Annotated in this window: 71 protein-coding genes; 63 read left to right on the top strand and 8 right to left on the bottom strand. The window is 66.9% G+C overall.

Annotation, left to right across the window (positions count from 1 at the left end; translation table 11 throughout):
- Positions 1-316: 316 nt before the first annotated feature.
- The 5 genes from BDW41_RS21765 to BDW41_RS21745 form a co-directional block, all read right to left on the bottom strand.
- Complete coding sequence (locus tag BDW41_RS21765; protein WP_074552232.1) at positions 317-1,573, bottom strand: HDOD domain-containing protein; 1,257 nt, start codon at positions 1,571-1,573, stop codon at positions 317-319.
- A 94-nt stretch (positions 1,574-1,667) separates the two neighbouring features.
- The gene (locus BDW41_RS21760; protein WP_074552231.1) at positions 1,668-2,114 is read right to left on the bottom strand and encodes a flagellar protein FlgN; all 447 of its coding nucleotides are present in this window, start codon (positions 2,112-2,114) and stop codon (positions 1,668-1,670) included.
- Positions 2,111-2,434: a flagellar biosynthesis anti-sigma factor FlgM gene (gene flgM, locus BDW41_RS21755; RefSeq protein WP_074552230.1), complete on the bottom strand. Its 324-nt coding sequence runs from the start codon at positions 2,432-2,434 to the stop codon at positions 2,111-2,113. Before flgM ends, BDW41_RS21760 begins: the two co-directional genes overlap by 4 nt.
- 85 nt (positions 2,435-2,519) lie before the next feature.
- On the bottom strand, positions 2,520-3,212 hold the full coding sequence (gene flgA / locus BDW41_RS21750) for a flagellar basal body P-ring formation chaperone FlgA (protein ID WP_083337844.1): 693 nt from the start codon (positions 3,210-3,212) through the stop codon (positions 2,520-2,522).
- A complete protein-coding gene (locus tag BDW41_RS21745) occupies positions 3,209-4,516 on the bottom strand; it encodes a methyl-accepting chemotaxis protein (RefSeq protein ID WP_074552229.1) in 1,308 nt (435 codons plus the stop codon). Before BDW41_RS21745 ends, flgA begins: the two co-directional genes overlap by 4 nt.
- Before the next feature lie 164 nt (positions 4,517-4,680).
- On the opposite strand from BDW41_RS21745, the gene BDW41_RS21740 reads away from it, so the two are divergent.
- From BDW41_RS21740 to BDW41_RS21515, 45 genes are all read left to right on the top strand, one after another.
- Positions 4,681-5,610 (top strand): chemotaxis protein, encoded by a 930-nt coding sequence (locus BDW41_RS21740; RefSeq protein ID WP_074552228.1) that lies wholly within the window; start codon positions 4,681-4,683, stop codon positions 5,608-5,610.
- Positions 5,611-7,134: 1,524 nt separating this feature from the next.
- A complete protein-coding gene (gene flgB / locus BDW41_RS21735; protein ID WP_074552253.1) occupies positions 7,135-7,536 on the top strand; it encodes a flagellar basal body rod protein FlgB in 402 nt (133 codons plus the stop codon).
- The gene (gene flgC, locus BDW41_RS21730) at positions 7,536-7,964 is read left to right on the top strand and encodes a flagellar basal body rod protein FlgC (protein ID WP_074552252.1); all 429 of its coding nucleotides are present in this window, start codon (positions 7,536-7,538) and stop codon (positions 7,962-7,964) included. Before flgB ends, flgC begins: the two co-directional genes overlap by 1 nt.
- 16 nt (positions 7,965-7,980) lie before the next feature.
- Positions 7,981-8,658, top strand: coding sequence for a flagellar hook capping FlgD N-terminal domain-containing protein (locus tag BDW41_RS21725; RefSeq protein ID WP_074552251.1), 678 nt, complete (start codon positions 7,981-7,983; stop codon positions 8,656-8,658).
- Positions 8,659-8,692: 34 nt separating this feature from the next.
- A complete protein-coding gene (gene flgE / locus BDW41_RS21720; protein WP_074552250.1) occupies positions 8,693-9,910 on the top strand; it encodes a flagellar hook protein FlgE in 1,218 nt (405 codons plus the stop codon).
- Between the two features lie 15 nt (positions 9,911-9,925).
- Positions 9,926-10,666: a flagellar basal-body rod protein FlgF gene (gene flgF, locus BDW41_RS21715; protein WP_074552249.1), complete on the top strand. Its 741-nt coding sequence runs from the start codon at positions 9,926-9,928 to the stop codon at positions 10,664-10,666.
- 29 nt (positions 10,667-10,695) lie between these two features.
- Positions 10,696-11,481 carry a flagellar basal-body rod protein FlgG gene (gene flgG, locus BDW41_RS21710; RefSeq protein ID WP_074552248.1) on the top strand — a complete coding sequence of 262 codons (786 nt, stop codon included), beginning with the start codon at positions 10,696-10,698 and terminating at the stop codon, positions 11,479-11,481.
- An 8-nt stretch (positions 11,482-11,489) separates the two neighbouring features.
- Complete coding sequence (gene flgH, locus BDW41_RS21705) at positions 11,490-12,173, top strand: flagellar basal body L-ring protein FlgH (RefSeq protein ID WP_074552247.1); 684 nt, start codon at positions 11,490-11,492, stop codon at positions 12,171-12,173.
- Entirely contained in the window at positions 12,173-13,342 is a 1,170-nt protein-coding gene (locus BDW41_RS21700) for a flagellar basal body P-ring protein FlgI (RefSeq protein ID WP_083337848.1), read from the top strand. The genes flgH and BDW41_RS21700 overlap by 1 nt, the downstream gene beginning before the upstream one ends.
- Before the next feature lie 154 nt (positions 13,343-13,496).
- Positions 13,497-14,465 (top strand): flagellar assembly peptidoglycan hydrolase FlgJ, encoded by a 969-nt coding sequence (flgJ, locus tag BDW41_RS21695; protein ID WP_074552246.1) that lies wholly within the window; start codon positions 13,497-13,499, stop codon positions 14,463-14,465.
- Between the two features lie 20 nt (positions 14,466-14,485).
- A complete protein-coding gene (gene flgK / locus BDW41_RS21690) occupies positions 14,486-16,363 on the top strand; it encodes a flagellar hook-associated protein FlgK (protein ID WP_074552245.1) in 1,878 nt (625 codons plus the stop codon).
- Between the two features lie 11 nt (positions 16,364-16,374).
- Positions 16,375-17,601, top strand: a complete 1,227-nt coding sequence (gene flgL, locus BDW41_RS21685) for a flagellar hook-associated protein FlgL (protein ID WP_074552244.1) — start codon at positions 16,375-16,377, stop codon at positions 17,599-17,601.
- A 275-nt stretch (positions 17,602-17,876) separates the two neighbouring features.
- On the top strand, positions 17,877-19,307 hold the full coding sequence (locus tag BDW41_RS23900; protein ID WP_074552243.1) for a flagellin: 1,431 nt from the start codon (positions 17,877-17,879) through the stop codon (positions 19,305-19,307).
- 195 nt (positions 19,308-19,502) lie between these two features.
- Positions 19,503-21,011 (top strand): flagellar filament capping protein FliD, encoded by a 1,509-nt coding sequence (gene fliD / locus BDW41_RS21675; protein ID WP_083337847.1) that lies wholly within the window; start codon positions 19,503-19,505, stop codon positions 21,009-21,011.
- Positions 21,012-21,027: 16 nt separating this feature from the next.
- Positions 21,028-21,459 (top strand): flagellar export chaperone FliS, encoded by a 432-nt coding sequence (fliS, locus tag BDW41_RS21670; RefSeq protein WP_074552242.1) that lies wholly within the window; start codon positions 21,028-21,030, stop codon positions 21,457-21,459.
- 14 nt (positions 21,460-21,473) lie between these two features.
- Positions 21,474-21,755, top strand: a complete 282-nt coding sequence (locus BDW41_RS21665) for a flagellar protein FliT (protein ID WP_146217403.1) — start codon at positions 21,474-21,476, stop codon at positions 21,753-21,755.
- Positions 21,756-21,829: 74 nt separating this feature from the next.
- On the top strand, positions 21,830-22,387 hold the full coding sequence (locus BDW41_RS21660; protein WP_083337846.1) for a PilZ domain-containing protein: 558 nt from the start codon (positions 21,830-21,832) through the stop codon (positions 22,385-22,387).
- Between the two features lie 360 nt (positions 22,388-22,747).
- Entirely contained in the window at positions 22,748-24,169 is a 1,422-nt protein-coding gene (locus tag BDW41_RS21655; RefSeq protein ID WP_074552240.1) for a sigma-54 dependent transcriptional regulator, read from the top strand.
- Between the two features lie 255 nt (positions 24,170-24,424).
- Entirely contained in the window at positions 24,425-24,748 is a 324-nt protein-coding gene (fliE, locus tag BDW41_RS21650) for a flagellar hook-basal body complex protein FliE (protein WP_074552239.1), read from the top strand.
- Positions 24,749-24,796: 48 nt separating this feature from the next.
- Entirely contained in the window at positions 24,797-26,506 is a 1,710-nt protein-coding gene (gene fliF / locus BDW41_RS21645) for a flagellar basal-body MS-ring/collar protein FliF (RefSeq protein WP_074552238.1), read from the top strand.
- Between the two features lie 114 nt (positions 26,507-26,620).
- A complete protein-coding gene (gene fliG, locus BDW41_RS21640) occupies positions 26,621-27,616 on the top strand; it encodes a flagellar motor switch protein FliG (protein WP_199535413.1) in 996 nt (331 codons plus the stop codon).
- Positions 27,613-28,263 carry a flagellar assembly protein FliH gene (locus BDW41_RS21635; RefSeq protein WP_074552236.1) on the top strand — a complete coding sequence of 217 codons (651 nt, stop codon included), beginning with the start codon at positions 27,613-27,615 and terminating at the stop codon, positions 28,261-28,263. Before fliG ends, BDW41_RS21635 begins: the two co-directional genes overlap by 4 nt.
- Positions 28,260-29,624, top strand: coding sequence for a flagellar protein export ATPase FliI (gene fliI / locus BDW41_RS21630; protein WP_074552235.1), 1,365 nt, complete (start codon positions 28,260-28,262; stop codon positions 29,622-29,624). The genes BDW41_RS21635 and fliI overlap by 4 nt, the downstream gene beginning before the upstream one ends.
- Positions 29,621-30,055, top strand: coding sequence for a flagellar export protein FliJ (gene fliJ, locus BDW41_RS21625; RefSeq protein ID WP_074552234.1), 435 nt, complete (start codon positions 29,621-29,623; stop codon positions 30,053-30,055). Before fliI ends, fliJ begins: the two co-directional genes overlap by 4 nt.
- 34 nt (positions 30,056-30,089) lie before the next feature.
- Entirely contained in the window at positions 30,090-31,274 is a 1,185-nt protein-coding gene (locus BDW41_RS21620; protein WP_083337845.1) for a flagellar hook-length control protein FliK, read from the top strand.
- Between the two features lie 1,549 nt (positions 31,275-32,823).
- On the top strand, positions 32,824-33,324 hold the full coding sequence (locus BDW41_RS21615; RefSeq protein WP_074552158.1) for a flagellar basal body-associated FliL family protein: 501 nt from the start codon (positions 32,824-32,826) through the stop codon (positions 33,322-33,324).
- Between the two features lie 13 nt (positions 33,325-33,337).
- Positions 33,338-34,354: a flagellar motor switch protein FliM gene (gene fliM, locus BDW41_RS21610; protein ID WP_074552157.1), complete on the top strand. Its 1,017-nt coding sequence runs from the start codon at positions 33,338-33,340 to the stop codon at positions 34,352-34,354.
- A complete protein-coding gene (gene fliN, locus BDW41_RS21605) occupies positions 34,351-34,692 on the top strand; it encodes a flagellar motor switch protein FliN (RefSeq protein WP_074552156.1) in 342 nt (113 codons plus the stop codon). The genes fliM and fliN overlap by 4 nt, the downstream gene beginning before the upstream one ends.
- A 5-nt stretch (positions 34,693-34,697) precedes the next feature.
- Positions 34,698-35,069 (top strand): flagellar biosynthetic protein FliO, encoded by a 372-nt coding sequence (fliO, locus tag BDW41_RS21600; RefSeq protein ID WP_074552155.1) that lies wholly within the window; start codon positions 34,698-34,700, stop codon positions 35,067-35,069.
- Positions 35,069-35,860 carry a flagellar type III secretion system pore protein FliP gene (gene fliP / locus BDW41_RS21595; RefSeq protein WP_074552154.1) on the top strand — a complete coding sequence of 264 codons (792 nt, stop codon included), beginning with the start codon at positions 35,069-35,071 and terminating at the stop codon, positions 35,858-35,860. The genes fliO and fliP overlap by 1 nt, the downstream gene beginning before the upstream one ends.
- Positions 35,861-36,146: 286 nt before the next feature.
- The gene (gene fliQ / locus BDW41_RS21585) at positions 36,147-36,416 is read left to right on the top strand and encodes a flagellar biosynthesis protein FliQ (RefSeq protein WP_074552152.1); all 270 of its coding nucleotides are present in this window, start codon (positions 36,147-36,149) and stop codon (positions 36,414-36,416) included.
- Positions 36,413-37,183 (top strand): flagellar biosynthetic protein FliR, encoded by a 771-nt coding sequence (fliR, locus tag BDW41_RS21580; RefSeq protein WP_074552151.1) that lies wholly within the window; start codon positions 36,413-36,415, stop codon positions 37,181-37,183. The genes fliQ and fliR overlap by 4 nt, the downstream gene beginning before the upstream one ends.
- Positions 37,184-37,193: 10 nt before the next feature.
- A complete protein-coding gene (flhB, locus tag BDW41_RS21575; protein ID WP_074552150.1) occupies positions 37,194-38,333 on the top strand; it encodes a flagellar biosynthesis protein FlhB in 1,140 nt (379 codons plus the stop codon).
- Between the two features lie 10 nt (positions 38,334-38,343).
- The gene (gene flhA, locus BDW41_RS21570) at positions 38,344-40,437 is read left to right on the top strand and encodes a flagellar biosynthesis protein FlhA (RefSeq protein ID WP_074552149.1); all 2,094 of its coding nucleotides are present in this window, start codon (positions 38,344-38,346) and stop codon (positions 40,435-40,437) included.
- A gap of 220 nt (positions 40,438-40,657) precedes the next feature.
- The gene (flhF, locus tag BDW41_RS21565) at positions 40,658-42,079 is read left to right on the top strand and encodes a flagellar biosynthesis protein FlhF (RefSeq protein WP_074552148.1); all 1,422 of its coding nucleotides are present in this window, start codon (positions 40,658-40,660) and stop codon (positions 42,077-42,079) included.
- A gap of 14 nt (positions 42,080-42,093) precedes the next feature.
- A complete protein-coding gene (locus tag BDW41_RS21560) occupies positions 42,094-43,017 on the top strand; it encodes a P-loop NTPase (RefSeq protein WP_083337838.1) in 924 nt (307 codons plus the stop codon).
- A gap of 1 nt (position 43,018) precedes the next feature.
- Positions 43,019-43,798, top strand: a complete 780-nt coding sequence (locus BDW41_RS21555) for an RNA polymerase sigma factor FliA (protein WP_074552147.1) — start codon at positions 43,019-43,021, stop codon at positions 43,796-43,798.
- Between the two features lie 51 nt (positions 43,799-43,849).
- Positions 43,850-44,257, top strand: a complete 408-nt coding sequence (cheY, locus tag BDW41_RS21550) for a chemotaxis response regulator CheY (protein ID WP_074552146.1) — start codon at positions 43,850-43,852, stop codon at positions 44,255-44,257.
- On the top strand, positions 44,254-44,895 hold the full coding sequence (locus BDW41_RS21545; RefSeq protein ID WP_074552145.1) for a protein phosphatase CheZ: 642 nt from the start codon (positions 44,254-44,256) through the stop codon (positions 44,893-44,895). The genes cheY and BDW41_RS21545 overlap by 4 nt, the downstream gene beginning before the upstream one ends.
- Positions 44,896-45,097: 202 nt before the next feature.
- Complete coding sequence (locus BDW41_RS21540; protein WP_074552144.1) at positions 45,098-47,056, top strand: chemotaxis protein CheA; 1,959 nt, start codon at positions 45,098-45,100, stop codon at positions 47,054-47,056.
- A gap of 1 nt (position 47,057) precedes the next feature.
- The gene (locus BDW41_RS21535; RefSeq protein ID WP_074552143.1) at positions 47,058-47,798 is read left to right on the top strand and encodes a flagellar motor protein; all 741 of its coding nucleotides are present in this window, start codon (positions 47,058-47,060) and stop codon (positions 47,796-47,798) included.
- A gap of 15 nt (positions 47,799-47,813) precedes the next feature.
- Complete coding sequence (gene motD, locus BDW41_RS21530) at positions 47,814-48,965, top strand: flagellar motor protein MotD (RefSeq protein WP_074552142.1); 1,152 nt, start codon at positions 47,814-47,816, stop codon at positions 48,963-48,965.
- Positions 48,966-49,017: 52 nt separating this feature from the next.
- Positions 49,018-49,479 (top strand): chemotaxis protein CheW, encoded by a 462-nt coding sequence (locus BDW41_RS21525; RefSeq protein ID WP_074552141.1) that lies wholly within the window; start codon positions 49,018-49,020, stop codon positions 49,477-49,479.
- Positions 49,480-49,585: 106 nt separating this feature from the next.
- Positions 49,586-51,520 (top strand): AI-2E family transporter, encoded by a 1,935-nt coding sequence (locus BDW41_RS21520; RefSeq protein WP_074552140.1) that lies wholly within the window; start codon positions 49,586-49,588, stop codon positions 51,518-51,520.
- Positions 51,521-51,792: 272 nt separating this feature from the next.
- Entirely contained in the window at positions 51,793-52,737 is a 945-nt protein-coding gene (locus BDW41_RS21515) for a transporter (protein ID WP_074552139.1), read from the top strand.
- 144 nt (positions 52,738-52,881) lie between these two features.
- On the opposite strand, the gene BDW41_RS21510 is transcribed toward BDW41_RS21515, so the two are convergent.
- From BDW41_RS21510 to BDW41_RS21500, 3 genes are all read right to left on the bottom strand, one after another.
- Positions 52,882-53,943 carry a hypothetical protein gene (locus BDW41_RS21510; protein WP_074552138.1) on the bottom strand — a complete coding sequence of 354 codons (1,062 nt, stop codon included), beginning with the start codon at positions 53,941-53,943 and terminating at the stop codon, positions 52,882-52,884.
- A gap of 384 nt (positions 53,944-54,327) precedes the next feature.
- Complete coding sequence (locus tag BDW41_RS21505) at positions 54,328-54,603, bottom strand: flagellar biosynthesis protein (protein ID WP_074552137.1); 276 nt, start codon at positions 54,601-54,603, stop codon at positions 54,328-54,330.
- Positions 54,600-55,745 carry a flagellar hook-length control protein FliK gene (locus tag BDW41_RS21500; RefSeq protein WP_074552136.1) on the bottom strand — a complete coding sequence of 382 codons (1,146 nt, stop codon included), beginning with the start codon at positions 55,743-55,745 and terminating at the stop codon, positions 54,600-54,602. The genes BDW41_RS21505 and BDW41_RS21500 overlap by 4 nt, the downstream gene beginning before the upstream one ends.
- Before the next feature lie 186 nt (positions 55,746-55,931).
- Here BDW41_RS21500 and BDW41_RS21495 point away from each other — a divergent pair, with 186 nt between their 5' ends.
- The 18 genes from BDW41_RS21495 (at position 55,932) to BDW41_RS21410 (ending at position 80,647) form a co-directional block, all read left to right on the top strand.
- A complete protein-coding gene (locus tag BDW41_RS21495; protein ID WP_074552135.1) occupies positions 55,932-56,249 on the top strand; it encodes an STAS domain-containing protein in 318 nt (105 codons plus the stop codon).
- Between the two features lie 14 nt (positions 56,250-56,263).
- Complete coding sequence (locus BDW41_RS21490; RefSeq protein WP_074552134.1) at positions 56,264-56,626, top strand: response regulator; 363 nt, start codon at positions 56,264-56,266, stop codon at positions 56,624-56,626.
- Positions 56,627-56,775: 149 nt separating this feature from the next.
- Complete coding sequence (locus tag BDW41_RS21485; RefSeq protein ID WP_074552133.1) at positions 56,776-58,758, top strand: chemotaxis protein CheA; 1,983 nt, start codon at positions 56,776-56,778, stop codon at positions 58,756-58,758.
- Positions 58,759-59,033: 275 nt separating this feature from the next.
- Positions 59,034-60,701 carry a methyl-accepting chemotaxis protein gene (locus tag BDW41_RS21480; protein WP_233496990.1) on the top strand — a complete coding sequence of 556 codons (1,668 nt, stop codon included), beginning with the start codon at positions 59,034-59,036 and terminating at the stop codon, positions 60,699-60,701.
- Positions 60,702-60,823: 122 nt separating this feature from the next.
- Complete coding sequence (locus tag BDW41_RS21475; RefSeq protein ID WP_074552132.1) at positions 60,824-61,330, top strand: chemotaxis protein CheW; 507 nt, start codon at positions 60,824-60,826, stop codon at positions 61,328-61,330.
- Between the two features lie 27 nt (positions 61,331-61,357).
- A complete protein-coding gene (locus tag BDW41_RS21470) occupies positions 61,358-63,070 on the top strand; it encodes a methyl-accepting chemotaxis protein (RefSeq protein ID WP_074552131.1) in 1,713 nt (570 codons plus the stop codon).
- Between the two features lie 2 nt (positions 63,071-63,072).
- On the top strand, positions 63,073-63,954 hold the full coding sequence (locus BDW41_RS21465) for a protein-glutamate O-methyltransferase (protein ID WP_083337837.1): 882 nt from the start codon (positions 63,073-63,075) through the stop codon (positions 63,952-63,954).
- A complete protein-coding gene (gene cheD / locus BDW41_RS21460; protein WP_199535411.1) occupies positions 63,951-64,610 on the top strand; it encodes a chemoreceptor glutamine deamidase CheD in 660 nt (219 codons plus the stop codon). The genes BDW41_RS21465 and cheD overlap by 4 nt, the downstream gene beginning before the upstream one ends.
- Before the next feature lie 105 nt (positions 64,611-64,715).
- On the top strand, positions 64,716-65,813 hold the full coding sequence (locus BDW41_RS21455) for a chemotaxis response regulator protein-glutamate methylesterase (protein WP_074552130.1): 1,098 nt from the start codon (positions 64,716-64,718) through the stop codon (positions 65,811-65,813).
- A 15-nt stretch (positions 65,814-65,828) separates the two neighbouring features.
- Positions 65,829-67,013, top strand: coding sequence for a methyl-accepting chemotaxis protein (locus BDW41_RS21450; protein WP_074552129.1), 1,185 nt, complete (start codon positions 65,829-65,831; stop codon positions 67,011-67,013).
- Positions 67,014-67,023: 10 nt separating this feature from the next.
- Positions 67,024-67,326 carry an STAS domain-containing protein gene (locus BDW41_RS21445; protein ID WP_199535410.1) on the top strand — a complete coding sequence of 101 codons (303 nt, stop codon included), beginning with the start codon at positions 67,024-67,026 and terminating at the stop codon, positions 67,324-67,326.
- Between the two features lie 299 nt (positions 67,327-67,625).
- Positions 67,626-68,714: a glucokinase gene (locus BDW41_RS21440; protein WP_233496988.1), complete on the top strand. Its 1,089-nt coding sequence runs from the start codon at positions 67,626-67,628 to the stop codon at positions 68,712-68,714.
- A gap of 53 nt (positions 68,715-68,767) precedes the next feature.
- On the top strand, positions 68,768-71,020 hold the full coding sequence (locus tag BDW41_RS21435; RefSeq protein WP_158537022.1) for a family 20 glycosylhydrolase: 2,253 nt from the start codon (positions 68,768-68,770) through the stop codon (positions 71,018-71,020).
- Positions 71,021-71,213: 193 nt separating this feature from the next.
- Positions 71,214-74,423: a TonB-dependent receptor gene (locus tag BDW41_RS21430; RefSeq protein WP_074552125.1), complete on the top strand. Its 3,210-nt coding sequence runs from the start codon at positions 71,214-71,216 to the stop codon at positions 74,421-74,423.
- 221 nt (positions 74,424-74,644) lie between these two features.
- On the top strand, positions 74,645-76,033 hold the full coding sequence (locus BDW41_RS21425; protein ID WP_074552123.1) for an APC family permease: 1,389 nt from the start codon (positions 74,645-74,647) through the stop codon (positions 76,031-76,033).
- Between the two features lies 1 nt (position 76,034).
- A complete protein-coding gene (locus tag BDW41_RS21420) occupies positions 76,035-78,746 on the top strand; it encodes a sugar-binding domain-containing protein (protein ID WP_074552121.1) in 2,712 nt (903 codons plus the stop codon).
- A gap of 16 nt (positions 78,747-78,762) precedes the next feature.
- Positions 78,763-79,770 (top strand): LacI family DNA-binding transcriptional regulator, encoded by a 1,008-nt coding sequence (locus BDW41_RS21415; protein ID WP_074552120.1) that lies wholly within the window; start codon positions 78,763-78,765, stop codon positions 79,768-79,770.
- 40 nt (positions 79,771-79,810) lie between these two features.
- Positions 79,811-80,647 (top strand): sulfotransferase, encoded by an 837-nt coding sequence (locus BDW41_RS21410; RefSeq protein WP_074552118.1) that lies wholly within the window; start codon positions 79,811-79,813, stop codon positions 80,645-80,647.
- Positions 80,648-81,690: the final 1,043 nt, after the last annotated feature.

The raw sequence follows: 81,690 nt of genomic DNA, 5'->3' as shown, positions 1-81,690 counted from the left end.
TCTTTGGGTTACTTTTCTTTTGGGCCAGCAAAAGAAAAGTGACTCGAGCGTCGGCAGACGATCGAAACGCCCGCCGCGTAGGCGGCCCGGTCGCGGGAACGCACGAAGGCGCCATCACCGCCACGCGACAGCTAAAAGCAAAGTCACTGGATTCCTGCCTTCGCAGGAATGACGGCTAAAGAATGCAGCGGCGAGTTCGCAGGCGGTTAAAGGATGAAACGCTGAGGCGAGCACCCGCCCCTCACCCCAGCCCTCTCCCCGGAGGGGAGAGGGAGCAAAAGCCGCAAGTCGGGACCGTTGCGTACCAGGCCAAGAATCAATTCGGCCGCTGATCCGCAAACGCATAAACGTGATCCGCCCACTGCGTCGCTTCCAGATAGATCGCCGCCATGCGGCGAATCACCTGCGGCTGTACTTCGCCGCCACGCAGGTTGCCCGCTTCCCATGCGCGGATCTGTTCCAGCAGCGGGGCGAACGGGCCCTTGTTTTCCAGCAGCGCGCTGCTGATCTCGCGGGCGAGCGGCAGGTGCCACAGCACGAAATCCATCGGGGCTTCCATCATCGCGTCGAGCAGCGAGAACAGGCCGGCGGTGAAGGCCATTTCGCGTTGTTCGCTGGGCATGCCCTGCGCGAGTTTTTCGGCCATGTGCGCGCGGATGAGCGCGGCGCGCAGCAGTTCCGGTGGGCGGTCGCCGGTGCCGCTCAGCGCCATGGTGTAGATCCAGTTGCGCAGGCGGGCGGCGCCGAAGAAGATGGCGGCCTGCTGCACCGACTTGAGCTGGCGCGGCAGGGCGAAGTACGCGGAGTTCACGCAGCCCAGCAGCTTGTAGCTGAGGATGGCGTCGTCGCGCACGATTTGGCCCAGTTCCACCGGGCCGGGATTGCCTTCCTGCAGGGCCTTCATCAGGCGCAGCAGGCTCAGGCGGCTGGCGGCGAGCACGGGCACGGCGACGGGTTCGGGCTTGAGCAGGAACTGGCCCTGGATGGCCTGCAGCGGCAGCGATTCGCAGCGGTGATAGGTGTCGTGGTCGTCCACGTGGCCGGCGACGACATGGGTGCCGCGCGCGTGCAGGTATTCGCTGCGCGAGCGCAGCGTGGCCGGGTCGAGCTTGCTGGCGTCCAGGCGCACGAACTGCACGATCTTCAGCAGCGGCTCCACGGCGGGGTTGAATTCCAGTGTGGTGTCGCCGGCATCGAGCATCAGCGGACAGCCGCGCTGCGCCATGCGCGAGAGGCGTTCCACCAGCGCCGGATCGGCCGCGGCCTCGGGGTTGAGCAGCACGCCGAACCGCGGCTGGTGCTGCAGTACGTCGGTGTCTTCCATCAGCAGCGCGTGGGTGAGCCGGAGGAAGGTGCGGTTGCCGCGCACGAGGCGGGCGAGGGCGCCGTCGGTGATGGTGGCGAGCGCGCGGCGCATCAGCGCGTCTTCGTTCTCGGCGTCGTCCTGGAACACGATCTCGTACGCGAACAGTTCGCGCCGGCTGTCCAGCATGGGCAGGCGGATCACCGGCAACGGCAGTTCGCTGGCGGTGGAAACGTCCTGGGCTGAGGGGATGGCCGCGGCTTCGCTCATGATCAATCGACGTGGTGACGATGGTTGAGTGGGACGGCAACGCCGCCGACAAACTGGCGCACGCATGGAACCGTGCGCGCGTGTTGCTGCATGCTCAGGCTTCGGCCAGCGGTTGCGAGCGCAGGCTCGTGCGCAGGTCTCCCGCGCGGCCGTACACGCTTGCTTCCGTTTCGTTGCCGGTCAGTACCGCCAGCGCCTTGCGCACCTGCTGCAGGCGGATGCCGACGAGGTAGCCGTTGCGCTGGTTCAGTTGCTGGCAGGCGCGCAGCGACTGCAATACTTCCTGCCATTTCGGCGCCAGCGTGCGGCTGGCCTCCGGTGCGCCCTGGCTCAGCTGCACGCGTTCGCTGTCGAGCTGTTCCAGCCGCAGCATGAGTTCGTGCTTGCTGGCGCCGGCCTGGTTGAGCGTGTCGACGTCGGCCGTTTCCAGGGCGGTGCGCTCGCTGGTGAGCGCGTCCATCAATTGATCCACTGCCAGCCGCATCTCCTCGACCGCGGCCGTCAGGGCATGGTCCAGTTCGGCTTGCAGGGATGCGTTCATGACTTGCCGTTGATCTGGTTTTCGAGCGACATCATGCGATCGGCGATGCGGCCGGCGTCGACCTTGTAGGTGCCGTTGGCCAGCGACTGGCGGATCTGCTCGACTTTCTTCGTGTCCATGGTGGCACCGCTGTTGGTGCGGGCTGCTTCCTGCAGTGCACGTGCCGAATCGGTCAGCTGCACGCGGTCGGTCGAGCCGGCGCCGCTGCTGGCGGCGTCGCTGGACGTCGTGCCGGAGGGGCCCTGCGTCGCGCTGTTGCCCTGGCCCGAGGGGGGCTGGGGAAGCTTCGGCAAGCCGTTGTTGGAAATCGTGGTGTTCATGGGTCCGTTTCTCTTGGATGACTGGCCCTGTTACTGACAGGATCGGCCGGCTGGCGGCAAACTTTAATGGTTTATGCGCGTCGGGTCAGGGCAGGGCGAGCACCTCGCCGGGCGCCATGACCATGGCGTCGATGACCTTGCCGGAACTGCCGTTGCGCACCTTCAGGCGCGAACCGCTGTCCCCGCTGCCCAGGGCGACGCCGCTGGCGCGCACCTCGATGCCGCTGAGCCGGGAGACCAGTTGCACCTGGTCACCTGCCTTCACCGCGCTGCGGCCGCCCAGGGCGGAAGGCGTGACGACGCTGCCGGCGCTCAGGGCGCGGGCCAGGGTGCGTCCTTGCAGGTCCGCCACGTCGCTGACGAAGCCATAGCCGAGCCGGGTGATGTCGCGCTCTTCCAGGCGCACGTCGTCCGGCCGCACGCCGTCGCCGCGCTGCAGGGGCCGCACCAGCACCACGACCTGGCGGAACACCTGCAACTGCACGGGCACGTGCAGGGTCCAGCCGTCCGCACCGGGACAGCGCACCAGCACCGTCATGCGCGGCATCAGCCGGGCGCCGGCCTGCAGGCTGGCGCCGAGCGCGGTGGGGCACGGTGCGAGCTGCAGCGTGCGCGTATCCAGTTCCGCGGCCTGGGCGACGACACGGCTGCCCGGTGTCTGGTACTGGCCACGCAACCATTGCTCCGCGGTCGCGCGCGCCGCCTGTGCCGGCTCCGCGGCATGGGCGGGCAGCACGAGGGCGCCAAGCAGCAGGGCGGCCAGCAGGCGCAGGTTCACAGGTCGGCCAGCAGCACGTTGAGCTGGGCGAGCAAGGTTTCGCGCTCGCTCTCCAATTGATGCATCAGCTGGCTGGCCTGGTCGAGCTGGCCGTCGCAGAGCAGGGTGGCGAACGTCTGGCCCTGTTCGCGCAGGCGCAGGCCGCTGGCGCTCAGCGCGCTGGCGGCGGCGTCGCCGCTGCGGCCGGCGGTGAGGCGATCGAGCGTGCGGGTGAGCGCCTGCGTGTCGAACCAGCGGCGATCGAGCGCGGCGGGTTCCTGCAGCGCCAGTTCCATCGCCTGGCGCAGGCCTTGCGCAGCTTCGCGCACGGTCAGGCTGAGGCTGGCCGGGTCCTGTCCGGTTTCGGTTTCCAGCCAGTCCAGCGCAAGGCGGTGGCCAAGCAGCGCGCCACGGTTGAGGGCTTCGGACTGGCGCATGGCCTCGGCGGAGCGGCGATGCCACACGCCCAGCGCCGCCTGTGCGGCGACGGCGCGCGCGTGCTGCGCATCCTGGTTCTTGTGCATGGTGGCGATGCGCTCGTCGATCTGGCGCAGCGCTTCGCTGCTATCGCGCAGCGAGGTTTCGGTCTGGGTGACGCCGCCCTGCGCGCGGTCGAGGCGCTGCAGGCCCTGCTGCACGTCGCCGTCGAGCTGCTGGGAGAACTCGCCGATGGAGCCGGTCACCGCTTCGATCTCGTCGGTGGCCTGGCTGGTCTTCTCGGCCAGCTGCTTGACCTCGTCGGCCACCACGGCGAAACCGCGGCCGGCCTCGCCCGCGCGGGCGGCTTCGATGGCGGCGTTGAGCGCCACCAGGTTGGTCTGGTGCGCGATCTCCTGCACCACACCGGTGAGCTTGCGGATCTGCGCGACCTGTTCGGCCAGCTTGCTCTGGTTGCGGTTCATCGCCGACAGCGCGGTGCGCAGCAGGCGCAACTGGCCATCCAGCTCGCTCACGCTGCGCTCGCTGCTTTCGCCAGTCTGACGCGCATAGCTCAGGCTGGTGGCGATCTGCTGCAGCGACGTCGAGATTCCGGCGCTGCCGTCCGTCAAACGGCCGACGTCGTCGCGGCTTTCCTGCGCCGACTGATGCATGGAGGCCTGCTCGCGAGACAACTGCTGCGCCGCGCCCAGCACCAGGCCCAGCTGTTCCATCGTCTGCATGGCGACGGCCGCCGGCGGCCGCGAGGTGGACACGGCCGCCAGCAACGGGGCCAGCGCCTGCGCTGCGCGCGGATGGCGGGCCGACAGCTGTGCGACCCGCGCCTGGTCTCCCGCCGCGGCGGCGCGGGCGAGGTCGGCGAGGTGCTGGCTCCAGATCAGACTCATGGGTGGATCGTTCCTTCCTATAAGGGTCGCCCCCGGCATCGGCGGCGAACGTCGGAACTTGAGAAGCAAGCGACGTGCCACGGCGGGCAGCGGCCCTCAAGCCGGCGCGTGCCCGGCCGATACGCGAACAGTTGAGGGCGGCTGGGCCGCCGCGAGGAAACCGCATGAGCGCGTGGATGGACAAGGTGGAACAGCAGACCCGGCTCGCGGGACACAACCGCGTGGCCATGCTGCTGTTCCGCATGGGCGACGAGCAGTTGTTCGGCATCAACGTCTTCAAGGTGCGCGAAGTCATGCGCCGCCCTCCGATGGAACGCATGCCCGACGCCCACGCGCTGATCGCCGGCAGCTGCGACTACCGCGGCACCACCATCCCGGTGATCGACCTGGCCGTGGCGCTGGGCTATCCGTCGTTGCGCGAGGCGGCGTCGGCGCACCTGATGGTCACCGAGTTCAGCCGCAGCGTGCAGGGCTTCCTCGTGGCCGAACCTCAGCGCCTGGTGCATTGCGACGGCGAATCCCTGGCCGTGCCACCGCCCGCGCTGGGCTTCGGCAGCCGCGTCAATGCGGTGACGCGCGTGGACGGCGCCCTGGTCGCGGTGGTCGACGTGGAACACGTGCTGGCCAGCCTCAACGCCACCAACACCGAACTCTCCGCGCCCATGCAACGCATCGCCCGCGTGCACGACCTGCAACCCCGCCGCGTGATGGTAGTGGACGACTCCCTCGTCGCCCGCAACCAGCTGGTGAACCTGTTCCGTCAGATGGACGTGGAGTGCGTGGTGGCGACGGATGGCCGCGAGGCGCTGGAAAAGCTGCAGGAGATCGCGGACACGCAAGGCGAAGAGCGCGTGACGCTGGTGGTGTCCGATATCGAGATGCCGCGCCTGGATGGCTACGCGTTGACGCGCGCGATCCGCGAGACGCCGGCGCTGCGCTCGCTGAAGGTGGTGCTGCACAGTTCGATCAGCGGCATCTTCAATGAGGCGATGGTGCGCGAGGTGAATGCGGATCGCTTTGTGGCGAAGTTTCAGCCGGATGTGTTGGCGCAGGTGGTGTTGGATTTGATGCCTGAGGGGATGGCGGAGTTCTGAGCGCTGCGCGCTTTTCTCCCTCTCCCCTTTGGGGAGAGGGTTGGGGTGAGGGGGCGCTCTTGCCTCACTACTTCAAAAGAACCGTCATCCCGGCGTAGGCCGGGATCCAGTTTCGGTCGTGGTCGGTTGTCGCGTGGAGGTTTGATCGGCTCTTTTTGGCGTTCCCGCGACCTAGCCGCCTACGCGGCGGGCGTTCCGACCTCCTGCCGGAGGCCGGGTTACTTTCTCTTGCTTGCCCAAGAGAAAGTAACCAAAGAGAAGGGCCCCCCGGAATCGGCGCCTATCGGGCTGAAGCCCGATAGGTACGCGGACGGGTTACGGGCTTTTCGACGGGGCTCCTGCCCCGACGAAAAGTGCCTGGCGTCCTGCCAGGCACCCCTGCGGGGCCTGATCTCCACCCGCCCGCCGCCTCATACGGGGCCCGGAAGATCAAGAGCCGCGAGCCGACGGCTCGTGCCGCTGCGCGGCACCTCGCGTCGTGGCAGGCGAGGAGCGCCTGCCTTGGAGGTTGTTCAAAATCTCCGGGATAACTCCGGTTCCCTCACCGTCATCCCCGCGAAAGCGGGGATCCAGCGACTTTATTCGCTGCGAGAAGGCTTAAAGACACTGGATGACCAGCCTTTGGCTGTTGATGAAGCACCTCCCGCTTTCGCGGGGATGACGGTGAGGCGAAATGTGCACACGCGCGAAATTTGAATCGGCTCCAAAAGCAGGAATGAGGTGCCGTGTTGGAATGTGGTGCTGTGGAAGTGGAGCATCGCGCTACGGAAATGGCTAGCCGAGAGCTGGCGAGTTCTCCTCGCGGGTCGGGAAGCGCAGCGTCCCCTTTACCTAGCCTCAGCAGTCGGGAAGCGTAGCGCAAGCTGCTTTAAGCCCTCTCCGCCAAGGCGCGTTGCGAAGCGCTCCGAATTACCCACTGTGTAGCGGCGAAGGTTGCCAAGCCACAACGCACCTCACCCGTTCGGGCTTATCCCTACGAAATGCTACGGGCGTTGGCTCTGAAGGCCATTTTCTTTGGGTTACTTTTCTTTTGGGCCAGCAAAAGAAAAGTGACTCGGCCTTCGGCAGAAGGTCGAAACGCCCGCCGCGTAGGCGGCCAAGTCGCGGGAACGCTCGAAGGTGCCAATCACCGCAACACGACATCCAAAAGCAAAGCCACTGGATGACCAGCCCTTCGGCTGTTGGAAGGCGCCTCCTGCCCTTGCCCCTTTTGTGTGGTTCGCAGGCGAGACGGCTAAGCATGAAGCGGTGCGGCGAGCACCCACCCCTCACCCCAGCCCTCTCCCCGGAGGGGAGAGGGAGCCGGCTCACGGCAATGTTGCGATGATCCTCAGCCCAAACAAGCCCCGTCAGGAAACCCGCCACACCCGGCGTCGACTTTCCGACATCACCGCCCGAAACCCCTTCGCGGCGTTTGCGTAAAACGCGACAAACCCAGTCGCAGCGCGGCTTCCCAGCCACCACCCAACCCATGGCACGCAACTTGCTCAAGCCCTTCCGCGGCCCCCGCCGCAGGAGTGAGCGATGAGTTCGATCAACGACAACCTGTTCGGTCTGCATACGCAAGCGCTGGATACGTGGCAGAAGCGCAGTGAGGTGCTGGCGAGCAATCTGGCCAATGCCGACACGCCGGGCTATCTCGCGCGCGATGTGGACTTCAAGAAGGCCATGGCCAATGCCAGCGGTACCAGTAGCACGCTGGCGATGACGATCACGCAGCCGGGGCAGATCGATCCGCAGGCGCAGGCGGCGCAGCAGCTGGCGTACCGCGTGCCCACGCAGCCGTCGATGGACGGCAATACGGTGGATACGCAGGTCGAGCAGGCCAACTTCGCCGCCAACGGCGTGCATTACCAGGCCAGTCTTTCCTTCATCACGGCGCAGATCCACATGCTGCGCACGGCCATCACCGGAGGCCAGGGCTGATGTCCATGTTCAAGATTTTCGATGTCGCGGGCTCGGGCATGGCGGCGCAGTCGCTGCGCCTGAACACCGTGGCCAGCAACCTCGCCAATGCCGACAGCGTGTCGAGCACGCCGGAAGGCGCGTACCGCGCGAAGGAACCGCTGTTCTCCGCCGTGCAGAAGGCGGTGGGCGGCGCGATGCATGCCGACAGCGACAGCGCGGTGGGCGTGCAGGTGCAGGGCGTGACGGAAAGCCAGGCCGACGTGCAGACGCGTTACGAGCCGGGCAACCCGATGGCCGACGCCAACGGCTACGTGTACGGCAGCAACGTCAATCCCATCGATGAGCTGGTGAACATGATCACCGCGTCGCGTTCGTACCAGAACAACGTCGAGGCGATGAATACCACCAAGCAGTTGATGCTCAAGACCCTCGACCTCGGCAAGTGAGCCGGGAGGAGCCCTCGTGTCCACGATTCCAAGCACCACGAATACCAGCAGCAGTTCGAGTTCGAGCAGCACCTCCAGCGTGAACTCGGCGCTGTCGAGCACGATGACGCAGGCGGATTTCCTCAAGCTGATGACCGCGCAGCTGCAGGCGCAGGATCCGACCAACCCGGTCGACAACTCGCAGTTCGTCTCGCAGATGGCGCAGTTCAGCCAGCTGTCGGCGACGCAGCAGCTGGATACCGACCTGCAGTCGCTCGCCACCAACGTCAACACGGCCATGCAGACCTCGCAGGTGCTCAGCTCCTCGAACCTGGTCAATCGCGAGGTGCTGGTGCCGGGCAGCTCGGCCACCTACGACGGCAGCGACGCGGTGAAGGGCGCGGTGAACGTGACCAGCGCCACCACCGTCAACGTGCAGATCCTGGACGGCAACGGCAACGTGGTGCGCAACCTTCCGCTGGGCGCGCAGAGCGCGGGCCTGGCGCAGTTCAGCTGGGACGGCAAGGACGACAACGGCAACGCGCTCGCGGCGGGCACGTACACCGTCAAGGCGGCCAGCGGCAGCACCTCGCTGGACACCTACGTCGCCGGCACGGTGACGGGCGTGGGCTACGGCGGCAGTTCGCTGGGCACGTACCTGCAGGTATCGGGCGTGGGCGGCGTGCCGCTCAGCCAGGTGGCACAGATTCTCTGACGCGCGACGCGTCCTCCTCACGAGGTAAACGAACATGGCACTCAATACGGCGCTCAGCGGCATCAACGCTGCCCAGTCCGATCTCAACGTCATCGCCAACAACATCGCCAACGCCAACACCACCGGCTTCAAGGGTTCGCGCGCGGAGTTCGCGGACATCTACGCGGTGACTGGCCTCAACCTCAATTCCACCGCGGTGGGCAGCGGCGTGCGCCTGCAGGACGTGGCCCAGCAGTTCAACCAGGGCGACATCCAGACCACCAGCAACAGCCTGGACCTGGCCATCAGCGGCAACGGCTTCTTCGTGGTGAACAACGGCAGCGGCGTGCAGTACACACGCGCCGGCGATTTCCAGAAGAACCCCAACGGCTACATCACTACGCCGGACGGCGCGCACCTGCAGATGTACAAGGCCAATGGCGCCGGCGGCTTCGACACCAGCACGCTCACCGACTTCAACTGGGTGACGGCGCAGAGCAACGCCACGGCCACCTCCACCATCACGCTGTCGTCGAACCTGCCGGCGAGCGCCACCGTGCCGACCAACGCCTTCAGTACCACCGACTCCACCAGCTACAACGCGGCCGCGCCGGTGACCGTGTACGACTCGCAGGGCGGTTCGCACCAGGCCACGGTCTACTACGTGAAGACCGGCACCAACACCTGGGATGCCAACCTGTACGTGGATGGCCAGAGCGCCGGCACGCAGCCGGTGACCTTCGACACCACCGGCAAGCTCGCCACGCCGACCAACGGCACGCTGGCGTTCAACACGGTGAACCTGGGCAATGGCTCCTCGCCGTTGACGCTGTCGCTCAACGTCACCAACACCACGCAGTACGGCACCGACTATTCGGCCGGCACCATCCAGCAGAACGGCTTCGAGGCGGGCACGCTGTCGAGCATCGACATCGACAGCAAGGGCGTGATCACCGCCTACTACTCGAACAACCAGAGCACGCAGATCGGCCAGGTGGCGATTGCCAACTTCGCCAACGTGCAGGGCCTGCGCCAGATGGGCAACACCACCTGGGCGGCCAGCACGGATTCCGGCCCGGCGGTGATGGGCACGGCGAGCGTGGGCCAGTTCGGCTCCATCCAGTCGGGTGCGCTGGAAAGCTCCAACACGGCCGATACCACGGCGCAGCTGGTGAACATGATCCAGGCGCAGCGCGACTACCAGGCCAATGCGCAGGTGCTGTCCACCGACAACACGCTGGCGTCGGCGCTGTTCAACGCCGTTTCGCGCTGATAGCGGCAGGCCGCCATGGACCGTTCCGTCTACGTAGCGATGACCGGGGCGACGCAGATCATGCGCGCCCAGGAAGCGGTGAGCCACAACCTGGCCAACGCCTCCACGGTGGGATTCAAGAGCCAGCTCTCCGCGTTCCAGAGCGTGCCGGTGCTGGGCGATGGCCAGCCGGCGCGCATCAACGCGGTGGCGCAGGGCATCGGGCAGAGCACCACGCAGGGCTCGCCGATCAACACCGGCCGCGCGTTGGATATCTCGGTGCGCGGCGACGGCTTCATCGCGGTGCAGGCGCCGGACGGTTCGGAAGCGTATACGCGCGCGGGTGACCTTCAGCTCACCGCCGACGGCGGGCTGACGGATTCGCGCGGCAATCCGGTGATGGGCGGTTCCGGGCCCATCACCATTCCGCCGGCCACGGACATCAGCATCGGCTCCGACGGCACCATCTCCACGGTGCCGCAGGGGCAGGGGCCCAACTCCGTGTCGCAGATCGACCGCATCAAGCTGGTCAACCCGGACGTGGCGCAGATGACGCAGGGTTCGGACGGCCTGATGCACATGAGCGACGGCAGCACGGCCGCCATCGACGACACCGTCACCATCAACGCCGGCGAACTCGAAGGCAGCAACGTCAACCCTTCGTCCGAGCTGGTGAAGATGATCGCGCTGTCGCGCCAGTACGACATGCAGGTGAAGTCCATCAAGACCTCCGAGGACAACGCCGATTCCAGCCTCAAGCTGCTGCAGGCGAACTAAAGCTGCCGCTCAATCGCAAGGACTGACCGATGTTTTCTTCCCTCTGGATCGCCAAGACCGGCCTCGATGCGCAGCAGACGCGCATGGACGTGATCTCCAACAACCTGGCCAACGCCAACACCACCGCGTTCAAGAGTTCGCGCGCGTCGTTCCAGGACCTGATGTACCAGAACAAGGGCCAGCCCGGCGGGCAGACCACGGAGCAGACCGTGTCGCCGTCCGGCCTCATGCTCGGCACCGGCGTCAAGGTGATCGCCAACGAAAAGCTGTTCACCGAGGGCAGCATCACGCAGACCGGCAACTCGCTGGACGTGGCCATCCAGGGCCGCGGCTTCCTGCAGGTGAGCATGCCCGACGGCACCGTGGCCTATACGCGCGACGGCTCGCTGCATACCGATCCCAACGGCCAGCTGGTCACGGCGGACGGCTATCCGCTGGAGCCGGCCATCACCGTGCCGGCCAACGTGCAGAGCCTCACCATCGGCACCGACGGCACCGTGTCGGCCACCACCAATGCGTCGGCCACGCCGCAGACGCTGGGCACGCTGCAGCTGGCTGATTTCATCAACCCCGCCGGCCTGCAGCCGATGGGCCAGAACCTGTACGTGGAAACCGTGTCCAGCGGCGCGCCGCAGACCGGACAGCCCGCGCTCAACGGCATGGGTTCGCTGGCGCAGGGTTCGCTCGAATCCTCCAACGTCAACGTGGTGGCCGAGATGGTCAACATGATCGAGACGCAGCGCACCTACGAAATGAATTCCAAGGCCATCAGCAGCACCGACCAGATGCTGCAAGACCTGACCGACAAGATGTGAGAACCGCCATGGCGTCCTTCCATTCCCTTCCTCGCATCGGCCTTGCGCTGGCCCTGGCCGCGCTGGCGGGCTGCGGCATGCAGCCGGCGCGCGACGATCACCAGTGGGCGGCCACCATGCCGGCGGAGCAGACGGCGCCGCCGCCGACCGACGGTTCGATCTATCACGCCGACCAGGGCATGGAACTGTTTAACGATGCGCGCGCGCACCGCGTGGGCGACATCCTCACCATCACACTGGTGGAAAGCACGCAGGCCTCGAAAAAGGCCACCACCAACACCAGCAAGAAGGACACCAGCACCATCTCCGCGCCGAGCATCCTGGGCCATACGCTCAAGGTCGCCGGGCAGACGGCGGACACCAGCCTCAACGGCAACCGCGCCTTCGACGGCAGCGGCGACAGCAGCCAGAGCAACCAGCTCACCGGCTCGATCACGGTGACCGTGGCGCAGCGCCTCTCCAACGGCAACCTGCTGGTGCGCGGCGAGAAGATGGTCACCATCAACCAGGGCCAGGAACAGATCCGCATCGCCGGTATCGTGCGCCCGCAGGACATCCTGCAGGACAACAGCGTGCCGTCCACGCGCGTGGCCGATGCGCAGATCGGCTACACCGGCAAGGGCGCGCTGGCCGATGCGAACACGCAGGGCTGGCTGTCGCGCTTCTTCAGCTCGAAGTGGATGCCGTACTGATGAACATCCGCCGCCTCTTCACGCACGCCACGCTCCTTCGCGCCCGCGAGCGCGCGGCAACAGCGCTGCGCACCGCGGCCATCGTGCTGTGCGCCTGCCTTTCGGTGAACCAGCCCGCGCACGCGGACAAGATCCGCGACCTGGTGCAGGTGGCGGGCGTGCGCAGCAACCAGCTGATCGGCTACGGCCTGGTGGTGGGCCTGGACGGCAGCGGCGACCAGACCACGCAGGCGCCATTCACCACGCAAAGTCTGGAAAACATGCTGGTGCAGTTCGGCATCACCGTGCCGGCCAACGTGCGTCCGCAGCTGAAGAACGCGGCGGCCGTGACGGTTACCGCGCAGCTGCCGCCGTTCGCCAAGCCGGGCCAGGTCATCGACGTCACCGTGGCCTCCATCGGCAACGCCAAGAGCATCCGCGGCGGCGAACTGCTGATGACGCCACTGCGCGGTGCGGACGGCAACGTCTATGCGATGGCGCAGGGCAGCGTGGTGGTGGGCGGCATCACCGCGTCGGGCAAGAGCGGTTCCAGCGTGCAGGTGAACATTTCCGCGAGCGGCCGCATTCCCAACGGCGCGTCGGTGGAGCGTGCGGTGGCTTCCTCGTTCTCCAGCGGCGGCGACCTTGTGCTCAACCTCAACACGGCCGACTTCACCACGGCCACGCGCATCGCCGAAGCGGTGAACCGCACCTACGGCGCCGGCACCGCCAGCGCGATGGACGGCGGCTCGGTGAGCGTGCGCGGTCCGCAGGATCCCAGCCAGCGCGTGGCGTGGCTGGGCGCGATCCAGGCCATCGAGGTCACGCCGGGCGATGCGCCTGCGCGCGTGGTGGTCAATTCGCGCACCGGCACGGTGGTGATCGGCGCCGACGTGCGCGTAACGCCGGCGGCGGTGGCGCATGGCTCCATCCAGGTGACCATCTCCGAGAATCCGCAGGTATCGCAGCCCGCGCCCTTCAGCCGCGGCGGCCAGACCGTGGTGGTGCCGCAGAGCGACGTGCAGGTCAGCGAGGACGGCGGCCACATGTTCAAGTTCGGCCCGGGCACCAACCTCGACACCATTGTGCGCGCGGTGAACCAGGTGGGCGCCTCGCCGACCGATCTCATCTCCATCCTGCAGGCGCTGAAGCAGGCCGGCGCGCTCCATGCGGAGCTGGTGGTGATCTGATGGCGCCAGAGTCTGTTCACGGCCCCTCCATGCCCTCCGCCGGGTCTGTTTGCGTGCAGTCCCGCGTCATCGCTCGGTTGTGTATTGACATACACGCCCTCGCTCTTCCTTGGCCTGCATGCAAACAGCTCCCGGCGGCGAGCACGGAGGGACCATGAACAGCCTCACAGGGGATGCCGCCAACAGCCTCAACACCTGGACCGATCTGTCCGGCTTCGCGGCGCTGCGCCAGACCGCGCAGAGCGACGCCAAGGCCGCGTTGCCGGCGGTGGCCAAGCAATTCGAGTCGATCTTCACGCAGATGATGCTGAAGTCGATGCGCGACGCCAGCAGCGGCGATGGCCTCCTCGACAGCGAGGCCGGCAACCAGTGGCGCGACATGTTCGACCAGCAGCTCTCGGTGCAGCTGTCGCAGGGCGGCAACGGCATCGGCATCGCGCAGATGCTGATGAAGCAGCTGGGCGGCGCGCTGGGTGGTTCGTCCGATGGCGCGACCAGCGCTACGTCCGGCGCGTCCGGTGACAGCTGGCAGCAGCGTCTGAACTCGGTGGCCAGCGCGGCGCGCAACACCGGCGAGAAGGTGCTCAAGCTGCTGCCCAAGGACGCCACGGATTTCGTCAAGCAACTGGCGCCATATGCGCAGCAGGCGGCGGACAAGCTCGGCGTGTCGGTGCGCGCCATCCTGGCGCAGGCCGCGCTGGAAACGCAGTGGGGCAAGCACTTGCCCACGCATTCCAACGGCGACACCAGCAACAACCTGTTCGGCATGAAGGCCGGCAGCAGCTGGGACGGCGACAAGGTGAGCGTCAAGACGCTGGAATTCGAAGGCGGCGTGCCGGTGCAGAAGCGCGCGCAATTCCGCTCCTACGACAACCCCGGCCAGTCGTTCGACGACTACGCCCAGCTGCTCGCCAACAACCCGCGCTACGCCAAGGCGCTCAACCACGGCGAAGACGTCGTGGGTTTCGCCAAGGGCCTGGTCAATGGCGGTTACGCCACCGACCCGTCCTACGCGCAAAAGATCATTGCGATCGCCAACAGCCCGCAGATGAAGCAAGCCCTGGCCGCCATCGAGCAGGCCGGCCTCAAGAACGCCGGCGCCGCGCCGATCTCATCCGAGTAACCCTGTCCCTGGAATGACGCATGTCTAACCTTCTCAGCATCGGCGCCTCAGGGCTCAATGCCGCTCAAGTGGCGCTGACCACCGTCGGCAACAACATCTCCAACGTCAACACGACGGGCTATAGCCGCCAGACCGTGCTGCAGACCGAGGCCATCACCACGGGCAGCGGCAACTACACACTGGGCAGCGGCGTGAACGTGCAGGCCGTGCAGCGCGCCTACAGCGATTTCCTGACCTCCGCGCTGTGGACCGCCAACTCCGGCATGCAGGGCGCGACCACCACCAACAACCTGGCGACGACGCTCAACAGCGCGCTCAGCGCCAGCGGCAACCTGCAGAGTGCGCTGGACAGTTTCTACGGCGCGTTCAGCACGGTGGCGAACACGCCCGGCGTGGCGTCGAGCCGCCAGTCGCTGCTGGGCAGCGCCAGCCAGATGGTCGCCGTGTTCAACACCCTGGGCCAGCAGCTCACCGCGCAGCAGAGCCAGGTGAATGCGCAGATCAAGACCACGATCGACAGCATCAACAACGTCGCCAGCAACCTGGCGGACATCAACGCCAAGATCCACGCGGCGGGCAACAACGTGCCCAACGACCTGCTCGACCAGCGCGACAACCTCGTGCAGACCATGTCGGGCTACCTGGGTGTTTCCGCCTACGTGCAGAGCGACAACACCATCAGCGTGTACTCCTCCAGCGGGCAGGCGCTGGTAAGCGGCGACAAGTCGTTCGCGCTGCAGACCGGCAACAACCAGTACGACGCCTCGCGCACCGAAGTGCTCGACAGCACCGGCACGGTGATCAGCAGCCAGCTGAGCGGCGGCATGCTCGGTTCGTTGCTGAGCTATCGCAGCAACGTGCTGGACAGCGTGCAGAACCAGCTGGGCCAGGCCGCCGTGGGGCTGGCCACCAGCGTCAACGCGCAGCAATCCAAGGGCCTGGACCTCAACGGCAAGCAGGGCGGGGCGATGTTCAGCGTGCCGTCGCCGGCCGTGCTGCCCAGCAACCTCAACAAGGGCACGGCCAGCGTGTCGGCCAGCATCAGCGATGCCTCGCAGCTCACCGGTTCGGACTACGTGCTGAGCTACGACGGCAGCAACTGGAACCTGGCGACCACGGCGGGCCAGAGCGTGGCGATGACGGCGAACCCGGACGGCACGTATTCGGCCGGCGGCATGACCTTCTCGCTGTCGGGCGCCGCGCAGGCCGGCGACACCTTCCAGATCCAGCCCACGCGGCAGGCTGCCACCGGCCTGGCGCTGACTATGACCGACCCCAACGGCATCGCCGCCGCCGCTGCGTTGAACGCCACGGCGGCGAGCAGCAATACCGGCACCGGCGCCATCGGTGCGGTCACGGTGACCGATCCCACTAATGCCGCGCTGCTCAGCGGCGCCACCGTCAGTTTTCCGTCGGCCGGCAGCTATCAGGTCACCGACAGCGCGGGCAACGTGCTTGCCAGCGGCAGCTATGCGCCGGGGCAGACCATCAGCGCGAACGGCTGGAGCGTGACGCCGTCCGGCACGCCGGCGGCGAACGACAAGTTCAGCATCGGCGTGAACAGCAACGGCCTCAACGACACCAGCAACGCGCTCGCGCTGGCGGGGCTGGCCAATGCCAAGGTGTTGAACGGCGGCACGCAGTCCATCATCGATGCCTACGGCACGCTCACCACCAGCATCGGCACGGTGGGCAGCCAGGCCGCGACCAACCTCACCACGCAGACCAGCCTGTACAACCAGGCCATGTCCGCACAGCAGAGCGTGTCCGGCGTGAACCTCGACGAGGAGGCCGCCAACATGGTCCGGTACCAGCAGGCCTACCAGGCGTCCGCGCAGGTGATCTCCACCGCGCAGACCATCTTCAGCAGCCTGATCTCCGCCATCCAGACCGCGTAAGGAAACCCACCATGCGCCTTTCCACGAGCTGGATGTACCAGCAATCGCTCAACAGCATGATCAGCCAGCAGAGCGCGCTGGCGGCGACGCAGAACCAGGTGTCCACCGGCAACCGCATCAACGTGGCCTCGGACGACCCGGCGGGCGCGGGGCAGGTGGTGAGCCTCAACCACGTCATCTCCACCAACGCGCAGTATTCGAGCACCATCGACTCGGCCACCACGCGGCTCAATACCGAAGCGAGCACGCTCAGCTCGATCAACAGCGTGCTCGACACCGCGCGCACGCTGGCCTTGCAGGCCGTCAACGGCACCCTTTCCGACAGCGACCGCAAGAGCATCGCCAGCCAGCTCAGCCAGATCCACGACCAGCTCGTGCAGCTGGCCAACACCACCGACAGCAACGGCAATGCGCTGTTCGCCGGCACCAGCACCACCAAGACGCCGTTCCAGGTGGATGCCAACGGCACAGTGAGCTACGGCGGCAACGACAGCCAGCAGCGTTCGGCGGTGGGTTCGGGCATGCAGGTGGCGACCAGCGATCCGGGCTCGGGCCTGTTCATGAACATCCCCAACGGCAACGGCTCGTTCCAGGCCAGCGCGGGCAGCGCGAACACCGGCACGCTGGTGGTCGGCAGCAACAGCGTCACCGACCTGTCGGCGTGGAACAGCACCAAGGCGGCCAGCGGCGGCGGCTACACCATCACCTTCGCCGCGGGCGGCGCCTGGACGGCCACCGACGCGAACGGCAACGCCGTGCTCGACAGCAGCGGCAACCCGGTGGGCGGCACCTACACCGACGGTGGCTCGATCAGCTTCAACGGCATGAACATCGCCATGAGCGGTACGCCCGCGGCGGGCGACACGGTGTCGGTGAGCACGGGCGGGCAGCAGGACATCTTCAGCACCTTGAACACCATGATCAGCGCGCTGCAAAGCGGCGCCAGCGACACGCAGCTCACCAACGTGATGAGCCGCCAGATCGAATCCATCGACCAGACGCAGTCGGCGATCAGCTCGGTGCAGGTGTCCATCGGCGGCCGCCTGGACACGCTGCAACAGCAGCAGGGTGCGTACCAGGATCTCAACGTGACGTACCAGTCCGCGCTGTCGGATGTGCAGGGCGCCGACGCCTATACGGCGATCAGCAACCTGTCGCTGCAGCAGACGGCCCTGCAGGCATCGCAGCAGATGTTTGCGCAGATGAAGTCGATGAGCCTGTTCAATTACCTGAAGTAAGCGCAGGTCATCGCGCGAAACATGGCAACGGCGGCGCGCCGTCGCCACAACGAGAGGAGGCTCCACGCAAGGTTGACGGTAGTGATCGGGTGGCGGAACGGGTGGCGAACCCTTGTCCAGTGCGCTCCATCACGGATTGGCGGCAAAAGTGGCTCAAGTAATCCCGGGCAGGGTCGAAAAAGTCACTGAGGCGGATGGCATCCCACGAACGGAGCCTGGTCGCCGGCACGAACAACGCCCATTCAACCGGTCACCGGTTACGCAGGAGAAATTCCATGTCTCTCGTTATCAACACCAACATCTCGTCGCTGAACGCGCAGAACAACCTGACCAAGTCGCAGAGCGCGCTGTCGCAGGCCACGCAGCGTCTGTCCTCGGGTATGAAGATCAACAGCGCCGCCGATAACGCCGCCGGCTTCGCGATCTCGCAGCGCTACACCACGCAGATCGGCGGCCTGAGCCAGGCCAGCTCCAACGCCTCGGACGCGATCAACCTGGCGCAGACCGCCGGTTCCGCGCTGGACCAGGTCACCGCCAACCTGCAGGCCATCCGTGACCTCGCGGTGCAGTCGGCCAACGGCACCTACACCGACGCCGACCGTTCCTCGATCGACCAGGAAGTGCAGCAGCGCCTGGCGGAAATCACCCGCATCGCCAACCAGACCACGTTCAACGGCTCGAACGTGCTGGACGGCTCCATGCAGACCAAGAGCTTCCAGATCGGCGCCAACGTCGGCCAGACCATCTCGGTCAGCCTGGGCACCAGCGTCAAGGCGAGCGCCATGGGCAAGGTGTCGGAAGTGTCCTCGGGCGACATCAGCAACGCGTTCAAGGGCATCACCATCGCCGCGGGCGGCCTGACCGTCTCCACCGACGGCGGCACCACCACCACCAACGTCGCCGCGGGCACGTACCACACGGTGAGCGACCTGGCCAACGCCATCAACACGGCGGCCGGCAGCTCCATCGCCACGGTGGACAGCACCACGGGCGAGCTGAAGATCACCAACGGTTCGGCCACCAACGCCATCGACTTCGGCGGCGCCGCGGCCACCACGCTCGGCCTGCCGGCCACGGTGGCGGCCAGCGGCAACGGCGCCTCGACCGCGGCGGTGTCCTCCACCGGCGACCTGTCGAAGGAAGGCCTGACCATCAATGGCACGGCCATCGACCTGAGCAGCGCCAAGAGCCTGCAGGACGTGTCCGACGCCATCAACGCCGCCGGCATCACGGGCGTGAGCGCCGCGGTGAACGGTGCGGGCAACGGCATCAACTTCTACTCCGCCGGCGCGCTGAACGTGGGCGACGCCAAGGGCCAGGTGATCGGCGCCGCGGCGAAGGACGTCAATGCCGGCACGGCCTACACCCAGGGCACGGCGGCCACGTCGGGCGGTTCGCTGGCGAACGGCAGCGTGTCGACGGTGGATTCGGCCAACGACCTGATCTCCCGCGTGGACGTGGCGCTGAAGACGGTCAGCGACTTCGCTGCCCAGCTGGGTGCGGTGCAGAACCGCTTCCAGTCGACGATCTCCACGGTGGCCGCGCAGACCACCAACCTGCAGGCCTCGCAGTCGACCATCCGCGACGCGGACTTCGCGGCCGAGACGGCCAACCTCAGCAAGGCGCAGGTGCTCCAGCAGGCGGGTATCTCGGTGCTGGCCCAGGCCAACTCCAACCCGCAGCAGGTGCTCAAGCTGTTGCAGTAACGGACTCGAGGCCAGGACGCGGCTCTCCCGGGCCGCGTCCACCTCGGCCGGATGTACCGCCGGGTGGGTTGCTTCGCGCAGCCCGCCCGGTGTTTCGGGAGCTTCCGGCAAAGCCCTCATGCGTGAGGTCTTTGCCGGGGGCTCGAAACCTCCCGCCTCGGCGGGATCACTTCGGGAAATGGACAAGGCCTCGCGATGACGACCACCAGCAGCACCAGCGGCAGCAGCCTCAGCAGCTTGCTCAACCAGCTCACGGCGAGCTCCACCGGTTCGAGCAGCTCGACCTCCGGCACGTCGTCCAGCAGTTCCAGCAGCTCCTCCACGAGCAGTTCGGCCAGCGGCAGCATCAGCGCCGCGGGCATCGGTTCGGGCCTGGACGTGAACTCCATCGTCACCGCGCTGGTGAACGCGCGCAAGGCGGCCTCGCAGCAGCAGATCACCACGCGCACCACGCAGACCAACAACCTGCTGACCGGGCTGTCGTCGCTGAACTCCGCGCTGGGCGGCATCCAGACCGCGCTGGCCACGCTGACCTCGGTCAACACCTTCAGCAGCTACACCGCCAGCCTGACGCCGCAGGGTTCCAGCAGCAGCATCGGCACGGCCACCACCATGTCGAGCGCGCAGCCGGGCTCGTACACCATTGCGGTGAGCCAGCTGGCCACGGCGCAGAAGCGCGCCAGCAGCGCGGTGGCCTCCGGCACGGCGGTGGGGCCGGGCACGCTGAATATCACGGTGGGTTCCAACACGATGAACGTGGCGGTGTCCGCCACGGACACGCTGGCGAACATCGCCACGGCGATCAACAGCTCCAGCTCCAACCCGGGCGTGACCGCCACCATCGTCAACGGCGTGAACGGCCAGCAGCTGATGCTGAGCTCCAGCAAGACCGGCGTGGCCAACGCCTTCACCATTTCGGCCGACGCCACCAGCAGCAGCGGCCTGACTGACCTCGCCAACACGCTGAACACCGCGGGCAGCAACGAGGCGCAGGACGCCAAGCTCACCGTGGACGGCATTGCCGTCACCAGCGCGACGAACACCGTCACCGGCATGATGGACGGCGTCACGCTCAACCTCACCGGCACGGGCACCAACACCTTGACGGTGGCGCAGGACAACACCGCCGCCACCAATGCCATCCAGGGCCTGGTCGACGCCTACAACAGCTACGCCACCACGGTGTCGTCGCTGTCCAGCTACGACACCAGCACCGGCGCGGCCGGCGTGCTGCTGGGCGACACCACGCTCACTTCGGTGCAGCGCTCCATCGCCAACGTGCTGAGCGGTTCGGTGAAGGGCAACAGCATCGGCACGCTCGCCAACCTGGGCATCACGCGCAACGCGGACGGCACGCTGGCGCTGGACACGCAGAAGCTGGCCAGCGCCTTCCAGAGCAACCCGTCGGCGGTGAAGAATCTCTTGGTCGGCAGCAACGGCTACGCCACCAACCTCAACACCGCGATCAGCGCGTACACGGTCTCGGGCGGCATCATCGGCTCGCGCATGGACAGCCTCAACAACACGTTGACGCAGCTGAGCCAGCAGCAGACCGCGCTGAACAACCGCATGGCGACCTACCAGACCCAGTTGCAGCAGCAGTACACGGCGCTGGATACGCTGATGTCCTCGCTCAACAACACCAGCTCCTACCTCACCACGGCGCTGGCGCAGCTCAACAACTCCAACAGCTCGAAGAACTGAACGCGGGGAAGCGATCATGACTTACGGCTATATGCGCAACGCCAGCGCGCTCTATCAGGAAACCAGCGCACGCGGCAGCGTGGAAGGCGCCGACCGTCACCAGCTGACCGGCATGCTGTTCGACGGCGTGATCGAGCGCATCAACCAGGCGCGCGGCGCGATCCGTCGCGGCGACGTGCCGGCCAAGGGCACGCATTTCAGCCGCGCGCACGCCATCATCGGCGAACTGCGCGGCAGCCTGGACCACGCGCAGGGCGGTCAGCTCGCGGGCCGGCTCGATGCGCTGTACGACTACGCCAGCCGCCGCCTGCTGCACGCTCAGCTCAACAACGACGAGCGCGCCATCGACGAAGTGGTGGACCTGCTCACGCCGGTGCGCGATGCCTGGCGCCAGATCCGTGACGAATTCCTGGCGTCGCAGCCGCGCACGCCCAGCGCGGCGGCCTGAGCGTGGAGCACGCCGTGCATGCCGCCCTGCTGGACATGAGCGAACGCATGGTCGCCGCCGCCCGCGCGGGCGACTGGGACGCCGTGGCCGCGCTGGAAGCCGAGCGCAGCCGCCAGCTCGCCGCGCTTTCCATCACGGAACCGGGCGCGCTGCCGCTGTTCAAGCAACTGCTGGCGCTCACCGAACAGGTGCGCGAACTGGCCCGCCGCCAGCGCGATCGCCTGGGTGCGGACATGGAAGACCACCAGCACCGCCATCGCGCGCTCAGCGCCTATCTCCACGCTGGCGCCGAATAAAACGGCGCCGGGTAAGGCACGCGCGCGCATAATCCCGTGCGGCCGCCATCGGGGCGGCCAGTGACGAGGACATCATGCAAGACGCTTCCTGGCAGGCATTCTCCGAACGGGTCACCTACGACGACGGCCTTCACGTCAGCTGCGCCGCGTTGACCGAACCCCTGGGCGACCTGCAGCGCGCCGCCATGCGCGACCGCAATCTCAGCGTGCTGGGGACGCTGGCCGTGTTCAGCGAACGCCGCGGCGAACCGGCCGACGAGGAGAACCCCGTCGCGCAGGACATGCAGCGCCTCGACAGCAAGCTCAACGTGCTCATGGCCATGCTGGACCAGCTGCTGCAGCGCGGGGCCGACCTGCCCGCGCGTTTCCCTGTCAGCTTCAACGCGGTTGGCGCGTTGTTGCCTTCGTCGGTCTGGCCGGCCGGGCAGGCGCAGGCGCTGGTGCGGTTGCACTTCGACGGATGCTTGGCCCTGCCGCTGGAACTGGTGGCCCGGCGCGTGCAAGAGCGTGATGCGGATCACGTTTTTGTATCGTTCGAAACCATGGACGAGGCCACATGTGACGCGATTGAGCGGCTCGTGTTCCGTCACCACCGACGTAAAGTGGCAGAGCGCCGATCGGCGGCCTCCTAGACGCCCGATGCGGTTCACAGACCAAATGTGATCGCTATCACGATACGGAAACCCGACGCGAACGTTCTTTGACGTACATCTCGTATGGGTGTCGCACAGGGTCACCTTCCCGGGCATTGCCCGGCGGCATTTTTCCCTTGTGGATTCAGTCATCTGTGGCCCATCGCTGAGAAGCGTGCCGGCACTGTTCAGCCAAGGTGACGCTCACCGGCAGGTATGTCCGACAAATAGCCGTCGGAAAAACGTGCAGGCTGGCCTTCTTTTTGCTCCTTCCTCCCCGCGGACGGCGACGGATTGTCGTCACGCAAGCAGGTGCAATCCAGGGGGTCACCAATGAAGCACAACGCACGAGAGCAACACATGGGCAAGTTCGACGTACTGGTGATCGAATCCGATCACCGCAGGGCGGAGTCGGTCGTTTCGGCGTTGGAATTTCTCGGATACAGGCCGCAGCGCGGTGAAGATTGCGAGACAGTCGACGCAGCGACGCACGCATGGCGTGCCGTGTATGTGGGCAATGTGCGGGATGAGATCGAAGCGGAACGCCAGTTCGCGCAACTGGGCGAAGCCGCCAATCACGCGATGGTATTGATGGCCGCCGATTCGGCGTGGCTGCCGCGCCTTGGCGCGGACAAGCAGGCCGAGACGAGCCGCATCGGCATCATCGAATTTCCGCTGCGCTACGAACAGCTCGCCGAAGCCCTGCGCGCGCCGCAGGGGCCGTCGCCGCGCCGCCCGGAACTGCGCCTGGTGGGCAGCTCCGGCCCGATGGCGCGCGTCAACGCGCTGGTGCGCCAGGTGGCGCCGTTCGATTCCAGCGTGCTGGTGCTGGGCGAATCGGGCACCGGCAAGGAAATGGTCGCGCGCAGCATCCATGAATGCTCCTCGCGTCGCGACAAGCCGTTCGTGGCCATCAACTGTGGCGCGATTCCGGCCGAGCTGCTGGAAAGCGAACTGTTCGGCCACGAGAAGGGCGCCTTCACCGGCGCCATCAGCACCCGCAAGGGCCGCTTCGAGCTGGCCGAGGGCGGCACGCTGTTCCTCGACGAAATCGGCGACATGAGCCTGCCGATGCAGGTGAAGCTGCTGCGCGTGCTGCAGGAGCGCGTGTTCGAGCGCGTGGGCAGCAACCGCACGCAGCGCTGCGATGTGCGCATCATCGCGGCGACGCATCGCAACCTCGAAGCAGCGATCGCCAACGGCCAGTTCCGTGAAGATCTTTACTATCGCCTGAGCGTGTTCCCGCTGGAAATGCCCGCGCTGCGCGATCACCTGGACGACCTGCCGGAGCTGGTCGCCGAATTCAACCAGCGCCTGTCGCGTCGCGGCCTGGCCAGCGTGCGCTTCAGCGCCGGCGCGATGAATGCGCTGCACAGCTATGCGTGGCCGGGCAATGTGCGTGAGCTGTACAACCTGGTGGAACGCCTTTCCATTCTCTATCCGCACAGCGAAGTGCGCGTGAGCGACCTGCCGGAAAAATACCGCGGCCAGCAGATCGTAGAGGAGGTGCGTGGCGCGGCCCTGCTGTCGCTGATGACGGGCCACTCCACCATGCTGCCCGAGCCCATGGCGGTGGTGTCCAGCGAATCGCTGGCGTTGCTGCCCGAGGGCGGCCTGGACCTTAAGGATCACCTGGCCGACATCGAGGTGGGGCTGATCCGTCAAGCGCTTGACGTTACCGGCGGCGTGGTCGCCCACGCGGCGAAACTGCTGCGCATGCAACGCACGACGCTGGTGGAAAAACTGCGCAAGTACGGCCTGCAGCCCAGTCTTCAGGCGTAAGAGCAGGAGTGAGAAATTAGAAGTGAGAAGTGAGAGATAGAGCGGCACGCCTTCTCTCACTTCTCACTCCTCTTCACTCGTTTCTCCCGCTGCCCAGCCTTCAGGCTTGAGGGCAGAAGTGGGGAGGGAATGAGAAGTGAGTGACAAAGCAGGCCGCTCTCTCTCGTTTCTCACTCCTCTTCACTCGTTCCTCGCCCTATGGCACGCCTTGTGCAGTGACACCTCCAGGCACTCTTTACGCGTTGGAATTCCGTCATGAGTCAGATCGACGTCAACAACCTGCTGTCGCAGATGCGCCAGCTCTCCTTGCAGGCCAGGCCGACCGAGCAGGCGTTTACCGCCGCGGCGCCGGGGCAGACGGATTTCGCCAGCCTGCTGAAGAAGTCGATCTCGTCGGTGGCCGATGCGCAGGTCGATGCGGGCAATCAGGCGGCGAGTTTCGAGCGTGGCGACGAGGGCGCCGATCTCGCCAAGACCATGGTGGCCATCAACAAGGCCGATCTGTCGTTGAACACGTTGACCCAGGTGAGGAACAAGCTGGTCGACGCGTACAACAACATCATGAACATGCCGGTCTGACCGGTTCGACGATGACGCCCCTGCGTCCCCAGAGCAAGAGCAGTCTTCATGGCCGATAACGCCCTCGCGACCACCGACGAATCGCCCGGTTCTCGCCTGGATCTCAAACAGCTTGCGCGCGCGCCGGCATCGCGGCAATTGCTGCTGCTGGTGGGCGTGGCCGCGGCGGTGGCGCTGGGCGTCGCCGTGGTGCTATGGTCGCGCGGCCCGAGCTACGGCCTGCTGTATGCGGGTCTTGAACAGAAGGACGCCGCCGCCGTCACGCAGGCGCTGCAGGCGGCCAATACGCCGTACACGCTGGGCGCGGATGGCACCTCCATCATGGTGCCCGCGTCGGACCTTGCGGCGATCCGCCTCAAGCTCGCCGCGCAAGGCCTGCCGCAGGGCAGCGCATCGTCCACCGCGGTGCCGGGCACCGATTCGCCGTTCGGCATGAGCGATCTGGCCGAACGCACGCGTTACCAGCAGATGCTGGAAACGGATCTGGGCAACACCATCGCGGGCCTGCAATCCGTGCGCGCCGCGCGCGTGCATCTGGCGCTGCCCAAGCCATCGGCATTCATCCGCGACAACAAGGAAGCGAGCGCATCGGTGCTGGTGACGTTGTATCCCGGCCGCCAGCTCGACCAGAGCCAGGTGGCGGCGATCGTGCATCTCGTCGCTTCCAGCGTGGCCAACCTCGATCCCAAGCAGGTTTCGGTGGTGGATCAGCAGGGCCAGTTGCTCACCACCACCGATCCGGCCGGCGCCAGCGCCGTGGGCGACACGCGCCTGCGCCTGGCCACGCGCATCGAAAACACCTATGCGCAGCGCATCGAAGAATTGCTCACGCCACTGGTTGGCCCCGGCAAGGTGCGCGCGCAGGTGTATGCGGATCTGGATTTCAGCCAGACCGAGAAGGCCACGGAAACCTTCGACCACGAACACCCCGCGCTGCGCAGCGAACAGACCAACAGCCAGCAGCATGTGGGCGAGGCAAACGATGGCGCCATTCCCGGCGCGCTGAGCAACCAGCCGCCGAACACCGTGGCCCAGCCCACCGCGGCCAAGCCGGCCGCGGGCAAGGGCGCGAACGGCAAGACCGCTGCAAGCACCGCGCAGGCCACCGGCCCCAGCGACACCAGCAGCAGCGCCACGCGCAACTACGAACTCGATCGCACCATCAGCCACGTCAGTGATCCGGCGGGCCGGCTCGCGCGCCTCACCGTGGCCGTGGTGGTGGACAACAAGACCGCGGCGGGCGACAAGGGCGCGCCCAAGAGCGTGCCGTTCACGCCGCAGGAACTGGAACACCTCACCACGCTCACGCGCAACGCCGTGGGCTACAGCGAGGCACGCGGCGACAGCGTCAGCGTGATCAACCAGCCGTTCCACCAGGATCCCGGCGCCGACGTCGCCACGCCCTCGCCGGCGTTCTGGGAACGCCCCGGCATGCTCGACCTGATCAAGCAGGCGGCCGGCATCCTGGTCGCGCTGCTGGTGGCCTTCGGCCTGTTGCGCCCGCTGCTGCGCGGACTGTCGCGCAGCCCGGCGCCCGGCCAGGAGCTGGCGCTGGCAGGCGCGGGCGGCCCCGGCACGCCCACCATTTCGGTGCGCGTGGACGACAAGGACGAAGGCGACGATCTCATCAAGCTCGGTGGCGTGCCGCCGCAGCTGGCTTACGAGCAACGCATCGGTCTGGCGCGCCGCATGGTGAGCGAGAACCCCAAGCAGGTGGCGCAGGTGGTCAAGAGCTGGGTGGGCGAGGATGGCGGCTGATCGCGCACTCGCGGCACATCGCCGCCAACGGTTTCACGCGCACGGCGCACATCTTCGGCCGGCCACGGCACGGCAGGTTAGCGGGCGGAACGCATCATGAAGACAGAAACGCAAATCGGCGGCGCGCAGCGCGCGGCCATCCTGCTGCTCACGCTGGGCGAGCAGGACGCGGCCGAAGTGCTCAAGCACCTGAGCGCACGCGACGTGCAGGCGGTGGGCACGGCCATGGCCAGCATGTCCAACGTCACGCGCGAGCAGGTGGAACAGGTGCTCGCCCGCCTCAACGAGGACATGGGGCGCCACACCGCGCTGGGCGTGGGCACCGAGGAATACATCCGCAAGATCCTGGTCAACGCGCTGGGCGAGAACAAGGCCGGCGGCCTGATCGACCGCATCCTGCTCGGCCGCACCAGCAAGGGCCTGGAATCGCTCAAGTGGATGGAGAGCCGCGCCATCGCCGAGATGATCGGCCAGGAGCATCCGCAGATCATCGCGCTGGTGCTGGCGCATCTCGAACCCGACCAGGCCGCCGAAGTCATCGGCTACCTGCCGCCGCGCACGCGCAGCGATGCGGTGATGCGCATCGCCACGCTCGACGGCGTGCAGCCGCATGCGTTGAACGAGCTGGACGAAATCATGGAGCGCCAGTTCTCCGGCGGTAACACCAAGAAGCTCAAGTCCGCCAGCGTGGGCGGGCTGAAGGCGGCGGCCAACATCCTCAACGCGATGGAAACCAGTCGCGAGAACGAGCTGATGGCGGCCATCCGCAGCCACGACGCAGGCCTGAGCGGCCGCATCGAGGAACTGATGTTCGTGTTCGAAGACTTGGCCGAACTGGACGACCGCAGCATGCAGACGCTGCTGCGCGAAGTGCCGACGGCGCGCCTCGTCACCGCGCTCAAGGGCGCGGAGCCGGGCGTGCGCGAAAAGATCTTCGCCAACATGTCCAAGCGCGCGGCCGACATGCTGCGCGACGACCTGGAAGTGTCCGGCCCCGTCCGCCTGAGCGAAGTCGATGCGGCGCAGAAGGAAGTGCTGGGCATCGCGCGCAAGCTGGCCGATTCGGGCGCGATCAATCTTTCCGGCACGGGTGACGAGCTGGTGGCATGAGCGCCGTGATGAACAGGGACGACTGGCAGGCCTTTGAACGCTGGCTTCCACCGGAAATCGGTGAGCCGTCCACGCCCGAACCGGCACCGGCCGAACCGGCGCAGCAGCCCACCGTGCGCGACCTGGAAGCGCTGGAACAGCAGGCGCGCGACGAAGGCTACGCCGCCGGCTTAGCCCAGGGCATGGCCGAAGCGCGCACCGTGCTGCACGAACGCATGGCGCGGCTGGATGCGCTGCTGGAATCCGCCGCGCGTCCCCTGCGCAGCATGGACGAACTGGTGGAACTGGAATTGACGCGCCTGGCCATGACGGTGGCGCGGCAGGTGATCTCGCACGAACTGCGCACCGCGCCGGACCTTGTGGTGGAAGCCGTGCGACAGGCCGCGCTGGCGCTGCCCTCCGCATCGGGCAACCTGCGCGTGCGACTGCATCCGGATGACCTTGCGCTGTTGCGTTCGCTGGACATGGCCGAATCGCACTGGCAGCTGCTGCCCGACAACAGCCTGCAGCGCGGCGACTGCCTGCTGGAAAGCGAGCGCTCGCGCCTGGACGCACGCGTGGAAACGCGGCTCGCCGCCGTGGTCGACGCCGTGCTCGGCGCCGAAGCGGACGAAACCGACGAAGATGCCGACGAGGTGCGCGGATGAACGCGCAGCCGGGCTCCCCGCGCAGCACGCTGTGGCAGGAGCGACTGGCCCGCCGTCGCCAGCGCGCCATCGGCGCGCGCACGCTCACCGTGGAAGGCCGCCTGCGCCGCGTGGTGGGGCTCACGCTGGAAGCGGAAGGCTGCGAAGCGCCGCTGGGCGCACGCTGCATGGTCACCACCGCCGATGGCAGCGAACTGGATACCGAAGTCGTCGGCTTCGCCGATGAACGCCTGCTGCTGATGCCCGTGACCGAAATGCACGGCGTGCTGCCGAACGCACGCGTGCGCCCCTGCGCGCATACCAGCGGCCTGCCCGTGGGGCACGCATTGCTGGGCCGCGTGGTCGGCGCCGATGGCATCCCGCTTGACGGCCTGGGGCCGCTCGACGTCGACGAACACGCGCTGCTGAAGAACGAACCGATCAACCCGATGGCGCGCAAACCCATCGACACGCCGCTCGATACCGGCGTGCGTGCCATCAACGCCATGCTCACGGTGGGGCGCGGCCAGCGACTGGGCCTGTTCGCCGGCTCGGGCGTGGGCAAGTCCACCTTGCTCGGCATGATGACGCGCTACACCGATGCCGACGTGGTGGTGGTGGGCCTGATCGGTGAGCGCGGCCGCGAAGTGAAGGAATTCGTCGAACACACGCTGGGCGCGGAAGGCCGTGCCCGCTCGGTGATCGTCGCCGCGCCGGCCGACGCGCCGCCGCTCAAGCGCCTGCGTGGCGCGCAGTACGCCACCGCCATCGCCGAATGGTTCCGCGATCGCGGCCAGCGCGTGCTGCTGCTGATGGATTCGATCACGCGCTACGCCCAGGCGCAGCGCGAAATCGCCCTGGCCATCGGCGAACCGCCGGCCACCAAGGGCTATCCGCCCTCCGTGTTCGCCATGCTGCCCGCGCTGGTGGAGCGCGCCGGCAACGACGCGGAGGGGCGCGGTTCCATCACCGCGTTCTACACCGTGCTCACCGAAGGCGACGACTATCGCCACGATCCCATCGCCGACGCATCGCGCGCGATCCTGGACGGCCATATCGTGCTTTCGCGCGACCTGGCCGAAGCGGGACATTACCCGGCCATCGACATCGAGGCGTCGATCAGCCGCGTGATGCCGGCCGTGGTGCAGCGCGAACATCTGCGCGCCGCGCAGCGTTTTCGCCAGATCTATTCCGCCTACCGCCAGCAGCGCGACCTGATCGCCGTGGGCGCGTACCAGAAAGGCTCCGATCCGCAGGTGGACCACGCCATCGCCATGTGGCCGAAGCTGCGCGACTTCCTGCAGCAGGAAGTGGACGCGCCGACCACGCTCGCCGACGCCATCGGCGCGCTCGAATCGCTGACCGCCGGAGGCACGCCGTGACATCCCGCGCCAACCGCCTGCAGCCCGCCGCCGACCTGGCGCACGAACGCCAGGAGGCCGCCATGCAGCGCCTGGCCGAGCAACAGCAGAAGCTCGCCAAGGCGGAACAGCAGCTGGAAGAATTGCGCAAGTACCGCGCCGAATACGCCGACACGCAGGGCGGCGTGAGCGTGAGCGCGCTGCTCAATCGCCGCCAGTTCGTCGAACGCATCGACCAGGTCATCGCCCAGCAGGTCAACGAAGTCGCGCGCCAGCGCCGCCATCTCGATGGCGCCCGCAACCAGTGGCGCGAAGCCCACGCGCGCGAGCAGGCGCTGGGCAGCGTGATCGACCGCTACCGCGAGCAGGAACGAAAGAGCGAGGAACGCCGCGAGCAGGCCGAGATCGACGAGCGCATGCAGCACCGTCGACCCACCCGGGGCTTGCCATGACGACGACCCAAAATATCTTCCAGGAGGCCACCGTATGACGCCCCCCGTAGCCTTGATGGCCAACACACCGCCCGTCAGCACGCCGAGCAACGCGAGCAGCCACGGTGCAGGTTCGTCCGGCGACAGCAGCCAGGATTTCAGCAAGCCGCTGCAACAGGCGCATCGCCAGTGGACGCGGCAGGACGAACCGGCGCAGCCCGCGCCGGCGAAACAGCCATCGGCCAAAACGGCGTCGGCTTCGTCGCAGCCGCAGGCACAGACCAAGGGCAAGACGGGCGCCAAGGACGACGACAAGTCGACGCCGCCCACGCCCGACGCCACCGCCGCGATGCTCGCCCTGCTGGGCCAGAGCGTGCCGGCATCCGCCGCTCCGTCCGCGGTATCCACGGATACCGACGACAGTGGCGACACGTCCGGCGCGACTGCCGGCACTTCAGCCATCGCTACCTTGCCGGCCACCCCGGCCGGCTTGTCGCTGCTCGGCGCGATGCAGGCGCACGCACCGACGGCAGCCACCAACGAGTTCACCAAGGCCATGGACGGCATCCAAGACAAGAGCCTGTCCACGCTCGCGCAAGGCGCGGATGACGACGGCGACACCGACGTTGCCACCGCCACGCAGAACGCCAAGGGCGATGCATTTGCCGCGGCCCTGCAGACGTTGACGGCGGCACCGTCGAAACAGGACGACGGCAGCGACCCGCTCGAAGCCCTGAAAAACCTCGCCGCCACCGCCGCGGCACCACAGCCCGCCGTGCAGCAGAACGCGGCAGCTACGCCCGCGGCGCACGTGTTGACCATGCAATCCAGCGTGGGCTCGCCCGCGTTCGGCCAGGAACTGAGCCAGCAGGTCACCTGGCTCGGCGGCCAGGACGTCAAGGAAGCCCGCATCCGCCTGCATCCGGAAGACCTTGGCGAACTCGACGTCAAGGTGAGCGTGAAGCAGGACCACGTCGACGTGGCTTTCATCGCGCAGCATCCGCAAGCCGTGCATGCGGTGCAGCAGACGCTCACGCAATTGGATTCGATGCTGGCCCACCACGGCCTGTCGCTGGGGCAGGCGCAGGTGGGGCAGGGGAATTCGGGTTCGCCGCAGGCGGGGAGTTCGGGGGGCTCTTCGTCGGGTGGGGAGAGTGGGTTGGGTGAGGTCGCGGGTGAGGTGGCTTCGGTGGTTGCGCCGGTGGTGAAGGCGGTTGGGTTGGTGGATATGTTTGCCTGACGTAGCACGCTTTTTCTCCCTCTCCCCGGCGGGGAGAGGGTTGGGGTGAGGGGTGGGTGCTTGCCTCAGCGTTTCATTCTTTAGCCGTCATTCCTGCGAAGGCAGGAATCCAGTGACTTTGCTTTTGGCTGTCGCGTGGCGGTGATTGGCGTCTTCGTGCGTTCCCGCGACCTGGCCGCCTACGCGGCGAGCGTTCCGACCTCCTGCCGGAGGCCGGGTTACTTTCTCTTGCTTGCCCAAGAGAAAGTAACCAAAGAGAAGGGCCCCCCGGAATCGGCGCCTATCGGGCAAAGCCCGATAGGTTCGCGGACGGGTTACGGGCTTTTCGACGGGGCATCCTGCCCCGACGAAAAGTGCCTGGCGTCCTGCCAGGCACCCCTGCGGGGCCTGATCTCCACCCGCCCGCCACCTTATACGGGGCCCGGAAGATCAAGAGCGAGAGCCGACGGCTCGTGCCGCTGCGCGGCACATCGCGTCGTGGCAGGCGCGCAGCGCCTGCGTTGGATCCCGTCCAAAATCTCCGAGGCAATGCCTGCTCCCTCACCGTCATCCCCGCGAAAGCGGGGATCCAGTGTCTTTAAAGCCTTCTCGCAGCGAGTAAAGTCGCTGGATCCCCGCTTTCGCGGGGATGACGGTGAGGAGAAATATGTGCTCACGCGAGATTTTGAACAGGCTCTAAGAGCTGAAATGAGGTGCCGTGTTGGAATATGGTGCTGAGGAAGTAGAGCATCGCGCTACGGGGATGACTTGCCGCGAGATGGCGAGTTCTCCTCGCGGGTCGGGAAGCGTAGCGTTCTCTTTACCCAACCTCAGCGGTCGGGAAGCGTAGCGCGAGCTGCTTTAAGCCCTCTGCTCCACGGCGCGTTGCGAAGCGCTCCGAACTACCCGCTGTGTAGCGGCGAAGGTTGCCAAGTCACACGATTCCTCAGCCGTTCGGGCTTATCCCTACGGGATGCTGCGAGCGTTGGCTCTATAGGCCATTTTCTTTGGGTTACTTTTCTTTTGGGCCAGCAAAAGAAAAGTGACTCGAGCGTCGGCAGACGATCGAAACGCCCGCCGCGTAGGCGGCCAGGTCGCGGAAGCGCACGAAGACGCTAATCACCGCCACGCGACAACCGAGCGCAAAGTCACTGGATGACCAGCCCTTCGGCTGTTGAAAAGCGCCTCCGGCCTGCGCCGGGATGACGGCTAAAGCGGGATGACGCTAAAGATTGAAACCGTGAGGCGCCCCCCTCACCCCAACCCTCTCCTCGCTCCTCAAAGCAGCAGCCATCCGTGGCTACCCCTGGCGTGCCCCGAAGGGGAGGGGACCCAGAGCTTGCTCGACGCCCCATCGCGCGCCCCCGCGACAACCTTCCGTCAACCGCCATCCCCCCGTCACGCCCGATCTTCGACAGGCGTCAATAAAGCGCCGCTTTTCCGTTCCCGGCCTAGCAAACCCAGCCACACCAACGCTTCCCATCGATGGCACGCCGTTTGCTATCAGAGGTCATGCGCCATTCCCGAGTGGATGGCCGACGTCTGCACATTGATAGGGATCGGGATACGCATGGCTCAGAACGAGCAAGCTGAAAGCACGGCGGTGGCGCCGAAGAAGGGGACGAACAAGGTCGTCGTGATCATGGGCGTGGCGATGCTCGCCATGGCTGGCGTGTCGGGCTACCTGGTGATGAACGCGCGCAACGGTGCGCACGCCGCCACGCAGGAAGGTCCGAAGGTGGTGTTGTCGCAGCAGGAGCAGTACCTCACGCTGGATCCGCCGTTCGTCGTCAATTTCAAGGACGACCAGTCCATGCGCTTCCTGCAGGTGGGCGTGAGCCTGATGTCGCACGACGCCGCCGCGCTGGCGGCCGCCAAGGATGCCGATCCGGTGATCCGCAATGCGCTGGTCATGCTGTTCAGCAGCCAGGACTACACCATCCTCAGCGACGCCGCCGGCAAGCAGAAATTGCAGGCGCAGGCGTTGGATGCGGTGCGCAAGATCCTCGAGAAGCGCCTGGGGCGTCCGGGCGTGGAAGCGCTGTATTTCACCAGTTTCGTGATGCAGTGACGGAACCGCGCCGATGAGCGACCTGCTTTCACAGGAAGAAATCGATGCCCTGATCAACGGCGTGGAAGGTGGCGCCGTCGAGACGGGCAACGACGAACCGTTGCCGCCCGATGCGGTGATCTCCTATGACTTCACGCAGCAGGATCGCATCGTGCGCGGTCGCCTGCCGACCCTGGAAATGGTCAACGACCGTTTCGCGCGCTTCTTCCGCACCGCGGTGTTCGGCGTGCTGCGCAAGACCTGCGAGGTGTCGGTGCTGGGCGTGAAGATGCTCAAGTTCGCGGAGTACGTGCACGGCCTGGCCGTGCCGAGCAACCTCAACCTGGTGCGCATCAAGCCGCTGCGCGGCACCGCGCTGGTGGTGATGGAGCCGCGCCTGGTGTTCACCGTCATCGACAATTTCTTCGGTGGCGACGGGCGCTTCCATGCGCGCATCGAAGGCCGCGATTTCACGCCGACCGAAAACCGCGTCATCCAGATCATGCTGACCGAGCTGTTCGCCGCGATGGTGGAGGCGTGGTCGCCGGTGCTGCCGCTGAACTTCGAGTACCTCAACTCGGAGATCAATCCGCAGTTCGCCAATATCGTGAGCCCCACCGAAACGGTGGTGGTGTCGAAGTTCCATATCGAGCTGGATGGTGGTGGCGGTGAAATCCACCTGACCCTGCCGTACGCCATGGTCGAACCGATCCGCACGCTGCTGGACGCCGGCGTGCAGAGCGATCGCGTGGATCGCGACCACCGCTGGGCCGAAATGCTGCAGGACGAAGTACTGGACGCGGAAGTGGAGCTCAGCTCGCTGCTGCTCGAAACGCGCATCAACATCGGCGACTTCCTGCGCCTTCGCCCGGGCGACGTCATCCCCATCCAGTTGCCTGAACTGAGCACCGTGTTCGCGGAAGACGTGCCGATCTTCCGCGGCGTCTACGGCCAGAACAACGGCCGCACGGCCATCCGCTTCCACACGCCGACCGGCCGCCGCGAAGTGCGCCTGTCGACGGAAACCACCCTGGAGATCGACCCCGCATGACCACGCCCAACGACGCCGCCACGGCCACCCAGCGCGTCGAGTTCGACCAGCTCAACGCCCCCCCGGGCGATGGCGCCGAAGTCAACCTCGACATGATCCTCGACGTACCGGTCACGCTCGCCATGGAAGTGGGCCGCACGCGCATCAGCATCCGCAACCTGCTGCAGCTCAACCAGGGCTCCGTGGTGGAACTCGACCGCTCCGCCGGCGAGCCGCTGGATGTGTTCGTCAACGGCACGCTGGTGGCGCACGGCGAAGTGGTGGTGATCAACGAGCGCTTCGGCATCCGCCTCACCGACGTGATCAGTCCGGCCGAACGCGTGCGCAAGCTGCGGTGAGTTCGATGTTCCTTGCCCTTGCCCTGCCGGTCGCCGCGGCGCCGGAGATCAACGTTGGCGGTGAACTGGTGCGCGTGCTGCTGAGCCTGGCCGGCATCGTCGCGCTGATCTTCGCCGCCGGCTGGCTCAGCCGCCGCCTGCAGGCGCGCGCCACGCCCGGCGGGCGCCGCATGCGCTGCGTGGAAACCATGGCGGTGGGCGCGCGCGATCGCCTGATGCTGATCGATGCGGACGGCAAGCGCCTGCTGATCGGCGTGGGGCAGGGCGGCATGCGCACGCTGCACGTCTACGAAGGCACGGCGCCCGCGCCGGAAGCCGGTCCGCAACCGCCGATCGCGCCGTTCGGCGACGTGCTGGCCCGCTGGAAGCACAAGTGATGAAATCGTTCCGCTGGATTCTCGTGGCCATCCTGCTGATGAGCCCGTGGCTGGCCTGGGCCGCGCCGGCCATGCCCGCCATGCCGTCCATGCCGCAGATGCCCGCCTCGGGCGCCGGTATTCCGGTGCTGACCGTGCAGAACGCGCCGGGCGGCGCGCAGAACTGGACGCTGTCGCTGCAGCTGCTGGCGCTGATGACGGTGCTCACGCTGCTGCCGGCCGTGCTGCTGATGATGACGTCGTTCACGCGCATCATGATCGTGCTGAGCTTCCTGCGGCAGGCGCTGGGCACGCAGTCCACGCCGTCCAACCAGATCCTGCTGGGCCTTTCGCTGTTCCTCACGCTGTTCGTGATGTCGCCGGTGCTCAGCCACGCCTATACCGACGGCGTGAAGCCCTATATGGACGGCCAGATGTCCGCCGAGCAGGCCGTGCCGGCCGCCGCTGCGCCGTTCAAGCATTTCATGCTGGACCAGACGCGCGATGCGGACCTGCAACTGTTCACGCGCCTGGCCAACGAGCAGCCCTATGCCAGCAAGGACGACGTGCCCTTCCGCGTGGCCATGCCGGCCTTCGTCACCAGCGAGCTGAAGACCGCGTTCCAGATGGGCTTCCTGCTGTTCATCCCGTTCCTGATCATCGACCTGGTGGTGGCCAGCGTGCTGATGTCGATGGGCATGATGATGGTGTCGCCGACGATCATCTCGCTGCCGTTCAAGATCATGCTGTTCGTGCTGGTGGATGGGTGGACGCTGCTGCTGGGGACGTTGGCGGGGAGTTTTTATACATGAGCGCGGTGTTGGTTTCGTTGCGCCCCAAGCTCCCTCATCGTCATCCCCGCGTAGGCGGGGATCCAGTGACTTTTGGCGGTGAACTCGTCGTGATGGAAAAGGCACTGGATTCCCGCCTTCGCGGGAATGACGGTGAGGGCAATGTGCGTTCCCGCGAGCACCCGACCTTTACCCCCTTTTCGGAACTCACCCCAACCCTCTCCTCGCTCCTCAAAGCCGCAGCCATCCATGGCTGCTCCCCGCGTGCCCCAAAGGGGAGAGAGAGTAAAGCCGCGCGAGGCACGCCATGACGCCTGAATCCGTCATCGAATTCGGCCAGCACGCGCTCTACGTCGCCATGATGGTGGCCGCGCCGCTACTGCTCACGGCGCTGGCCGTGGGCCTGATCATCGGTGTGGTGCAGGCGGCCACGCAGATCAACGAAATGACGCTGAGCTTCATCCCCAAGGTGATCGCCATGGCGGCGGTGGCGTTGATCGCGGGGCCGTGGATGCTGCGCACGCTGGTGCAGTTCACGCATCAGCTGATCGAAAGCCTGCCCGGTGCGGTGAAATGACCACGGTGCAGCTTGCCGAACTGCAGGGGCTGATCGGCTCGCTGCTGTGGGCAATGGCCCGCGTCGGCGGCATGTGCATGATCGCCCCCGTGTTCGGCGATGCGGTGATGCCGCGGCGCCTGCGCCTGGGCGTGGTGATGATGCTGACGTTTGTACTGGCTCCGCTGGCGTCCACGCGCATCGATCCGATGACGGCCGATGGCATCGCCACCATGGTCAGCCAGTTCCTCATGGGTGCGGCCATCGGCTTTGTGCTCAAGCTGGCCTTCGAGGCGGTGTCGCTGGGCGGGCAGCTGGTGGGCCAGAGCATGAGCTTGGGTTTCGCCGAGACGGTGGACCCGCGCGGTAGCGGCAGCTCGCCCGTGCTCAGCCAGTTCTATCTGCTGATGGTGACGCTGCTGTTTCTGGCGATGAATGGTCATCTTCAATTGATTTCCCTGCTGGCCGACAGCTTCCACGCCCTGCCGCCGGGGCAGCCGGTGATCAGCGGCAACGGCCTGTATGCCGTGGTGGCGTTCGCCACGCATCTGTTCGGCGGTGCGGTGCGGGTGGCCTTGCCGGCCATGACCTCGCTGCTGATGGTGAACATCGGCTTTGCCGCGATCAGCCGCGCGGCGCCGGCGATGAATCTGTTCGCGGTGGGTTTTCCCATCACGGTGACGCTGGGTTTCGTCGCGCTGTGGCTGTCCATGCGCAGCGTGCCGGGCGCGTTCGAGTCTCTGCAGAACAGTGCGTGGACGCTGATGCACGAGCTGGCGGGCGGTTGAGGGGCACGCCATGGCCGAGCATGACGACGATCAGGAACGCACCGAACAACCTTCCGAAAAACGCCTGCGCGAATCGCGCGAGAAGGGCGACGTACCGCGTTCGCGCGACCTATCCGGTGCGGTGGTGGTGCTGGCCGGCGTCGCCGCGCTGATGAGCGGCGGCGAAGGCGCGCTGGTGCACGTGCGGCGCATCTACAGCCTGGGACTGAGCTACGGGCGCGATGCCTTGTTCAGCGATCAGCTGCCTGGCCGCATCCTCTCGCTGGCCATGCACGAGGCGTTCGCGCTGTTCGCGCCGGTGGCGCTGGCGACGGTGCTCGCCGCGCTGGCCGCGCCGTTGTTGCTGGGTGGCCTGAATTTCAGCGGCGAAGCCTTGCAGCCGAAGTTCGAGCGGCTCGATCCCATCGCCGGCCTCGGTCGCATCTTCGCCATGCGCGGCCTGGTGGAACTGGGCAAGTCGCTGCTCAAGCTGCTCCTGATCGGCGGCGTGCTGGTGATGGTGCTCAAGGGTTGGCAGACCGACCTGATGGCTACCGGCCGCGGCGAAGTCGGCGCGGGCACGGTGAAGGCGATGAGCCTGCTCGGTCACGGTGCGCTGCTGTTCGGTTCCGTGCTGGCACTGATCGGCGGCGCGGATGCGCTGTACCAGAAGTTCGACCACACCAAGCGCCTGCGCATGACGCGCCAGGAGCTGAAGGACGAGTCGAAGGAAAGCGAGGGCAACCCCGAACTCAAGGCCCGCGTGCGCCAGACGCAGTTCCAGATGGCGCGCAAGCGCATGATGCAGGAGCTGCCCAAGGCGGACGTGCTGATCACCAACCCCACGCATTTCGCCGTGGCGCTGCGCTACGACGACAGCCGCATGGGCGCGCCGCGCGTCGTCGCCAAGGGCATGGACGAACTGGCGCTGCAGATACGCCTGGTCGCCGCCAGCCATCGCATTCCCACGGTGGAGGCGCCGCCGTTGGCACGCGCCTTGTATGCCACCACCCAGCTCGACCGCGAGATCCCTTCGTCGCTCTACGTCGCCGTGGCGCAGGTGCTCGCGTACGTGTTTCAGCTCAAGCAGGCGGTGTCGCGCGGCGAGGAGCCGCCGAAGGCGCCGCAACCCGATGTCGATCCGGACCTGATGGGTCCCTACAAGTTCTGATGGAACGCCGATGGCAAACGCAACCACGCTTGGCAATCTGAAGACGCTCGGCCGCCGCGGCCTGGGCGCGCCGGTGATCATGCTCGCCGCGCTGGCGATGATGATGCTGCCGCTGCCGCCCTTCATCCTCGACATGCTCTTCAGCTTCAACATCGCGTTGTCGCTGGTGATCCTGCTGGCGGTGATCTACGTGATGCGTCCGCTGGAATTCGCCGCGTTTCCCACCGTGGTGCTGATGGCGACCTTGCTGCGCCTGGCGCTGAACATCGCCTCCACGCGCGTTGTGCTGCTGCACGGCCACGATGGCCCCGGCGCGGCGGGCAAGGTGATCGAGGCGTTCGGCGAGTTCGTCATCGGCGGCAATTTCGCCGTGGGCCTGGTGGTGTTCGCCATCCTCACCATCATCAACTTCGTGGTGGTGACCAAGGGCGCCACGCGCGTGTCCGAAGTGACCGCGCGCTTCACCCTGGATGCCATGCCCGGCAAGCAGATGGCCATCGACGCGGACTTGAACGCCGGCCTGCTCAATCAGGAGCAGGCGCGCGAGCGTCGCCAGGAAGTGCGCGAGGAAGCGGACTTCTACGGCTCGATGGACGGTGCCTCCAAGTTCGTGCGCGGCGATGCCACCGCCGGCATCCTGATCCTGATCATCAACATCGTGGGCGGCTTCTTCGTCGGCATCCTGCAGCATGGACTGTCGGCGGGCGAGGCGGCCAAGACGTACACGCTGCTCACCATCGGCGACGGCCTGGTGGCGCAGGTGCCCTCGCTGATGCTGTCCATCGCCACCGCCGTGATCGTCACGCGCGTGTCCAAGTCCACCGACATGGGCAAGCAGCTGGTCGGCCAGTTGTTCGGCCAGCCGCGCGCGCTCGCGGTGGCCGGCGTGGTGCTGGGCGTGATGGGACTGATTCCCGGCATGCCGAACATCGCCTTCCTGCTGCTGGGCGCTACCTGTGGCGGTGCCGCGTGGCTGATGGTGAAGCGCGAGCGCGAGGCGCAGGAGCGCGTGGCCAAGGCCGCCGCCGACGTGCCGCCGCCCGCCGCCGCGCCGGCCGAGCGCCTGGAACTGGGCTGGGAAGACGTGGCCAGCGTCGATCCGCTGGGACTGGAGGTCGGCTATCGGCTCATTCCGCTGGTGGACACGCACCAGGGCGGCGAGCTGATGGGGCGCATCAAGTCGGTGCGCCGCAAGCTGTCGCAGGAGCTGGGCTTCCTGGTGCCGGCGGTGCATATCCGCGACAACCTGGACCTGGGCCCCAACACCTATCGCATCACCCTGATGGGCGTGCCGATGGGCGAATCCGAAGTGCACAACGACCGCCTGCTGGCGATCAACCCCGGCCGCGTGCAGGAAGGTCTGCAAGGCATTCCCACGCGCGATCCGGCGTTCGGCCTGGAAGCATTGTGGATCGAGCCGGGCCAGCGCGAGCTGGCGCAGAGCCTGGGCTACACCGTGGTCGACCCGGCCACGGTGATCGCCACGCACCTGTCGCACATCCTGCAGAGCCACGCGCACGAACTGCTCAGCCACCAGGACGTGCAGCAGCTGCTGGACCGCCTGGCGCAGACCGCGCCCAAGCTGGTGGAAGACCTGGTGCCCAAGCGCCTGTCGCTGGGCGTGGTGGTGAAGGTCATGCAGAACCTGCTGGCCGAGCGGGTGCCGATCCGCAACATGCGCTCCATCGTCGAATCCTTGGCGGAACACGCGGGCCAGAGTCAGGATCCCGGCGCGCTCACCGCCGCGGTGCGCGTGGCCCTGGGGCGGCAGATCGTGCAGGAGATCTCGGGCCTGGGCACGGAGATCCCGGTCATCACGCTGGCGCCGGAACTGGAGCAGATCCTGCTGGGATCGCTCGCGAACGGCGGCGTGGCGGGCGCCGCGGTGGAACCGGGCCTTGCCGACCGCCTGCAGCAGGGCGTGGCCGACGCCGCGCGCAAGCAGGAAATGAGCGGGGAACCGGCGGTTCTGCTGGTTGCGCCGCAGCTCCGTCCGTGGCTCGCGCGCTTCACCCGCCATGTGGCACAGAACCTGCACGTACTCGCCTACAACGAAGTGCCCGACAACCGCCGCGTGCGGCTGGTGCAGGCATTGGGGCGCTAAAGCGCCCCGGGAATAGGGAATCGGGAATGGGGCATAGGAAGAGCGGCGTGAGGAAAGTTTTGACGATGCGCGCTGCTGCCTATGCACCACCGAAGCTAACGAACAGGTCGAGAAGGTCGGATATGCGCCACAGGCAAACCATTCAACGCAACGCCGCAGCAGCGCGGGCCGTTCCTATTCCCCATTCCCGATTCCCTATTCCCGCGAGCAAGGCGAGCCCATGAAGATCAAGCGTTTCGTGGCCTCCGACATGCGGCAGGCCATGCGCGAAGTGCGCGAAGACCAGGGCCCGGATGCGGTGATCCTGTCCACGCGCCGGATGGACGACGGCATCGAGATCATCGCCGCCGTCGATTTCGACGAAGCCCTGGTGCGCGAAGCCGCGCGCCACGGCGCACCGCTGGAAGTGGAAAACCGTGGCCGCGCCGCCGCGCCCGCGCCGGCCGCCATGGAACGGCCCATCGTGGCGCGTCGCTCCGACGTCACGCCGCCGCCGCTGCCGCCGGTGAACCGTCGCGACGACGACGGCGTGACGCTGTCGCTCTCGCGCCGTGCCGTTGCGCCGCGCGTGGAGGCGGTGGACGCTCCCGCCGCGCGCGCCGCCGAGACGCCCGCCGCCCCGGCGGCGAAGGCCGCCGAGCAGGCGCCCGTGGAAACGGCCGCGCCCATCGACGCCGACCTGCCGGCCAACCTTCACCCGCTGCTCGAACGCGCCGTGCAGGACACCGCACGCGTGCGTGCCGAACTGGGCAGCCTGCGCGAATTGCTGGAGACGCAGCTGTCCAGCCTGATCTGGAACGACATGGAGCGCCGCCAGCCGATGCGCGCCCGCGTGCTGCGCGAAATGACCCGCCTGGGCATCGAGCCGGATGTGGCGCGCCAGCTGGTCGACGAACTGCCGGCCGAGATCAATGCCGAACAGGCGCGCTACCTGCCGCTGGGCGTGCTGAGCCGCAGCCTGTCGATCAGCCCGCGCGATCATGCGGAACGCCGCGGCGTCACCGCCCTGGTCGGTTCCACCGGCGTGGGCAAGACCACCACCATCGCCAAACTGGCGGCGCGTGCGGTGATGCGCCACGGCGCCTCGCAAGTGGCGCTGGTGAGCACCGACCACTATCGCATCGGCGCGGCGGCGCAGCTGGAACACTACGGCCGCCTGCTCGGCGTGCGCGTGTATCCCGCCTATGACGCCGACAGCCTGCGCCACGTGCTCGAACTCCTGCGCGGCCATCACACCGTGCTGGTGGACACGGCGGGTCTGGCCGGCGGCGATCCGCGCCTGGCCGAACAACTGGACGTGCTGCGCAACGGCGGCGACCTGCGCGCGTGCCTGGTGCTGGCGGCGAACGCGCATGCGTCGTCGCTGGACGAAGCCGTGCGCGCCTACCTGCCGGTGCGGCCGCACGCCTGCATCCTCACCAAGCTCGACGAGGCGCCCAGCCTTGGCGGCGCGCTGTCGGTGCTGATCCGGCACCGGCTGGCGCTCGACTACGTCACCGACGGCCAGCGCGTGCCCGAGGACATCGCCACCGCCGATGCGCGCGTGCTGGTGTGCCGCGCCGCGCAGGCGCTCAAGGGCAACGCGCCCGCGGATGACATGGTGATGGCGGATCGGTTCGGACTGGCGGTGGCAAGCGCATGAACGGTGTTTTCGCAATGAATCAGGCGATGGGGTTGGAGAGCATGCTGCGTGCGCTGACCGAACGACATGGGCGACAGGCGCCGGTACACGACCAGGCGTACGGGCTGAGCGGCAGCGCGCCGCGCAAACGCTGCCGCGCCATCGCGGTGGCGGGCGGCAAGGGCGGCGTGGGCAAGACCACGGTGTCGGTGAATCTGGGCATGGCGTTGGCCATGGACGGACACAAGGTGATCCTGCTCGACGCCGACATGAGCCTGGCCAATATCGATGTGCTGCTCGGCCTTACGCCCACGCGCCACATCGGCCACCTGCTCGACGGCAGCTGCAGCATCGACGACCTGCTGATGAGCGCGCCGCACGGGCTGAAGGTGGTGCCGGCCGGTTCCGGCACGCGCCGGCTCGCGCAGCTCGGCGCCGGCGAGCATGCCGCGGTGATCCGCGCGTTCGACGACCTGGTCACGCCGCCGGATTACCTGGTGGTGGATACCGCCGCGGGCCTTTCCGACAACGTGGCGATGTTCGCCGCCGCCGCGGACGACGTGGTGGTGGTGGTGTGCGACGAGCCGGCCTCGCTCACCGACGCCTACGCCTTGCTCAAGGTGCTCAGCCGCGACTTCGGCGTGCGCCGCTTCCGCATGGTGGCCAACATGGTGCGCAACGTGGGCGAGGCCAGGCAGCTGCATCAGAAGCTCGCAAGGGTTTGCGACCGCTTTCTCGACGTGGCGCTGGAATTCATGGGGCAGGTTCCGCAGGACGAACGGCTCAGGCAAGCCATCCGCCGCCAGAGCGCGGTGGTGGACCTGTGGCCGTCCAGCCGCTCGGGACTGGCATTCAAGCAATTGGCGGGTGCGGTCGATACATGGGGTGAACCCGAGCGACTGGGCCTGGACCGCATCGCCTTCTTCAGCAGGCAGGCCGCAGTAGCGACGGGGTGGTGAGATGAGTGTGGCTTCCGAATATCTGCAACTGCAAAAGCAGAGTGCCGACGAACTGGTTCGCCAGCACGCTCCCCTGGTGCGAAGGATCGCCTATCACCTGATGGGCCGCCTGCCGCCCAGCGTGGACGTCAGCGACCTGATCCAGGCCGGCATGATCGGTTTGCTGGAGGCCGCGCGCAATTTCACCACCGGACGGAATGCGAGCTTCGAGACGTTTGCGGGCATCCGCATCCGTGGCGCGATGCTCGACGAGTTGCGGCGCACCGACTGGACCCCACGGTCGGTGCATCGAAAAGTGCGCGAAATGGCGGAGGTCGTTCGTCAGATTGAAATCGAGACCGGTGCGGATGCCGAGGACGCCGAAGTGATGCGGCGGCTGGGCATCGGCGCCGAGGAATATCACCAGGTGCTGGCCGACGCCGCGAGCGCGCGCCTGCTCAGCCTCTCCGCGCCGGACGACGCGGACGGTGGCGCGGCGTTCGACGTGGCCGACGGCGACAGCCTGGGGCCCGCTGACAGCGTCGAGCACGAAGGCATGCGCGAGGCGCTGGTGGAGGCCATCGGCAGCCTGCCGGAGCGCGAGCAGCTGGTGATGTCCCTGTACTACGAGGAAGAGTTGAACCTCAAGGAGATCGGCGCGGTGCTCGGGGTCACCGAGTCGCGCGTCTGCCAGATCCACGGCCAGGCCATCGTGCGTCTGCGCGCGCGCATGACCGGATGGACGGAAGGGCAGGGCATCGGGAATCGGGAATCGAAAACCGGAAAGTCAAAACCACGCTAGCGACGACACGCACATCTACTCCCTATTCCCCCGAAGCAAGCGGAGAAAAACTTGGACAAGAATATGAAGATCCTCGTGGTGGACGATTTCTCCACCATGCGGCGCATCGTTCGCAACCTGCTGGTCGAGCTGGGTTTCAGCAACACGCTCATCCAGGAAGCCGACGACGGCGAGAACGCGCTGACCATGTTGCGCAACAACAGTTTCGACATGGTGGTGACCGACTGGAACATGCCCAACATGACGGGCATCGACCTGCTGCGCGCCATCCGCGCCGAGCCCTCGCTCAAGAGCATGCCGGTGCTCATGGTCACCGCGGAGAACAACCGCGACCAGATCATCGCCGCCGCGCAGGCGGGCGTGAACGGCTACATCGTCAAGCCGTTCACCGCCGTCACCCTGCAGGAAAAACTCAGCAAGATCTTCGAACGCCTGGCCGCCAGCGGAGCCAACGCATGAACGCACAAGTCTCCCTGCTCGCCGGCGAAGCCATGCCGCAGGAATTGCACGATCTCTTGAACAGCACCGACGGCGCCGCCTTCGAGCAGGCGCTGGACGTGCTGGTGCGCCAGCGCGAGCAGCGCCTGTTCCGCGCACTGGGCCTGCTGGCGCGCGACCTGCACGACGCGGTACGCCGCCTGGGCGGCGACCTCGCGCAGGAAGGCGTGCCGGGCAGCGTCGCCGATGCGCGCAAGCACCTGCAGGACGTGCTGGAGATGAGTTCGCAGGCCGCGCACCGCACGCTCGACTTCGCCGAGCGCATGCGTCCGCAGGCCGACCAGCTTGCCGCGCACGCCGACGCCGTGCTCGGTGGCGCCGCCGAAGGCGACGCGGCACGCGTGCTGGCGACGCAGGCCAAGTCGTTCGCCGACGAATATCGCGAAGGCATGGCCGATTTCGTGGTGGCGCAGTCGTGGCAGGACCTCTCCGGTCAGCGCATCAAGAAGGTCGTGAACTTCATCGGCAGCGTAGAGAACTCGCTGCTGGAACTGGTGAGCCTGACTGGCGCGCTGGCCTCGGGCGAAGCCGCAGCAGGCCCGGTGAAGGTCACCAGCCAGGACGAGGCGGATCGTCTGTTGAGTGAATTTGGTTTCTAAGAGCTTGTTGAAGAACGATGCCTTGGCCTGATTGCGTACCCGCCATAGCCCTCGACGTCATCCCCGCGGAAGCGGGGTTCCAGCGACTTTCGGCTTTTCTCACGCAATCAAAGGCACTGGGTCCCTGCTTCCGCAGGGATGACGGTGAGGCAACCAAGAGGCCACGTAGAGCGCTTGAGCTGACTGCAAGGACACACACCTGATGGACCCCACGCTGGACAGCGAGCTGCGCAACGATTTCCTGGTGGAAGCCGGGGAGCTGGTGCAGCGCCTGGGTGAACAGCTGATCGGGCTGGAAGCCTCGCCGCGCGATGCCGAGCTGTTGAACGCCGTGTTCCGCGCGTTCCACACGGTGAAGGGTGGCGCGGGCTTCCTCGCCATCGAGCCGATGGTGCAGCTGTGCCATCACGCCGAAGACCTGCTCAACGTGGCGCGCAATGGGCAACTACTGCTCGACGCCAGCCGCATGGACGCGCTGCTGGAAGCGCTGGACCTGCTCAACGACATGATGGCCGCGCTGGCCGGCGGCCAGCCGATGGACATGCCGCCACCGGCGCTGCTGCAGCGACTGACGCCCGGCGCCCTCGCCGCACCCAAGCCCGCGCCGGCGCCCAAGCCGGTGGCGCCGCCGCCGAGCGACGGCACCATCGACGACTCGGAATTCGAGGCCCTGCTGGACAGCCTGTACGGCAGCAGCGGTGCGCCGGGCGCACCGGCGACAGCATCGTCGTCCGGCAGCATCACCGACGACGAATTCGAAGCGCTGCTGGACAACCTGCACGGCAAGGGCGGTACGCCCGGCGCGGTGGAGGTGCCGGCGGCGTCCGCATCTTCCGGCACGATTTCCGACGACGAATTCGAAGCGCTGCTCGACAACCTGCATGGCAAGGGCGGCAGCCCCGGCGCGCAGGTTTCCGCGCCGGCTGCTGCACCGGTCGCCGCTCCCGCGCCGGCGGCGCCCGTGGCCAAGCAGGCCGCGCCCGCGCCCGAGAGCACCGTGCGCGTGGATACCGCGCGCCTCGATGCGCTGGTGCATCGCGCCGGTGAACTGGTGCTGGTGCGCAATCGCCTGCTGAGCCTGGCGGCGAAGAACGGCGACGAGACGCTGGAGCTTGCCGCAACCGAACTCGACCGCGTCGCCGACGCCTTGCAGAACGCCGTGCTCGGCATGCGCATGCAGCCGGTGGGACGCCTGTTCCAGCGCTTCCCGCGCATCGTGCGCGACCTGTCGCGCCAGCTGGGCAAGGAAGTGGAACTGGTGCAGGAAGGCGAGGGCACCGATCTCGATCGTAGCCTGGTCGAGGCGCTTGCCGACCCGATGGTGCACCTGATCCGCAACGCGCTCGATCACGGCCTGGAAATGCCCGACGAACGCGAGCGCGCCGGCAAGCCGCGCAAGGGCAAGGTGACGCTGGGTGCAAGCCAGCGTGGTGAGCGCATCGTCATCACCGTGTCCGACGACGGGCGCGGCATGAATCCCGAAGTCCTGCGCCGCAAGGCGGTGGAGAAGGGCTTGATGGACGAGGCGCAGGCCGCGCGCCTCACCGAAAACGAATGCTACGAAATCATCTTCCGCCCCGGCTTCAGCACGGCCGCCACCGTCTCCGACATCTCCGGTCGCGGCGTGGGCATGGACGTGGTGAAGACGCGCGTGGTCGAACTGGGCGGCACCTTGTCGGTGCGCTCGCAGCTCGGAAAAGGCAGCACGCTGGAACTGGCGGTGCCGCTGACGCTGGCGATCCAGCGCGTGCTGATGGTGCGCGTGGGCGCACGCCTGCTCGCCTTGCCGCTGAGCAACGTGGACGAAGTGTTCGAACTCGCCGCGGGCCAGCAGCAACAGCTCGATGGCCGCGCGGTGGCCTCGCATCGCGGGCGCGCGCTGGCGCTGGCGGACCTGGGCGGCTGGGTGGGCGTGGAAGGTCCGGCGGGACGGCACGTGGTGGTGCTGCACATCGGCCACATGCGCCTGGGTTGCCTGGTGCACGAAGTGCTGGGGCGCGAAGACGTGATGGTGAAACCGCTCGGCCCCCTGTTCGAAGGCGTGCCCGCCGTGGCGGGCGCGACCGTCACCGGCGATGGCCGTCTGGCGCTGGTGATGGACCTGGCCGGCCTGTCCGGCAGCGACGGCCAACTCCTCCCCACTCTTCGTGTAGCGACCTGACATGGACCTGGTAAGTCTCATCGGCACGATCCTGGCCTTCGTGGTCGTGATCGTCGGCACCATCCTCAAGGGTTCCAGCGTGGAAGCGCTGTGGAACCCCGCCGCGTTCGTCATCGTGTTCCTCGGCACCATCGCCGCGCTGCTGGTGCAGAACTCCGGCAAGGTGCTCAAGCACGCCATGTCGATGTTCCCGCTGGTGTACCGGCCGCCGCAGCACCAGCCGTCCGACCTGATCAGCCGCATCGTCGGCTGGAGCGAGATCTCGCGCCGCCAGGGCCTGCTCGGCCTGGAGCCGCAGATCGATTCGGAGAACGACACCTTCACCCGCAAGGGCCTGCAACTGCTGGTGGACGGCAGCGAGCCGGAGGCCATCCGCGGCGTGCTGGAAGTGGAAGTGGGCGCGCGCGAGCACCATGATCTGGTCGCCGCCAAGGTGTTCGAGAGCGCCGGCATCTTCTCGCCCACCATGGGCATCATCGGCGCGGTGATGGGCCTGATGGCGGTGATGCAGAACCTCGCCGACCCGAGCAAGCTCGGCCACGGCATCGCCGCCGCCTTCGTCGCCACCATCTACGGCGTGGCGCTGGCCAACCTGCTGATGCTGCCGATGGCCGCGCGCCTGAAAGGCCTGATCCACAAGCAGACGCAGATGCGCGAAATCCTGATCGAAGGCCTGGTAGCCATCGCCGAGGGCGCGAACCCGCGCCAGATCGAGGCGAAGCTGCAGGGTTATCTCGCGTAACCGGGACGACGCATCGTGGCCAGGAAGAAGAAACATCACGAGGAACACGTCAACCACGAGGCATGGGCCATTCCCTATGCCGACCTGATGACGCTACTGCTCGCCTTCTTCGTGGTGATGTACGCGGTGTCGGTGGTGAACGAGGGCAAGTACCGCGTGATGTCCAACTCCATCATCGAGGCGTTCAACGGCTCCAGCCACGTGATCGCGCCGATGCCGCAGACGCGCGTGCAGCCGCACAACGTCGACCCCGCCATCGCCTCGCCCGCGTCCCAGCCGGGCGCCGCGACCACGCCGGTGAACGTGCCGATTCCGGCGCCGCCGCAGCTGGTGCGGGCGGTCGATACGCGCGCAGCTTCGCAGACGCAGGAGCGGCGCAACCTGGAATCGATCCGCGATCAGGTGCAGCGCGCGCTGCAACCGCTGATCGACAAGCAGATGGTGATCGTGCGCAAGACCACCTCGTGGCTGGAGATCGAGCTGCGCACCGACATCCTGTTTTCCAGCGGCGTGGCGAAGCTGTCGCCGGAGGCGAACGAGATCCTCGACAACATGGCGTCCATCCTCAAGCCGTTCCCGAACGCGGTGCGCATCGAGGGCTATACGGACGACAGGCCCATCAACACCGCGCTGTATCCCTCCAACTGGGAACTGTCCGCCGCGCGCGCGGCCAGCGTGGCGCGGTTGTTTTCTGAGCAGGGCGTGGACCCGGCGCGGCTGGGCATCATGGGCTGGGGCGAGTACCGGCCCGCCGCCGACAACGCCACGGCGGACGGCCGCAACCACAATCGCCGCGTGCTGATCGTGGTGCTGAGCGAAGAGGGCGCGCCCAAGCGCCTGCTCAACGATCTGCAGAACGGCCAGCTGACGGCCGACGACAACGGCACGCCGGCACCGGCGACGTCCGCCGCGCCGGTGGCCGCCCCGGTCATCGCAGCGGCCAAGCCGGCAGCGGCCAAGCCCGCGCCGACGGTGGAAGTCGTCGCGCCCCGGCCAACGGAAGACGTGCCGGTGAACAAGGTGATCCTCGCCAGGCCGGTGCGCACCGCGCAGCAGGACAGCGACACGCGGCCGGACCTTGCGCCGCAGTCGGCGCTGCCCGAAGCGGCCGCCGGCACCCTCACCATCGGCGCGGCGCACGTGGCGTCGCCCGAGCATGGCCCATGAATTGCATAGCTGTAGCACGGGCCGTCAAGGCCATCGCAGGGGAGTCCGTGTCATGACCAAGGCACACCACACCGAAGACTGGCTGTCCTTCCGCATCGGCGGGCAGATGTATGCGGCGCCGCTGACCCAGGTGAGCGAAGTGCTGCGCGACGGCGAGCTGACGCCGGTGCCGGGATCGTCCTCGGACGTGCTCGGCATCCGCCATCTGCGCGGCCGCATCGTGCCCGTGCTGGATGGCCGCCGCCGTCTCGGCCTGCCGGAAGAGGGGCGCGCGGATCCCTTCCAGGTGCGCCTGGTGATGCTCGCCTATGGCGCGCACCTGGTCGGCATCCGCGTGGACGCGGTGGGCGACCTGCTCTCGGCCAGTGCGGCCGACATCGCGCCGCCGCTGCCGGGCGGCGCCGCGCGCGAGGACGATCCCGTCACCGGCGTGCTGCCCGCGCAGGGCGGATTCGTGGCACTTCTTGACGTGCGGCGTCTGTGCCGCCTGCCGCTGGAGCACGAGGCGGCGTAGGGCGTTAACAGGCGCTGATCCATCCGTCATCGGGCGCGGCTATCCTTGGACGCCGGGGCGACGAACGTTGCCCCGATCGCGTCAGCCAAGGAAAGGAACCCAGCCCATGTCGTCGCAACAGCCTGTCCTGCCCGCCGCGTCGGCGAGCCAGCGTGCGGTGGTCATCGTCGCCGCGGCCTGCGTGCTGGCCTTGCTGTACTTCGGGCGGGAAGTGCTGGTGCCGATCGTGCTGGCGTTCTTCCTCAGCCTGCTGGTGGCGCCGTGGGTGCGGCTGTGCCGGCACGTCGGGCTGGGTCACGGGCCGTCGGTGCTGATCACGGTCGTCGCGCTGGTGGTGGTCGTCACCGGCCTGACCACCATCATCGGCTCGCAGGTGGTGCACGTGGCTCGCAGCCTGCCGCAATACGAAGTGACCATTCGCAGCAAGGTGCAGTCGCTGCGCCAGGAAACGCTGGGGCGCCTGGACTTCTTGAACGGCGAACTCGGCAAGGTGATCGGCGATGCAGGGCAGGGCGCCGCGCCCGCCGCCAGCACGGCGGCGCCGCTGGTGGTGGCGCCGCCCTATCTCACTAGTGCGCCGGCAGCGCCCAAGCCGGTCGAGGCGCCGGCGAAGGCGTCGTCCTCGCCGATGGTCATCGTCACCCGCGTGCTGGCCACCGCATGGGTGCCGCTGGAAACCGCGGGCATCGTGCTGGTGGTGTTGATCTTCGTACTGCTGGAACACGAATCGCTGCGCGATCGCTTCATCCGGCTGGCGGGCGGCACCGACCTGCGCGCGACCACGGCCGCGATCAACGATGCCGGCGAGCGGCTGTCGCGCTTCTTCCTTTCCACGTTCTCGGTCAACGTCGGCGTGGGCGTGGCGATCTGGCTGGGCCTGATGGTGATCGGCGTTCCCAATGCGCCGCTGTGGGGCGCGCTGACCGCCGCCATGCGCTTCGTGCCCTATATCGGCGTGTGGATGGTGGCGGCGCTGGTGAGTGTGTTTGCCGCGGCGGTGGCGCCGGGCTGGTCGCTGCTGGCGATGACGGTGGTGCTCTACCTTTTGGTAGAAGTCGTGGTGTCGCAGCTCATCGAGCCGTTCCTCTACGGACACACGACGGGGCTTTCGCCGCTGGCGGTGGTGGTGGCGGCGATCTTCTGGAGCTGGCTGTGGGGGCCGGTGGGCCTGCTCATGTCCACGCCGCTCACGCTGTGCCTGGTGGTGGCGGGCCGCCACGTGAAGGCGCTGGACCTGCTCAATATCCTGCTGGGCGACGCACCGGCGCTCACCATGCCGCAGCGCGTGTACCAGCGTGCGCTATCGGGCGACGCGGGCGAGATCATCAGCGAGGCGCGCGACTTCCTCAAGCGCAAGAGTTTTGCGGCCTACTGCGATGCCGTGCTGTTGCCGGCGCTGCAGCTGGCGCGCGTGGACCTGGTCGCGGGCGCGATCAATACGGTGCAGCAGCAGTCGGTGAAGCGAACCATCGTGACGGTGGTGGAGGCGCTGGACAGCCACGAAAGCAAGTGGACGCGCTGGCGGCGGCGCGCATCCGTGCTCGAGGACACGAGCATCGGCCGCAGCCTGCGGCAACATCGCGAAGATGCCTTCGGCCGCTGGCAAGGGCCGCTGAGCGTGCCCGCGGGTTCGGTGGTGCTGTGCCTGGGCTTGGGGTCGGTGGCCGATGACCTGGCGACCGAGCTACTCACGCGCATCCTGCGCGACCTGCATATCGACGCGCGCCATCTGTCCATCGAGGATTTCGCTGCCTTCGAGGCGGAGCCGCATCCCGATGCCACGCCGGACGCTGTCTCGATGGCCTATGTGGTGAGTACGGCCCCGGTGGAGGAGCGCGGCAGCTTCGATGACGCCGTGGCCCTGGTGCGCGACCGCATTCCCAAGGCATGCATCGTTGGCGTGCTGTTCTCCGAACCGCTGGTGACGGCCGAGGCGGCCTTGCCGGCGAATGCCGACGTCAACGAAGTAGTGCGTTCGCTGGAGCAGGCCGCGCAACAGGCCATCGCACGCATACCTGAAGGTGGCGCCGCCGTCGCGTAGGGTTTTTCTCGAGGGCGTCAGCGAATGCGCAGCGCGCGGGCCCAGTGACGGGCATCGTCTGACTGCGCGGCAGGAAGCCCTACAGCTATCATCGGTTTTCGCCCATCCTCCTGTAAGCGAAGGATGTCGGCGCACATCCGTAATTCTACGTATCCACCGTAGGTGGATTTTCGCTTGTTCGCTATCGCACGGACAGCCACGCTGACTCAAGCGTCAGCTTTACCTGACGCAAATGTTCAGCGTTCACTGTCAATATCCATAGCGATTATTTTATGAAGCGATTTCTCTCGGTTTTCCTCGCGCTGGCCGCCATCGCGAGCCTGCCGGCCTACGCGACGGAAGGCGGCGTCGGGCGTTCGATCACCGGCATGCAGGCGGCCTCGTACTCCGGCCTGGTGCCGCCCACACCAGGCTGGAACTGGCAGCTCGGTTACGCGTACTACAGCGGCGATATCAGCGGATCGAAGGAAGTTCCTTTGACCGGCGGCGGATCGTCGTTGGGCATCAAGGCCGAGTTCCAGCTGGCGACGGCGGTAGGCATGTACATCTGGAACACCAAGCCGTCGTCGTGGAATTTCGCCTCGATGGTCGAGCTGCCCTTTGCCTACGTGGGCGTGACCGCCGACCTGGACCTGGGGCAGTTGCATCGCAGCGTGCACGACAGCGCGACGGGCCTGTACGACATGACCTTCGTGCCGGTGATCGCCAGCCACCATTTCAGCCAGACGCAGCACCTGTCGCTGGCGCTGTATGTCGAGGCACCGACCGGCGACTACAAGAAGGGGCAACTGGCCAACACCAGCCTCAATACCTGGGTCTTCACGCCCACCGTGGGCTATACGCAGTTGTTCAACCAGGGCTCGCTGGAGTGGAGCACCACGGTCGGCGTGGACTTCTATACCAAGGACAATGCGACCGACTACCAGAACGGCTCGGTGTTCCACCTGGATTCGCTGCTGGTGCAGCGCTTTCCCAGCGGCTGGGGCGTGGGTGCGGTGGGCGGCTGGATCGACCAGATCGACAAGGACACCGGCCCGCTCGCGGATCGCCTCAACGGCTTCAAGGGGCGCGCCTTGTCGTTCGGCCCCATGGTCAACTATCTGAAGAAATGGCAGGGCGGCCAGGTCGAATTTTCGCTGCGCTGGCTGCACGAATTCGACGTGAAGAACCGCACGCAGGGCAACCCGGCCCTGTTGTCGGCGACGATTTCGCTCTGATCGAGGTCCTGGGGCCTGTTCAAAATCTCACGCGAGCGCCGAATTCCCTCACCGTCATTCCGGCTTTCGCCGGAATGACGGTGAGGGATATAGGCGTTTATGCGAGATGTTGAACGGGCTTCTGCACGATAGCCTAGCAAGGCGTCAGAGCAGGAACTTCGGCACCGCCGGAAGAATGACGAAACGGTAGTTCCAGCGCGCGCCCGGCATGGACGATTGCTGGATCACGGAGTACTGCACCTCGACGCCGTACTTGATGGGAATGCCGGCCAGCGTGGTGGTGTAGTTCACGCCCAGGCCAATGGGCAGGTTGACCTTGTTGCCGCCGCCTTGGGCGTTCCAGTTGATGGCGATGTTGGGCGACATGCCGATGTGCCACTTGCCCGCGTCGTCCAGCTTGCGCTGGATGAAGTACTGGATGTTGGTCATGTTCACGTCGGCGCGGTTCTTCTTGCTGGACGCGAACGACCACCACTGCTGCGGGAACACGCCGGCGGTCCAGTCCTTGCCCAGGTAGGCGAGCACGGCGGTGGGACCGGCGGAGTACTTGCCGGTGCCGAGCACGGCCTGGCTGGCGGTGGGAAACATCACGGTGGCGCCCACGCCCCAGACCAGCGCGCCGCCATTGCTCAGCTTCGTCGTCTGCGACGGCGCCACCAGGCCCACGTAGGTGATGTCGCCCATGCCGGTGGTACGGCTGAAGGGGTCGTTGATGACGGACGCGGTCCTGGGATCCTGCGCGATCTGCTGCGGCGTATCGCCGAACAGGCCGCCGATGTGCTTGTTGACCGGCTCGCTCACCAGGGGAAAGGAAATGCGGTTGATCAGGTTCCAGTCGTCGCTGAGCTTGACCGGAAACGTCGGGATGAATTGGGTGCGGTTCACATCCTTGTAGTTGTCGATCGGCCCACCTTTGACGCGCGTGTAGTCGTTCTGCAAGGGGAACATGACCAGGTTGGCCACCGGGTTGTTCATCAGCTGGCCGATCTGCGCTTCGGTGGGTTTGCAGCCTGCCTTCACCTCGGCCTTCAGGTCGGCATTGATGTCGGCGTAGAAGTGGGCGCAATCCGCCGATGCCGATGGCGACTGGGTGCTTGCCGTTGCCGCGTCGCTGCCGGCATTTTCGGCGTGCGCTCCGGCGCAGAACAGTGGGAGCAGGGCAAGTGTCGCCAGCCAGCGGGCCGGGCGTTCCGTTTGATGAGCCATGGTCTTTCCTTATGCAGCTGGCGCCGCGCCGTGGTGCCGCGATGCGCGTATACGCCAGGTTTTCGCTTGGGTCTGCGGAGCGTCGTTCACGACGAAGCCCCCGACATGCCGGGATTCGTTCGTTGCAGACGGTGTTGCCGACGTGTGCGTCGGCTTGCGTAGTCTGTGTGCGCTGGCCGAGGCGGGCCAAGAGGCGTCGGCCTACAACGCGGCTAATTTCGGCTGATGGCGTTGTCGGTTTTTGCCGCTGCTTGAACAACGACGCATGCGGGCGAACGCATCGCGCGCCGCTTGCGGAAAATGGCGGGCATGTCGTGCGTGTTTTTCCGTATCGACGGCAAGCAACAGGTCATGCACATGCGACGTCGCGTGCAGCGGCCGATATCAGTGCTCGGCTTCGGCGGCGTCGTAAATGCAGGCCATCACCGCGGCGGCGGCGGCGTAGAGCGTGGCGGGCACTTCCTGGCGCAGTCGCAGCGAGGCGAGCAGCGCGGCCATCTGCGGATCCTGATGCAGCGGAATGCCCAGCGCGCGGGCGCGCGCGAGCAGCGTCTCCAGCGATTCGGGCGCCAGCGCGACCGGCGTGGCGGGCGCATCGTTCGGGCCGCCGGAAAGACGCAGGGTGACGCGCCGCCGTGCGGGAGGCAGTGCCTGGCTCATGCGGTGGTCCTCAGCAGGATCGCGCTGTGCTGGCCGGTCGACTGCGGCATGCCCTGCTGGCAACTGAGCTGGTCGAGCGTGAGGCCGCTGGCGGAGAGCGCCTGCCGCAGCGTGCCGAACTGCTGCTCCAGCCGGTGCACGGTGTCGATGCGCTCGGCCCACAGCCGCACCGACAGGCGCAGCCCGCGCAACTGCAGCTCGCCATGGATGGGCCCGAGCGCCGGCAGGTCGATGGCGAAGCCGAAAGTCCACGAGGAACCGCTGTCGGCCTCGCCATGTTGTTGCACCTGCACTTGCAGGATGTCGTGCCCGTTCTCGCCCTGCAGCGGAATCTCGATCATCCAGGCGGATGTCGTGGTGGCCTCCAGCTGCGCCACTTCCACGCGGGCCAGCGCCGCGTGGACTTCGCCGTGCAGGCGGCTGAGCAGGGCATCCACGTCGTCGTCCAGCAGGGCCAGCGGCAGCATCGCGCGCGGCTGCGCCTGCAGGCCGCGCTGCTGCAGCGGCGGCGGTGTTTCGCTGGCGGTGGAGGCCGGGGCCGGGCGGCGCGTCGGCAGGTAGTCGTCGAGCAGGCTGGCCAGGCGAAGCAGCGCCCCTTTCCAGTCCTCCTGGCTCAGGCCCGCCATGTCCAGCTGCGGTTCGGCCAGCTGTGATTCCAGAAACAGGCCGCTGCGCTTGATGGCTTCTTCCAGGCCTTCGCCGCGGGTGATCTCGGCCGGCGTGCGCACGCCGTGCTCCAGCATGGCCAGCGCCGGGCGCAGGTAGGCGGGCAGCTGGCGCAGCGCCGGTCGCTGGGACAGGGCATCGAGCGTGGCCAGCAGCGGCGCGTAGCCGTTCTGCTGCGGCAGGCGCTCGCGCATGGCCAGTTGCGTGGCCGGCTCGGGCGTCTGCGGGCTGATCACTTCCAGCATGGGCTGCGCGCCCAGGGTGAGCACGCGCACCTGGAACTGCGAGGGCAGCTGGCCTTTCGGCGCCTCGGTTTCCACGGCCAGCGCGCCGATCTGCAGCACCATCATGCCGTCGGGATTGATCCCCAGCGGACGCGCGGACAGCACGGTACCGATGCGCCAGCTCTCCGCGGCGCTGCCGGACGCGGCGCCGGCCCAGGCAAGGGCCGCGAGACTGGTGGGTTGAATGATCAATCGAGGCTCCTTGCGCACGGAGCGCAAGCGCGCGCCCGTCCGTGCCCTGTGAATCGGCCGGCGCGGGGAAAACTTGAGAGCCGTTTTTTTCCTGCGCAAACCGGCACGCGCACCGCTAAAGCCGACCGGCCCATGGCCGATAAACCACCCGTAGACGCCCGCAGGGTGGGCGAAAGGACCAGCACGATGGGCAGCAAGAGGACGGGTGGGGGCAAGGGCGGCGCGCGCGTGATCGCGCTGCCGGCCGACTTCCGGCTTGGCAGCGTGGCCGACGTCAAGGCGGAACTGATCGATGCGTTCGACGCGCCGGGCTCGCAGCTGGACGGTGCCGGCGTGGAACGGGTGGATACCGCCGCGTTGCAGCTGCTGGTGGCGTTCCGTCGCGAGGCGGCGGCGCGCGGCCAGTCGCCCGCGTGGCTGGGAGTGAGCGATGTGATGCGCGAGGCGGCCGGTGTGCTCGGCCTGGCGCAGGCCCTGGAATTGCCGGCGGCGATGCCGGCCTGAAACTGAGGTGGAAGATGGCAAAGATTCTTGCGGTAGATGATTCGGCTTCGATGCGCGGCATGGTGGCCTTCACCCTGCGCGGCGCGGGTCATGACGTGAGCGAGGCCGAGAACGGCCAGCTGGCGCTCGATGCGGCCAAGGGCGGCAGCTTCGACCTGGTGCTGGCGGACGTGAACATGCCGGTGATGGATGGCATCAGCATGGTGCGCGAGCTGCGTGCGCTGCCGGCGTACAAGGGCGTGCCCATCCTGATGCTGACCACCGAGTCGCATACGGACAAGAAGATGGAAGGCAAGGCCGCCGGCGCCACCGGCTGGCTGGTGAAGCCGTTCGATCCCGAGCAGTTGCTGGCGACCGTCAAGCGCGTGCTGGGTTGATATGGCTCGTCATTCCCGCGAACCCCGAAAAGGGGGCAAGCGCGGGAATCCAGTGACTTTTGCACTTGCTCAAAGGCGCTGGATTCCCGCCGTCGCGGGAGTGATGGATAGGCGGGTTACGCGAAGCTATTCCTAGAGTAGAGATCATCATGAGCAAGGCCGGTCTGGCGCAGTTCCAACAGGTGTTCATCGAGGAAAGCCTGGAAGGGCTCGACACGATGGAGTCGTCGCTGCTTGCGCTGGACGAGGGCGGCGACGGGGAGCTGGTGCACACCATTTTCCGCGCCGCGCATTCCATCAAGGGCGGCGCGGCCACCTTCGGCTTTCCGGAGATGGCCTCGTTCACCCACGAGGCCGAATCGCTGCTCGATGAAGTGCGTGGCGGCAAGCGCGCCATCGACGGCACCATCATCGAACTGCTGCTGCGCACGGTGGATTGCCTGCGCGGCATGTTCGCCCGCGCCCAGGCCGGCGAGCCGCTCAACGATGCCGTGGCCGAAGGGTTGCGCAACGAGCTGGCCGCTGCGATGGGTCGCGGCGCGCCCGCGACCGCCGTACAGGCGCGCCGCGACGTGGACCAGGCCGATGCCTGGATCATCCGTTTCCGCCCTCATGCCAGCATGCTGGCCGGTGGCAACGAACCCTTGCGGCTTATCCGCGAACTGGCGGGGCTGGGCGAACTGGAAGTGACACCGTCGCTCGATCGCCTGCCGGCCTTCGCCGCATTGGACCCCACCGAGTGCCATCTCGGCTGGACCATCGAACTGAAGGGCCCGGTCAAGCGCACCGACATCACCGGCGTGTTCGATTGGGTGGAGGACGAGTGCGACCTGCAGATCGACGCGAAGCACATCGTCGCCGAGGTCACGCCGCCGCCCGCTCCTGCCGCCGCGCCCGCGCCGAACGTCGCCGATGCCGGCGCCGCCCGCGCGCAGCGCGAAGCGAATGCCGAGTCCAGTTCGGTGCGCGTGTCGATCGACAAGATCGACGGACTGATCAACCTGGTGGGCGAGCTGGTGATCACCCAGTCCATGCTCGACACCTTCCGCGAAGGCGACATCGACGCTTCGCGGCTGGCCGTGCTCGAACAGGGCCTGGCCCAGCTGGCGCGCCACACGCGCGAGCTGCAGGAAAGCGTCATGGGCATCCGCATGCTGCCCATCGCCTCCGTGTTCAACCGCTTCCCGCGCATGGTGCGCGACATCAGCCAGAAACTCGGCAAGCAGGTGAAGCTGGAACTGGTCGGCGAACAGACCGAGCTGGACAAGACCGTGCTCGAGAAGATCGGCGACCCGATGGTGCACCTGGTGCGCAACGCCATCGACCACGGCCTGGAAACGCCGGACAAGCGCCGCGCCGCGGGCAAGGGCGATACCGGCACGCTCACGCTGCAGGCCTCGCATCGCGGCGGCAGCATCGTGGTGGAAGTGTCGGACGACGGCGCGGGCCTCAACCGCGACGCCATCGTCGCCAAGGCGATCCAGCGCGGCCTTATTTCCACCGGCGAAGGCATGAGCGACGAAGCCGTGGCGGAGCTGATCTTCCAGCCGGGCTTCTCCACCGCCGCCGTCACCACCGATCTTTCGGGCCGTGGCGTGGGCATGGACGTGGTTCGCCGCAACGTGGCGGACCTGGGCGGCACCGTCACCATCCGCAGCACGCAGGGCAAGGGCAGCGTGTTCACCATCACCCTGCCGCTGACGCTGGCGATCATCGACGGCCTTACCGCCGCGGTGGGCGAGGAGCGCTACATCGTGCCGCTCGTCTCCATCGTGGAATCGGTGCAGTTGAAGGCCGATGCCGTGCGCAGCGTGGCCGGTGGCGGCGAGCTGTTCCGCTTCCGCGGCGAATACCTGCCGGTGATCCGCCTGCATGAAGCCTTCCACTGCGAGAACGCCATCCACGCCATCGACGAAGGCCTGATGGTGGTGGTGGAAGGCGACGGCGCGCGCGTGGGCCTGTTTGTCGATGGCCTGATCGGCCAGCAGCAGGCCGTGGTGAAGTCGCTGGAAGCCAATTACCGGCGCGTGCAGGGCGTATCCGGCGCGACCATCCTGGCGGATGGTTCCGTGGCGCTGATCGTCGACATCGCCGGCCTGGTGCGCATGCAGGGCCGAAAGAAAGCCGCGTGATGCCAGCGCGGCGCCGTTGAAGCGGCGCCGTCGCAACGAAAAATGATCGGCGGTGCGCGAAGGGGGCGCATCGCCACGCCGGCCGGGGCCGGTCGATCCACCTTACTTGCCGGGAGGCCCGTCGCTGCGTCGGCGCCGCCTGGCCATCCATTCCACCTCTTTCATCCGCCGCGACAGGAAGCCGTGGCGCGCCGGGCTGTTGCCCTGCGCCAGAGCAATGCAGGGAATGAATCCGGGCAATCGCAGAACCGCCCATTTCATTCTGAAGGTCAGCCATGATGTCCCCTCTGAAATTCATCGATCGCCTCAGCCTCACTGCCAAGGTATGGCTGGTCATCGCCTTCGTGATCGCCGGCCTGGTGGCGCTCACGCTCATCTCCGCCGTCGACAGCCGTCGCTTGCAGATGGAGGCGCGCGTGCATGCGCTGGCCGATGAAGTGGGTACGGCGGAAAGCCTGGTGGAAAGCTTCCACGCGCGTGTGCAGGCAGGCGAATTCAGCGACGAGGAAGGCCGCAAGCAAGCCTTGGCCGCTCTGTCGGCGCTGCGCTGGAACGACGGCAGGGGCTACGTGTTCGTGTTCGACTCGAACTACGTGATGCGCATGCACCCCATCATGCCCAAGCGCGTGGGCACGCGCATCGAGAACGATGCCGACACCACCGGCAAGCGTTTCTACCAGGACATGATGGCGGCCGATCGCAAAGAGGGCCATGGCGCGACCGAATACATCTGGCCGATGCCGGGCAGCGACCACCCCCAGCACAAGATCACCTACACCGCCTGGTACAAGCCGTGGGACCTGCACATCGGTGCAGGCGCCTACTTCGTGGACATCGACGCACAGTTCCGCCAGATGCTGGAAGGCAGCCTGTTGCGGGCGCTGCTGGTGGCCCTGCTGGTGATCGGCGTGGTGTGGCAGTCCATGCGCAGCATCCGCCTGAGCATCGGCGGCGAACCCTCGTACGCGCTGTCGATGGCCACGCGCGTCGCTGATGGAAACCTTAGCGGCGACGATGGCCGCGTCTTCGCGCCGGGCAGCATGCTCGATGCGCTGGAGCGCATGCGCGCCAAGCTGGTGGAGATCGTGCGCGACGTGCAGCAGGGCTCGCAGGTGGTGTCCACGGCGGCGCAGCAGATTTCGCGCGGCAACGACGATCTCTCCCACCGCACGCAGGAACAGGCTTCCAGCCTGGAGGAAACCGCCGCGTCGATGGAAGAGATGACCTCCATCGTGCGCCAGAGCGCCGACAACGCCAGCCACGCCGATCAGCTCGCCCGCAGCGCCCGCGCGCAGGCCGAACGTGGCGGCGAGGTGGCGACGCGCACCAGCCACGCCATGCGCGAGATCGAAGGCGCCAGCCGGCAGATCACCGACATCGTGCAACTCATCGACGAGATCGCCTTCCAGACCAACCTGCTCGCGCTCAACGCCGCGGTGGAAGCCGCCCGCGCTGGCGAACAGGGCCGGGGCTTCGCGGTGGTGGCGGGCGAAGTGCGCAACCTCGCCCAGCGCAGCGCGGGCGCGGCGAAGGAGATCAAGGCGCTGATCGGCGACACGGTGGACAAGGTGCAGGCCGGTTCCGCGTTGGTGGAGGAATCGGGTGCGGTGCTGGCCGGCATCGTGGACAGCGTCAAGCGCGTCACCGACATCGTGGCCGAGATGGCCGCCGCGGCGCAGGAGCAGTCCTCCGGCATCGACCAGGTGAACCGCGCGGTGATGCAGATGGACGAAGTCACCCAGCAGAACGCCGCCCTGGTGGAAGAGGCGGCCGCCGCCGCCCGCGCCATGCAGGAGCAGGCCGACGAGCTGGAGCGCCAGATCCGTTACTTCCGCCTGGAAGCGCAGGCGGCCAGGCCGGTTGCCCGCCCGATGGCAGCAAGCCCTGCGCGGCCGGCGGCTCGGCCGGTGCCCGCCACGGCGGGGGCCTGGGCCGAGTTCTGAGCCGGTCCCGCCTGCCGGCGCGAACCATTCGCCAAACCTGCGTCTCCCTCAAGTTTCCCGGCCCACCGCCGATCCAGATCCCGATAGGGGGCCTCTCAAGCGGCCCCGACCACGAGGCGAACATGTCCGATAACACCCGGAGCGAGGCGCTCCAGTCGCAGTACCTCACCGTCAACCTCGCCCACGAGGAATATGGCATCGACATCCTGGCGGTCCGCGAGATCCGCGGCTGGACGCCGGTCACGCGCATCCCGCAGGCACCACACTACGTACTGGGCGTGCTCAACCTGCGCGGCGCCATCGTGCCGGTGATCGACATGCGCCTGCGCTTCGGCCTGGGGCGCGAAGCCTACGGCGCCACCACCGTCACCGTGATCATCACCGTGGCCGGCCGCAACTTCGGCGTGGTGGTCGATGCCGTGTCCGACGTGCTCGACGTGACGCCGGACGCCATCCGCCCGGTGCCGGATATGGGCACCACCGTGGATACCGAATACCTCAAGGGGCTTACCTCCGCCGGAGAGCGCATGGTGCTGCTGCTGGACGTGGACAAGCTGTTGCAGCCCCAGGACGCACAAATGCTTGAGGCGGCGCTGCCGGCCGCCTCCGATGTGAAAGCCGTGGCCTGAACGACCTACGCGGGAAATGGAATCATCATGAAGAAGTTCGCATTGAAAGCCCCCGAACTGTCCGTCAAGAACCGCCTTCGCGCGGTGCTTGGCCTGCTCGGCCTGATGCTGATCGGCGGCGCCGTCATCGGCATCGGCTCGATGCAGGAGCAGAACGCCGGCATGGGCAGGATCTACGACGACGAGATCGTGCCCGCCCAGCTCATTTCGCAGATCTCCCAGCGCTCGCTGATGTCCTTCATCTTGCTCGGCGAGGCCAGCTCGCTGGTCGGCAAGCCCGAGCAGGTGAAGGCGAAGCTGGCCGACTACGAGAAGATGCAGGTCGAGATGGAGGCGCTGAAAAAGCAGTTCGACACCATCCCGATGAGCGATGCGGTCGCCAAGCAGTTCAAGGCGTGGCGCTCCTCGGACGCCGACTACAAGGATGCCAAGGACTCGCTGGTCGATGCGCTCAAGCAGGGCGACACCGGCGCCTCGGAACTGCTGGAAATGCAGGTGCGTCCGCTGATGATGGAGCGCCAGGACACGCTGGCCAAGCTGGTCGACGCGCAGCGCAACGATGCGAAGACGATCTACGACGGCCAGGTGAATCGCTATCACCTGGTGCGCACGATCAGCATCGTCGCGCTGGTGGTGGGCCTGGCGGTGGCCGGCCTGATGGCGCTGCTGCTGATGCGCTCCATCCTCAGCACGCTGGGCGTCGCGGTGAAGGTGGCCAACGCCATCGCCGGCGGCAAGCTCGGCCACAAGATCGAAACGCGCCGCAAGGACGAGCTGGGCGAACTGCTCGATGCGCTGCGCGTCATGGACGAGCGCCTCTCCAGCATCGTCGGCGAAGTGCGCCACGGCGCGGGCTCCGTCAGCTCCGCCGCGCAGCAGATCGCGCGCGGCAACGACGACCTGAGCCAGCGCACCCAGGAGCAGGCGTCCAGCCTGGAGGAAACCGCCTCGTCGATGGAGGAAATGACCTCCACGGTGAAGCAGAACGCCGAGAACGCCAGCCACGCCAACCAGCTCGCCAGCGCCACGCGCCGCCAGGCCGAGCACGGCGGCGAAGTGGCCGCGCAGGCCAGCTCCGCCATGCGTGAGATCAACGAATCCAGCCGCAAGATCTCCGACATCGTCAGCCTCATCGACGAGATCGCCTTCCAGACCAACCTGCTCGCGCTCAACGCGGCGGTGGAAGCGGCGCGCGCGGGCGAACAGGGCCGCGGCTTCGCCGTAGTGGCGACCGAGGTGCGCAATCTCGCGCAGCGCAGCGCGGGTGCGGCCAAGGAGATCAAGGGCCTCATCAACGACAGCGCGGAGAAGGTGCGCGTGGGTTCGTCGCTGGTGGACCAGTCCGGCAAGGCGCTGGCCGACATCGTGGACAGCGTGAAAAAGGTCACCGACATCGTGGCCGAGATCGCCGCCGCCTCTCAGGAGCAGTCGGCCGGTATCGATCAGGTCAACCACGCCGTGCTGCAGATGGACGAAATGACCCAGCAGAACGCCGCGCTGGTGGAAGAGGCCGCCGCCGCCGCCCGCGCCATGCAGGAGCAGGCCGGCGAACTGGCACGCCAGGTCGGCTTCTTCCAGCTGGGCGAAGGCAACGCCGAAGTGGCGACCGAGAAGGCGCGTTCGCAGTCGGTGATGGCCGAGGCCGAAGCGGTGTTCGCCGCCGTGCGCAGCTCCAACGCGCCGGCACCGCGCGCGCCGCGAGGCGAAGCGGCTGACGCGGGTTCCTGGAAGGAATTCTGAGCATGAGCATGGCTGCCACGGTCGACAACAACGCGGGCGTGGCCGCCATGGGCGGACCGTCGCTGGGCAATGCCGAGTTCGAGTTCCTGCGTGCCTTCGTGTACGAGCAGTGCGGCATCTCGCTGGGCGAGCACAAGCGCCAGCTGGTGCAGGGCCGCCTGCTGCGCCGACTGCGCGCGCTGAAGCTGCGCGATTTCCAGGCCTATTGCGAGCTGCTGCGGCGCGATCCGCAGCAGGAGCTGGGCGAACTGGCCAGCGCGATCAGCACCAACGTCACGGCGTTCTTCCGCGAAGTGCATCACTTCGAACTGCTCACCGACGAGCTGCTGCCGCGCTGGATCAGCGAAAAGAAGCACGGCGGCCGCCTGCGCATCTGGTCCGCCGGTTGCGCCACGGGCGAGGAGCCCTACACGCTCGCCATGGTGCTGGCCGAAGCGCTGGAAAAGCACAACGCGCAGGGCATGGACGCGAAGATCCTGGCGACGGATCTTTCGCCCCAGGCGCTGGACACCGCGCGCAAGGGCGTCTACGCGCTTGACCGCCTCGAAGGCGTGAGCGTGGAGCGTCGCCGCCGCTGGTTCCTGCGCGGTGAAGGCGAGTACGCCGATTACGTCTGCGTCAACCCGCGCCTGCGCGAGCTGGTCAGCATCCTGCCGCTGAACCTGTTGCACGACTGGCCGATGCAGGGCCCGTTCGATGCCATTTTCTGCCGCAACGTCGTCATCTATTTCGACAAGCCCACCAAGCAGCGGCTGTTCCAGCGCTACGCCGGGTTGCTGCCCGAGGGCGGCTATCTGTTCCTCGGCCATTCGGAGTCCATGTACGGACTCAACGACAGTTTTGACCTGATCGGACGGACGGTCTACCGGAAACGCAGTGCATGAACGTGGCCCTCGCCAACGCCCCCGCCGGGGCAGCGTATGACCCCGCGCGGGTCATCCCGGGATTCGAACACCTGCGCCGGTTCTGGGACCCCGCGCATGCCTGCATGACCGTGAAGGTGCTGCCGGGCGAGTACTACGTCAGCGCGCAGCCGGAAATGGTCTCCACCGTGCTCGGCTCCTGCGTGTCGGCGTGCATCTTCGACCGCGTGCGCGGCATCGGCGGCATGAATCACTTCATGCTGCCCGAGCCCATCGGCGGCGAGCGCGGCGGCTGGGCGGACACGGTGGGCCGCGCCGCGCGCTACGGCAACGACGCGATGGAGCAGCTGATCAACGCCATCCTCAAGGCCGGCGGCCAGCGCGCGAACCTGGTGGTGAAGGTGTTCGGCGGCGGGCGCGTGCTCGCCACGATGACCGACATCGGCCAGCGCAACATCGCCTTCGTGCGGCGGTACCTGGAAGCCGAACGGCTGGAAGTGGCCGCCGAGGACCTGGGCGACGTGCATCCGCGCCACGTGCAGTTTTTTCCCGCCACCGGCAAGGCGCGCGTGCGCCAGCTGCGCGGCCGCGCCGACACCGTGGTGGTGGATGGCGAGCGCCAGTACCTCAAGCGTTTGGCAAACGATCCGATAAAGGGAGAGGTGGAACTGTTCTGACGCCGCGCGCGTTTTTACGGTTTCCTCAAGGCATCAGGCGCCGGGACGGGCCGGCGACGTGGGCGGCAACGCCACGCCGCACGACGAAGGCGAGACGAATTCACGATGGAAAGAGTACGTGTCCTGGTGGTCGATGATTCCGCACTGGTGCGGAAGCTGCTGTCGACCATGCTTTCGTGCGATCCGGGCATCGAGGTGGTGGGAACCGCCGCCGATCCGCTGATCGCGCGCGACAAGATCAAGCAGCTCAATCCGGACGTGCTCACGCTGGACGTGGAAATGCCGCGCATGGACGGCATCACCTTCCTCGAGAACCTGATGCGCCTGCGGCCCATGCCGGTGGTGATGGTGTCCTCGCTCACCCAGGAAGGCGCGGAAGTCACGCTGCGCGCGCTGGAACTGGGCGCGGTCGACTTCTTCACCAAGCCCAGCAACGATCTGGCCAGCACGTTTGCCGAAGGCGCGCAGGAGATCTGCGCCAAGGTGAAGCTGGCCGCGCTCGCCAAGCCGCGCCCGCGCACCGCCGTGCGCAAGCTCGACGTGCCGCCGCGCCTTACGGCAGACGCCGTGCTGCCGCGCGCGCAGTCCGCCGGCACGCGCGGCGGCATGCCCATCATCGCCATCGGTGCGTCCACCGGCGGCACCGAGGCGATCCGCGTGGTGCTGGAGGCCATGCCGCCGGATGCGCCGCCCATCGTCATCACCCAGCATATTCCCGCCGCCTTCAGCGGCCCGTTCGCGGCGCGCATGGATACCTGCTCGGCCATGCGCGTATGCGAAGCGCGCGACGGCCAACCCATCCAGCCGGGCCATGCCTACATCGCGCCGGGCGGCGAACACCTGCTGGTGATGTGGGACGGCGCGAAATACGTGTGCCGCCTGCACAACGGCCCGCCGGTGAACCGACACAAGCCGAGCGTGGACGTGCTGTTCCGCTCCATGGCGGCCAGCGTCGGCAAGTCCGCCATCGCCGCGCTGCTCACCGGCATGGGCGACGACGGCGCGCGCGGCCTGCTGGAGCTGCAGCAGGCCGGTGCCCGCACGCTGGTGCAGGACGAAGAATCCTCGGTCGTGTGGGGCATGCCCGGCGCGGCCTGGAAGCTGGGCGCCGCCGGCGAAAAGCTCCCGCTCGACCACATTGCCGCGCGCCTGCTCGCGCTGGCGCATCAACCCGTTTCCCGCGCCGCCGTGCCGGCCACCTGATCTGCGGATTTCCCTATGGATACCTTTCTCTCCTTCATGCACAAGCGACCGGTGATCGGCCTGGCGGCCAGCGCCGTCGCGCTGGTGCTGACCATGGTGTGGCCTTCGGCATGGCTGGGGCCGATGCTGATCGTGCTGGTGACCGCCGCGTGGATCGTCGAGACGCGCCGCGTGGTGCCTGAAGCGGCGCCCGCCGTGGAAGCCTCGCTGCAGCACCACGAGCCCGTGCGCGAAGCGCTGGAAGAAGTGCGCAGCTCGCTGGTCGACGAGCTGGGCCATGCCACGCGCGAACTGCACCAGGCCATGGATCTGCTGCGCGACGCCGTGACCGAACTCGGCGGCGGCTTCGACGGCCTCTCGCGCAAGACCGGCATGCAGCAGTCGCTGCTGCGCCAGATCATCGACGGGCAGGGCGAGGGCGTGTCCGTGCAGGATTTCGCCGCGCGCACCGGCGACCTGCTGGAACACTTCGTGGACATGGTGGTGCAGATGTCGCGCGAAAGCCTGCGCATCGTCTACCGCATCGACGGCATGGCCAAGGAAATGGACGCGGTGTTCGGCCTGCTGAAGAACGTCAACACCATCGCCGAGGAAACCAACCTGCTGGCGCTCAACGCCGCCATCGAAGCGGCGCGCGCGGGCGAATCCGGTCGCGGCTTCGCCGTGGTTGCCGGTGAGATCCGCAACCTGGCCAGCCATTCCAACCAGTTCAACGAACAGATCGGCAGCCACGTCGAGCGCGCCCGCGCCGCCATGGGCGAACTGCGCGGCCTGGTGGGCACCATGGCCTCGCAGGACCTCAACGTCGCGCTGTCGGCCAAGGGCGGCATCGACGCCATGATGGCGCACGTGACCGAAAGCGACGCGCGCACCAGCCAGGTCGCCGACCAGGTGGTGGAAATCAACCGCGGCCTGGGCACCGACGTGGCCACCACCGTGCGCTCGCTGCAGTTCGAGGACATCCTCAGCCAGCTCATCAACCAGACGCGCCAGCGCCTGGTGGAACTGCAGGAAGTCACCAGCGAATGCACGCGCGACATCCAGGAACTGGCCTGCAACCCCATCGACGCCGACATGCTGGCGCAGCGCGCCGAACGCGTGCGCAGCCGCCTGGCCATCCAGCGCGAAAAGGCGCGCATCCGTTCGCGCGGCCCGGCACTGCAGAACTCGATGGATGCCGGTGAAATCGAACTGTTTTGAGGAGCCACGCATGAGCCTGACCGTTCACCACGACCCCGACCTCGACTGCGTCACCCTGCAACTGGGCGAACGCTTTGACTTCAGCGTGCACCGCGCCTTCCACGACGCCTGCCTTGGCGAACGCGCCGCACGCAGCTACGTCATCGACCTGGGCGAGGTGTCCACCATGGACAGCTCCGCCCTGGGCATGCTGCTCCTGCTGCGCGAACACGCCGGCGCCGACCGCGCCGAGATCCGCATCGTCAACGCCGGCGCCGGCCTGCGCGGCACCCTGCGCGTGGCGGGCTTCGACAAGTTGTTCGTGTTGCACTGATCTTCGACCGTCTTGCGAAGTCACCCAGGGCGTTTCGCCCGGTGGGTGAGGTGCGCTAAGGCAGCGTCTTCGTCATCGCGGTCACCTGCAAAAAGCCCCCGTTTTCGGGGGCTTTTGCTTGTTTTGACGCGCCTGCGCCGCGACCCCTTGGGTGCCGTTTTTCACGCGCGCCACTGCCCTGGTCGCCAGTGAGCCGCGCCCTCCCGACCGGTTTCCCGGTCCCGGCAATCCCTGCCCAGGCATCTTTCCCCCCTTGTTGCGCCACCGCTTGACACCGGTGTCAATGTGGTCGCAGGCTGATGACAGTTCCAATGCGGGGGAGCGCGCTGGACGTGGCGATGGATCACTCGGATCGACTGGCGGGGAGCCTGGCGGTGCCGTTTCTGGCGGCTGATATCGGCGGCACGCATGGGCGTGTGGCGTTGATGCGTGCGCTGGGCGGCGATGGCCGAGGCGTGGAAACGCTTGCGTACCGCGTGTTCGCGTGCGTGGCGTTCCCGTCGTTGTCGGCGCTGCTGCAAGCCTTTGTCGAGGCCGAGGTGGCGATGCCGGTGAAGCATTGCGTGCTCGCCTGCGCGGGGCAGGTGATGGGCGACGAGGTGGTCAACGACAACCTGCCGTGGTCCATCCATCTGAACCAGGTACAGCAGGCGCTGGGGCTGGATGAAGTCGCCGTGCTCAATGATTTCGAGGCGCTGGCCTATGCGCTGGACGGCTCGCTGGTCGAGGACGGCCGCCACCTGTGCGGTCCCGTTGCGCGGTCGAATGGCCCGACACTGGTGATCGGCCCGGGCACTGGCCTGGGCGCGGCGGTACACGTTTCCGGCCCCGCCGGTGATTTCGTGCTGGCCACCGAAGCGGGCCAGATGGATTTCGCACCGAACTCCGTGCGCGAGCGCGAGGTGCTCGCGCAGATCGCGCCGAACGGCGGCTACGTGGCGTTCGAGCACCTGGTGTCGGGTCCCGGCGTGCTCACCATCTACCGCACGCTGTGCGCCTTGCTGGGCGAAGCGGCGACGCTGTCGACACCGCAGGACGTCACCGCGGCGGCCATCGCCGGCGACGCGCTGGCGGTCGAAGCCGTGGACATGTTCTGCGCCGCGCTGGGCAGCTTTACCGGCAACCTGGCGATGGCCTTCATGGCGACTGGCGGCGTGTATCTGGCGGGCGGCTTCCTGTCGTCCATCTTCGATCAGCTCAAGGGCAGCGCCTTCGAGGAGCGCTTCCTGCACGGACGCAGCGCCCGTGCGCTGCTGGCGCAGGTGCCGGTGTGGGTGACGGAGCATGGCGCGCACGGCGTGCAGGGCGCGGCGCGGTGGTACCTGCGGCGCGGCCTCTCCGGAACTGCGGGGTCGCGGCCCGTCGCTGCAAGCGGGGTGGGCGCATGAGACGCGTGCTGCCATGGTGCGCAGTCATCGCGTGGCTGGCGACGAGTGCGGCTATGGCCGCGCCTGCGGCACCCGCGTGGTCCCTGTTGCCTCAGCCGGCCACGCTCAGCCCGGCGAGTTCGGGAGCGGTCGATATCGCCGATGGTGCCGTGGTCGGCGTGCAGGGCGCGGATCACGACAGCACGCAAGCCGTGGCGCAGCAGTTCGTGCAGCGCGTGGCCGATACCAGCGGCCTGCATCTGCGCATGGCCACCGGCGGCGAACCGGCGGCAATCACTTTCGAGGTGAAACAGGACGCCAACGTCGCGGACGATGCGGGTTACCACGTCACCGTGGACAACCACGGCATCCGCGTCACCGCACGCACGTCGCGCGGCGCGTTCTACGGCGGCGTCACCGTGTGGCAGTTGCTGACGCCGCCCGGCTGGACGCGCGGCGCGCCCGTCAAGGTGGCTCATGGCGTGATCGCCGACCATCCGCGCTTCGCGTGGCGCGCCTTGCTGCTCGATTCGGGGCGGCACTACCAGAGCGTGGCCGACATCAAGCGGCTGATCGAGTGGATGTCGCTCCACAAGCTCAACGTGCTGCTCTGGCATGTGACGGAGGATCAGGGCTGGCGGCTGGAGATTCCCAAGTATCCCGCGCTCACCAGGGTCGGCGCATGCCGGCAGGCGGTGGGGCTGGACAGCGAACTCACCGGCGGCGCCGACCGGCCTTACTGCGGCTATTACACGGAAGCGGACGTGCGCGACATCGTGCACTACGCCGCCGAGCGCTACGTGGATGTGGTGCCGGAGATCGACCTGCCGGGCCATTCGCAGGCCGCCATCGCCGCGTATCCGTGGTTGGGCGTGACCGGCAAGCGGCCCGCCGTGTGGACCGACTGGGGCGTCAGCCCGTGGCTGCTCAATCCCAACGAAAAGACCTTGCAGTTCGTCGACGACGTGCTCGACGAAGTGATGCGCCTGTTCCCCTCGCGCTACATCTCCATCGGCGGCGACGAGGCCGACAAGCAGCAGTGGAATGCTTCGCCGGAGGTGCAGGCGCAGATGCGCAAGCTGGGCCTGGCGAACATGGATCAGCTGCAGAGCTGGTTCACCAACCGGGTGGCCGCGCACCTTATCGAGCACGGACGCCGGCCGGTGGGCTGGGACGATGAGCTGGATGCCGGCGCGACGCTGCCGACATCCGAGGTGGTGATGTCCTGGCACGGCGACCACGACGAGCGTGTCGCGCTCGCGGCGCTCAGGCAGGGCCACGACGTGGTGATGACGCCGCAGGAGTCGCTGTATTTCGACCACTACCAGTCCGACCTGCCCGACGAATGGGCCGGCCCTTCGCCCGTGGCGACGCTGCGCGAAGCCTATGACACGGTGGTGATTCCGCACGGCGCGAGTGCGGCGGAAGCGCAGCGCGTCATCGGCGTGCAGAGCGGCCTGTGGACCGAACAGATGCGCACATTCGCGCACGATCAGCACGCGGTGTTCCCGCGCCTTGCCGCGTTGTCGGAGCTTGGCTGGTCGCCCGAACGCGCACGCGACTGGAACGGTTTCGCGCAGCGTCTGCCGGCGGAGCTGGCGCGTTATCGTGCGCTCGGCATCGACTATGCGGACAGCGCCTTCGCACCAGCCTTCACCATCACCGCCGCGGACAACGGCGCCTTCCGCGTCGAGCTGTCGAACCAGGCTGCCGTCGGCACGATGCGTTACACGACGGACGGCTCAGCGCCGACCCCGCAGTCATCACCGTATGCCCGGCCGCTCACGCTGCCCGGCAAGACCGCCCTGCGCGTCGCCACCTTTGCGCAGGACGGCTTTGAACTCGCCGCGCCGCGCACGCAGGTGCTGGATGAAACCAGCCTGCTCGGCCGCGATGGTAGCGCGCTGGGCACCTGCTCGAAACAGCCACCTTCGCGACTCGATGGCGCCAAGCCGATGGACGCGGCAAGGCCGGTGTATGCCGTCGACATCGGCAACGCGTGCTGGCTGTGGCCGCAGGCGTCATTGCACGGCGCCAGGCACGTCGCCATCACCGTGGAGCGCCTGGCGTGGCGCTTCGGTGACGAGGCCAGGGATGCCGTGGTGCGCGGCGCAAGCAATCAGTTCGAGATCCATGCCGACTCCTGCAAGGGGCCGTTGCTTGCCAGCCTGCCGCTGGCGAGTGCGGTGCAGGCGAAGGGGCAGGTGCAGCTTGAAGCAGCGCTTGCGGTGCCGGTGGGGACCGGCGCGCGCAACCTGTGCGTTTTCGCTACCGGCGACCCGCGCGATGGGCAGTGGGCGTTGGCGCGGATCGCGTTTTCGAAATAGGCGGTACGCGCGGTCTGGGGCCGCGCGGCGGTAATGAGGGAGTGTCCTTGGCACGTGTGGCCAAGGCGGGGACGACCAGAGATGGCATCACGACGGCGTGCGGTGTCGCAGGCAGCGCCGGGCGGTACGCGTTTTTCCGGAAATCCACGGAGCACTTGGGGTTAGGCAGGCAACACGAACGAGGGTAAAGCCGATGTCCACCGTACTTCGCAAGCATCCATTGTCATTCGCTGTCACCATGTCGCTGTTTGCCGCCGTGTCGACGTCGGCATCCGCATCCACCTTCATGGATGTCCAGGCCGACGGCCAGGCCAGCCAGGCGGGCACGGCGCAGACCGCGCCGCAAACCACGCCGGCACCGAATGCCAAGAAGACCGATGCCAAGGCCGGCGTCACCGACGCGGAGAAGAACGCCGCCACGCTGCAGGCCGTGAACGTGTCCGGCGTGCGCGCCTCGCAGATGCGCGCCATTGACCTCAAGCGCGATGCCGCGAACATCCAGGACAGCATCACGGCGGAAAACATCGGCGCGCTGCCCGACACCACCATCACCGACTCGCTGCAGCGCGTGACCGGCGTGCAGATCAACCGCGATGCGGGCGTGGGCACCTCGGTGGACGTGCGCGGCCTGCCGCAGGTCGGCACCATGCTGAACGGCGAAGTGTTCATCACGGCCGACCAGATCGATTCGCAGCAACCCGACTTCACCATGCTGCCGTCCACGCTGTTCCACGGCGTGGACGTGGTGAAATCCTCTACCGCCAACGAAACCGACGGCGGCATCAGCGGCGCCATCGACCTGCACACCTATCGCCCCTGGGACCTGCCCAGCGGCTTCACTTACAGCTACTCCGCCAACGGCGAGCGCGGCACCACCACCAAGCATTGGGGGCCGGAGGGCAACGGCCTCATCTCGTACAACGACAACGGCCACTGGGGTTTGCTGGTCTCGGCGGATTTCTCCAACACGCGGCGCTTCAATTCCACCGAAGGCCTGGACCAGTACGGCGTGGTGCTCAACGGCGAGAACGCCGCCAGCGCGGGCGGCTACAACGGTTTCCTGACGCCGTGGAACGGCGCGCCCATTCCCTCGAAGATCGTGCAGAACGCCGACGGCAGCGTGGACGTCAATGGCGACGGCAAGTCCAACGGCGTGTTCATGGGCAGCCAGGACATCGGCCTCAACGACATCATCACGCAGCGCAAGCGCAAATCCGGCAATGCCTCGTTCCAGATGGACCTGGGCAGCGGCTTCAGCGTGACCAGCGACTACTTCTACTCGCAGCAGCGCGAGTACGACCGCAACTACGGCATCCAGTTCAACTCCACCAACTGGCAGGGCGCGACTTACGTGCCGCTGCAGTCGCGCAATACCGGCGCACCGGCGCTGGGCTCCTACGGCACGCCGGAGCCGGGCTGGGAGGGCTCGCAGTTCTACACCACGCAGGTGTACGAGAAGTGGCCGGGCGACGTGGAGTCGTATTCGCAGATCATCCAGAAGAGTTCGGTGGCGAAGAACTTCAACCTGCAGCTGGACTACGACAACGGCGGCCCGTTCACCGCCAGCGTGCGCGGCATCCACGACACCGCATCGCAGTCCAACCAGGAAACCGACGTAAACATTTCCGATTCCGACGGCGCGCTGTGGCCCAACGTGCTGATGGACGGCGTCGATCCGAACTCGGTGCCGCCGGGCACCATGGTTTATCCCGCGGAGCTGGGCGGCAATCGCGTGTTCAACGCCAATGGCATTCCGCAGAACACGGTGCCGATCGTGGCGAACTTCGGCGGCCGCTACCTCACGGTGAGCATGCCGCAGTCGCTGGCTTCGGATTTCGCCAACCCCAACGGCTGGACCATGAAGACGCTGGAATCTTCCGGCGACTACAACCGCAAGGTGGCGCTGAATGCCTTGCGCTTCGACGGCAAATACGACTTCCAGGACGGCTTCAAGCTGGAGTTCGGCCTGCGCAACAGCATCCGCGACGCCAGCAACGAGGGCTGGACGCTGGAAACGCCGGTGTACGCAGGCATGGGCGCCAGCGATCCGAACGGATGCCTGGTGCGCTACGTCGGCGCCGACGTGGTGCTGGACAGCGGCTCTTGCACCGCGGGCAACGCGACCGGCTACTACCGCGCGGGACCCTTGTCCGCCATCCAGATGCCCAACACCGCCGCGCCGCTGGCGAGCAACTTCAAGCAGTACAACAACCTGCTGGGATCGGGCATCAACTTCTGGGCGATCGACCCCAACGCGATGGTCAATCCCATCTCGTTCTGGAAGTCGCTGTACCCCGACACCATTCAGGTGGCTGAGCCGGGTACGACCTGGGCGGTGCGGCTGAAGGAGTTGTCGGGCTACCTGCAGGGCGATTTCGACGGCACGATGTGGGGCATGCCGTATGCCGGCAATATCGGCGTGCGCATGATCCACACCAATCTCGACGTTACGCAGCACTTGAGTGGCGCGCCCGGTTCCTACGGCGACGAGCCGGTCGATGCCGGTACGGCGCAGACCAAGCGCAGCTATCAGGACGTGCTGCCCTCGGCCAACTTCTCGCTGGATATCACCGAAAGCCTGAAGCTGCGACTGGCGTACTCCAAGAACATGATGCCGCTGGACCTGAGCACCTGGGGTGGCGGCCTGCAGCTGAACTATTCGCTGGCGGAAACGCCGCAGGGGCCGATCTTCCGCGTCTCCAACGGCACCTCGACCGGCAACCCGAACCTCAACCCGTGGCGCTCCACCAACTACGGCGCGTCGCTGGAGTACTACATCAACCCCACCAGCATGCTCAGCCTTGCGCTGTTCCGCATCAACGTGGACAGCTTCATCAAGAACGGCAGCGTGACCAACTGCACGCTGCCCGACGAGGACGGCGTGGTGCGCGACCACTGCATCGTGATCACCCAGCCCGTGCAGGGCACCGGCAACAGCATCCACGGCGCGGAGTTCGACTACCGCCAGGGCTTTACCTTCCTGCCGGGCTTCCTGTCGAAGACGGGCATGGAAATCAACGGCACGTATGCGCCGAGCAATTCCGGCGAATCGGATCTGGCGGGCCACAAGATCCCGTTCCAGGACAACTCCACCGAGTCCGGCAACTTCATCCTGTGGTACCAGGACGACCACTTCCAGGCGCGCCTCGCGTACAACTACCGCTCGAAGCGCGCGGTGATGGACAGCGTGGGCGGCATCACCGGCATGGAGATGTACGAGGCGCCGCAGAAGTACCTCGACGCGTCCATCTCGTACAAGTTCAACAAGTACGCCGAAGTGTTCCTCAACGGCACCAACCTCACCAACGAGTACCAGAAGTACTATCTGGTGTGGCCCGACCAGCCGGCGCACTCGACGTTCTCCGAGCGTATGTTCATGTTTGGCGTGCGTGGGCAGTGGTGAGTCGTCGAACCGGACGCTTCAACGTGCAGGAATGTTCGAAGCCCCTCACCGTCATCCCCGCGAACCCCGAAAAGGGGGCAAGAGCGGGGATCCAGCGTCGTTGATTTTGCCGCTGAAGGCGCTGGATTCCCGCTTTCGCGGGAATGACGGTAAGGGATAGGTTGGGCACTGTTTCAAATCTAGCCTCACTCATAACGCTGCCACCCGGACGATAGCCACGCATGCCCGACTCCAGCCCACCCCCGCCCGTCCACGACAATGCCTTCCACCGCTCCATCGGCCTGTTCTCGGGCACCGCGATCAACATGACGCAGATGTGCGGCATCGGGCCGTTCATCACCATTCCCATCATGGTCGCGGCGATGGGCGGCCCGCAGGCGGTGATCGGCTGGATCGCCGGCGCCATCCTGGCGATGGCCGATGGCCTGGTGTGGGCGGAGCTCGGCGCGGCCATGCCGGGTTCCGGCGGCACCTACGTCTACCTGCGCGAAGCGTTCCAGTACCGCACCGGCAAGCTGATGCCGTTCCTGTTCATCTGGACCATGCTGCTGGCGATTCCCTTGCTGATGTCCACGGGCATCATCGGCATGGTGGAGTACCTGGAGTTCTTCTTCCCCAGTCTGGGTTGGTGGCCGGTGCATCTGGTCGGCCTGGCGGCGACGGCGGTGGTGACGTGGATGCTGTATCGGCGCATCGAATCGGTGCGCGCCATCACCATCGGGCTGTGGATCATCATGCTGGTCTCCGTCATCGGCGTGGCGGCGGCGGGTTTCTCGCATTTCAACGCGGGCTATGCCTTCGCCTATCCGGCCGACACCTTTGGCGGCAAGTTCTTCACGGGCCTGGGCGCGGGGCTGATCATCGGCATATACGACTACCTGGGCTACAACACCACGGCCTACATCGGCGACGAACTGCGCAACCCCGGCCGCACCATGCCCGGCTCCATCATCATCTCGGTGATCGCGATGATGGTGGTCTACCTGCTGCTCAACATCAGCGTGCTCGGCGTGGCGCCCTGGCAGGAGATCGCGACATCCAAGTCGGTGGCATCGCTGGTGGTGGAGCGCAGCTGGGGGCATCTCGCCGCCGCGGTGATGACGGTGCTTATCATCGTGACGGCTTTCGCCTCGGTGTTCACCGGCCTGCTCGGCGGTTCGCGCGTGCCGTTCCAGGCGGCGCAGGACAAGGTGTTCCTCTCCGTGTTCGCGCGGTTGCACGCAAAGCATGGCTTTCCGCACGTGGCGCTGCTCACCATGGGCATGGTCACGGCCATCGGCACGTTCTTCGACCTCACCGAAGTCATCAACATGCTGCTGGCGGCGACCATCATCGTGCAGTCCATCGCGCAGATCGCCGCGCTGATCGTGCTGCGCAGGCGCCAGCCAACGCTCAAGCGCCCGTACCGGCAATGGCTTTATCCGGTGCCGTGCGTGATCGCGCTGGTGGGTTGGGTCTACGTCTACGTGTCGGCCTCCACGCTGTCGCTGATCCTGTCGGGCCTGTGGATCGCCGCCGGCCTGGTGGTGTTCGCGATCTGGGCCAGGGTCAACCGGTCCTGGCCGTTTGCGCCCGTCGAAGTGCACGAAACCTATCTGGGGAACGAGTGACATGCCTATGCCAGCGAAACACGCGCTAGGGATGATGGCCGCGATGGCGCTGCTCGTCGCGCCATCCGCACTTGCCCAGACGCCTTACGCACCGACCAGGGTGAGTGCGGACGCGGGCACCATCACCGCCATCGATCACTGGCAGATGCAGGACAGCGCGAAGGCGCAGCAAGGTGGTGAGGAGATCTCCGCGAAGGGCTATGCCACCAAAGGTTGGTATCCCGTAAGCGGTCGCGCCACCGTCATGGCTGGCCTGCTGGAGAACCGCGCGTTCAAGAACAACGACGTGTTCTACAGCGACAACCTGCGCGCGGTGCAGGTGCCCGAAGCCAGCGGCAACCTGTTCGTGACGCCGTGGTGGTATCGCGCCGAATTCACGGTGGCAAAGGACGGGGCAGGGCGGCACACGCTGCTGCACACCAACGGCATCATCACCAGCGCCGACGTGTGGGTGAACGGGCATCAGGTGGCCGACCATGCCGAGCTTGCCGGCGCCTATCCCGTGCACGAGATCGACGTGACGCGCTGGGTGCACGCGGGCGCCAATGTGCTCGCGCTGCGCGTGCATCCGGGCGACCCGCGCCAGAGCCTGTCGATTGGCTGGGTGGACTGGAACCCCACGCCGCCGGACAACAACATGGGCCCGTGGCGCGGCGTGGATATCGCGCAGACCGGCCCGGTGGCGCTGAGCCATCCCGTCGTGCTGTCGTCGCTGTCGCTGCCCGACCTGGCGCATGCCGCGCTCACCGTGAAAGTGACCGCGAAGAACCTCGACAGCGTCGCGCATGACGCCACCATCACCGGTACGGCCGCCGGCGTGCGATTGCAGCAGACCGTGCACCTTGCGCCCGGACAAACGCAGGTCGTGTCGTTCTCGCCCGGGAGCACGCCCGGCCTCGCGCTGGATCATCCGAAGATCTGGTGGCCGGTGAGCATGGGTGAGCATCCGCTGTATCAGCTGGACATGACCGCCGCCGTCGACGGCGCCACCTCCGATCGCGCGTCGACGGCGTTTGGCATACGCAGCGTCACTTCTAGCCTCACCAAACAGGGCTATCGTCAGTTCTTCGTCAACGGCAAGCCGCTGCTGATACGCGGCGGCGGCTGGGCGCCCGACATGTTCCTGCGCGACGACCCCGCGCGCATGGAGGCCGAGTTCCGCTACGCTATCAACCTCGGCCTCAACACCATTCGCAGCGAAGGCAAGCTGGAAAACCAGCGCTTCTACGAGCTGGCCGACCGCAACGGCATCATGATCCTGGCGGGCTGGGAGTGCTGCGATAAATGGGAATCCGCCGCCAAGACCGGCGGTGCACCATGGACCGATGCCGACCTGAAGAGCGCGCAGGATTCCATGGCCAGCGAAGCGCGCCTGCTGCGCAACCATCCCTCGGTGATCGGTTTCTATATCGGCAGCGACAACGCGCCGCCGCCGCCCATTGCAAAGATGTACATCGACACGCTGCGTGCCGAGGACTGGTCCTTGCCCGTCATCTCGGCGGCGGCCGACCAGGGCACGGCGGAAACCGGCCCCTCCGGCATGAAGATGGCGGGCCCCTACGACTGGATTCCGCCTTCCTACTGGTACGCCGACAAGCTGGGCGGCGCGTTCGGCTTCGATTCCGAAGTGAGCGCCGGCGCCGACATCCCTCGCCTGGAGGACATCGAGCGCATGCTCTCGCCGCAGGAGCAGGAGGCGCTCTGGAAGTACCCGAATGCGCGGCAGTACCACGCCTCGGCGGCCTGGTCGGAGTTCGCCGTGCTCACGCCCTTCGACAAGGCGCTGGCCGCACGCTACGGTGAACCCAGCAGCCTGGCCGACTATGTCGCCAAGGCGCAGTTGGACAATTACGACAACGTGCGCGCGCAGTTCGAGGCGTTCAACGCGCGCATGGATGCCGCCAAGCCCGCGACCGGTGTGATCTACTGGATGCTCAACAACGCATGGCCGTCGCTGCACTGGCACCTGTACGACTACTTCATGAATCCCGCCGGCGCGTATTTCGGCGCCAAGAAGGGCAATGAGCCCTTGCATATCCAGTACGCGTACGACACGCGCGACATCGTGCTGGTGAACCACACGCTGCAAGATCTGCACGGCTTGCAGGCGCACGTGCGGGTGCGCAACCTGGATGGCAGCGTGCGTTACGAAAAGCAGCTGCAAGGCATCGACCTGCCGGGAAACCACGCGCAGCCGGTGACTACGCTTCCTGCGGTCGCAGGCTTGTCGTCCACCTACTTCGTGGAACTCGACCTCGCCTCCGCCGATGGCAAGCCGGTGAGCCGCAACGTGTACTGGCTGTCCACGCGGGCGGACGTGCTCGACTGGGCCAAGTCGAACTGGTATCTCACGCCGTTGACGCAGTATGCGGACTTCACCGCACTGAAGTCGCTGCCTGCCGCGACCAGCGCGGTGCATGCCGCCACAACGCGCGAAGGCGGCGACGACGTCACCGCGGTCACGCTGTCGGTGCCCGCATCGTCCAGGGCCGTGGCCTTGTTCCAGCACGTATCGATCCGCCGTGGCGCGCGCGGCGATCTTGCGCTGCCGGTAGTGTGGAATGACAATGACGTCACGCTTTGGCCCGGCGAGTCCATCACCCTGACCGCGCGCTACGCCGCGCAGGGAACGGCCGAACCCGTGGTCGAAGTGAGTGGGTGGAACGTTCCCGTGCAGAGCGTTTCAGCGTCCGCCACGGGAACCCATCATTGAAGACGCCAAGGCTTTCATGTCGCGCGTGACCATCAACGATGTCGCCCGTGCCTCGGACACCTCGAAAAAGACCGTGTCGCGCGTGCTCAACAATGAGCCGAACGTGCGCGATTCGGTACGCCAGCGCGTGCTGGCGGCCGTGGCGGAGCTCAACTACCGGCCGCTGACCTCGGCGCGCAGCCTGGCGACCAATCGCTCCTTCATGATCGGCCTGCTCTACGACAACCTGTCGCCGAGCTACATCATGGAGGTGCAGGCCGGCGTGCTGGAAGCCTGCGAGGCGCAGCAGTACAGCATGATGGTGCAGCCGTTGGTGTCCACGGCGCCGGACTTCGTCGAGCGCGTCGAGGGCATTCTCTCGCGCCACCAGCCGGACGGGCTGATCCTCACGCCGCCGATCACCGATCATCCCAAGCTGCTGAAATATCTTCGCGACAACGAATTGCCATTCGCTTCCATCGCGCCGCGCCAGCCCAAGGGCTGCATCGGCGTGATGCTGCAGGAGCGCGAGGCCGCCGCCGCGATGGTGGAGCATCTTGCATCGCTGGGCCATCGCCGCATTGCGCACATCATCGGCGACCCCAAGCATGGCGCGGGCATCTGGCGACTTGCCGGCTATCGCGATGGCCTGAAGCGCGCGGGCCTGAAGGAAGACCCCGCGTACATGGTGCAGGGCCAGTTCTCCTTCGAATCCGGCGTGGCGGCCGCGCGCCGCCTGCTTGCGCTCAAGCGTCGGCCCACTGCCATTTTCGCGGCCGACGACGACATGGCCGTCGGCGCCATCTGGGCCGCTGCCGAAGCGGGTGTGTCGGTGCCCCGCGAGATATCCATCTGCGGCTTCGACGACACCACCATCGCCACGCAGGTGTGGCCGCTGCTCACCACCGTGCACCAGCCCGTGCGCGAGATGGGCAAGCGCGCCACCGAGGAACTGTTGCTGCGCATACTGGGCAAGGGCGAGGCCCGCATGGTCGAGGTAGGCTACGAGATGCGCATGCGCGCATCGACCGCGCCCGCGCCCTGAACCCGCCGCCATCACGTCAACGATCGAGAGGAACCGGCCCATGCCCGACGCCAGCCACACGCCACGGAAGTTCCACTTCATCTCCGGGCTGCCGCGCTCCGGCACCACGCTGCTGGCCGCCATCCTCAACCAGAACCCGCGCTTTCGCGCCGGCATGACCAGCCCGCTCGCCGACATCATGGGCGTGGTGATGGCCGAAGCCAGCAGCAAGAACGATTTCTCCTTCGATGTCTCCGACGAGCAGCGCGTGGCGCTGTTGCGCGGGCTGGTGGAAAACTTCTACTCCGTGCAGAACGACGCGGAGGTGGTGTTCGACACCAGCCGCCTGTGGTGCAGCCGCATGCAGCTGCTCAACACGCTGTTTCCCGGCGTAAAGGTCATCGCCTGCGTGCGCCAGCTCGCCTGGGTGCTGGACAGCATGGAGCGGCTGGTGCGCCGCCAGCCGGTGAGCGTGAGCAAGGTGTTCCGCTTCGACACCAACACCACCGTGTACTCGCGCATCGAGGCATTGACCGATCCGCGCGGCATGGTCGGCTTCGCCTACCAGGCCACCAAGGACGCGTTCTATGGCGAGCTCGCGCAGAAGCACCTGCTGCTGCTGACCTACGAGCGCCTGGTGGCCGACCCGGCCGCCGCCGTGCGCGCCGTGTACCAGTTCCTCGACGAACCCTGGTTCGAGCACGACTTCGACCACATCGAATACAACGCCGACGAATTCGACGCCCGCGTCGGCATGCCTGGCCTGCACGCCGTGCGACCCAAGGTGGAAGCCGTCGAACGCCAGCCCGTGCTGCCGCGCGAAATCTTCGGCCGCTTCGCCAACGAAGCGTTCTGGGCCGACCCCAAGAACAACATCAACCACGTACCCATCGTCTAACCGACAGGACGTAGCACACGTAGCCCGGATGAAGCGAAGCGAGAATCCGGGAACCGTGCCGCGAAAACACCCGCACCGCACCCCGGATTCCGCCCACGGCTCCATCCGGGCTACTGCAAGCCCACGTAGCCCGGATGAAGCGAAGCGAGAATCCGGGAACCGCGCCATGAATACATCCCGCACCGCACCCCGGATTCCGCCTACGGCTCCATCCGGGCTACTGCAAGCCCACGTAGCCCGGATGGAGCGAAGCGAGAATCCGGGAACCGCGCCGTGAATACATCCCGCACCGCACCCCGGATTCCGCCTACGGCTCCATCCGGGCTACTGCAAGCCCACGTAGCCCGGATGAAGCGAAGCGAGAATCCGGGAGCCGCGCCGTGAATACATCCCGCACCGCACCCCGGATTCCGCCTACGGCTCCATCCGGGCTACTGCAAGCCCACGTAGCCCGGATGAAGCGAAGCGGGAATCCGGGACCCGTGCCGTGAAACCACCCGCACCGCATCCCGGATTCCGCCTGCGGCTCCATCCGGGCTACTGCAAGCCCACGTAGCCGGATGAAGCGAAGCGAGAATCCGGGACCCGTGCCACGAACCACCCCGCACCGCGCCCCGGATAAGGCCATGCCAGTGCCCCCACGCCCAGCCTGCGCCGAGTAAGCGCCCCCCACCAAAACCCTACAAACCCCCAAGTAAAACCCCCGATGCGCTCGCCCCCGGCTCTGCACTATGGTGTGAGCTACCGCTCGCGGGCGTCTTCGGACGGGGTTGCGGGCGGCGCGGCAGCAATGTCGTGAGTCGCGGGCCGCCGGTGTACCACCACCGACGACCCGCTAACCATCACCAACTGACTAAGAGTTGATCATGGCTACCAACGATCATAAGGCACGCTCGTGCCCTTTCGTTTCACCCGGGCAACGCCCCCGCGTTTTGCCCACCGCCGGGTCACCGGCCACCTGCCTGAGTGCCGCATCGCTGCGGCTTTCCACGTTGGACGACGTGGCGCTCGCGCTTTATGCGCTGGCGCAGCTATGCCAGGAG

Origin of the sequence: Dyella sp. AtDHG13 (assembly GCF_003201105.1) — a bacterium.
GTDB classification, from domain to species: domain Bacteria; phylum Pseudomonadota; class Gammaproteobacteria; order Xanthomonadales; family Rhodanobacteraceae; genus Dyella; species Dyella jiangningensis_B.
The sequence above is the reverse complement of the archived record's forward strand: the minus strand, read 5'-3'. Positions and strand labels throughout refer to the sequence as shown.

Coding starts and splice junctions, on each gene's coding strand:
- flgJ (WP_074552246.1), top strand. CDS start 13,497: ATGAACAGCCTCACAGGGGATGCCGCCAACAGCCTCAACACCTGGACC.
- flgG (WP_074552248.1), top strand. CDS start 10,696: ATGTTTTCTTCCCTCTGGATCGCCAAGACCGGCCTCGATGCGCAGCAG.
- BDW41_RS21765 (WP_074552232.1), bottom strand. CDS start 1,573: ATGAGCGAAGCCGCGGCCATCCCCTCAGCCCAGGACGTTTCCACCGCC.
- BDW41_RS21415 (WP_074552120.1), top strand. CDS start 78,763: ATGTCGCGCGTGACCATCAACGATGTCGCCCGTGCCTCGGACACCTCG.
- BDW41_RS21520 (WP_074552140.1), top strand. CDS start 49,586: ATGTCGTCGCAACAGCCTGTCCTGCCCGCCGCGTCGGCGAGCCAGCGT.
- BDW41_RS21540 (WP_074552144.1), top strand. CDS start 45,098: ATGGACCCCACGCTGGACAGCGAGCTGCGCAACGATTTCCTGGTGGAA.
- fliN (WP_074552156.1), top strand. CDS start 34,351: ATGACCACGCCCAACGACGCCGCCACGGCCACCCAGCGCGTCGAGTTC.
- BDW41_RS21660 (WP_083337846.1), top strand. CDS start 21,830: ATGCAAGACGCTTCCTGGCAGGCATTCTCCGAACGGGTCACCTACGAC.
- fliE (WP_074552239.1), top strand. CDS start 24,425: ATGAGTCAGATCGACGTCAACAACCTGCTGTCGCAGATGCGCCAGCTC.
- BDW41_RS21515 (WP_074552139.1), top strand. CDS start 51,793: ATGAAGCGATTTCTCTCGGTTTTCCTCGCGCTGGCCGCCATCGCGAGC.
- fliD (WP_083337847.1), top strand. CDS start 19,503: ATGACGACCACCAGCAGCACCAGCGGCAGCAGCCTCAGCAGCTTGCTC.
- flgC (WP_074552252.1), top strand. CDS start 7,536: ATGTCCATGTTCAAGATTTTCGATGTCGCGGGCTCGGGCATGGCGGCG.
- BDW41_RS21505 (WP_074552137.1), bottom strand. CDS start 54,603: ATGAGCCAGGCACTGCCTCCCGCACGGCGGCGCGTCACCCTGCGTCTT.
- fliI (WP_074552235.1), top strand. CDS start 28,260: ATGAACGCGCAGCCGGGCTCCCCGCGCAGCACGCTGTGGCAGGAGCGA.
- flhB (WP_074552150.1), top strand. CDS start 37,194: ATGGCCGAGCATGACGACGATCAGGAACGCACCGAACAACCTTCCGAA.
- fliR (WP_074552151.1), top strand. CDS start 36,413: ATGACCACGGTGCAGCTTGCCGAACTGCAGGGGCTGATCGGCTCGCTG.
- BDW41_RS21465 (WP_083337837.1), top strand. CDS start 63,073: ATGAGCATGGCTGCCACGGTCGACAACAACGCGGGCGTGGCCGCCATG.
- BDW41_RS21475 (WP_074552132.1), top strand. CDS start 60,824: ATGTCCGATAACACCCGGAGCGAGGCGCTCCAGTCGCAGTACCTCACC.
- flhF (WP_074552148.1), top strand. CDS start 40,658: ATGAAGATCAAGCGTTTCGTGGCCTCCGACATGCGGCAGGCCATGCGC.
- BDW41_RS21495 (WP_074552135.1), top strand. CDS start 55,932: ATGGGCAGCAAGAGGACGGGTGGGGGCAAGGGCGGCGCGCGCGTGATC.
- BDW41_RS21510 (WP_074552138.1), bottom strand. CDS start 53,943: ATGGCTCATCAAACGGAACGCCCGGCCCGCTGGCTGGCGACACTTGCC.
- BDW41_RS21420 (WP_074552121.1), top strand. CDS start 76,035: ATGCCTATGCCAGCGAAACACGCGCTAGGGATGATGGCCGCGATGGCG.
- flgH (WP_074552247.1), top strand. CDS start 11,490: ATGGCGTCCTTCCATTCCCTTCCTCGCATCGGCCTTGCGCTGGCCCTG.
- BDW41_RS21450 (WP_074552129.1), top strand. CDS start 65,829: ATGGATACCTTTCTCTCCTTCATGCACAAGCGACCGGTGATCGGCCTG.
- BDW41_RS21760 (WP_074552231.1), bottom strand. CDS start 2,114: ATGAACGCATCCCTGCAAGCCGAACTGGACCATGCCCTGACGGCCGCG.
- BDW41_RS21445 (WP_199535410.1), top strand. CDS start 67,024: ATGAGCCTGACCGTTCACCACGACCCCGACCTCGACTGCGTCACCCTG.
- BDW41_RS21470 (WP_074552131.1), top strand. CDS start 61,358: ATGAAGAAGTTCGCATTGAAAGCCCCCGAACTGTCCGTCAAGAACCGC.
- BDW41_RS21425 (WP_074552123.1), top strand. CDS start 74,645: ATGCCCGACTCCAGCCCACCCCCGCCCGTCCACGACAATGCCTTCCAC.
- flgL (WP_074552244.1), top strand. CDS start 16,375: ATGCGCCTTTCCACGAGCTGGATGTACCAGCAATCGCTCAACAGCATG.
- BDW41_RS21455 (WP_074552130.1), top strand. CDS start 64,716: ATGGAAAGAGTACGTGTCCTGGTGGTCGATGATTCCGCACTGGTGCGG.
- fliO (WP_074552155.1), top strand. CDS start 34,698: ATGTTCCTTGCCCTTGCCCTGCCGGTCGCCGCGGCGCCGGAGATCAAC.
- BDW41_RS21440 (WP_233496988.1), top strand. CDS start 67,626: ATGACAGTTCCAATGCGGGGGAGCGCGCTGGACGTGGCGATGGATCAC.
- flgK (WP_074552245.1), top strand. CDS start 14,486: ATGTCTAACCTTCTCAGCATCGGCGCCTCAGGGCTCAATGCCGCTCAA.
- BDW41_RS21745 (WP_074552229.1), bottom strand. CDS start 4,516: ATGAGTCTGATCTGGAGCCAGCACCTCGCCGACCTCGCCCGCGCCGCC.
- BDW41_RS21635 (WP_074552236.1), top strand. CDS start 27,613: ATGAGCGCCGTGATGAACAGGGACGACTGGCAGGCCTTTGAACGCTGG.
- flhA (WP_074552149.1), top strand. CDS start 38,344: ATGGCAAACGCAACCACGCTTGGCAATCTGAAGACGCTCGGCCGCCGC.
- BDW41_RS21430 (WP_074552125.1), top strand. CDS start 71,214: ATGTCCACCGTACTTCGCAAGCATCCATTGTCATTCGCTGTCACCATG.
- fliM (WP_074552157.1), top strand. CDS start 33,338: ATGAGCGACCTGCTTTCACAGGAAGAAATCGATGCCCTGATCAACGGC.
- flgM (WP_074552230.1), bottom strand. CDS start 2,434: ATGAACACCACGATTTCCAACAACGGCTTGCCGAAGCTTCCCCAGCCC.
- BDW41_RS21700 (WP_083337848.1), top strand. CDS start 12,173: ATGAACATCCGCCGCCTCTTCACGCACGCCACGCTCCTTCGCGCCCGC.
- BDW41_RS21525 (WP_074552141.1), top strand. CDS start 49,018: ATGACCAAGGCACACCACACCGAAGACTGGCTGTCCTTCCGCATCGGC.
- BDW41_RS21485 (WP_074552133.1), top strand. CDS start 56,776: ATGAGCAAGGCCGGTCTGGCGCAGTTCCAACAGGTGTTCATCGAGGAA.
- flgF (WP_074552249.1), top strand. CDS start 9,926: ATGGACCGTTCCGTCTACGTAGCGATGACCGGGGCGACGCAGATCATG.
- flgE (WP_074552250.1), top strand. CDS start 8,693: ATGGCACTCAATACGGCGCTCAGCGGCATCAACGCTGCCCAGTCCGAT.
- BDW41_RS21555 (WP_074552147.1), top strand. CDS start 43,019: ATGAGTGTGGCTTCCGAATATCTGCAACTGCAAAAGCAGAGTGCCGAC.
- fliS (WP_074552242.1), top strand. CDS start 21,028: ATGACTTACGGCTATATGCGCAACGCCAGCGCGCTCTATCAGGAAACC.
- BDW41_RS21740 (WP_074552228.1), top strand. CDS start 4,681: ATGAGCGCGTGGATGGACAAGGTGGAACAGCAGACCCGGCTCGCGGGA.
- fliQ (WP_074552152.1), top strand. CDS start 36,147: ATGACGCCTGAATCCGTCATCGAATTCGGCCAGCACGCGCTCTACGTC.
- cheD (WP_199535411.1), top strand. CDS start 63,951: ATGAACGTGGCCCTCGCCAACGCCCCCGCCGGGGCAGCGTATGACCCC.
- BDW41_RS21620 (WP_083337845.1), top strand. CDS start 30,090: ATGACGCCCCCCGTAGCCTTGATGGCCAACACACCGCCCGTCAGCACG.
- BDW41_RS21535 (WP_074552143.1), top strand. CDS start 47,058: ATGGACCTGGTAAGTCTCATCGGCACGATCCTGGCCTTCGTGGTCGTG.
- BDW41_RS21480 (WP_233496990.1), top strand. CDS start 59,034: ATGATGTCCCCTCTGAAATTCATCGATCGCCTCAGCCTCACTGCCAAG.
- fliP (WP_074552154.1), top strand. CDS start 35,069: ATGAAATCGTTCCGCTGGATTCTCGTGGCCATCCTGCTGATGAGCCCG.
- BDW41_RS21655 (WP_074552240.1), top strand. CDS start 22,748: ATGGGCAAGTTCGACGTACTGGTGATCGAATCCGATCACCGCAGGGCG.
- flgB (WP_074552253.1), top strand. CDS start 7,135: ATGAGTTCGATCAACGACAACCTGTTCGGTCTGCATACGCAAGCGCTG.
- BDW41_RS21545 (WP_074552145.1), top strand. CDS start 44,254: ATGAACGCACAAGTCTCCCTGCTCGCCGGCGAAGCCATGCCGCAGGAA.
- BDW41_RS23900 (WP_074552243.1), top strand. CDS start 17,877: ATGTCTCTCGTTATCAACACCAACATCTCGTCGCTGAACGCGCAGAAC.
- BDW41_RS21435 (WP_158537022.1), top strand. CDS start 68,768: ATGGCCGCGCCTGCGGCACCCGCGTGGTCCCTGTTGCCTCAGCCGGCC.
- BDW41_RS21410 (WP_074552118.1), top strand. CDS start 79,811: ATGCCCGACGCCAGCCACACGCCACGGAAGTTCCACTTCATCTCCGGG.
- fliF (WP_074552238.1), top strand. CDS start 24,797: ATGGCCGATAACGCCCTCGCGACCACCGACGAATCGCCCGGTTCTCGC.
- BDW41_RS21490 (WP_074552134.1), top strand. CDS start 56,264: ATGGCAAAGATTCTTGCGGTAGATGATTCGGCTTCGATGCGCGGCATG.
- BDW41_RS21560 (WP_083337838.1), top strand. CDS start 42,094: ATGAATCAGGCGATGGGGTTGGAGAGCATGCTGCGTGCGCTGACCGAA.
- BDW41_RS21615 (WP_074552158.1), top strand. CDS start 32,824: ATGGCTCAGAACGAGCAAGCTGAAAGCACGGCGGTGGCGCCGAAGAAG.